The organism is Mesorhizobium sp. M1B.F.Ca.ET.045.04.1.1 (assembly GCF_003952465.1).
Lineage (GTDB): Bacteria > Pseudomonadota > Alphaproteobacteria > Rhizobiales > Rhizobiaceae > Mesorhizobium > Mesorhizobium shonense.
The window spans coordinates 7,318,022-7,433,364 of sequence record NZ_CP034448.1 but is presented as its reverse complement, the minus strand read 5'-3'; the positions used below and the strand labels follow the sequence as shown (position 1 = coordinate 7,433,364).

Below are 115,343 nucleotides of genomic sequence, written 5' to 3'. Positions count from 1 at the left end.
GCGTGAACATCTCCCGATTCGGCAACTACGGAGTGATGGGCGCTACTGGGTAGGGGTATTGCAGCGCGGCTTCTATAGCCGTGGCAGCCATCACCATCGAGCCACCGCCTGTCTGTGAACCGCCATTGTGGGCTGGCCGTTCACGGGCCGGGCCGTTGGGCTGCGCTTGGTTGTATGGCGCATTTCCTCTTCCCAATAGACTGGGCGCCGATCCTTTCGGCATGGGGTAGTCAGCCGTCTCGGATGGCCAACAGGCGGACGCCGGGCGCGTCTGCGGCAGGGGTAATAGCTTAAATGAGCACTTCGCAAATCGCCGGAGCCGGTGGCACAGCCGTGTCGTTCTCCAACACGCCGCAGGCGCAGAATGACGTCTTCAACTACACCGAAGACAACGTCATTCTCGCTTCAGGTTCTCAAACCGTCATCGTGCTCGATGTGATGGCGAACGATGCCGGCGGCAACGCCAAGTCGCTATATTCCGTGGACGACGGCATTTCCGCGACGACTTTGACGAAGCAGTACGCGCCGATCGACCTGACGACCCAGGACGTGCAGGCAACCGGCATCTCGAGCTGGGAGACTATTGCTGCTGGTGTCCAGATCCGCATCAACAACGGCAAGGTCGAGATGGACCTCACTGGGTATCTGGCGGCACGCGGCTACTCGAGCCTGCAGTCGCTTGGCGCCGACGACCACATCAACGAAACCTTCACCTATGCAATCAAGCTAGCCAATGGGACCCTGAGCTGGGCAAGCGTTTCGGTCAACATCCAAGGCGCCAACGACGGCGCGACCATCACCGCGGTGCCGGCTGCGGACACAACTGTGGTGGAAGCTGGCGGCGTCGCCAACGGCACGCCCGGCGACCCAAATGCGTCCGGGCAGCTGATCATTTCGGACTTGGATGCCGGCCAAAACCATTTCCAGGCTCCGCCAAGCCTCGGGGGCGCATACGGCACCTTCACTTTCGACGCGACCACCGGCGCCTGGACCTACGCGCTCAATCAGGCGCTTGCCGACCCGCTGACACAGGGCCAGCATGCCACTGACACGTTGACCGTGACATCAGCTGATGGGACGGCGAACTACAGCATTGTCGTCAACATTACCGGTACGAATGATGTCCCTATCATTGCGGGCATCCAGACCGGCGCGGTGACGGAGGACGTGGCGGTCGACGCCAGCAGCCACCTCAACGCCTCGGGCGCGCTGACCATCGCCGACGTCGACCAGGGCCAGTCGAGCTTCGCGGCGCAGGCCGGCGTTGCCGGCAGCAACGGCTTCGGCACCTTCACGCTCGCCGCCGACGGCCATTGGACCTACAGCGCCGACAACAGCCAGACGGCGATCCAGCAGCTCGGCGCCGGGCAGAGCCTCACCGACAGCTTCACCGCGGTCTCCTCGGACGGCACCGCCAGCCAGCTCGTCACCGTCACCATCCACGGCACCAACGACGTGCCGGTGATCGGCGGCGTGTCGAGCGGCGCGGTGACGGAGGACGTGGCGGTCGACGCCAGCAGCCACCTCAACGCCTCGGGCGCGCTGACCATCGCCGACGTCGACCAGGGCCAGTCGAGCTTCGCGGCGCAGGCCGGCGTTGCCGGCAGCAACGGCTTCGGCACCTTCACGCTCGCCGCCGACGGCCATTGGACCTACAGCGCCGACAACACGCAGACGGCGATCCAGCAGCTCGGCGCCGGGCAGAGCCTCACCGACAGCTTCACCGCGGTCTCCTCGGACGGCACCGCCAGCCAGCTCGTCACCGTCACCATCCACGGCACCAACGACGTGCCGGTGATCGGCGGCGTGTCGAGCGGCGCGGTGACGGAGGACGTGGCGGTCGACGCCAGCAGCCACCTCAACGCCTCGGGCGCGCTGACCATCGCCGACGTCGACCAGGGCCAGTCGAGCTTCGCGGCGCAGGCCGGCGTTGCCGGCAGCAACGGCTTCGGCACCTTCACGCTCGCCGCCGACGGCCATTGGACCTACAGCGCCGACAACAGCCAGACGGCGATCCAGCAGCTCGGCGCCGGGCAGAGCCTCACCGACAGCTTCACCGCGGTCTCCTCGGACGGCACCGCCAGCCAGCTCGTCACCGTCACCATCCACGGCACCAACGACGTGCCGGTGATCGGCGGCGTGTCGAGCGGCGCGGTGACGGAGGACGTGGCGGTCGACGCCAGCAGCCACCTCAACGCCTCGGGCGCGCTGACCATCGCCGACGTCGACCAGGGCCAGTCGAGCTTCGCGGCGCAGGCCGGCGTTGCCGGCAGCAACGGCTTCGGCACCTTCACGCTCGCCGCCGACGGCCATTGGACCTACAGCGCCGACAACAGCCAGACGGCGATCCAGCAGCTCGGCGCCGGGCAGAGCCTCACCGACAGCTTCACCGCGGTCTCCTCGGACGGCACCGCCAGCCAGCTCGTCACCGTCACCATCCACGGCACCAACGACGTGCCGGTGATCGGCGGCGTGTCGAGCGGCGCGGTGACGGAGGACGTGGCGGTCGACGCCAGCAGCCACCTCAACGCCTCGGGCGCGCTGACCATCGCCGACGTCGACCAGGGCCAGTCGAGCTTCGCGGCGCAGGCCGGCGTTGCCGGCAGCAACGGCTTCGGCACCTTCACGCTCGCCGCCGACGGCCATTGGACCTACAGCGCCGACAACAGCCAGACGGCGATCCAGCAGCTCGGCGCCGGGCAGAGCCTCACCGACAGCTTCACCGCGGTCTCCTCGGACGGCACCGCCAGCCAGCTCGTCACCGTCACCATCCACGGCACCAACGACGTGCCGGTGATCGGCGGCGTGTCGAGCGGCGCGGTGACGGAGGACGTGGCGGTCGACGCCAGCAGCCACCTCAACGCCTCGGGCGCGCTGACCATCGCCGACGTCGACCAGGGCCAGTCGAGCTTCGCGGCGCAGGCCGGCGTTGCCGGCAGCAACGGCTTCGGCACCTTCACGCTCGCCGCCGACGGCCATTGGACCTACAGCGCCGACAACAGCCAGACGGCGATCCAGCAGCTCGGCGCCGGGCAGAGCCTCACCGACAGCTTCACCGCGGTCTCCTCGGACGGCACCGCCAGCCAGCTCGTCACCGTCACCATCCACGGCACCAACGACGTGCCGGTGATCGGCGGCGTGTCGAGCGGCGCGGTGACGGAGGACGTGGCGGTCGACGCCAGCAGCCACCTCAACGCCTCGGGCGCGCTGACCATCGCCGACGTCGACCAGGGCCAGTCGAGCTTCGCGGCGCAGGCCGGCGTTGCCGGCAGCAACGGCTTCGGCACCTTCACGCTCGCCGCCGACGGCCATGGACCTACAGCGCCGACAACAGCAGACGGCGATCCAGCAGCTCGGCGCCGGGCAGAGCCTCACCGACAGCTTCACCGCGGTCTCCTCGGACGGCACCGCCAGCCAGCTCGTCACCGTCACCATCCACGGCACCAACGACGTGCCGGTGATCGGCGGCGTGTCGAGCGGCGCGGTGACGGAGGACGTGGCGGTCGACGCCAGCAGCCACCTCAACGCCTCGGGCGCGCTGACCATCGCCGACGTCGACCAGGGCCAGTCGAGCTTCGCGGCGCAGGCCGGCGTTGCCGGCAGCAACGGCTTCGGCACCTTCACGCTCGCCGCCGACGGCCATGGACCTACAGCGCCGACAACAGCCAGACGGCGATCCAGCAGCTCGGCGCCGGGCAGAGCCTCACCGACAGCTTCACCGCGGTCTCCTCGGACGGCACCGCCAGCCAGCTCGTCACCGTCACCATCCACGGCACCAACGACGTGCCGGTGATCGGCGGCGTGTCGAGCGGCGCGGTGACGGAGGACGTGGCGGTCGACGCCAGCAGCCACCTCAACGCCTCGGGCGCGCTGACCATCGCCGACGTCGACCAGGGCCAGTCGAGCTTCGCGGCGCAGGCCGGCGTTGCCGGCAGCAACGGCTTCGGCACCTTCACGCTCGCCGCCGACGGCCATTGGACCTACAGCGCCGACAACAGCCAGACGGCGATCCAGCAGCTCGGCGCCGGGCAGAGCCTCACCGACAGCTTCACCGCGGTCTCCTCGGACGGCACCGCCAGCCAGCTCGTCACCGTCACCATCCACGGCACCAACGACGTGCCGGTGATCGGCGGCGTGTCGAGCGGCGCGGTGACCGAGGACGTCGCGGTCGACGCCAGCAGCCACCTCAACGCCTCGGGCGCGCTGACCATCGCCGACGTCGACCAGGGCCAGTCGAGCTTCGCGGCGCAGGCCGGCGTTGCCGGCAGCAACGGCTTCGGCACCTTCACGCTCGCCGCCGACGGCCACTGGACCTACAGCGCCGACAACACGCAGACGGCGATCCAGCAGCTCGGCGCCGGGCAGAGCCTCACCGACAGCTTCACCGCGGTCTCCTCGGACGGCACCGCCAGCCAGCTCGTCACCGTCACCATCCACGGCACCAACGACGTGCCGGTGATCGGCGGCGTGTCGAGCGGCGCGGTGACCGAGGACGTGGCGGTCGACGCCAGCAGCCACCTCAACGCCTCGGGCGCGCTGACCATCGCCGACGTCGACCAGGGCCAGTCGAGCTTCGCGGCGCAGGCCGGCGTTGCCGGCAGCAACGGCTTCGGCACCTTCACGCTCGCCGCCGACGGCCACTGGACCTACAGCGCCGACAACAGCCAGACGGCGATCCAGCAGCTCGGCGCCGGGCAGAGCCTCACCGACAGCTTCACCGCGGTCTCCTCGGACGGCACCGCCAGCCAGCTCGTCACCGTCACCATCCACGGCACCAACGACGTGCCGGTGATCGGCGGCGTGTCGAGCGGCGCGGTGACGGAGGACGTGGCGGTCGACGCCAGCAGCCACCTCAACGCCTCGGGCGCGCTGACCATCGCCGACGTCGACCAGGGCCAGTCGAGCTTCGCGGCGCAGGCCGGCGTTGCCGGCAGCAACGGCTTCGGCACCTTCACGCTCGCCGCCGACGGCCATTGGACCTACAGCGCCGACAACAGCCAGACGGCGATCCAGCAGCTCGGCGCCGGGCAGAGCCTCACCGACAGCTTCACCGCGGTCTCCTCGGACGGCACCGCCAGCCAGCTCGTCACCGTCACCATCCACGGCACCAACGACGTGCCGGTGATCGGCGGCGTGTCGAGCGGCGCGGTGACGGAGGACGTGGCGGTCGACGCCAGCAGCCACCTCAACGCCTCGGGCGCGCTGACCATCGCCGACGTCGACCAGGGCCAGTCGAGCTTCGCGGCGCAGGCCGGCGTTGCCGGCAGCAACGGCTTCGGCACCTTCACGCTCGCCGCCGACGGCCATTGGACCTACAGCGCCGACAACAGCCAGACGGCGATCCAGCAGCTCGGCGCCGGGCAGAGCCTCACCGACAGCTTCACCGCGGTCTCCTCGGACGGCACCGCCAGCCAGCTCGTCACCGTCACCATCCACGGCACCAACGACGTGCCGGTGATCGGCGGCGTGTCGAGCGGCGCGGTGACGGAGGACGTGGCGGTCGACGCCAGCAGCCACCTCAACGCCTCGGGCGCGCTGACCATCGCCGACGTCGACCAGGGCCAGTCGAGCTTCGCGGCGCAGGCCGGCGTTGCCGGCAGCAACGGCTTCGGCACCTTCACGCTCGCCGCCGACGGCCATTGGACCTACAGCGCCGACAACAGCCAGACGGCGATCCAGCAGCTCGGCGCCGGGCAGAGCCTCACCGACAGCTTCACCGCGGTCTCCTCGGACGGCACCGCCAGCCAGCTCGTCACCGTCACCATCCACGGCACCAACGACGTGCCCGATATTCATCTTGTGGGAACCGGAACCCCTGACACTGCGTCGGCTACTTTGACGGAGACGAACGCCGGCTTGACGGCCAACGGCACCTTGACGGTAACCGACGCCGATGTTGCCGACACGGTCAATTCCTCGGTCACAACTGTCGTAGCATCGGGGATAACAGCTGGCCTCGGCCTAACCAACGCGCAGCTTCTCGCAATGCTGGCTGTCTCACCAACCTCGGGCTTGGCCGCCAACCCGACCGACACCCACAACCTCAACTGGACTTTCAATTCCGGTACCCAGGCCTTTGATTACCTTGCTGCCGGTCAATCATTGACGCTCACCTACACAGTCCAAAGCACAGACAATCACGGGGCTTCCGATACGCAAACCATAACGGTGACTGTGAATGGGACCGACGAAGTCAGCCCAACGTTGATCTCCACGATTGTGGACGGCAAACAGGGGAACAACGCAACGCCGAGCACGGTAACCATAACATTTGCTGCGCCTGTCACCGCAAATTTTGTCAATCTGTCGGATGTGATGCACGTTTCCGGTCTGCCAAATGTGACGGTCATAAACGGCACAGGCAATTTCACCGATTCGACGCATTACACATTCCAAGTAGATAAAGGTGCAGGCAGCAGTAACGGCTCGTCGTACACCCTTACTATCGACAGCGGGGCGTTCTCGGACACTTCGGGTCATACCAACGCCTCGACAACGAAAAGCGGCCTCAAGCCCGCCGGCACCGCGGGCGAGCCGATCAATCTTGCGCTGACCGACCCGTCAGAGGGCCAGGCGGTCACCGTCACGGTGAAGGATCTGCCCTCCGGCTGGACCATCGACGGTGCCACGCAGAACGCCGATGGGTCATGGGCGGTGCAGTCCAACGCCGTGCACGAACTGACGGTCACCACGCCGGCCGATTTCGTAGGCGCGGCGGTGCTCGACATCCACATGACCTGGACCAACGCCGACGGCACCACGGGCAGCATGTTCGTCGCCGACAATGTCGAGGCTTATGCGTCCGGTTCTCCGATCTTCGCCTGGTCGGGCGACGACGTGCTCACCGGCTCCAGCGGCAATGATTTCTTCGTCTTCTCGCAGCCGATCGGCAACGATAGCGTGCACAGCTTCGATGCGGCCGCCGACCAGATCGACCTCGTCGGCTATTCCGGTTTCCAGAGCTTTGCCGACGTCCAGGCGCACACTGCCGACGACGCCAGCGGCAATGCGGTGATCGCGCTCGGCGACGGGCAGTCGATCACATTGGAAGGCGTCCATTCCACCGCGCTCGGCGCCGGCAATTTCGTCTTCGACCAGACGCCGGTGGTCAAAAACGCGGGCACCATGACGATCGGCGACGGCGCCTTGCTGCCGCTGAGCGGGACTGTCAACAACAGCGGCGTCATTGCGCTCAACTCGACCGGTGACGAAACCCTGCTGCAGGTTATCCAGCATGGAGTGACCCTTGAGGGCGGCGGGCAGGTCGTCCTCTCCGACAGCGCGGCCAACATCATCTCCGGCACCGGTCCGGACGTCACCTTGATCAATGTCGACAACATGATCTCGGGCGCCGGCCAGCTGGGCGACGGCGTTCTCAGCCTGGACAACAGGGGCACCATCATCGCCTCTGGCACCAATGCGCTGGTGATCGACACCGGCGGCAGCGTCGTCCTCAACTCAGGGACGCTGGAAGCGACCGGCTCGGGCGGCCTGGTCGTCGCCGGCGGGGTGGCGAATTCCGGCATGATCGAGGCCAATGGCGGCAATATCGTCATTCACGGTGAAGTCACCGGCGACGGCGATGCCACGATCGGCAACCTGTCGAAGCTGGAATTCGGCGCAGCCTCGTCGACGGATGTCACCTTTGCGCAGAACGCAGCCGGTACGCTGGAGCTCGACGACTCCTTCGACTACAGCGGACGGATCAGCGGCATCACCAACGACGACAAGCTGGACCTCAACGACATCCTGTTCGGTACCGGGACGACGGTTGCCTATCAGGCGAGCCAGGATGGCAGCGGCGGCACATTGACTGTCTCGGATGGAGCGCACAATGCCACGCTACACCTGCTGGGCGCCTACGATGCCAATGGCTTCAAGCTCGCCGATGACGGCCAGGGGCACACGGTCGTCACCTACAATCCGGCGGAGTTCACGCTGACCGGCGTCAGCAGCGGAACGAGCGAGTTCGCCGTGTGACGGAAAGAGGGTGAGCCCGCAACCACGCGCGGCTCACCCTCTTCTGCGCCGGCCGAGCGTTTAGCTTACGAATTAAGGTTTACAACAGGTTTACGAGCGGACCGCGTGGCCGGTTGAGGGATCGGGAGTAGTATCGCTTCCGGGCATGCAGTTTGGACAGGGGGCGGTTCTCCGCTGGGTATTTTGAGTCTCGACAACAAATCCAAAATTGTGAGGGAAGCGCTTCGCGGGTGCCGCCGCTATTTCCTGTTTGCGGCGGCATTCAGCCTAGCGATCAACCTGCTTTACCTCGCATCCCCGCTCTACATGCTGCAGATCTACGACCGTGTGGTCACCAGCGGCAGCGAGACCACGCTGGTGATGCTCACCCTGGTCTTGCTTGCTGCTTTCCTGGCGCTTGCCGGCCTGGACCTCGTGCGCGCCGCGATCCTGACGCGCGCCAGTGCCCGGCTCGACCGGCTGCTTTCGGCCAGGATCCTGGCGGCCTCCGTCGAGACACCGTCGCCGGGCGCCTCGCAAAGCCAGCCGATCCGGGATTTCGACACCTTCCGCCAGGTGATCACCGGCAGCGGCATCCATGCCCTGTTCGACCTGCCTTGGTCACCCATCTATATCGGGGTCATCTTCCTTCTGCACCCTTGGCTGGGTTTCTTCGCGCTAGGCTCGTCGCTAATTCTGATCGCCATGGCGGTGTTCAACGAATACATGGTCAGGGCGCCGCTGAAGCAGGCCAACGACCTCGCCACCGCCAACTATAATTTCACCGAGATGAGCCTCAGGAATGCGGAAGTCATCCGCGCCATGGGCATGATCGACGGGCTCGCGCGCCGCTGGGGTCGCGACCGCGGTCTCGCGCTCAGGCAGCAGGGGCAGGCCAGCGACCGGGCAGCGCTCATGTCCGGGCTGATCCGCTTCCTGCGCCTGACCATGCAGTCGCTGATCCTCGGCCTCGGCGCCTATCTGGTCATCGAGCGGCAGATCACCGGCGGTTCGATGTTCGCGGCGAGTCTGCTTTTGGGCAGGGGGCTGCAACCGGTCGAGCAGATCGTCGGACTGTGGCGCAGCCTGATCCTGGCGCGGGCGGCGCTCGGAAGGGTCGAGAAGCTGCTTGACGGCGGCGCGCAAGGGGAACGTTCGTTCAACCTTCCCAAGCCGACCGGCAAGATCGCCGTCGAACAGCTCAGTTTCGCCATTCCCAGCCTGCAGAAGGTGCTGTTGCGCGATGTCTCGTTCAAGCTCGAGGCGGGCGAAGCACTGGGCATCGTCGGACCCTCCGGCGCCGGCAAGTCGACGCTCGCCCGTCACCTCGCCGGCATCATGCAGCCGAGCCGCGGCACGGTCAGGCTGGACGGCGCCGACATGACGCAATGGGGCAGGGAGGCGCTCGGCGACCATATCGGCTACCTGCCGCAGGACATCGAGCTGTTTTCCGACAGCGTGGCTGCCAATATCGGCCGCTTCAAAATCGATGTCGATCGCGAGGTGATCGAGGCCGCCCGGCTCGCCGGCGTGCATGAGATGATCATCCGCCTGCCGCAAGGCTATGAGACGCAGATCGGCGAGGGCGGCGCGGTGCTGTCGGGCGGCTACCGGCAGCGCATCGCGCTTGCGCGCGCCGTCTTCGGCACGCCGAACCTCATCGTGCTCGATGAGCCGAGTTCCAACCTTGACGCCGATGGCGACCGCGCGCTGGCCGACTGCGCGCTTGAACTCAAGCGTCGCGGCAGCACCGTGATCATCGTGTCGCACAGGCCCTCGACCTTGGCCAATGTCGACAAGATCCTGCTCCTCAGGGACGGAGGGGTCGAGGCCTTCGGCATGAGGAACGAGATCGTGGCGCTGCTCAACCAGCGCGCCGCGCCGATTGCGGTGGCAACCCAATGACCGAAGTCGCCGCCACCTATCGCAGTCTGCCCGGCGCCGTCGACGCGGGCGCTGACTCGGACTCGATCCGGGGTCCGGTCTGGATCGGTTTGCTCATCATCGTTGCCTTCTTCGGCATGTTCGGCGGCTGGGCCGCGATCGCGCCGCTCAACGGCGCCGTGCTTGCCGACGCGATGGTGAAGGTTGAAGGCAACCGCAAGAGCGTCCAGCATTTCGATGGCGGCACGGTGAAGGAAATTCGCGTCAAGGACGGCGACATCGTCAAGGCCGGCGACGTGCTGGTCATGCTCGACGACACCCGCGCCCGCTCCGAGTTCAACCTCTATTCCCAACAATATGCCCTGCTGCGCGCCACCGACGCCCGCATCCGCGCCGAGCTCGACGGCAGCGAGGCGGTCGCCTTTCCGAAGGACATCACCGCCGAACACCAGGCCTATCTGCAGGACGCGATGGCCAACCAGATCGCCGACCTCGAAAGCCAGCGCGCCCAGATGGCGGGCGCCAGGCAGATCCTGCAGAAGCGGATCGCCGAGCTCGACGAGCAGATCGACGGCAAGCAGGCGCGCGTCGAATCTTTCCGCGCCCAGCTCAAGTCGACCGTCGATGAGAAGGCGGGCCTCAACAAGCTGCTGAAGGCCGGGCTGACCACCAAGCCACGCATCCTGGAGCTCGACCGCTCTGCCTCCGACCTGCAGGGCCTGATCGACCAGGCGCTCGGCGAGATCGCGGGCAACCGCCAGAGCAGGGCCGAGCTCGAAAGCCAGATCGCGCAGCTCACCAATGAGCGCCGCGCAAAGCTGTCGGCCATGCTTATCGAGACGCAGTCGAACCTCGCCGACCTGGTGCCGAAGATGTTTGCCGCGCAGGCCACCGTAGATCGCGCCGAGGTGCGCGCGCCCTATGACGGCCAGGTGATGGACCTGACCGTCTTCTCGACCGGCGCGATCGTCGCGCCCGGCCAGACCATCCTCGACATCGTGCCGACCAGGAATTCGCTGATCGTGCAGGCGCAGGTCAAGGTCGAGGATATATCCAGCCTGCGCGCCGACATGACGGCCGAAGTCCGCTTCACCTCCTATAAGCAGCGCACGACGCCGGTCATCCACGGTCGCGTGACCCATATTTCGGCGGACCGCGTCACCGACGCCAAGACAGGCTTTCCCTATTATGTCGCCGACATAGCGGTCGACCCGCAGGAACTCGCCGCCGCGCCGCAGATCCAGCTCTACCCGGGCATGCCGGCATCCGTCATGATCGTGACGGAGGAGCGTACCGCGCTGGACTACATCCTGGGCCCGCTGACGACGTCCCTGCACACCGCGTTCCGCCAGAAGTAGAGCAAGAAAGCGTCTTGCGGAGCAGTCAGTTAAGAGAGTGATCTGACTAACTAAGGCGACATTCTGATGCAGCTGCGCTGAAGCGCGTGGTGACCCGGCTTATGTTGGCCGACAGGTGGGAAGCAAAGCTGCGGGGATAATACCAAGCGGAACTTTGAAAGGGTCACACCGATGCAGATTGGCCATCGGTGAATGATCTCTTCTCAAGCGTCGCTGTCGAAGGCTAAGCCCGAGCTCTCCAGCGCCACTTCGCTCGCCATGAAGGAGCGTGCGGGAAGCTCTACCAGGCTGCGGCTGGGCCGGGCCGCGTTTGAAACCATGCGGCTCGGCGCAGCTATGTGGGATAGCCGCAGTGTTGTTTAATCGATTGTATCGGCCGTAAGCCCTCAACCACTCCTTGCGTAGGCTCCTCTGCCATCGTACCGCTCACAGCTTGGATACTTGGATCGTACGCATACGGCGACGGCCGCGGAGTCTGTTGGTGCGCGCGAGAACCTGCAGCTCTATGATTGTCGCGCGTGAGGTTCAGGCGGCCTGCTGATCAGCGGGCTTTTCAGGCTCACGCGAGCGCTTCCACTCCCAAGGCAGCAGTTCGTGCAGACGCGAGATGGGCAGATCAGCGATACGGGCAAAGACGTCGGCGAGCCAGGCCTTCGGATCAACGTCGTTGAGGCGACAGGTCATAATCATCGTCGTCATGACGGCGGTTCGGTCGGCGCCACGCTGGCTACCGGCGAATGTCCAATTCCGCCTTCCCAAAGCGATGCCTCTCAATCCGCGCTCGGCAGCATTGTTGGACAAGCAGATCCTGCCGTCGTCGAGGAAGCGGGCGAAGTCGGTCCAGCGAGACAGCATATAGTTCATCGGCTTCAGGACGTCGGAGGAACGCGAGAGGGCTTCGCGCTCGCGCAGCAGCCATGCTTGCATGTCGTCGAAGAGTGGCTTGCTCATCTGCTGGCGCACGGCGCGCCGCTCGGTGGCGGTCTTGCCGTTGATCGCGCGCTCGATCTCGAACAGCGCATCAAGGCGCTTGACCGCCTCCAGCGCGATCGGGGAGATGGGCTTGCCATTCCTCTTGCCCTCGCGGGCGTTTTTCTCGATGTCGGCCAGCTCGAAGAAGCCCCGGCGGGCATGGGCAAAGCAAAACGCCGGCGTGAGCGGCTGGTCCTTCCGGCGCTCGTCGAAGAGCGCATTGAGGCCACTGTAACAATCGGCCTGCAGAATGCCGGCCCAGCCAGCCAGATGTTTCTGGGGATGCTCGCCGCGCCGGTCACTCGAGGCGTAGTAGAGCGCGGCCGGCGGTGCGGTGCCCGCGAAGGGTTGATCATCGCGCACGTAGATCCAGATTCGTCCGGTCGTGCACTTACCCTTCGCCAGGATGCGGATGGTGGTGTCATCGCCATGCAGGCGCTCGGCCGCGAGCACATGGCGCTCGATCAGCTGGAAGAGTGGCATGACGGCGAAGGTTCCGTGGCCGACCTGATCGGCCAGCGTCGACAGCGGCAAGTCGATCCCCTCGGCCTTGAAGCGCGCGCTTTGGCGGTTGAGTGGAGCATGCATGCCGAACTTGTCGAACAGGATAGTCGCCAGCAGTTGCGGACCGATGAAGCCGCGCGGCGTGGCATGGAACGGTGCCGGCGGCTGGGTGATCGCTTCGCACTCTCGGCACGTAAATTTCTCGCGCACGGTCTCGATCAGCTTGAACCGACGCGGGGTCTCCTCCAGCGTCTCGGTCACGTCCTCGCCGAGCTTGACCAGCCGCGATCCGCCGCAGCGACCGCAGGCCGACGGAGCAGCGATGACGACGCGCTCGCGCTCGATGTCATCGGGCCAGGGCTTGCGCACCGGCCGCTTGCGCTCGAAGGCGCGCACCTTCTGGGTCTTCGCCGCCGCGGCGGCCGAGGCAAGCTCGTCCTCGCTTGCCGCGGTGACGAGTTCCTCGAGCTCCAGTTCCAGTTGCTCGATCAGTCGCCGGGTTCGCTCGGAGCGCTGTCCGTACAGTTCGCGTTTCAGCTTCTCGATGCGCAGCTCAAGACGCGCAATCCGCGCCTCGGTATCCGACAGCTTCGCCTGCACGGTCGCGGCTTCAGCCTGCCAGTTGGTCGCCTGCGTCTGCCAGTTGGCAGCTTCGGCCTGCGCATTGGCCGCATCCGCGACGGCGACATCGCGTTCAGCCTGCAGCGCCTCATGCGCAGCCAGCAGCGCCATGTAGGCACCGGCAAGGTCCGCAGGGAGATCAACAGGCTTCGAAGTCACGAAGCCATTGAATCAGATTTCCGCTTAATATCAACTAAAAAATGCTATCCAACACGAGCTGGTCGCCATGTTTCTTGAGGGTTACGCCAATCTATCCCCGACAAAAGGTAACTTAACTGTGCCGGAGATATTGTTACGGCTCCGCCTTCAACTGAAGGCCATATGAATCTTCCTCGTTCGAGTCTTTTTGTGAACAGGCATGCCCCTTGGCCATCATGCCAAATACATTTCAGCAAATTTCCACGCTTCCCTCGAAAGCAGAACAAATTGCCGCCCAGCGGATTATGTTTGAGCACCTCCTGCACCCGTAGCGCAAGCGAGGGGAAGCCACACCTCATATCGGTGTAGCCCGTGGCAAGCCACACCCGCACACCCTCAGTCGGGATCACCGCAGTGTCTCCAGACCCCGCAGGAGCCGCATCAGAACAGCGACATCGACGGTCCGGTCAACGATCACGCGCCGGCCGTTGGCTCCGACAATTTCCATTCGGCCGCCAGCCGGCACCGCCTGGCCGCTCGTAGTCCGTCCTTCGCCGTGACGGTGCGCAGCAGATCCTTCCGGCTCGACATCCTGCCCCTCAGAACTGATCACACCCAAGTCGATGAAGGCGGCCACAGAGGTCTCGCTCGACAATGGTTGGGGTCGGCCACCAAGCCTCCCTTCACGGGCTTGCTTCATCAGGAGGAACAAGTAATTCGCGTTCATCTCGTGACGCCGAGCCACAGCCGCTACCGCATCACCGGTCTCCTCAACCTCGCGTACGATCGCCAGTTTCTGCTCGATGGTCCAGGAACGGCGAACTCGTTTTCGACCGCGCTTGCGATCCCCATCCGCCGGCAACGGCAGAGCTGCGGTCTTGTCAACTTCCGCCGTCGTCGGCGTCTCCATGGCCAGATATTTCATGCACCGCTATTGTCCATTAAATTTAAGCGGACATTAGCGGCGCGACGTAGCCATCACCATGCGGCCTTAATCGTACGGATACCTTGGATCGGAACTCTCCGTTCGCCAATTTGTGGTTGTGGCGCCGCCCGGCCACGAAGTTGCAAGCACCGCGCTTTTGGGGGCGAGCTGATATCATGCGTATGCCAGAAGCGTAAAAGGTGCATTCATTCCTGAAGTACTTATATACTCCAAATAAGACGGAAATATTTTTCCGTAGCGATTAGTTAAATGGAAAATTGATTCCTTGAGGTCTTTTTTGGATCTGCCTAGATGCTGCGGAATTGTCGCGCCGAAACGTCCATGCGCGACCATATCCAGATTATGGCGAGAAAGCCTATGAGAACTCTCAGGCTCACCTGGGACTGCGGTAGCTATGGTCTTAAGCGTATGGAATCGAACTGCGGCACCGCTGTAGGCCAGCTGAGCCAACCCGCCCCGAATACTGCAAGATTGCTGCCCTAGGTTATCATTTGTCTTTTGAGGTCAACAGACAAAAGTGCACCCCCGACGTTGCTACTAGGACCGTGTGGTGATGAGCGCTCTTGCGTCAGGCCAAATGCGGTCAGACCGGGCTGAATGACGCGATCGACAAGCGGCGTTCGCTTTTCCGGGCAGGCCTACATCAGAGCAAGGCAATCCATTTTTTCCGAAGGGGAGTGCGGTGGCACGCGCTGATCAAGACAACAATGTCTCGGCTATCGATCCGATGTTGCTCTCTGAGTTGGTGGGCGCCGTCTACGACTGCACAATAGAACCTTGCGGCTGGCTCCGCACGATGGCCATGATCGGAGAGGCGACGCGATGCTGTTCAGGCATGATGATCATGAGCGGCGTCGATCCGCCGACAGTTCACCTGCTTGATGCATGGAACTTAGATCCGGAGATTCTCAGTGAGTTCCGCTCAGAGATTGCGGGCTCTTGGATTAGCCTGCCGGATTTCTGGACGCGTGATCTGGACCGGCCATTTTCACTCACCCAAGAGGCTCCGCGCGTCGTTGGCAGCACCCGTTGGATTCAGGAGAAATTACCGTCGCGCGGATATATAGATTCAATCCACTTGATACTTATGCGCCAAATTGATCGCTTCGCCGTTTTCTCTCTCTACCGGCACGAGAGCGAGGAAATGGTAACGGATCGGGATCGGCATATCCTTCATGTGCTCGCCCCACATCTACGCCGGGCCATTGCGATCAGCGACTTGATCGACATGAAAAATCTGGAAAACGCTGCGTTTGGCGAGACCTTGGACAATGTCGCCGCAGGGGTTGTCATTGTCGGGCCGACAGGACGCATTCTGCACACCAACGAGCCGGCCCGAGCCATGCTGGCGTCCCGCTTACCGATCATTTCGCAGGGGGGTAAAATCGGCGCTCGGCATCCAGACGCAACCACCAAGTTGCTCCGTGCGATCGAACTAGCCCACGGTGATGAAACAGGCATCGGCCGCAAGGGCACAGCCGTGCCGCTCGTCCACGGCGGCAGTACGGCGGCGACAGCACATGTGCTGCCACTTGCGAGAAGCACGCGTACCCGGCTCGTCGCCGATGCCACGGCCGCCGTCTTCGTCGTTGCCGCCGACACACCATCGCGAGTCGATATGGGAACCGTTGCGCGGATGTTCGGATTGACCCCTGCCGAAACGCGCATGCTTGCACATCTGTCCTCGGGTGAGAGCCTGACCAATGCGGCACACAGCCTCGGCATCGGCATCACCACTGCAAAAACGCATCGCACGCGCATTTTCGCGAAGATGGGCGTTGCGCGTCATGCCGAGCTTATGGCCTTGGTACAGCGCCTCGTCCCGCCAAGTCTATAGCAAGGCTCCGAGCCGGGCGACAGGGATCGGCGTCGGCCGGGTGGACGGTAGCGGTGCCTGGAAATTCACCGGAAACCGGCCGAGGCAGCCGAAGTGGCGAAGTACCGGGAAAGGCGTGATGATGGCATTGCCCCGGCAGGGCCAGCAGCAACTCGAACCGAATTCTCATGCCGCCTCGCAAATCGTCGATTTTGCGATCTGCTAATATAGGTCGCGGCCTGCCGCAGGCTCCCGAGTTGTTCTTTACTCTCGAAGCATCCCGCAAGTATTTCTCTCCGCGTCAACCTTTTGGATGACGACGGCAGCGTTGACCTTGCCTACGAACCAAGCGTTGCCGCCGGGGGTGGCATTGGAGGACCCGCGGCCTGTCGCAGGGCTCCACATGCGGGAGGCACGATGGAATGACGATGCGCTTCAGAATTTTCGGCCGTCCGCAACGTAGCGATGTCTGAGCGGCAGTCGGGACCATCAACGGACAATGAAAAATCTGTTCGCCCTCGCGCTTCCGGCAGAGTGGTTTGTAGTCGCCACGAAAGCACGGAAAGAAGCAGTTGCCGCGCTCAACTTGGACAATCAGGGATTTCGGGTGTTCCTGCCGAGGATGCGGCGAACTGTATGCCACGCTCGAAAGAAATCAACTCGTACGATCCCGTTGTTTCCAGGCTACCTGTTTGTGAAGGCATCCGAGGGGGCGCGATGGAGGTCCGTTAACGGAACATACGGTGTGGTCAAGATCCTCACGAGCGGCGAGGCGCCGGCGACCGTTGAGCGAGGCTTTATCGATGCACTGAAGGCAAGGGCTGGAGTGGATGACATTATCGATTTCAGCGTCGGTCTCCAGCCCGGAGACCGAGTGGAATTGATCGGCGGGCCGTTTGCCAGGCAGATAGGCGCCCTTGCTAGCCTCGACGAAAAGGGCCGGGTGACTGTGCTTCTGGAACTTCTGGGTGGATGTGTGCCTGTGAGCACGACGGCTCAAAACTTGTTGCCGGCGTAGGCAGCAAAAAAAGGGGAAGAGGGGGCGCGCGTCTTGCGCATCCTTGGCTCAAGTTTCTTGTCGCCGGGCGTCTCATCGCACCCGGAGTGCGGTAGCGTGGGACGCTAGATGGCGGGCCGGGCCGGCGAAATTTCCAGGGGACCGAACGGTTAGAGCGCGAAGCTGGCAATCATCGCAAGTGTCGCCGCGGCCATAGGGTTTATTTTTGGCGTCGTGCTCGTCGCCCTTATGGAACCGGATCATTGTTTGCAAGGTCTCCTAGATCTCGCGCACCGCAGCCCGCTGTTAGATTGGGCGCGATTACATCGGTGCGCCTCCGGCGGGGCGGCTTTGCCGCTGGTGCGGCGATTTCAAAATGCGGCGAAAGGCGTTTTGCCATGTGGGACGATGCTTGATGAGCCAAATGGACATAACGGACTCTGTATTGTCGCAACGGGGAAGAACGCCTGGTCAGAAAAACACAGCATCCGCATTTTCTGCGGCTGGACTGCAGTCGCTTTCAGGCTGGCAGTTCAAACTTCATTTCGTTGGCATTTGCCTGAACGCCCTCATCCATCGGCATGAGCCTTAAGCACGGGAACTTGATGTGGGTGCCGGCATCGGTAGTTCAAGGGAGCGCTTGTTGAAGGGAATTATCCTTGCGGGCGGCAGCGGCACACGCCTCTATCCGCTTACATTAGCGGCTTCTAAGCAGATACTGCCGATCTACGACAAGCCGATGATCTATTATCCGCTGAGCGTGCTGATGCTGGCGGGGATCCGCCAGATTCTGGTCATTTCAACTCCGCGCGACTTGCCGGTCTTTCAGGCTTTGCTGGGTGACGGCTCCGAATTCGGTGTGGAACTTTCTTACGCCGAACAGCCGCAACCCAATGGCCTCGCCGAGGCTTTCATCATCGGCCGCGACTTCATCGGCAAGGACGATGTGTCGATGATTCTGGGCGACAACATCTATTTCGGTGAGGGCCTGTCGCATCTGTGCCGTGCCGCGGCCGGCCGTGACAGCGGCGCCTCGGTCTTCGCCTATCATGTCGAGGATCCGGAGCGTTACGGCGTGGTTTCGTTCGACAAGGCGACCGGCAAGGCTTTGACGATCGAGGAAAAACCGCAGAAGCCGAAGTCCAACTGGGCGGTCACGGGTCTCTATTTCTACGACAACGATGTCGTCGATATCGCCTCGACGATCCGCCCTTCGGCGCGCGGCGAGCTCGAGATCACGGCGGTCAACAACGTCTATCTCGAGCGCGGGCAACTGCACGTGCATCAGCTCGGCCGCGGCTATGCCTGGCTTGACACCGGCACGCATGACAGCCTGCACGAGGCATCGTCCTTCGTACGCACCATCGAGCATCGCCAGGGCATAAAGGTCGCTTGCCCGGAGGAAATCGCCTTCGAGCAGGGCTGGCTCGGCGCCGAAAAGGTTCTGGAGCGCGCCGCCCACCTGGGCAAGAACGAATATGCCGCCTATCTGCGCAAGCGCGTGGCCGATCTGACGGAGGAACGAGGTGCTTGAGATCAGGCAGCTCGGCCTCGACGGCCTGCTGGAGATCGTGCCGAAGCGGCATGGCGACGCGCGCGGTTTTTTCAGCGAGACCTGGAATGCCGGGCGTTTCGCCGAGGCCGGCATCGATCTCGCCTTCGTGCAGGACAACCATTCCTATTCCGCCGCGGCCGGCGTGTTGCGCGGGCTGCACTACCAGCTGCCGCCGCGCGCCCAGGACAAGCTGCTGCGCGTCGTCAGGGGAAGCGTGCTCGATGTCGCGGTCGACATCCGAAGCACTTCGCCGACTTTCGGCAAATGGGTGGCGCTGGAGGTGTCGGCGCAGATGGGCAACCAGATCCTGGTGCCGAAGGGTTTCGCGCACGGCTTCGTCACGCTCGTGCCGGATACGGAGGTGCTGTACAAGGTGACCGACACCTATTCGCCCGAGCATGACCGGTCGATCCGTTTTGACGACCCTGCAATCGGTATCGAATGGCCGGCAATTGCCGGCGGATTCCAGCTTTCGGACAAGGACCGCAAGGCGCCGTTGCTCGCCGTTGCGGAGGTGTTTGCGTGAGGAGAGAGGGCGGCATGAATTTCCTGGTCACGGGCGGCGCCGGCTTCATCGGCTCCGCCGTCTGCCGGCATCTGTGCGCCAATCCGGCCTATCGCGTCACCAATCTCGACAAGCTCACCTATGCCGGAAACCTCGCATCGCTCAGGCCGATCGAGAACGCGCACAATTACCGCTTCGAGCAGGCCGACATCAGCGACGAGCGCGCGGTGCTGGAGATATTGCGCCGTGACGACATCGACATCGTCATGAACCTTGCCGCCGAAAGCCATGTCGACCGCTCGATCGACGGGCCGGGCGCCTTCATCGAGACCAACATCGTCGGCACCTACCGTATCCTGAACGCCGCGCTGGAATACTGGCGCGGCCTGCCGGAGGCTCGCCAAGGGAGCTTCCGCTTCCACCATGTCTCGACCGACGAGGTGTTCGGCGACCTGCCTTTCGACGGCGGCATGTTCGTCGAGGAGACGCCCTATGCGCCGTCCTCGCCCTATTCGGCGTCGAAGGCGGCCTCCGACCATCTGGTGCGCGCCTGGCATGAGACCTATGGGCTGCCGGTGGTGCTCTCCAACTGCTCGAACAATTACGGGCCGTACCATTTTCCGGAAAAGTTGATCCCGCTGGTCATCCTTAACGCGCTCGACGAGAAGCCGCTGCCGGTCTACGGCGCCGGCGCCAATGTCCGCGACTGGCTGTTCGTCGAGGATCACGCGCGGGCCCTCGAACTGGTGGCCACCAAGGGGCAGCCGGGCGAGAGCTACAATGTCGGCGGCAATTCCGAGCGCACCAATCTCGGCGTCGTCGAGACGATCTGCGATCTTCTCGACCAGAGGCGCCCGCGCAGAGGCGGCGCGAGCCACCGCGACCTGATCACCTTCGTCACCGACCGCCCCGGCCATGACCGCCGCTATGCGATCGACGCCTCCAAGATCGCGCGCGACCTCGGATGGGCGCCGCGGGAGAATTTCGACAGCGGCCTGGCCAGGACCGTCGACTGGTATCTCGACAACAAGTGGTGGTGGGGGCCGATCCGCGAGCAGCGCTACGACGGCGAGCGGCTGGGCCGCGGTACGGTGGAAAAGCGCCCGGCCGAAAACGCCTCGGCCGATAACGCCCCGACCGAAACCGCAGGGGCCGAAAGCAGGCCGATCGGCAACGCGGCCGAGAGCAGGAAGGTTGCCACGTGAGGCTTGCCGTCACCGGACGCTTGGGCCAGGTCGCCGCCAGCCTGGTCGAGGTGGTGCGGGGCCGCGACGATGTCGAGGTCGTTGCCGTCGGCCGGCCCGCGCTCGATCTGGCGCGGCCCGACACGGTGTTCGCGGCACTTGAAGCGGCCAAGCCCGACATCGTCGTTTCCGCCGCCGCCTACACCGCGGTCGACCAGGCCGAGGACGAGAAGGACCTGGCCTTCGCGGTGAACGCAACCGGCTCCGGCAAGGTGGCGGAAGCGGCGGCCAGGCTTGGCGTCCCCGTTATCCATCTGTCGACTGACTATGTCTTCGACGGCACCAAGGACGGCGCCTATGTCGAGACCGACGCGACCGCGCCGCTCGGCGTCTACGGCGCCTCCAAGCTCGCCGGCGAGGAAGCGGTGGTGGCCGCCAATCCGCGCCACCTCATCCTGCGCACCGCCTGGGTCTACAGTCCCTTCGGCAAGAACTTCGTCAAGACGATGCTGAGGCTCGCCAGCGACCGCGACGAGATTTCGGTCGTCGCCGACCAATGGGGAAATCCGACCTCGGCGCTCGACATCGCCGACGCGATCCTGCACGCGGCCGAGACGTTCGACCGCGATAAGGCTTTCGACGCCTTCGGCGTCTACCATTTGGTGGGAACCGGCGAGACCAATTGGAGCGGCTGTGCCCGTCATGTCATGGGGGCAAGCCGGGCGCTTGGCGGCCCGCACGCGAGCGTGCGCGACATCGCCACAGTGGATTACCCGACCAAGGCGCTACGGCCGGCCAACTCGCGGCTGTCGAGCGTGAAATTCGAGGACGTATTCCAGTGGCGCGCGCCGCCATGGCGAGCATCGGTGGAAGCGGTGGCGAGCCGGCTGGTCGGAGGCGAGACGAAATCGACAATGAGCACATGAGCGAGAATCCATCACCGGAGCAACTGCGCGATGCGAGCGCGCAGCCGGCCGATCAAGCGGCGCCGAAGAAAGGCGCCAAGGCCAAGTCGGCGAAGACCAAGCCCGCGAAGCGCACCTGCATCATGGTGCTCGGCATGCATCGCTCGGGCACAAGCGCGCTGACCAGGGCGATCAGCCTGCTTGGTGCGGAACTGCCGAAGAATTTGCTTGGGGCAAATCCAACAAATCCGACGGGGCATTGGGAGCCCAGCCGGCTGCTCGATCTTCACGAGAAGATGCTGGCTGAGGCCGGCAGCCGCTGGGATGACTGGCGCCCTTTCGAGCAAACTGATCTCGGCGCCGCGCGGCTGCGTTTCTACAAAGCCGAGATCGCTAAAGTGATCGATGAGGAATATGGGTCCGCCCCGCTTTTCGTCCTCAAGGAGCCGAGAATCTCGCGTTTTGTGCCGCTCTATGCGGAAATTCTGAAGCGAATGAACGTTGACGTTCGCTACGTTCTAACGCAACGCAATCCTCTTGCGGTAATCGCTTCGCTCGAAAAACGCGATGGGTTCACGTCCGGTTTCAGCGCACTGTTATGGCTGCGACACGAACTGGAGGCCGAACAAGCAACACGGGGCAAGTTGCGCATATTCGTGTCATATGAAGCGATGCTTGACGACTGGCGCACCGGCCTGGAGAAAATTGCCGCTGCTTTGATGGTGGAGTGGCCCCAGTCTATCTCTGACACCCAGGCAGCTCTAACCACCCATTTCTCTGTAGACCATCAGCATCATGTCGCGAGCGCCGATCTGCTGGACGCTGATCCACGCATCAACGGTTGGATAAAGCAAGCGTATGGCGCGCTGAGGGGACTTGAAGACGATCCCTCTGATGTCATCGCTATGGCGCTGCTCGATACTATTCGGGTTTCCTTTGACACAGTCACTCCGGTGTTTGGCGAAGCGTTCTTCGATGAGATGGGCTCGCGCGTTCGAAAATTAGTACAGGCAAGCTCACAGGCACAGCGCTTGGCAGACGAGCGGGCGGTGGAAATTGACCGGCGCGCAGCAGAGCTGGAGAAGGTCCGTCAAGAAACAGGGGTGAAGGACGAACAATTAATACAGCAACAAAAGGTGCTCCAGCGTTTGGCCGACGAGCGGGCGGTGGAAATTGACCGGCACGCAGCAGAGCTGGAGAAGGTCCGTCAAGAAACAGGGGTGAAGGACGAACAACTAATACAGCAACAAGAGGTGCTCCAGCGTTTGGCCGAAGAACACGCTGCTGATACTTACCGCTACACAGATGAACTCGAAAAACTGCGGGCAAGAGTAGCCAGGATAGATGTCGAACTCGCTCGAGAACGCAGCTTATTGGCTGAGATCGAGCGGGAGCGGCAGCGGGCCGCTGAAGTGGAAAGCCGAGCGCGGCACTTGACCCAGGAGTTGGAGGCGCTTCAGGTCCGTCATGCGAGTATATCGTTCGAGCGGGATCAAATTTTCGCCGAGCACCGAAGCATACGAGATCGTCTTAACGCTGTTTACGGTAGCACGTCTTGGCGCTTGACATCTCCGCTTCGCTCAATAATGCGTCTCGCAAAGCGCGCATCGTTGAGCATTGGCTATCCCCTTTCGATTTTGTGGAACGCTGCAACCAAGTTTTCTTTAGCCCCGGTTCGCGACCTGCGCGCAGCCAGCACAATCAGGCGATCCGGCGCTTTCGACGGACAGTGGTATCTCAAAAACAATCCTGACGTAGCTGAGTGGCGAATTGATCCGCTGCGGCACTATGTTGTCTTTGGCGCTCGAGAGGGCCGCGATCCAAATTCATGGTTCAGGAGCAGTGACTATCTGCGTCGCAATCCGGATGTTGCGCTTGCTGATCTCAATCCGTTGTCTCACTTCCTGGCGCATCGCAACGCCGCTCTCACGAGCGTCGAAACACTAGCGGCAACCGAAAACCAGAAGCTACACGAGAAGCGTATAGCGATCATCTTAGAACGTCTACTTGGGAACAGCTATCTTTTCTACAGATCTATGCCTTTGCCTTTATTCCTTCGACGTCGAATCTCTTGGACCGTATCGAGAGGTGCGCCAAGCCTGTTGCGTTTAGTGCATTGGAAAGTCGCCTCACATTCAGCTCACCAAGCCTCAAATGCAGCGCGGGATCTGGCGGCAAGCATAGAAAAGTCGGAGGGTCGGCAAGCTACCCAAGAGCCAACATTCTCTGTTATTATACCAATATATAATCGAACATGGGAGCTTCGTGAGGCTATAAATTCGATCCTATCTCAGGAAGCTGTGTCTTTCGAATTGATATTGGTATTGGATGGGTCTCCGAACGAAACCATTTCTGTCGTTGATGAGTTCAAAAATGATCCTAGAGTTAAGGTCTTCAGTTATCCAGTCTCATCGGGAAATGCTGTTCGCGGCAGGAACAAAGGAATTCTAGAGGCGTCCGGTAGGTATGTTGCCTTTTTGGACAGCGATGATGTGGCTGTCCGCAGCAGGTTAATTTTGACTGAACGCGCCTTTGTGGAAACGGGTGCTGATGTGGTTTACGGTGGCTGGCAAGCGATCGTGGACGGTTCGCGTACAGTTGAAGGATTGAAAGACGGACAGGTCGTCCTCAGCCCTTCGTGCGACCTTGATATGCTAAAAAGCGTGTGTGTACCGTGTCAGAGTACAGTAGCCGTCCGACGTGAAGCGTTTTCAATGTCTGGAGTTCTAAAACCCCAGATGGAGTACAGGGAAGATCATGAGCTGTGGGCCAGGATGGCTCACTTTGCGTGCAAGTTCGTTGCCCTGCCACAAATTCTCACCAAGATAAGGATTCATGCTGGAAATAATGAAATAAATTTTAAGGAAAATGACGAATATTGGTTAGGAAAATTTGAACAGGAGTTCAGTGTTCGCCCTCCTATATTCAAGAAGGTAGTATTCGTATTACCTGGAGTGGGGATTGGTGGTGGTATAGCCGTTGTTTTCAAGCATGCCATGATGCTTCTTGCGTATGGGCATGATGTAACAATAATAAATATCGGAGAGCATTCGGATCCAGCGTGGTATCCGGGATTGACGATTCCCATATACAAAGTAAGTAATGTAGACGGAAAAATCCTCAGAAATATAGACGTGATTTTTGCGACAGGATGGCAGACTGCTGACTTTGTAAAGCAGATACCAGCTGCGCGTAAAATGTACTTTGTTCAATCGGATGAGCGGCGCTTTGTTGATGATGAAATGACAAAGGGGCGCATCGCAGACGGTTACAAATTACCCTTCGAGTTCCTTACCGAGGCGCATTGGATACGGCGGTTGCTGAGAGAAGAGTTCGGGAAAACCGCTGCTTATGTTCCGAACGGCTTGGACCCCACTATCTTTCACGCAGGCGGAAGGTCCGCCTCCAAACGAAGTAGAATGCGGGTTCTCCTAGAAGGGCCTATCAACATTCCCTTTAAGGGTATGGCGGAGGCCTATAGCGCAGTTCATGATTTGGATTGCGAGATTTGGGTCGTGAGCTCCGCCGGGCGGCCACCGGACGACTGGCGGGTTGATAGATTCTTCGAGGGTGTTGAGTTTGGCAAAATGGGCGAGGTCTATTCGTCCTGCGACATCTTCCTGAAAATGAGTCGAATTGAAGGGTTCTTCGGCCCGCCGATGGAAGCAATGGCTTGTGGATGCGCAGTTGTTGTAGGAAAGGTGACTGGTTACGACGAATACATTGTGGACGGCAAGAACGCGTTGGTCGTCGAAACAGGCGATGTTGCTGGGGCGAAAGAGGCTGTTAATCGACTTTTGAAAGATGACGAACTTAGAAACCAGTTGATCGTTAGCGGAAAGAGCACCGCAGCCGAATGGACTTGGAATCGATCGTTTGTCGCTATGAACAATGTAATTTTTGGCTCCGGAGAATCCATATGCAGTTGAACTGGATGCGCCGAGAGACAGAGTGGGTATTCTCTCCGCATGATGGACCGCTTACTGAGGAAGAGATTGAGCGCTTGTATGGTCGTCTTGTTCAACCTATCGCGGATGTGAAGAATGTGGCGCTGCTGTCGCCATTAACTCGCATTCAGCGTGAGCAGTTTTCGCGAGCCACAAAGTCGGTTGTTCTTTATCTAGGGCGGGAAGTACCGGAAATAATCGAAGCTGAAGAGCTTGCTGCGATGAAGTCCGTTCCGCTTGGTTACTCGCCAGAGAGGCTTGTCGGGCTGAATATAGGGTGCGGAGATCGAACGAGTCCTCCCTATCTTCTTGCAGTTGATATCATGCGAAAAGATTCTCCTGGGAAAGCATCCGGCGAACATTCTCAGCTAAACGCCTCGGCGTTTTTGGAGATATTAGACGATCTTCCGTTCAAACCAAACACTGTCGACTATATTGTGGCGCTTCATATGCTTGAGCACATCGGAGACCCTGTAGGCGCGATCAGTCATTGGCTTGATATCATAAAACCCGGCGGAGGCATCGGGATTGTCGTTCCTGATTGGCGATTTACGTGGGACTCCCGCAACGACAGGGCTCCATTCGGTCATAAATGGAACCCGACGCCTGATTTAGTCCGACGACTCTATGAAGAACATTGGAGTTCTAAGGCGAACCTGCAGCAACTGGACACCTACGACTTTGCGATGTCGTTCGATTTTGTGCTCCGTAAGCATGGTCGTTTCGTGCCCTTCGCGGCACCGGACCCCGTGACCATAAAATCTGGCTATCAACGAGATCAGGAAGGTATCTTCCTTCATGGAGATTGAGTACTCGCAGCCCGATTACTCAGAGTTGCGAAAGCATTTCCGCGAGACCGATTGATGGCAAATTATTTGAAAACAATGCCCCTTCTCTTGTCCCTTACGCATCGGGAAGTCACTGGTCGCTACCGCGGTTCGGCGTTCGGCCTGCTGTGGTCGTTGCTCACGCCGCTGTTCATGTTGGCGGTCTATACCTTCGTATTCGGTTTCGTAATGAAGTCGCGTTGGAGTGTCCCAAATTCCACGAATACGGACCATTCAATGGCCGAATTCTCTGTTATCTTGTTTTCGGGGCTCATAGTGTTCCAGGTATTCTCAGAAGTGCTGTCGACGGCTCCCAGCTTAGTTCTAAACAATCGCAATTATGTGAAGAAGATCGTTTTTCCGATTCATATCCTGCCTGCCGTTTCCGTTGGTGCCGCTCTCTTTCACGCCTGCGTCAGCCTGTTGGTGCTGCTCTGCTTCGCGTGGTTTGTGTTCGGCGGCATTCACCCAACCATCATTCTCGCACCCATGGTGATTGCGCCAATGGCCGTCATGATCCTAGGCATCGCTTGGGTGCTAGCAGCGATCGGAGTCTATTTCCGAGATATAGGGTTGATTGTGCCGCCGATACTAACCACCACTTTGTTCCTATCGCCCGTCTTGTTTCCGCGCACAGCTCTGCCCATCGGATTGCAACCTTATCTCTCTTTGAACCCGCTCGCGATTCCCGTCGAGAGCTTTCGCAATGTAGTCATTTTTGGTGTGCAGCCCGACTGGGTGTCCGTTGGCTATTATTCCGTAGCAGCGATTGGAATTGCATTTGTCGGCTACCAATTTTTCGAGAAGACCCGCAGAGGCTTTGCCGATGTCCTCTGAACCGTTTGACGCGGAGGGCCGAAACGCGGGGACTGTCATCCGCGTGTGCGACGTCTCCAAGCACTATGCCATGTTCGAGCGGCCCGAGGATCGTTTCAAGCAGATGGTGATGCCGCGCTTAGGGCGGCTGCTCGGCCGCCCCCCGCGCCGCTATTTCCGAGACTTTGCCGCTTTAAACGGCATCTCTTTCGATATCGGGCGAGGCGAGACCGTTGGTATTATCGGTCGTAACGGTTCCGGCAAGTCGACGCTGCTGCAGATCATCTGCGGTACATTGCAACCGACTAGCGGGGCAGTCGAAGTAAATGGCCGGATCGCCGCGCTGCTCGAACTCGGCGCCGGGTTCAATCCAGAATTTACAGGCCGCGAAAACGTCTTCCTAAATGCCTCGATCCTTGGCATCCCACGCAAGGAAATGGAATGGCGCTTCGACGATATCGCCCGCTTTGCCGATATCGGTCCTTTCATTGACCAACCGGTGAAAACCTACTCGTCCGGTATGTATGTGCGCCTTGCCTTCGCCACCGCCATTAATGTCGATCCGGATATCCTAGTGGTGGATGAGGCACTCTCGGTAGGCGACGAAGCGTTCCAACGCAAATGTTTCGCCCGAATTGAGGACATCAAGGACAAGGGCGGTACGATCCTGTTTGTCAGCCACGGTGCACAAACCATAGTTCAACTGTGTACGCGGGCGGTGTTGATCGACGGTGGCGAGAAGATATTTGAAGGACGGCCGAAGGCCGTGACGGGTCACTATCAGCGGCTGGTGAACGCACCTTCTGAGGCTGCATCTGAGATTCGCGCTGAAATTGCGGCACTGGGCGCGAAGTCTTCAAGGATTCAGGTGGCCCAAGGTGCAAGCGATACAAGCTTGGAAAGCATGAACATCGCTGTCGAATCTGAGACGATAGGGGGTGGGAAGCAGTTGCAAGCGTCGGAATTCCCAACCCTGTCCGTTTCTGATGGAACGGAAGCCGCTGTGGATTACTATGATCCCAGTCTCATTTCGCAATCCGCTGTAGGCTTGGAAGAGCGGGGCGCCAGGATTCGTGATATCCGGGTTGTCACGCTCCACGGCGAGGCGGTGAACGTTCTGCAGATGAGCAAGCGGTATATATTGGAATATTATGTCGACTTCGCTTCGGACGCGACTAATGTCTCCTTTGGGTTTGCAGTCAGGACTGTCAGCGGATTTACCGTGGCTGGTGCGACAAGCACAGATATTGCGTCACTAAAAACAAAGGCAGTACGCGGATCCAGCTTGAAGGTTTGCTTTGAATTTAGTTGCTTACTGCTTCCAGACACATATTTCTTCGGTTGCACGGTGTATGGGGTTAGTGGGCAGAGCTCAGACCTGATGCATCGGATTGTCGATGCACTAATTATTCGCGTAGCCCCTGAGAGCGATCTGCTGGCCAAGGGTTTGTTTGACATGTCACCGCAGCTACGTCTGGAATCGATCGTTGGTGGGGCTATGCGTGCATAGAACTCTTTTAGGATGTGACGAAGTAAGCAAGATCATCTGGAGGGCGATGAAGCGTGGCGAAGGCTTCTCTTTCGTACGCTTGGGTGACAGCGAAGGTGCACTGTTACTCTATAACCCAAAGACGGCTAAAAAGGCAGATTACGAGTATATTTGGACAATGTTCGGGCGCGACATCAGCCAGAACATGCTAGTACAGATGGCGGACCAATTGCGGGCGGCGCTGTCAGCTGCGGATTTGATCGGTAACCGGGACGACGTCTGGCTTGCAAGGCCATCTGCGTACCAAGTCAAGCTTGATGATCCAGACTTCACCGACCGGTTCCGTGGGAGCCTGAAACTGCGGGAGGTCGAGAGGTCATTGGATGATCATGCGGTGTGGCGCTTGTTTGGCTTGCACCAATGGAGCATCGACAGCATACCGGTTGGCAGACCTGTATGCTCGTCCTGGATACCCTATGATTTGGCGTTGCGGCATTTTTGGGAAAGGTTGATTGTTTATGCCAAATCGGTGACGCTTATTCACTGCTCCCCCAGTTTACCCGATCAGCTAAGACAGGTGCTTGGCGTCCAGGTCGAGCATATTCGAATTCCCGATATGGCTGCCCATCGCGACCGATGGCCTGACGATGATGGCGCAGAGTCAATCTACCCTGACAGTTACAATCGGGTGCAAAGAACGATAGACGTACCTCAGCACGGCCGGCTTGTGCTGATTGGAGCGGGGATACCAGGGAAAGCTTACGCTGCGACGATCAAGCGGCAAGGCGGAATTGCACTTGATCTCGGTGGGCTGCTAGACGCCTGGGACGGTCGGGCGACGCGGCCACTGGTCTTCGCGACAAAGACACCGACCCAGGCGCCGTCTCGCGGGCATGAGCCTTACATGCTCCAGAAGCCTTCTCATTTTCCCCATTGGATGAGTCATTTCGCGCTAGGGCTCTAACGATAGGCTAAGAGTTCCCCGTTCTTTGACCAATCGCAGAACAAAAAAACTCCGGCTCTCCAGCCCGCTCCGCGCTAATCCGGTAGCCGGGTGACGGGGTTGGAATTTGCAATCCAGAGTGGCGGCGGACGATGCGGTCCGGCGACGTTCTGGTAGTCATGTGCCTACGCCTGGAGTTCAGTGCCGCCCAATGACCGCCTATGTAGAAGCCGTATCGGGCCTCCGACCGAGGATGCGGCGCGCCATCATCATGATCCAGGACCTCGTCATGGTCCTGGTCGCGGTCGCTCTTAGCCTCATCCTGTCGCAGTCGCGGCTTTCTTTCGACGCGTTCTCCGCCAGTGGGCTGGCCTGCTGGGCAATCATCGTGCTTATCGCCCATCTGCTGTTCCGCTTTAGTGGCCTCTACAGCACGGTGTGGCGCTTTGCTTCCACGCCTGATTTCTTCAACATCCTCAAGGGCTGCGGCAGCCTGACGGTGGTGCTCTATCTGGCCTCGCTTGCCTTCCGCTTCTTTCTCCAGCCGGTGTCCGGCCTCAACGAACGCCAGTTCATCGTCTTTTTCCTGGTCTCCTTCACCATCATTTCGGCGCCCAGGCTCTACTATCGCTTTCTCCGCGATGGCCCGTCCTGGCGCATCCTGCGTCGCGCCGCCAGCGACGCTTCGATCAAGCAGGCGCTGTTCATCGGCCGGCTGAGCGAGGCCGACGTGATCGTCCGCTTCACCCGCACGGCCGTGCCTGCCGAATATGCCATCCGCGGCATCATGGCGACCGAAAGCGATGCGCCACTCGGCACGCAGATCCAGGGCGTTCCGGTCGTGGCGCTGCGGCCGCGCCTGGTCGAGGTGCTGGAGGACTATGTCAAGGGCACGGAAAATCTCGACCTGCTGATCTTCGGCAAGGGTGTCGAGCGCGAGATCGAGGACTATGCGGAGCTGGTGCGCGTCGCCCGCCACAGCGGCATCGCCGTCGTCCAATTCTCCGGCTTTTCGGAACTGGGGCAGGGCGGCAAGCTGGTGCTCGATGCCGTCGAGATGGAAACCATCATGCGCCGTTCGGCGGTCGCCACCGACATCAGGGGCATCGGCGCCTTCGTCGGCGGCAAGCGCGTGCTGGTCACTGGCGGCGCCGGCTCCATCGGCCGTGTGCTGGTCAAGCGCGCGCTGGAGCTCGGGGCCGAGGCGGTGCTGGTGGCCGACAATTCCGAGTTCGGCATTTTCCAACTCCATCAGCTGATCGACAAAAAGGATCGCGACCGGCTGACCAGTCGCATCGTCGACGTCACCGACAAGCCGCACATGATGCGCTTGGTCAGCGAATTCAAGCCGGCGATCCTCTTCCACGCCGCGGCGCTGAAGCACGTGCCGCTGCTGGAGGAAAACTGGGAAGCGGCGATCGAGACCAATGTCTTCGGCACGCTCGCCTGCGCCGAGGTCGCCGCCGAATGCGGGGTGCCGCAGTTCCTGCTGATTTCCAGCGACAAGGCCGTTGACCCGATCTCGGTGCTCGGCGTCACTAAGCGGGCGGCCGAGCAGATCGTCTCGTCGCTGCATGAAACGCATGCAGCGCGCACCGGATTGCATGCGGGTGCTGCGAACGATGCCGGCGTCACCCAACACCCTGGCGCGCGCAAGCCCTGCACCAAATTCATCGCCGTGCGCTTCGGCAATGTCTTCGGCTCCAACGGCTCGGTGGCGACCATCTTCCAGGCGCAGATCGAGGCCGGCGGTCCGGTCACCATCACCGACCGGAGCATGACGCGCTATTTCATGACCGTGGCCGAGGCCGTCGACCTCGTCATCACGGCGGCCACTGACGCGGAGCAGCGCCAGGGCAGGGACGATTACGCCATCTATATGCTCGATATGGGGCAGCCCGTGCCGATCCTCGAAGTCGCCGAAACCATGATCCGCATGGCCGGCAAGAGCCCCTACACCGACATTCCGATCCGCTTCATCGGCATCAGGCCCGGCGAGAAGCTGCACGAGGCGCTGCATGGCGAGAACGAGGAGGTCGTCAAGCTCGACACCGCCAAGATCTTCGGCCTGAGGACCGACGTCGTGGAATGGCCGAGGATCGAGGCCGCGCTGCCGGCGCTGCAGGCTGCCGTGCGCGATCGGGACAAGGCGGCGGCCTTGGCCATGCTAGCTGGGTTGCAGCGGGTCGACGACGACACGACGGGCAAATATCAGCAGATGTTGCCCAAAAGGGCTCTGCAAGCGGGCTAGGCCTGACCTGTCCGTTCGACGATCGGTTACCGAACGCCCCGCATATGAGTGATTCCAAAGCCGTGACCGGACAAGATCAGCGCGTGGCCGTTCTCATGGGCACGAAGGATGGCGCGGCATTCATCGGTGAGCAATTGGATTCCTTGCTCGCGCAGTCATGGCCTCAGGTCGATCTGTGGGTTTCCGACGATGGCTCTACGGACGCCACGCTCGCAATCGTCGAGGCGTGGCGCGAGCGCTGGGACAAGGGTTCCCTTACCCTGGTGCAAGGCCCACGAAAAGGTTTCGCCGCCAATTTCCGCTCGATGATCGTCGATCCGTCCATCGATGCCGACTTTTATGCCTTCTGCGACCAGGACGATGTCTGGGAGCCGGACCGGCTGGAGAGCGCCATCCGCTGGATGAAGGGTGAGGAGGAGAAAATGCCGCTGCTGTTCTGCTCGCGCACGGCGACCATTTCGCAGACCGGCGTTCCGGCCGGCCATTCGCCACTGTTCAAGCGCCCACCTTCGTTCCGCAATGCGCTGGTGCAAAGCATAGCCGGCGGTAACACCATGCTGTTCAACCGCGCGGCGCGCGAGCTTCTGGCGAAGGCATCGGCCGGAACCGAATTCGTCAGCCACGACTGGTGGGTCTATCTCATCGTCACCGCCGCCAGCGGCAAGGTTCGCTACGAGCCGCGGCCGCTGGTCAGATACCGCCAGCACGGGGCGAACCTCGTCGGCGCCAATGTCTCGTGGAAGGCGAGGCTTTCAAGGCTCGGACGTCTGTTCAAGGGCCAGTTCGCGACCTGGACAGATGCTAACCTGGCTGGCCTGGCCGTGAATGGGGACCTCATCTCCCGTGACGCGGCGGCTTGCCTCAGCCTGTTCATCAAGGCGCGCGAAGGCAATGTCTTCAGGCACTTCCGCCTACTCGGCAAAAGCGGTGTCTACCGGCAGACCTTCATGGGGACGCTCGGGCTCTACCTCGCCTTCTTTTGGCGCCGGATCTGAGCCGCGACGACAAAGGGGGCTTTCGACTTAACATAGACTTAACATAACAGTCACGGCTGTGATGCTGGCGGTGACGCCGCCGGGTGGGCGGGTGCTGTCTTTGCCTGCCCACAAGCAGCGCCCGATGCATCCACACACCCTACTCTTGCCCACCCCCCCGAGGCCCCAGCCCCCACGGTCGGCAAGGTGCTGCGCCTAACCAAGATCGACCAATTGCTGCTTCACTACAGCTGTTCTGATTTTTCTCAGGTCATCGGCAAGATCGACTCTTGCTCGACCGCTTCGGCCCGACAGGCGCTCGCCGCAGGCAAGCGCGCCACAATCGGAACAGCCATAAGTCACGGTCTGTGGGCTTTCTTCAGGGTCTACGTGCTGCGAGCTGGCTTCCTCGACGGCGCCCATGGCCTTGCTAATGCGATTTCGATCTCTCAGGGCACTTACTATCGATACCTGAAGATCTGGCACAGTTATGAAGTTAACCCGGGGGTGCAGTGGTGAGGATTTCAGTTGTCGTCAACACTTATAATTGGCCGGCAGCGCTGCGACTGGTTTTGTTGTCCCTTATGGGACAAACCTATAGAGACTTTGAAATCGTCATTGCCGATGACGGGTCACGGGAGGAGACAAGGACGGTAATCAACGATTTCGCCGCCTGTGCACCCATGCCCGTGCGGCATATCTGGCAAGAGGACGATGGTTTCCGGCGCGCGAAAATCCTGAATGCAGCCATCAGTGCTTGCCAAGCGCCTTACCTTGTGTTCCTTGATGGTGATTGCCTTACCCAGCCGGATTTCCTGTCCCGCCATCGAGCTCTTGCGAAGCCCAACCACTTGGTCACTGGTAGCCGCATCCTGTTGGGGCAAGGTCTGAGCGCGAAATTGTGTGCTGCCGGCACTTGGGATTATGCGGCCTTGCGCCGGAGGGCGATGGCTTACCGCCCACTGGGGCACATCTCGAAGATCGCGCCGCTGTTTGCAAGATTACCTGACTCATCTCTGCGAGACTATCGCCGCTTCGTGTGGCGGCGCATCAAGGGATGTAACCTAGCCTGCTGGAAGGATGCCGTTCTTGCGGTGGGGGGTATAATGAAAACATGACTGGTTGGGGACACGAGGATGCCGAATTTGTGTTCCGCATGCAGCATAGCGGTGTGCTCCGACGATCCGGCTCGTGGGCTACGGAGGTCTTGCACCTCTGGCACCAAGAGCCGGACAAATCAAACGCCGAGCGGAACCGGCGACTGGTGCTGGCCACGATGGAGAAGTACAGGGATGCGGCCGGATCATGAATGCGGCGTTTCCTTGATACCCGAGGTCGGCGGCGGTGAAGCTGTTCTATATTAACCTTGATAGATCGGCTAATCGTCGGCATTGGTTTGATGGTCAGGCATCTGGTCATGGACGGCGCTTTGAACGCGTTTCCGCGGTAGAAGGTGTCTCTTTGTCCGAGGCGCAATTAGCCGCTTTGCGCGCTTTAGCCTCCGTTCCCCTCTCGCTGGCGAGATCGGGTGTTTTCTCAGCCACCGAAAAGTCTGGCAGATGGTTGCGGGTAGCCGCGACGAATGGGCGTTTGTCGCCGAAGACGACAACCATCTTTCCGTCGACGCCGCCAGCTTCCTCCGCGAGGCGAGTTGGATTCGGGGTCTGAGTAGCAACGGAACAGAAAACCTACATAAGGGGTTTCACGGCTCGTCATCCGGATCGGCGGTTTTGGGAATGAGTTCACCGCGAGCGACGAATTCGGGGAGCGTGAAGGCGTATCGGCCGAGCATGTTGACGTGGCCGAATCCGAGCGGCGACAGGCGAGCGACATCTTCCGGCCTGACATCGTAGCCTTCGGTCACGAGCTGGTTGAGGGCTGCATCCGTGTAGATCGTGTTCCATAGTACGACGAGATTGACGACTAGGCCGAGCGCTCCGAGCTGGTCTTCCTGACCTTCATGATAGCGCTGGCGCAATTCGCCGCGCTTTCCATGGAAGATAACGCGGGCGAGTTGATGGCGCCCTTCACCGTGATTAAGCTGGATGAGAATACGACGCCTGTAGCTTTCATCGTCGATGAAGCGCAGTAGGTAGAGCGTCTTGACGAGCCTGCCGAGTTCCTGCAGGGCGCGGGCCAGGCGCGTCGGGTCGTTGGTCTGAAGGTTTGGGTCCATCCCCGCAAAGGTACAGAATGCGACATAGGATTTAGGTCCTGAGGTTTCGTCGCCCTGCGGTCAGGCGTTGGCAGCAGGCAGTGTGTCGGGTTCGAACACCCGCGCTCGCCAAAGTCGTCGGCAAAACATCGAGATCACCGAGCCTCAACCGTCTCGAACTCCGCGCCCCCAGTCTCGAGAAACTCTCTGATACGTTGAAAATATCCGGAAGAACACTTTTCCATCGAAGAGTTCATATAACTGTCATCTAAGTCATATATCGGTCATCCATCGCCGAACTTAAGCAATTATTCGACAGAATTTAGCCTCCACCAGTTCCAAGAGGAAGCAATAATAATATGAATGTCTATAGCAACGGTATAAACCAAAATATTGATAGCAATACTCAAAGTGATACAAAAACCCACTTTGATATTCCGCTTGTAAATGTTCATAATGAGTGGGATCAGCTTGAGGAGGTCTTGGTTGGGACTGCAGTCGGTGCGCGTGTTCCATTAGGCGACAAGGGACTATTTACGATCCGTTACTCGGATTACGAGAATATAGACACGATCCCATCCGGCCCTCACAACTCCAGAATTCTTGGTGAAACCGAAGAAGACCTCAATGCCATCATTGAGGCGTTTGAGAAACAGGGCGTCGTCGTGCGTCGGCCGAATCCAACGGATCAGGCCGCGATCTTCAGCACACCAGATTGGCAATCGGATGGGATGTATGACTATTGCCCACGAGATATTATGCTGCCGGTGGGCAATACGATTATTGAAACACCCATGTCGCTGCGCTCCCGTTTCCTGGAGCCGTTTGCCTACAAAGATCTTCTCGTGGAGTACATGAAAAGTGGTGCTCGCTGGATATCAGCTCCAAAGCCGCGCTTGCTAGATACGATGTACAACAATACTGATCCATCTCGGTCGGCATTGTTGGAACACGAGCCCGTTTTCGATGCGGCTAATTGCTTGCGGGTCGGTCGTGACATCCTCTATCTGGTCTCCGACACAGGTAATATGCTTGGCGCGCAATGGCTCCAAAATACCCTTGGGCCCGACTATCGGGTACATCCGCTTGAGAACCTCTATGCATCGACGCACATCGACACAACGATCACGCTATTGCGGGCCGGCCTCGTACTTGTGAACCCAAGCCGAGTGCGCCCGGACAACCTGCCGAAAATTTTCAAAAATTGGGAGGTCCTAGAGGCGCCTGAGCCAATCGATATTGGCTTTACAGGGGTCGCTTACGGTTCTGCATGGATCAGTATGAACTTTATGATGGTCAATCCGAACTTGGCAATGGTCGATAAAAACCAAACCCCACTTATCAAACTGCTCGAAAAGCATCAGATCGACTGCATACCTCTCCAATTGCGCCATGGCAGAACCCTTGGCGGCGGCTTCCACTGCGTTACGCTCGACGTTCGCCGCAGAGGCATTTTGGAAGACTATTCCTGATCCGGGAATCCTTGAAAATACATTAGGTCCTTTCTGACCGCGATTTCTGCCCAGAGATCGCGGTCAGAAAGGTGAGAACTATGTTTTCAGCCGACTCTCGGACAGCCGATGAGGATCAATGTGGCAATGCCTCTGAGGCCAAATTATGAAGTCTTTTCAGATATCAGTCTTTGATGATCATGAAGCCCTGAGCGAGAAAGCGGCAAAGTGGCTTGTCAAGCATGTGGGTCGTGCTATCGCGGCGCGTGGGTATTGCGTATTCGTGCCATCCGCGGGGCGTACACCAACCAAACTCTATGAAATATTGCGAACGCGCCATCGCCAATCCATTGACTGGTCTCGCGTGATTACCGTCCAAATGGACGAGTATGCTGGCATGCCCTCGACCTCGCCAGAGAGCTTCGCACACTATCTCAGTAACCATCTTACAGCTCCCCTGGGGGTCAAGCTGTTTCACCGTTTTTTTGACGAGGGCGGCAACTTAGCCGCGCCTTTCGCCGCCATCGATCAACGCATCTACGATTTAGGCGGAATTGATATCGTCCTCTATGGCGTGGGGGAAAACGGCCATCTCGGGCTTAACGAGCCAGGCGCGACCGAAGACTCAGAAACTGGCTATGTCTACCTCTCGGATGCAACCTTGATCTCCAACACCGGGCGTCCGTTGAAAGAGGCACGCACGATCCTCCCGACGGAGGGTGCAACTCTTGGACTAAAAGTTCTTCTTGGTGCCCGCAAGTCGCTGCTGATCGCATCAGGCGCACGCAAACGGGAAGCGGTAAGCCGTTTCATGATGGACGGCATTTCGGCCGAGTCACCTTCGACATTCTTGCGCCTGCGCGAGAGCGTGACAGTCATGATCACCTCCGACTGTGCACCATATAGCAATGTTTCCCGCCAAGGCATGACCGCAATCAATTTGGAGCCTGCAGCATGAGGGAGAGGCATGCGGCATTTCTCCGGAACCTCATCCTATGATGTCATTCGCGTTTATCGGCTTCGGTGTCCTATCGATGTTCGGTATGATTCTCCTTGAGATTTTTAGCGCGCTATACGTCTATCAGGTTACCGGCTCGCTGACGATCACATATGCTTGCGTCGGACTTCAGATGATTGCGGAGACGGCGCTCACCTACGCCCTCCCGGGGTTGCTTCGGCGTTTCGGTCCCGCATGGCTGCTCGTGCTATCGATACCCTTCCGTGTCGCGGCCTTCGCGCTGTTGCTGATGCCTGCTCCTATTCTTTTCGCGATATTCGGTGCGAGCTTGTTAATCTCGGTTAGCAGCACAGCTTCCGAGGTTCCTCGTGGTGTTCTGTTGGCGGCGGTAACCGCCAATAAAGCCCGCGGCCTCAATCTCGGCCTGTTTGAAGCCTTTCGGTACGGATCGCTTGCGGCAGCGCCACTTATCGGAGGCTACGCCTTTGAACTTGGCGGCTTTGCGGTGATCGCCGCTCTGTCGACCGGATTGTCGCTTGTTGCGGCAGCATTCGGCGCCAGAGTTCAGGCGGAACTCGGCGGTATGCCTGATGCTAAAGAGCCTGCTGAGATCCTCAATATCAGGGTGCCTTGGGCGATCCGAATCCTATGGTGGAGCACGGGCGTCCGCTATCTCGGCGAGAATTGCCTCTATCCCTTATTAGCTGTGATCTTGTATGCCGGCACAATCAAACTCGGATGGATAGCAGCGGTTGCCGCCATCACAGGCATTGCGTTTGGGGCGATGGCGGATCGAATCCGAACCGACATCTTGCTTCTTCTCGCGCTATCGACGCTTGCCGTAGGCTGGACGATGCGTTCTCAACCGCTCTCGTTCGAACTGGCACTCGTTGTCGGGCTGATCTGCGCAATCGGAGGCAAGGCTGCCGGAATTATCGAGAAGAAAGTTAGCTACGATTTTGGCGATCGTTACAAAAATAACGTTCATTACATCGGACGACGCGAGCGTGAAATGCTCCTGGCCCGAGCCGTGGTTCTTGTACCATGCATTGTTTTTGGGTTCGGCCCGGATATGGCAGTCATTGCCGTAGCGATCTTTCTTGTCGGCAACATTGGTGCGGCCGTTGTCAGCCATTTCTTCCAAAAACGAGAGCGGCGCCTTCAGGCGAACGGATAAATATTTTGCGACCCAGCGCTGGCGAAGCCAGTCAGGTGTACGACGAACAATATTCTTGAGGATCCTTATATGTGCGGCATTGTTGGTATTTTGGGGAAGAAAGCAGTTGCGGCGAGAGTGCTAGAGGCGTTGCGGCGGCTCGAGTATCGCGGCTATGATTCGGCTGGCATCGCAACGTTAGAGGGCGGTTTGCTTACGCGCCGACGCGCCCAGGGCAAGCTAAGAAACCTCGAAATTCGACTCTCGAACGAACCGCTCGACGGATTAATCGGTATCGGCCACACTCGATGGGCGACGCACGGGAAACCCAACGAGATCAATGCCCATCCGCACGCCACGGCCAAGCTCGCGGTGGTTCACAACGGTATCATCGAGAATTTCCGTGAACTGCGCGCCGAATTGCAGGCGGACGGCTATATCTTCAGCACGGAGACCGACACCGAGATCGTCGCACATCTCGTCACCCGCGAACTCGATCGCGGCATGACACCGCTCAAAGCGGTCGCGGCATCCCTGCCTTTGCTACGTGGGGCTTTCGCGCTCGCCTTCCTGTTTCAGGGAGAGGAAGACCTACTCATTGGCGCTCGCAAGGGCTCACCGCTAGCAGTCGGTATCGGCGACGGCGAGATGTATCTCGGGTCGGACGCGCTTGCGCTCGCACCCTTCACGAGTCTTATCGCTTATCTGGAAGAGGGCGATTGGGTGGTCCTCAACCGTGAGGGCGCGACCTTTTATGACAAGGACAATGCACCCGCCGAGCGTCGTGCCCAGCGCGTCGCCGCCGGCGCATTCCTGGTCGACAAAGGCAACCACCGTCATTTCATGGCCAAGGAAATCTACGAGCAGCCCGAAGTGGTCGGCCACACGCTGACGCAATATATCGATATGGTCACAGGTGGTGTCCGGTTACCCTTCGATATCGACTGGAAGGGCCTGAGCGGCCTTTCTATTTCAGCCTGCGGAACAGCCTACTACGCCGGACTAATCGCAAAATACTGGTTCGAGCATCTTGCGCGGCTGTCGGTGGAAATCGATGTCGCCTCCGAGTTTCGCTATCGCGAGGCACCATTACCAGCGAACGGCCTCGCGGTCTTCATCTCACAGTCAGGCGAAACGGCTGACACCTTGGCCTGTTTGCGTTATGCGCTCCAACAGAAACAAACAGTTCTCTCGGTGGTCAATGTAGCGACTTCGACCATCGCACGGGAGAGCCATGCCGTCGCGCCAACGCTCGCCGGACCTGAGATCGGCGTCGCCTCGACAAAAGGCTTTACCTGTCAATTGACTGCGCTGGCATGCCTCGCGGTCGCTGCAGCGCGAGGGCGCGGTGAGCTTTCTATGGACGACGCAACACGTCACGTCCAAAGTCTGATCGCACTGCCGGGACTTATGGCAAAGGCCCTGGAACTGGAGCCGCAGATCGAGAAGCTGAGTCGCACGCTCGCCAAAGCCCGCCACGCACTCTACTTGGGTCGTGGGACCAGCTTCCCGCTAGCGATGGAAGGAGCATTGAAGCTGAAGGAAATTAGCTACATTCATGCCGAAGGTTATCCCGCCGGTGAGCTCAAACACGGTCCCATCGCTCTGGTCGATGATGACATGCCAGTCATCGTCGTTGCTCCTTATGATGTGCTTTTCGAGAAAACAGTATCGAACATGCAAGAGGTCGCTGCGCGCGGCGGCCGCGTCATATTGATTACGGATTCGAAGGGTGCAGCCGAATGTGGTCTTACACCCGAAGCCGCGATCATCATGCCGGAGATGGATCCGCTATTTGCTCCGATTGTCTATGCGTTAGCGATACAAATGATCGCCTACCATACTGCTGCTTTTATGGGTTTGGACGTCGATCGGCCACGCAATCTTGCTAAATCTGTAACTGTGGAATAGGGAGACCTACGCGTTTCGCGCGTCCGCGAAATCTCTCAATTCAGATCAAGCCGAGGCAGACGCGCGTCAATCGCGGCGCGCAACGCGATCAGCCTTGGCGGTTCCTCGATCGTTTCCAGGCGTTCGAGGGACAGGTCCGAGCCTTCCGAGGTATTGATGATGGTGACGGCTGGGTTCATCAGGACACGATCGGCGGTTTCTCGATAGGCGAGGTTTAGCCGGCTCGACAAACGCCCGAGTTCTTCGTCAACACCCCCAACGGTGCGGCGGACCGTCGGACGGGCCGCTTCCCATGCTGGACCTGACAGCAACCCCTTGCGCGGATCTGCATAGTACGCCTACGCTGAAGGCCGCCTACTGACGCGTACCTTGTGGCGTTAGTGTCCGCTTAGATTAAGTGGACACTTAGCAATGAAGTATCTGGCTATGGAGCCGCCGTCGAGGGTGGAGGCGAGCGCGCCCGCGGCTCTTGCGCTGCCGGCGGATGCGGGCCGACGGCGGACGCGCCGCTCCTGGACGGTCGAGCAGAAGCTGGCGATCGTGGGTGAGGTGCAGGAGTCCGGTGATCCCGTGGCGGTTGTCGCGCGGCGTCACGACATGAACGCGAACCACTTGCACATCTGGATGAAGCAAGCCCATGAACAGACATTGGGTGGCCGATCCGAGACCGCACCAATCGCCTTCATTGACATGGGTGTGGTCGGTCACAGCGTGCGCGATGTGGAGGCGGAAGACCCGGCTCCTGCGCGATCGCACTCCGAGGTGCCGGCTACCAGCCAAGCGGTGTCTGCCGATGGCCGGATAGAAATCGTCGGTGCAAACGGCCGGCGTGTGATCGTTGACCGCACCGTCGACGTAAGTGTCCTGATGCGGATCTTGCAGGGCCTGGAAATGCTGCGATGATCCCGACAGAAGGCGTGCGTGTGTGGTTGGCGACAGGCTACACCGATATGAGATGTGGCTTTCCATCGCTGGCGCTACGGGTGCAGGAGGTCCTCAAACATAATCCCCTTGGAGGGAACCTGTTTTGCTTCAGGGGGAAACGCGGAAATCTGTTGAAGGTCATCTGGCATGATGGCCAAGGAGCATGCCTGTTCACAAAAAGGCTTGAGCGCGGGCGATTCATCTGGCCAACAGTTGAGGGCGGAGTAGTGACAGTATCTCCTGCGCAGCTGAGCTATCTGTTGTCCGGGATAGACTGGCGGAACCCTCAGGAAACATGGCGTCCAACCCGGGTTGGGTAGCATTTTTTAATTGAAAATACAAGGAAATGTGATTCAATCGGCGCATGAATTCGAAGCCGGTTGATCTTCCCTCGGATCTTGCCAGCGCCTATATGGCGCTGCTGGCCGAGCGTGAGGCGCTGCAGGCTGAACGCGATGTGGCTGTCGCGGATGCTGCCAACTGGCAGGCTGAAGCCGCCAACGCGCAGGCCATGCTGTCCGACAACGAGGCGCTGATTGCGCATCTCGAGCTGCGCATCGAGAGGCTGAAACGCGAACTCTACGGGCAGCGCTCCGAGCGCACGGCACGGCTGATCGAGCAGTTGGAATTGCAACTCGAAGACCTCGTCACCTCGGCGACCGAGGATGGGCTTGCCGCAGCCGCCGCGGCGGCGAAGACCCAGAGCGTGCGTTCCTTCACGCGCAAGCGGCCAGTGCGTAAACCCTGGCCAGAGAATATCGAGCGCGAGCGCGTCGTCATCGAGCCTCCCACTGCCTGCGCCTGCTGCGGCGGATCGCGGCTGTCCAAGCTGGGTGAGGACGTGACCGGAACGCTGGAGGAGATCCCGCGCCGCTTCAAGGTCATCGAAACGGTCCGGGAGAAATTTACGTGCCGGGATTGCGAGGCGATCACCCAGCCGCCGGCGCCATTCCATGTCACGCCGCGCGGCTTCATCGGCCCACAGCTGCTGGCGACCATCCTCTTCGACAAGTTCGGCATGCACATCCCGCTCAACCGGCAGAGCACGCGCTTCAGGTGCGAGGGCATCGACATGCCGATCTCGACACTGGCCGATCAGGTTGGTCATGGAACCTTTGCCCTCATGCCGCTCTTCAAGCTCATCGAGGCTCATGTGTTCGCGGCCGAGCGCCTTCATGGTGACGACACGACGATCCGCGTCCTGGCAAAGAGCAAATGCACAACAGGCCGTATCTGGACGTATGTGCGCCACGATCAGCCATTCGGCGGCGCCGCGCCGCCGGCGGCGGTCTATTACGCCTCGAGCGACCGACGCGGTGAGCACCCACAAAACATCTGTCCCGGTTCGGCGGCGTCCTTCAGGTCGACTGTTATAGCGGCTTCAATCCGCTCTTCGATCCGAAGCGGAAAGAGCAGCCGATCACGCCCGCATTCTGTTTTGCGCATGCCCGCAGGGGATTCTTCGAACTGGCCGACGTCGAGAAAAATGCCCGCGAGGGCAAGAGGAATGGCAAACCGATCTCCCCGACGGCGCTGCAGGCCGTCAAGCGCATCGACGCGCTCTTCGACATCGAACGTGCCATCAACGGCCAGACAGCCGCTGAGCGGCGTGCCGTGCGGCAGGAAAAGAGCAAGCCGCTCTTCGATGACATGCACGAGTGGTTGCTGCGCGAGCGCGGTACCTTCTCGCGCTCTTCCGACGTCCTGAAGCCGATGAACTATATGCTGTCGCGCTGGGCCGACTTCGCACGCTTCCTCGATGACGGCAGAATCTGCCTGACCAACAATGCCGCCGAAAGGGCATTGAGAGGCGTGGCGCTCGGAAGGCGTGCGTGGACATTTGCCGGGAGCCAGCGCGGCGCCGACCGGGCTGCCGTCATGTTGACGTCCATCACCACCTGCCGCCTGAACGACGTCGACCCAAAAGCCTGGCTCGCCGACGTTCTCGCACGGATCTCTGATCTGCCAAGTTCCCGCCTGCACGAACTGCTACCCTGGGAATGGAAAAATCTGCGCGACGCCGAGAAACTGGCCGGTCAGCAGACCGCCGCGGCCTGAACTGATCGCATCACCATAACGACCACTACGGGCCCACGCGACGCTTCATTCCGCGGCCTTCAGCGTACGCATACTCTGCATATCGCAGTGAGTGAACCGGAAAGATGTCGCGCCGGCGAATGGCGCGGCGCAGTTCGTCCAAGATGCAGAGCCGGTATCCTGTCACATCGACGGCGCCATCGGCAGTCTCGAGCTGGGCCTGCCATGCCTTCGGCGCAAAAGCTGTTGGCGGTGGCCCGGTGCGCTTGTGGCCGGAATGAACGACACGAAGGTAGTCGATGGCCTCCAGCAATGGCCGGCCGGCAGGAGCCGGCGCCGAGATCGAGGCCGGCGAGCAGACTCGGCGTGTAGGTGATCTTCCGACTGTGTTTCCTGAGTCCTGAGTTCGGTAAAATAGGTATGGTCGTGAGGCTCGGCGAGTGCGCCGACACGCTCGACAGCGGCATCAAGTGCCTGCCTGTTGATCGGGTCGAAGATCGCGGTGCGGAAAGCATCGTCGGGCGTTTCGGGATCGAGGACAACGATCGCCGCGTCGTAGCGACCTTAATCTGGCCTGCTTGGCGGCCGAGGACGCCGCCGAGACCATTGATGTTGTGACCGCATCGAACAGATCGAATCGGCAAGGTGCTGCGCCTAACCAAGATCGACCAAATGCCGCGGCTCTAAAGCGTTCACGGGCGAGATGAGCCTTATTGGCCCCGTCCATGCCTTCGACGCAGGCGGAGATGATCGGACACCGGCAGCGGCTGACACCGGGCCTGCCGACACTTTTTCCAGATCAGCGGACGCCCGCCCGTCAGCGAGCAGTCAGCAGCCGCATTAGCGCGGCCATGTTTCGGTCGGTACCCTCGCCAAAACGGCTGCAGGAGCAATGCCGTGGCATCTTGCGGCCCGCCGAGAAACAGGCGCCGATCACTTTATCTCGCTTTCGCGCTCGAGCGGCCATAGGCACATTGCGGGGCAGGGGACGTCGCTTCGTCGATGATCCCCTTGAAGCCGCGGCCTACGTCACGGCATTTGTTGAGTGCGGCGCGGTGAACGAGGCGCCGGACGGCGTCGCTCCGCACCAAGTCCATCCGTGCAGCGCGATGCGATCCGTACCTGTGTCGCAGCCGGCCAGCGATCCGGCGTCCGATGAAGGCCGTCGCTCTGGTAACCAAAACCTTCACGGTGGATGGCTGGCAAGCGGCACCACGCCAAGCGCGCATTTTCCCATCGGCGATACGGTTCGCCCGCAAGCCAGATAGGTTCCGGAAATCATAAACACCATCAGGACCGAGTCGAGAATGTCGTGGCCGATGATGATCCCCGTCATCCCGCCGATCAGATATGTGATGACGGTGACGATGAGCATTGTCGCGCCGAACCGTTCCACCGGCTCGCCGCTGAGGCGCAGCACCTTCGTCGCATTCCTGGTCGCGACGACGAAGATCGCTGCCAGGGCGAGCGCGCCCACCGCTCCGGCCTGCACCAATGCCGTCAGGAAGCCGCTGTGGTAATGATTGAACCCTGCGGCCATGCCGAACTGGTCGTGGAAGCCCTGTTTCATCAACGTCCGGCTGGCCGAGATGCCATGACCGAAAATAGGCATCTCGCGAAATGCGCCGAGACCGATCTCCCACATCGCCACGCGCAGGCCGAGTGCGGTGTTGTAGTCGCCTCTGGCGGTCAGCGCATCCCAGTCGCTGAACAGGAAATCGGCTCGTCCTGCGATGATCGGAAATCCGAGCGCGGCGACGACCAGGCATGCCGCCCCCGTAACTATCGCCAGACGCGTCAAACTAACGGCCATGAACCTGTGCCGGTTGATCAGCAGGATGGCAATGATCGCGATTAACATGGCCACCCAGATCATGCGGGACTCCGAATAGATGATGGCCACCGCTCCGGCGAGCGCCGCAACAGCGAGCAGCTTCCAGTCCTTCACGATCCCTGAAAGCGCGCCGGCAAGGCACATCATGACGGCAAGGCAGGTCACCGTCGCGAACACAATTGCATTCCCGGCACCGCCCTCGGCTCTCGTGCCGATCCAGTGGTACTGGACAATCGCGATTGCCAAGGCGCCGCAACATGCGGCAGCACTTGCCAGCACGGCGATGCGCGCAAGGGTGACTTTGTCCGTGCTGCTCCAGGTCGAATAGGAGATCGGGAAGAACAGCAAGGTGATCAGCGGCAGGAAATATTTCAGGTCCGCCCCGAGCGCGCCGTCGACGGTAGAGGCCAGCACCATGGCCGCGCAATAGGCATAGATCGACGCCGTCATGGCGAGCATCGGCCGGTCGAAGTTGAACTGCCGTCGCCTCAAGGCAACCAGCAGCACTGAGCACGCGCCGCCGGCATTGAACGCGACGCTCACCGCCGACCCGAGCACTGGCGAAAGGAAACAGACAATCGAAAAGTAAATGTTGGTTTGTGTGGGCGTCAAGTGGCGCCGAAGGGATGAAAGCGATTTCAATGCTTAGCTTCCGCAGTTCGGGTTACGGGCTGCCCTGCCGATGATGGCGAATGGCTGCCGCGCCGGTATAGCGGCTGGCACCGGTCTCCGATAGGGCAGCTGGCTGATCTGGGACCGAAAAATAGCTCATGTGTCTTGTAAGCAGACGACTGCGGCGATGAGCATTCCGTGTCCGTAGCAACAGTTCAAGGGGGGCGCGTTCGTCACTTTCGACCTGCAAGAATGACGCGACCAATGGCGGTCAGTTCCTTGTGATCAATGGCGGAAGAGCATGAATCGGCTTCTATCTGGCTCCTGAAACAAATGTCCCGCCCGCGGATCCACAAGACATCGGTCATAAAGAAACATTGTAAGGAGTTGCCGCAAGTCTTGCGATGCCGCCGGAAAGGTGCAAAGAATCGGGGCGGGTAGAGAAATGGGCGAGATCGCCGGAACCGGAAGCGGTTGCGACGCTCGGTTGGGCAAATGTATTTTCCGCAGTTTATTGTGGGAATGACGGCAACGCTCCTAGTGGTCCTAGGCTGGACCTATGCGTCCACGGGATCGGTCTGGGAGTCGCTGGGCTGGACATTCCTGGCCGGCGCGTTTCTGCAGGCAGGCTACTTCGTGGCCGTGCTGTGGCTCGTGCATACCGAAGGCCGCGTGACGGACGATACCAAGGCGACCGACGCAAGCGCCGCCAACCTGCCCGGTCCGTTCTAGCGGACGGGCGTCTCCAAGCGCTCATCTCACGCCTTTTCCAGAGCCTGCTGCTTAACGGTCCGGCGTTTATGTCTAAAGCGCGCCAAGATGTTTCACATTCGCTTCAGGCGCTGCAGGTCTTTTTGATCTTGCGCGTGTGTTTGTCCCAGAACCAGTTCTCAGTTTCGGGAGACATGTTTTGAATTTTGACGGCTTTCCCTATTACCGTCCCCAGACGGCTTGCGGCGGCGCAATGCGCGGCACGGTGACCAAGGGTTCTGTCGGTGCTGCTCTCGAGAGTTACGAGATCGAAGGCATGGTATGTCCTTCCGCGGTATTCCTTGATTTGCTGGTCGTGGCGGATAGAGAGGCTGGAGAACGCAAGCAAGGAACTAAACCGGTCTCATACCTCGCGGCTGGTGGCCAGGGTCTACCTGTTGTGGTGCTCTTGAGCGCAGGGCGAGTAACAGGCTGGCCTTTACCGCCACCTCATCGAGGGTAAGACGGTTTATCTCAAAGCGGTTGCCGCCAGTTCCGGGCTGTACCGGGTAATAAGATATTCCAGCTTTTGGCGATTGAAGATGCTTGGCTGTTTTCGGGCGAAGGCGGAGCCCCGCTAGCTGAGCGTGTTCCGTGCGTCTCCCCAAGTCGCGCTGCATTTTGCGGATTTCACTGGTATTGTGTCCCACAGTGGAGCAAAAGCGCGGTCAGATAGAGTTCGATCGCATGGATCGCCGACAATCTGAACGGTGCTTGACTAAGCGGCTTGCCCGATCGGCCGGACTGAAGGAGCAAGTTCGCCGCCCTTCGGCACTCTTCACCCAACTCGTGGAGCTGATGCGGGGAGGCCAGCTCCCTCGGATATTTTTGTTCTTTGTCCATCATTTTCCGCGAAGTAAGTGTTATGAGGGGAACTCTCAGGAACTAGAGCCTTCTACGCTGCTGGGTTGAACCGCCACAGACAAGCCACTCTCCTCACCGAACCTACACAGGAACGGAACGCATGCTCCAGCCCTTGCTCGACCCAGACGTCGCCGATGAAGCGCCGAATGACTCGGTCTTGACCGGCTACGACGAGGAGAGGCTGATTTTATACTTTCGACTGTTGGATGCCGAAGCTGAAGGCGTAGGTTGGCAAAAGGTGGCCAAAATCGTCCTGAAGATTGATCCGGGGAAGGAACCCGAACGCGCATACCGAGCATGGGCAAGCCATCTTGCGCGCGCCCGTTGGATGGCCACGGGTGGCTACAAATACCTCCTGTTCGGTGGCGTGCCACATTGAGTGGACCTCATATTCTGCTTTGTCGATTAGGGCGGGCCGCTTGCCTGATCCCACAGGTGACCGGATTTTTGTGCATACTCCAGGGGGCGTGACGAAAATGTTCACCGATTACTACGAACTTTTAGAGATCAGTCCGAACGCCAACGCGGAAACGATCGAGCGGATATTCCGCTATTTCGCCATGCGATACCATCCTGACAACCGGGAGACGGGGAATGAGTCGCGCTTCAGCGATATAGTGGAAGCTCACAATACGCTCAAAGATCCGGCTAAGCGCGCGCAGTACGACATTCAGTACAAGCATCACTTGGGTCGCGGCAAGGAATTGTCCGAGCAGGCGAGGGATGGCAAGGGCTTCGAAAGGGACAGCATCATTCAGCTTAAGGTGCTCTCGCTACTTTACGCGCGGCGCCGACAAGACGTTCACAATCCTGGCATTGGCGATGAAGAACTGGAGCGCTTATCCGGGTGTCCGCGTGAGCACCTTGAGTTTCATCTCTGGTATTTGAAATCAAAAGGTTGGGTAGCAAGGACCGAAAATGGCATGTTCGCCATCACCGTGGAGGGGATTGACCGGGCCGACAGCGAGCGCCGCCGTGAGACCCCCGCGGCTGTCAAGTTGCTCGATCATGCCCAGGCTGGATGACTCCGTCTCGCGCGCGGCTAGGTGTGTCCGATTTAATTAGACAGCGCACCGCTGTCGTGAGGCCTGAATATCTCACTGCGTCCCGACAATTTTCCATTGTCGATAGAGGCTCGCTTGGGCAATCCGGCGGGCCGAGAAGCGAGTAAGTACGGCTAAGGGCCTAAAGAGCTGCAGACCCACGTCCATGCTTGAATTGTAAGACCCCCTGCGCTTACCTTGTGCCTCACTGCGGGGGCGGGGATGGGTACAACATTCGACTTAGGAGCCATCAGCGCGGCCTTCTCGGTGGCTGCGCTCGACCCGACGCGATGGGACGCCGCGATGGAGGTGGCAGAGAAAGCCACCGAAAGCGCTGGCGCTCTTCTGTTCGATCTGAAAGGGCATTTTCCTCGCATCCCGCGCAGCCGATCTCTGGAAGCGGCGTTTGAACGCTATGTGGAAGACGGATGGATTCATCGGGATGAGCGGTACCGTCTGATCCCCTTCCTGTCGCGGCGGGGCGTCACCACGGATCTAGATCTTTTCACGGCCGACGACATCGCGAAGCTCCCATACTATCAGGAGTTCCTGTCGCCTTTGGGACTCCGTTGGTATGCTGCTGTGAAAGTCGCCGCGGGCGACGACTTCTGGTGTATCTCGCTGCAGCTGTAGCACGACGATTATGGAGACCGGTCGGCGGCGATTATGATGGCCGGTGGAAGGCGGCGCCGAGTGGTGTGATTTGGGTATCACCGGGTCGGTTGTCTGGCAACTGGCCAGCGACAATTATCGGAGTTGTAATTGTCGCTGGGGCATTGTGGCGAGCTGGCGTCGGCCGCGGATCTGCGGCGAGTAATTGTCCTCAGCGGCAATTAGGATGACGGGTTGGGCGGGTCGTCTGGTTCATCGTTGACGTTTTGCGGGCCGGCGCCGCGGGCGACGGCGGCTCGCTTACGATAGCTCTCACCGTTCATCTCGATGATGGTGGAGTGGTGCACGAGACGGTCTATGGCCGCGACCGTCATGGCGGGACCTGGAAAAACGTCCGACCATCCGGAGAAGGGCTCGTTGGCGGTGATGGCGATTGAGTGTCGTTCGTATCGGTGAGCGATGAGCTCGAACAGGGCACTGGTCTCCAGCTGGTCCTTTCGTACGTAAGACAGCTCGTCGAGTACAATGAGATCGTACTTGTCGAGTTTGTCGAGCATCGAGGGGAGACTGAGCTCGCGGCGAGCGGCCTGAAGCTTCTGCACCATTTCGGTGGTTGTGGAAAACAGGACGCGGCGACCGGCATCGATGAGGGCGTGGCCGATGGCGGCGATCACGTGCGTCTTGCCGGTGCCGCTCTGACCAAAAATGAGGATGTTGCCGCCGCTTTCGATCCAGCCTTCGCCCGTGGCCAGGGAAAGCAAATGGGGCTTTCGGACGCCGGAAGGAAAGTCGAAATCGAAAGTGGCGAAGGTCTTGCCGGCAGGCAAGCCGGACTGTTCGCGATGGCGCTGGATGCGTCGAGAGGCGCGCTCGGCCATCTCGATCTCGAGCAGACAGGCGAGAAGGTTGGCCGCGGGCCAGCCATCGCGATCGGCGGTGTCGGTGAGATGCTTCCAGTTGCGGCTGATGCTGGGCAGGCGCAGTGCCGACAGCAGGGTGGGCAGCACGGCGGCGGCCTGATCCTTGGTCCTGCTCATCACAGCACCTGTGCGTTGGCGAGCAAATGGTTGTACCCGGCGAAATCGGGCGGCGGGATGGTGACGTCGACACGGCTTCTGACCGTGGGCAGGAACTCGCTCTTCAGCTTGGCGACATTGGGGAGTTTGCCTCTATCGAGCGCGGCCTCGATACGCAGGGCCAGAGCATCGACGCAGTTGCCGTTAGCGGCGATATCGAGGAGAGCGACCATGTCGCGGCAGGCCTGCCGGGCATCGAGAGCGGCATCGAGCGCCTGCCATGCCCTGGTATAGGCATGGGTGGGGAACAAGGCATTGCGGTAGACCAGATAGCGCAGGGCCTGGGGCTTGCGCTTCAGGTTGCCGATGAAGTGCCGGAAATCGATATTGTGTCCTCGCTCCGCATGTTTGACGCGGACCCGGGCGGCTGTCATCACCTGGTCCGGCCCGAGGAAGAGCTCAACCCGGTCATCGTAGAGATGGGCATGGAGGCGGTAGCCGATGAGGCGCGAGGGTACCGAATAGGTGATACGGTCGACGCTAATGGTGCTGTTGCGGGTGACGTCTGCGCTGACCAGGGTAAAATCCGTGGTTCGCTTCGGCGGCAGCGGCTTGAGGACGCGGCGCTCGTCATCCACGAGCCTGGCCCGGCGTCGGTTCTGCTTGGCCACCTCCTGATCGACGAAGCGGCGGTAGTCCTGGATGCTGTCGAAATCGCGGCTGCCGCGGCGGCGCAGGGCCTGATCGAGCCGGCGCTTCAGGTGGCCATTGGGAGCTTCGATTGAACCGTTCTCATGGGCGACACCTTTGTTGTTGCGCGTCGGCGTCATGCCATAATGTCGGCACAGCGCTTCATAGTTGCGGGTGAAATCGCGCTGGGCGTCGGCGTCGAGGTTCTTGTAGGCGGCCGATAGCGAGTCGCTGCGCAGCTCGGCGGGTGCGCCTCCCAGCTTCCACAGCGCATCCTGCAGATGCTCGGACAGTGCGGTGAAGCTCTCTCCACCCAGCACGACCGCTGAATCCTCCCAGCCGCTGCTGGCGAGGCGAAAATGAAAGAGGCGATGGTCGAAGCGCTGGGCGGCGATGGTGACGTGCAAATCGTCAGCGACGGTGAAATCCAGGAGGCCTTGCCGGCCGATCTCGTGATGCTGTGGGAAGAAGATCTCCTTCTCGCCCCCATTCAGGGCCCGCCACCGGGCAATCCGGCGCTCGAGTGTCCGCCTGACGCCATCGGGGACGGCGGCCTCCCCGAACTCGTCCTGCAAAGTCTCGAAAATGGTGACGGAGAGGATGCCTGGGATCTTCAGCAGCTCCTCCACGCGTGGCCATATCTGTTCGAGGGGGTCAGGCCGGGTACGCCAGTGCCGCTCGCGCTTCTTCTGGGATGGCAGCTGCGGATTCTTGTCGATCCGGCGTGCACTTCGTTCGCTGATACCGGCCTTGGCGGCCGCAACGGCCTGGGTGTGGTGACGACGCTGAGACATGTAACGATGTACCTGTTGATCGGTGATGTGGAGGCCAGGCATCGGTACCTATCGCTGCTATGTTCGATAGGTGTTCCGATACCACCACTCCACGCGCCCCGATCAGATTCCCCTCGCAAGGGGCTTCTGTCGCGCCCGCCCGTCAGACCCGCTCTCCGGTCGGGGCTCCGCCCCTCCCTACAACCGGGCCCGACGGGCGATCCCACCGGCCATCATAGTCGTCGCTGAACCGGCCACCGTAGTTGTCGCCGCGCAGCAGCGCTCGATCGAGAGGGGGCCGTTCTCGCCTGCGGAACTCATGGAACTGGATGAACTGTCCAGAGCCCTGGGGTCGTCGGTTGCAGTTGCGCGAGCGCTCGGTTTCGCTCGGGCCGAGGCCGGGCTCGAAGCCTTCAGCGCCAGCGCAAAGGCGGCAATCATGGTCGACAGGTACGGGAAGGTGCTTCTCCTGAACCCGGCGGCCGAGGCCTTGCTGGGTTCGAGCCTCCAAGTCCGCTTCGGCCGCCTGGTGTCCTGGAGCAAGGACGCCACGGATGCGCTCGAGCGATCGTTGCGGGAACTCCTATGGATCAGTACTCCCTCAGCTACGACGCCTCCGGTTATGCTCCCCCGCATCGAGGGTCGCCCCTTGATAGCGTATCCGATGCGCCTAGGAGCGGTTTCGCCGAATGCCCTCGCGCCATGCCAGGCGGTAATCGTAATCCTTGATCCAGACTCGGATCCGCGACCACCGGAGACGATGTTGCGGTCCTATTTCGGGCTCACGGCAGCGGAGGCGGGACTGGCTAGCCATGTCTCGTCCGGCCGGAAGCTCGAGTCCATCGCCCACGAACTCGGCATTTCCTACGAGACCGCCCGCAACCATCTCAAGGCAGGCGATCTTCGCAAAGACCCAAACCCACCGTCAGTCGGAGCTTGCCGCTGTCCTCGCCAGATTGGCCGTCGCGCCGCCTCGCTGGCGAAAGAATTAAGAATTCAGACGACGCGCCTGCGTTGCTGACGCATCCGCACACGCTTACTCGCCGCCCATCGCGGCGAACTTCTTGGAGACGAGGTCTCCCTTCTTGTATTCCTTCATCCGCTCGATGGCATATCCGTTCACCTGGTCCGGCTTGGACCCGTCATAGTGGACCGTCCACAGCGAGTAGACCTTATTTCCCGCGCGCCAGAATGCGTTGCAGTCGGTGTAGGTCTTGGGGTCGCCCTTCGACTTGTTGTACATGCATTGTTCGTTGCCTTTGACGACCCACGTGCCTTGGAAAATGCTCTTCGCCTTGGGTTTGCCGAACACGCCCTTGGTGGTGCCGCTGGGATCGTAGTAGACATCCGAGGCCTTGTAGACGCCCGTCTTGCCGCTGTAGATCGCGCGTACTTCATCTGCCGAGAGCGGCGTCGCCCCCGTCGGCAGCTTGTCAGCCACGGCGGTGACTGTGGTCGCTCCGAGGATAATTCCAGTAATGGAAGCTAACAGGAAATGCATCTCGCTCCTCCGTAATCGTGTCGCGCCTATCTCTTGGTCGAACAGCCGCCTGCTTGAAGTTCCCTCGCAAGCGGGCGAAGGAACTATGCTGTGGCTGCGAGAGAGGCGCATGACCCGTTTGGGTTAGGTTCGTCACCCGGGAATGGACCCAGACGCCGCGCCAGGAAGCCTTACTGTGCCGTTCAACCAGCATGGAGATCCTCAGCGCCTCTGTCCGCGTGACGCCAAGAAGAACGTAGCCATCGAATTCGGCTACGTTCTTCTTGGCAGCGTCCCAGACCAGCCAGTTCCCGCCGGGGTCAAACAGCGGCTCGTAGAGGCCCCCGCCCATTAAAGGCACGATCCTGATCCTAGCCTCCATCACGCACCTGTGACGCCTCTTATATCCGTAGGCTAGGCATTCACCCATGCAGAGACATCCCCCATTTGGGTCGTGGATAAAGCGCGGCCGATAGTCAGGCGAAGTCCCTCGGTTTCAGACGAAACCGTCAGGCCATCGAAACTTGGCCAGATATCCCGTGCAGGCATAGTCGTCGCGGTAGGTATCCACGTACGTCTCGGTCGAGGGCGCTGCGTTCTTTCACCGGGTTGGAGATAGTCCCCCTGGTCCATGCCGACGCTGCATATGGCCTCGACTGTTGCCGGCACTGGTTGTCATCTCAGTGAGCGGGATAAGCGGTAAAGAATCTTCCAATGCAGCCTGGTGGCCAAGACCATTCTTATCAGCATCTTTCACGCAACTGACTCTTTATTGAGAGATGCGCCGTAAGCCACATAATACCTTAACCCGATTTTCACGCCATATGCCTAGTCAGTGGCTATCATGAGACAGTGCAAGCAGTTGGCCGCAGGCCCTTCCCGTTGGGTCCAAAACGAAGCCGTTGAAGTCGGAATCCTGCACGACCAGTTCGCCGATCTGAGGAAGGGGATATTCATCTCCATGCCCATCTGCACGGCGCTGCCGGCCCTGATCATGGCCGTGCAGACGCTTTCGGGCAGCGGTCTTGCTGCGGCGCTTTGGTTTGCGGGTATCAGCGTCATTAATGGCACACGCGTAGCAATTGCCTTCACCCAGTCAGAGAAACCGGACAGTGGGCCGAAAGCGGTCGTCTTCCGGCTTTCCCTCTATGGGGTGCTTGCCCTGGCCTCGGCCGTCGCTTGGTCTTTTTTGGCCGTGTTGACGGACGGGTACACGACATCCCAAACGCCGCTCTGTCTGATCATCTTGGCAGGGGCGTCGGCCTGCTCGGTCGCCTGTGCAACATCCTACTCACCCGCTTCGATCAACTTCATGACCCCGCCGCTTCTGGTCGCCGCCGGATGCGCGTTGGCGAAAGGCGGTATCGAAGACTCTGTCCTGGCCTTCACCATCCTGCTTTTTCTCGCCGGGATGATCAGAAGCGCGCATATTGGACAGACCCGGTTCCGGGAGACGAGCCGCCTCAAATACGAGGCGAGGGTGGTAGCGGACGAGATGGAGCGACACGCCAGGCGCGATCCGCTGACGGGCCTGCTCAATAGGCATGGGCTTGAGCACGCCATCTCCCGTCTCGGACACTCCGAGGGTCCGTTCGTAGCCATGCTGATCGACCTGGACGGCTTCAAGTCTGTCAACGATACCTACGGCCACAACATCGGGGACGAGCTGCTGGTCAAGGTTGCGAGCAGGATAGAGGCGCACGCGCCGGAAGGGGCAACGATCGCGCGCATCGGCGGAGACGAGTTCGTGTTGCTCTTTACCGCTCCGCAATCCGGGCATCAGACTGAGAAACTTGCATCCTCAATCATCTCTACTATCGCCGGACCCGATCCCGCATTGAATTCGGTGCGGGTCGGCGCTTCGGTCGGCATCTATGTATCCGAGAAACCAAGACTGACGGAGATGCTGCTGCGGGCGGACTTCGCACTCTATGAGGCAAAGCGCAGCGGCAGGAACGAATATTGTGTCTTCGATGCCGAACTCGATCGGGCGCTCGAACGCAAGCGCTGCATCGAGCGCGATTTGCGCGGGGCCATCGAAGCCGGAGCGCTTTGCTCTTGGTTCCAGCCGGTCGTACGACTGGACACGCATGCTGTCGTCGGCTTCGAAGCGCTGCTGCGCTGGCAGCATCCAATCCATGGGATCGTCGCCCCACTGGAGATCGTCGCCGCAGCGCGCGAAGCCGGAGCGCTTTCCTTGCTGACCGAAACTGTATTCCTCAACTGCTGTTCTATGATCGAAACGCTAATGACAGATGGGCGCCAGGATCTGCGGGTCGCAATGAATGTCTCGCCGGGCGAACTCGAGGCAGGCAATCTGGACCACATCATACTGGACGGCTTGAAAGCCAGGAACATTCCAACGGCAATGCTGGAGATTGAAATCACGGAGGAAGCGCCGATCCATTGTGGCGCGGTTAGCGAAAAGGTGGGGCGCCTCGCGGACGCTGGCATATCGATCGTGCTTGATGATTTTGGCACCGGCTTTTCAACCCTGGTCTCGCTGAAGGATAGCCGTATCCGCAAGATCAAGGTCGACAAGGACTTCGTCCGCGACCTTGCCAAGTCCGTGGAGGATCAGGCCCTTGTCAAAGCGGTAATCGATCTCGGGCGAACGCTGGAGATCGAGGTGATGGCGGAGGGCGTCGAAACTGACGCGGACCGCATGATCCTGCGCTCGCTCGGTTGCGCGATTGCGCAGGGGTTTCTCTTCTCGGGGGCACTTCCCCCAGCCGATGCGCTCGCGTTCGAGCCGGGACGTACCGAATGCTCCATCGCAGCGGAAGTCTTCTTCGATCCGCCAGCGCTGTCGCGACGCGGTCCCTTGAGGGGGCGCGCAGCCGAGCGTCCCGATGCAGGATTCAGGGTCCGGTAGCAGAATCCTACTGCGTTAATGGCCTGCGCCGACTCGTGTTAGCGCAGCTTGGCTTAGTGTTGCCCAAAAACCCGCTGGCCGATCCATCCGGCCCAGCCGTCTTGCCCTGTTCCGGTGCGCTCCATTCGCTGCGCTTCCGTTGTTGGGGACAAACCAGCTAGGGCGCTCTCTCCCTGGGATCGTCAGAGCACGACCAACAGACGCAATTCCGAAACGATGCCCCAGCCGAAATCGCCGCTCTGCGAAACGACCGGAGGCCTCAATTCTCACTTCGCATAGCTGTCATTGCTCCGTCATGCCCCTCCGATAGGGGCGTTCGGCATGAAAAAGACGATGCTAATCACCGGTGCAGGACGCGGAATCGGGCGCGCGCTTGCTGCCTTTGCGTTCCAACAGGGGGATGACGTCATTGCATTGATGCGTACGAGTGTCAGTGAGGCGTTCGGCGGAGAAGTTTTCTGCGGAGTCGATGTTACGAACCAACGGGCGCTAGACCGCGTTGCCGCGGCTCTCCGGGACCGGCCGATCGATCTTCTGGTCAACAATGCTGGGATTATTGGTCCGGAGCGCCAATCCACTCTCGACATGGACTTCGACGGTTTTCGTCGCGCGTTGGAAGTGAATACGCTGGCACCGCTGCGCGTCGTGCAGACCTTTCTTCCCAATCTGCGCGCCGCGCGAGACCGTGCTGGCATCGCCCGGATCGTGACGATCTCCAGCCAGATGGGCAGGATGAACTATACGAAGTCCGATCGGATCGCCTATCGCGCATCCAAAGCGGCGGTGAACAAGGTCATGCAGGGTTTGGCAACCGATCTCGCCGGCGAGTTGATCGCGGTGAGGGTCGTTGATCCCGGATGGGCGCGAACGGAAATGGGCGGACCCAATGCCACGGTCGAGGTCGCGGACGCCGCCGCCGGCATCCACGCGCGGGCGTGGGAGCTCAATATGGCATTGACTGGAAGCTTCGTGGATTATCGCGGCAAGACCGTGTCATGGTAGCTGTTTTGTGGTGTCAAATATGGGAGGCAGGCCCCGCGCTCGACGCTGCTGTCGGCCGAGCACAGGAACCCAGCCATGATCTCGAGCCCGTCGAAGCAAATGATCCGGAACTACCCTCTGGACCTTAGCGAGGCGGGTTTACGGGCCGATGATGTGGACGAGCCCGGGCGCGCGTTCTTCAGTTTCGCCGACGACGACCACACCACCGGCTTCGGCGGCGGCTTGGAGCTTAGCGCGAGATTTTTGCTGACGCGTTCCATCGTCATCGTCCCAGACGCTCGAAGCAGAGGGCTCGCCGGAGATCGCCAATGTGAGCTTTTCTGAGCTTATCCTCGTTGCAGGCGGCTCGGCCTTCCAATCGAGCGTGCTCTTCCGGAAGACGGATAAAGCCGCCATTGGCATACGCCGGCCGGCTCTGTGGCGTGCCCACATTCGCGTGTTTCGCCAAGGCGCCATAAGCCGTTCGCCAGGAGCAGGAAACCGCCGTACGCAAGAGTAATATAATCGGTTGATGGCTGGTCAAGATGATGTCAGCCACGCAGGGCCTTGCTCCTGCAGCAACGCCTCAAAATTTCTCCGTCTGTTCGGTGAGCATGCGCGGCGGCTTGGCTTTGTCGGGGCCTTGGTACGACCAGTATTTTAATGAGCCTTGTTCTCAAAGTTAAGAAATCGAGTGGCCTGCCGTGGGCTAGTCGGTGAAAACGATGCTGTTGCCCGCCGAAAGGCTGATTCTTGTTGGATAGCGCCCGCGAAATAGTAGCTCTCGCCGGTGACGACTAAGCTGCTAGAGATTCCTTGCTTTGTCCAGCTACGCAGCTCTGGCGCCGTTGCGGTGGTATTGATGCTTGCTGCCTATCTCCTTTCCAGATAGGCATATTGAACGCTGGAGATCGCGCTCCAGCCGGATATGCTTACCGTGGAAATCAGGCAGCTAAGATACTTCGTAGGCGTGGTCGACGCGGGCAGTTTTACGAAGGCGGCTTCGCTCCTTCACGTGGCGCAGAGCGCGCTTAGCTTGCATGTGCGTCAGCTTGAAGAACGCTTTGGTACCCAGCTGCTTGTACGTGACCGGACCGGTGTGACCGTGACGGCTTCCGGAGCGAAGCTGCTCGAGCGGGCGCGGACAATTTTAGAGGAAATTCATCTCACTGAAGCGGAACTGACCAACACGGTAATCTCCCCTGCGGGGGAGGTCACAATAGCCATTCCGTCCGGGGCCGCCCGCGTCCTGAGCGGACCGTTGCTGGAATCGGTAATGAACGAGCTGCCGCGGATTTCGCTCAAGATGATCGAAGGCATGACCGGACCGCTTGAGGAATGGATGGCTGCTGGCCGGTTCAATCTGGCGGTGCTTTATCGAACCGCCGAAACCGTGGGTCACACGATGGTGCTGGCACGCGAAGAATTTTGCTTGGTGGTGCCGGCAGGTGAGCCGCCTTTCGAAGATTCGATACCTCTTGCCGATCTGCACGCATTTCCGCTGGCAGTTCCTATGCGTAGCAACAACACCAGGCGATCGGTCGCAGATGTCGTTGCACAGCACGGGTGCGTGCTGGACGTAAGATTTGAGGTCGATTCGCTTTCAACAATCGTCAATATGGTGATCGAGGGGAAGGCATATTCCATACTTACCCCGTCGGCCGTTCACAAAGAAGCCTCTGAGGGACTGGTCCGGACTGTTAGAATTGTCGATCCGGTGATTACCCGGTCGGTTGTGCTTGCCGTAAATCCGACAGATGAACGTTCTCCGGCTGTCTCCGCTGTCCGTAAGCTCATCCCTAAGGTCGCCAGAACATTGATTGAAAGCCGGTGCTGGTCAGCCACACTTCCGGACAACAACGCCTGACCAACGGAGGTCGCGTGTCTTGGAGGCGGCGAATGAAGGAGCCTCGGCGCGTCATGCCGCGGCGCCGACGGGGCGCGGACATCGAGCGTGATCTTTGGATTACCTAGGGATCGGCGAGACGAGAAGGCCACTTGAAGGGGAAGGCAGCTTACGCGACTGTAGTCCTCGTTAACACAGGTTGCCGATGATGCGTAAAGTCAAGGCCGCGCCCTTGGTGCCGACGGAAATCCATGTCAGCACGGTTCGCGATGAAGCAGGCGCGCTTGGCGTTCTTTCAATCCGAACCACGGAAGGCTTGCTGGACGTCGCGCTTGACCGCCAGGCGGCCGATGCCATCATCAGTGCCATCGGGTCGATACGTCCGAAGCTATAGCGAAAAAGAAAGCCCGTAAGCCGCGCTGTGGGTCTTATACGGGAGCTCAGATGCGGGAAGATCTTCATCATCCCCTCCACGCCCTTAGTTTGTGTCACCATCACGAAGTCTCAATGAAGCCTCGTTAGGCCACACTTGCCGATCGCCAAGCGTCAACCGATAGCCCTCGTTCAAGCTAGGTATGATGTTTAGTGCCTCGCGTGCCGAATAGAAAACCGCGATTGGCACGGGAGTTCCGCCCTGTTCCACACGCTCCAGGCGGTATGCCTCCCGGCGCTCCGGTTTGTCTTCGTCAGTCACCGAGCTTCCCCCCAACGAAGCATATTTAGTCGCTGCTTTGTGACGCTTTGATGAGAGTGGGGCTGAGAGGCTCAGCGCCAGCGGCTAAGTCTCCCTGACTTCCGTCACGCGGGAACGTGTCCCTTGTGGGCGGCCAGAACGCCGAGCAGATCGCCCCGGCCAGATCCAACAGTCCGCGTCGGGACGATTTTCAGTTGTCAGGAGCATGGATGCACGCTACCCGTCACTTCTATATTTCGAGGATCATTGAAACGTGGATGAGCGGGGAGCCTTGATCGCCTTCGGCGCGCTGTCGCAGGAAACGCGGCTGCGGTCGCTGGTGATTGCCGGACCCGATGGGATCGCCGCAGGTTCACTCGCCGAACAGCTCGAGGTCTCTCCCTCCAATGTCAGCTTCCACGTGAAGCAACTGGAGCGCGCTGGCCTGGTGAGTGCGCGGCGAGAGGCCCGCTCGATCGTCTACAGTGCCGAATATGACGCGCTTTCCGGCCTCATCCGCTTCCTGATGGAGGATTGCTGTTCGGGCCGGCCGGAAATCTGCATGCATCCGCTTGCCGCTCCTTGTTGTCAGCCGGGCGAGGGGGCCGGTCAATGATCGTTGAAGCCATCGAGGCGAACAATCCGGAACTCCGCTTAGCGCTTGGCGGAGCGGCGACGCCGGTGGATGATCTCGATGATGCTCATCGCACTTTCTTTCGTTTCGTCGACGAGGGGCAGACGATCGGCTTCGCCGGATTGGAAACGTACGGACCGAACGCACTCCTACGCTCTTTAGTCATTCTGCCAGAAGCTCGCAGCATAGGGCTTGGCCGACGCGCGACCGGCTTGTTGCTCGAGCAAGCGCGGGCTGCCGGTGCCGCCCATGCTTATCTGCTGACAATCGATGCGGTGCCGTTCTTCGCGGACATGGGCTTCGAAGTGGTAGTGCGGCTGGACGCACCGGCCGAGATCCTGGCGACGCGGCAGGCCGAGTCGCTCTGTTCTTCAACCGCCGTGCTAATGGCGCGACCAATATAGGCCCATGACATGTCCGTCTTCAATCTTCCGCGACGGGCTGTTGCCGAAGCGCTTGGCACTGGTCTGCTGGTCGCAACCGTTGTCGGCTCCGGCATCATGGGCGAGACGCTGGCGCATGACACGGCGCTGGCGCTGCTCGGCAACACGCTGGCGACCGGCGCCATGCTGGTGGTGTTGATCACCATCCTCGGGCCGATCTCCGGCGCGCATTTCAATCCGGCCGTCTCGCTGGTGTTCTGCCTGAACCGGACGCTGCCAGCCCGCGATCTTCCGGTCTATCTGGTCGCGCAGGTTATCGGCGGGATAGCCGGCACGGTCGCGGCGCATCTCATGTTCGCCTTGCCGGTGCTGGAGATTGCCACGAAACTCCGTGCTGGCCCCGCGCAATGGTTCTCCGAAGCCGTTGCGACGTTCGGGCTCGTCGCCGTCATTCTCGCCGGCCTCCGCTTCGAGCAGCGCGCCGTGCCATGGCTGGTTGGCCTCTACATCACCGCCGCCTACTGGTTCACCGCGTCCACGTCCTTCGCCAATCCGGCCATCGCGCTGGCACGGTCGCTCACCAATACGTTTTCCGGTATCAGACCGCTCGATCTGCCGGGCTTCATCGTCGCCGAATTGCTCGGCGCCTTGATCGCGCTAGCTCTGATGGGTTGGCTGCTGCGGCCCGGGATCGGCCCACGTTCCCATCCACTGAAAGCAAAGTCATGACGGTCACGATCTATCACAATCCCGCTTGCGGTACCTCGCGCAACACGCTCGCCATGATCCGCGCCAGCGGCGAAGATCCGGTGGTGATCGAATATCTCAAGACGCCGCCGAGCCGCGAGCGGCTGGTCGCGCTGATCTCGGCGCTGGGCCTCACGCCGCGCGAGCTGCTGCGGGAGAAGGGGACGCCTTATGCCGAGCTTGGCCTCGCCGACCCCAAATGGCGCGACGACGAGCTGATCGATTTGATGCTCGCCCACCCGATCCCCATCAACAGGCCGATCGTCGAGACGCCGAAAGGCACCAGGCTCTGCCGGCCGTCGGAAGCGGTGCTGCCGCTGCTCGACAATCCGCCGCGCGAGTTCGTCAAGGAAGACGGCGAGAAGATCGCCCTGTAGCGGAACAACCCTTTGCCGTTCACTGGGCCTCACGCGCGAACGGCTCGATGCCTAACCGACGAAACAGTGCGCAGTCCTTGTCCTCTCCCGGATTTTCGGCGATCAGCAAGCCAATGTTTGTGCTTGCGCAAAGTCCCTTAATGCATCCCGGGCTAATGAGACCTTGAAATCCAAGGTCGCCGCCGCGACGCCAGGATGCTGCCGGGATAAACCAGATGCCGGATTCGGGATCCTCCCGCAGCTCCAGCAGCGGCTTGGGAAGGTCCGTATCTGCTGCCCGCATCGATCGACGAGATATTGCGGATGCATGCACCGCTCATCGCCAACCGGCGGGTGACGACGAGGCCGGTGGAAATCGGAGGGCGCAAGATCGCCGCCGGCGAGCGGGTCACGCTTATGTGGGCTTCGGCGAACAGTGGCATCCATGTCTGCCCCGGCGCGCAACTGGCGCGGCTGGAGTTGCGCGTCGTCATGGAGGAATTGTTGGGGGCGGACCCGCAATATAGCATTGGCGCCGGGCACGCAGCCAACGATCGCCATCTATCCGGCAAGCGGGTTTTCCAGTCTGCCCACGCTCATCAGGTAGTTTGCCTGTCACCCTCGCCCTGTTCTTGGGCCTTCGACATTGAGTGATCGGGGTATTTCACATTCGAACGAGACTCGATTCCTTCCGCGTCGTTTCGCTTCGAAAAGGCATCGCCCGGCAGCGCGAAGGACATCCTGAGCGTCTGCATGGCGAGCGATTTCCGCGCCCCCGATGCTGACGGTGACCTTCACGTCGTCGTGCCGTCTTTGCACCCACGGAATCGCCTCAATATGACGGCGGATGTTCTCGGCGATGATCATCGCCTGCTCTTGGCACACATCGCGCAGCACTCCAAACTCTCCCCCACCAAGGCGACCAATCGCGTCGCCGGCGCGCACAAGGAGACGCTTACCGAACTGAGAAATTGCTGTCCCGCCAAACTCCAAGAATTCGTCGGCAAATGATTGTGCGCTGCAAATTCTCTCTTCGCATCTGCACAAAAATATGGCACATGCTTCCACCCGCTGACGTTGGGGAAGGAGAGAGGCCTGGTGAGCGCAACCGGAGGATCGAAGGCATTGACAGTGCCGGACATCGCGGCGCGGAAGGGCAAGACGCCACTTGTCTGCCTGACGGCCTATACAACGCCCGTCGCCAGGCTTGTCGACGACCATTGCGATGTGGTGCTGGTCGGTGACAGTGTCGGCATGGTGCTGCACGGCATGCCGTCGACGCTGGGCGTCACACTCGAAATGATGATCCTGCACGGCAAGGCGGTGCGGCGCGGACTTCAAAGCGCTCTGATGGTCGTCGACATGCCCTTTGGCTCTTACGAGGAAAGCCCCGCACAGGCTTTCCGCAATGCGGCCCTGGTTATGGCCGAAACCGGAGCGGCGGCGGTGAAGCTGGAAGGCGGCGAAAGCGTCGCGGAAACAATCCGGTTTTTGACCGCGCGCGGCATACCCGTCATGGGCCATGTCGGACTGACGCCGCAGGCCGTCAATGCATTTGGCGGTTATCGCATTCAGGGACAAGGCGCGGATGCCGAACGGATCCTGCGCGATGCGACGGGGGTGGCCGAGGCCGGCGCATTCGCCGTCGTGCTCGAAAAGATACCTGAAGCTCTGGCTCGGCTGATCACACAGCAAGTGGCGATCCCAACAATCGGTATAGGTGCATCGCCGGCCTGCGACGGGCAAATCCTTGTTGTCGACGACATGCTAGGTCTGTTTGGCACTTTTCGGCCAAGATTCGTCAAGCGCTACGCAGCGCTGGGAAGCGACGCCGAGGCAGCGATTGCGGCATACGCAAAGGATGTGCGCGAGCGCAGCTTTCCAGCGCTTGAGCACGTCTTCGGCCATGAGCCGGGCCCAGTCACTGAAGGAACAGCCGAATGAGCGCCGCGATCGTCCGCATCGTCTCCGAATTGCGTAGCATCGTTGCCGCCTGGCGCCGCGAGGGTCTAAGGATTGCCGTTGTGCCCACCATGGGCGCCCTGCATGAGGGTCACCTCAGCCTCGTGCGGTCAGCACTTGCCAAGGCTGATCGCGTGATCGTGACGCTGTTCATCAACCCGATGCAATTCAACAATGCGGCTGATCTGGCTGCCTATCCGCGCACGGAACATGATGACGCCGCCAAGCTCGCTACGGTCGGCGCCCACATTCTTTATGCTCCCAATGCCGCCGACATGTATCCGCCCGGCTTCGCGACCAGCGTTTCGGTTAGTGGTGTGAGCGACGGGCTTTGCGGCACGTTTCGGCCCGGCCACTTCGATGGCGTGGCGACGGTGGTCACGAAGCTCCTTCTGCAGACCGGGGCCGACCTGGCGTTTTTCGGCGAGAAGGATTTTCAGCAGCTCCACGTCGTGCGCCAGCTTGTCCGTGACCTCGATATTCCAATTGAGATCATCGCTGGTCCGACGGTGCGCGAAGCCGATGGCCTGGCAATGTCGTCGCGCAACGCGCGCCTGTCTTTGGCTGAGCGCAACAAGGCGCCTCGGCTGGCTGAAATCCTGGTTCAAACTGCCAGGCAACTGAGTTCAAGAGAATCTGTAGTGCGTGCGCTGACTGTCGCGCGAGAGGCGATCCTGGCCGCCGGCTTCTCCAGGGTCGAGTATCTCGAACTGCGCGCGGATAGTAATCTTGCCCCAATGCTCACATTAGATCGACCAGCGCGGCTGCTCGTCGCCGCTTGGCTCGGGGAAACGAGGCTAATCGACAACGTCGAGGTGGCGTTGCCGCGCGCTGAAGCGTTGCATCAAGCCGCTGCCTGAATCGAGAGGCGTGACAGAACGCTCCGGCGTCGTAGAGATACGGCCTGGCGTCTCGTACGTTGCCCTGTCACCTTTTATGGCGCTCAATGAGTCCTAATGGTTGAGCTTGGAACTTGTTCGGGCCCTGTGTTGCATCGGGTTTGGGAATCCCAATTCAAACGCCAACCGCTAATGCCCCGCCAGTTAGCCCCGCGCCCGCCGCCGCCAGCAGCAGCTTCTCGCCCAGCCGAAAGGGATCGGCGTTGTGGGCAACGGACAGTGACAGGGGGATCGTCGCGGCCGACGAGTTGCCATGGTCGGCAATGGTCTTGATGATGCGGTCATCCTCAATGCCAAGCGACTTGCCGACAGCGTTGAAGATGCGGGCATTTGCTTGATGCGGCGCGAACCGGGCGACGTCCGTTGTGGAAAGACCGGCCGCTGCCAGCGCCTCGACGGAACAGCGGCTCATCATCTCCACGGCCTTGACGAAGACCTCGCGGCCGTCAGCGATGGTCATGCGGGTTTCGGCAATGTCGATGTCTTCCGCGAAGGGACGGTTGCTGCCGCCCGCCGGGATATGGATCATGCCATAAGCGGACCCATCCGAGGCAACCGAGGCACCGAGTATGCCGTGGCTGGGATCATTTGACGGGGCCAGCACCACCGCACCTGCGGCATCGGCGAACAACACGGCGCTCGCCCGCTCGGTCGGATTGATCCGGCGGCTCAAAATGTTGGCGGCGATGACGATGGCCGGCTTGTTGTGCAGGCGCACGAAGCCGTCGGCGAAGGTCATGGCGTAGATGAACCCGGCGCAGGCGCCCGCCAGGTCGACCCCCCCGGCCTTTTCGAGGCCGAGCCTGTGCGCCACCAGTGGTGCGCTCGGTGGCAAGAGATGGTCCGGCGTAGAGGTGGCGAGCAGCAGCAGGCCGATATCCTTGCGGTCGATGCCGGCTGCCTGAAGCGCCATGTCACCGGCCTTGGCCGCCAGTCCGGAAAGCGTGTCGTCGGGCTCTGCCCAGAAACGCGTGCGGATGCCGGTGCGCCCCTCGATCCAGCCTGCTTCCAGCCCGAGGCTTGCCTCGATCTCGGCATTGCCGACTTTTCGGGCCGGGACGTGATGGCCAAGGCCTATGATGCGCGCTGTGCGGTTCATCTCTTGTCACCCGCAAGTCCGGCCGCCTCGTCTATTGCCGCGTAGAGGCGATCGAGTTCGTCGGACGTCACGCAATAGGGCGGCAGCACGTAGATGACGTTGCCGAGCGGTCGCACCAGCAATCCGCGATCGAGGAAAAAGGCGCGCAGCCTCGGGCCGACCTCGGCCAGATAGCCGGCATTGCCGACGCTGAGGTCGAGCGCGGCGATGGTGCCGGCCGTGCGCACATTCTCGAAACGCGGATCCCCGTTGAACCGCGCTACCTTCTCCGCCTGCATCCGCGACAGCGCGGCCACGCGCTCCGCCACCGGCTCGTCGTTCCAGATACCAACATTCGCCAGTGCTGCCGCGCAGGCGATCGGGTTTGCAGTGTAGGAACTCGAATGGAAGAAGGTCTTGGACCGATCCGTCGAGTAATGCGCTTGGAAGATCGCGTCGGTGGCAAGGGTCGCCGCAAGCGGCAACGATCCACCCGTCAGTCCCTTGGATGTGCACAGAATATCGGGCGCGACCGCCGCCTGTTCGCAGGCGAACATGGTGCCTGTGCGGCCCCAGCCGGTCATGACTTCATCGGCGATGAAAAGCGTCCCCGAGCGCTCGGCAATGCGCTTGAGTTCGGCGAGAACTGAGGCCGGATACATCAGCATGCCACCGGCGCCAAGCACCAGCGGCTCGACGATCAGCGCGGCAACCTCGTCGTCACGCGAAAGCCGTTCGAAGGCATCGAGCGTCTGCTGCTCTTGGCCGGCGGCAGGGAAGGGGATGGTATCGACCTGAAACAACAGCGGTTCGTAAGCGGCGTTGAAGACGCCGCGCGCGCCGACGCTCATCGTGCCGATGGTGTCGCCGTGATAGCTGTGCTCCATGACGACGATGCGCGAGCGCGGCGCGCCGGAGTTGCGGTGAAAGCCGAGAGCCATCTTCAGCGCCACCTCGACGCTGGTCGAGCCGCTGTCGGAAAAAAAAACCCAGTCGAGGCCTGGCGGCGCCATGTCGACCAGCGCCGACGCCAGTTTCTCCGCCGGCTCGTGGCTGAGGCCGGCGAAGATCACCTGGTCGAGTGTCTCGGTCGCCTCCCGGATCGCCTCTACGATCTTCGGGTGGCGGTGGCCGTGGGTGATGACCCACCAGGAGGAAATCGCATCGAGGATGCGCTTGCCCTCGCGCGTCTCGACATAGGCGCCTTCGGTGCGAACGATCGTTGGCGGCACCGGCTCGGTGGCATGCTGGGAAAAGGGATGCCAGACGGCGGAGCGGCTCATGACTGGACCTCCATGAAGTCGGCTACCTCGAACGAGGTCTTCATGGCCGCGGACAGCGCCTCGGGCGTCAGCGGATCGAGACGCGGCAGGCGGCCGAGCATGCGCACCTTGCCGATCTCGGCGATCGTCCTTTGCGTATCCGCCATCTCGTCGCCGATGAACGCGATGCCCAGCAGCTCTATGGAGCGGGCACGCAGCGCCTCGATCGAGAGCAGCGTGTGGTTGATGGTGCCGAGGCCGGTGCGGGCGCAGAGTACCACCGGCGCGCGCCACCGTGCGAAGACGTCGATGTAGAGCGTGCGCCTGTTGACCGGCACCATCAGCCCGCCGGCGCCCTCCACGACCAACGGCCGGTCGGTTGCGGGCAGCACCAATGCATGTGCATCGATTTCCACGCCATCCAACTCGGCGGCGCGGTGCGGCGAGAGCGGCTCGTTGAGGCGCCAGGCTTCCGGCAGCACCCGGTCGGCGGGCAAGCCGGCGAGCCGCGACACGGTCTCGCTGTCGGTCCCTTCCTGGATGCCCGCCTGCACCGGCTTCCAATAGATGCCGTCGAGCAAGCCGGTCAGGCCGGCCGCGAACACCGTCTTGCCGATGCCGGTGTCGGGGCCGGTCACGACGATTTGCACCGTCATCGCGCGCGCTCCCATTCTTCGGCCAGCGCATCGAACAGCGCCGAGACGTCGTCCTCACCGACATTCAGCGTCAGCGAGAGGCGCAGCCTTGCCGTGCCCTCGGGCACGGTTGGCGGGCGGATGCCGCGCACGTCGAAGCCGCCCGACTGCAAAGCCTGCGCCAGTGCCATGGCGCGGGCATTGTCGCCGACGATGATCGGCAGGATCTGCGAACCGCTCGGAGCCAAGCCAAGGTCCTCGGCCCTCTTACCGGCAAGCGCGACCAGCCCTGCCAGACGCTCGCGGCGCTCCGGCTCGTCGGCGACGATGTTGAGGGCCGTTGCCGCCGCCACCGCCATCAGCGGCGAGGGCGCCGTGGCATAGATGAAGGGCCGGCAGCGGTTGACCAGATAGTCGCACAGCACTGCCGGCGCGGTGACCAGCGCGCCGGAGGCGCCCAGCGCCTTGCCGCAGGTATGCAGCACCACGACATTGTCTCGGCCTTCGACATCGTGCGCGAGTCCGCGCCCGTTCGGGCCGCAGACGCCGGTGGCATGCGCCTCGTCGACGAACAGGAATGCGTCGTGGCGATCCGCGACCTCGATCAATTCGCTGAGTGGCGCCCTGTCGCCGTCCATGCTGTAGAGGCTCTCGACCACGATCCACGGCCGGCCGGTCCCACCCATGAGGCGCCAAGCGACAATGGCGTCGTCAATGGCGGTCGCATCGTTATGTGAAGCTCCAACGACATCGGCGCGGCCGGATCGAGCGCCCTCATGCGCGCTGGCGTGAACGAATTCGTCCAGCACGACCAGATCGCCCTTCCGGGGCAAGGTCGTGAGAACGGCGAAATTGGCGACATAGCCGCCGCCGAAGAACAGCGCGCGCTCGGCGCCGAAGAAGTCGGCCGCCTTGGCCTCGAGCGCCTCGTGTTCGGGGTCGTTGCCGCGCAGCAGCCGCGAGCCGGTCGCCCCGACCGGGGTGCCGGCCGCGAGTGCGGCGGCGACTGCCTCTTTCACGCGTGGCGAGCGCGCGAGGCCTAGATAGTCGTTGGAGGCGAAGTCGGCGCCCGAGCGGCTGCTCAACGTGCGCAGCCGGTGCTTGCGGGCAAGACCATCTAAGGTCGCCCTGTAGCGGTCGAGGAAGCCACTGCCGTTCACAAGGCCTCACGCGCAAATGGCTTGATGCCCAGCCGGCGGAACAAGGCGCTGTCCTTGTCCTCTCCCGGGTTTTCGGCGGTCAGCAAGGTGTCGCCGACGAAGATCGAGTTGGCGCCGGCGAAGAAGCACAGCGCCTGCATCTCGTCGCTCATCGCCGTGCGGCCGGCCGAAAGCCGCACATGCGATTTCGGCATCATGATGCGGGCGAGCGCAATGGTGCGCACGAATTCGATCGGCTCGATGGGGTCGGCCTCGCCAAGCGGCGTGCCCTCGATCGGGATCAGCATGTTGATCGGCACGCTGTCGGGCGGCTCCGGCAGGTTGGCGAGCGTCATCAGCATGTCGATGCGGTCGGCCTTCTCCTCGCCCATCCCGACGATGCCGCCGCAGCAGACCTTCATGCCGCTGTCGCGGACATTGGCGAGCGTATCCAGCCGGTCGGCGAAGGTCCGGGTCGAGATGACCTCTGCGTAGTAGCGTTCGGAGGTGTCGATGTTGTGGTTGTAGTAGTCGAGCCCGGCCTGCTTGAGCCGTTGCGCCTGATCGAGGTCGAGCATGCCGAGCGTCATGCAGGTCTCCATGCCGAGCGCCTTCACGCCCTCGACCATGGCGACCACGGCGTCCATGTCGCGCTCCTTGGGGTTGCGCCAGGCGGCGCCCATGCAATAGCGCGTGGCGCCCGCGTCGCGCGCCTTCCTGGCCTCGGCGATGACGCGCTGGACCTCCATCAGCTTCGAGGCCTTGAGGCCGGACTGGTGATGCGAGGACTGGCTGCAATAGCCGCAATCCTCGGGGCAGCCGCCGGTCTTGATCGAAAGCAGGCGCGACAACTGCACCCGGTTGGGATCGAAATTCTCGCGATGGATCGTCTGGGCCCGGAAGAGCAGGTCGTTGAAAGGCAGGTCGTAGACTGCCTGGGCTTCCGCCCGCGCCCAGGGCGGATGGGCCCAACCGAGAGGGTCCGATGTCAGGTCCGGGCCAAGTTCCGCGTTCATTCCACCTCCATCAACAAAAATCAGCCAAGAAAACGGACTTCGGAGCCGTCACGATCTGCCCACCAGCGCCGGCACGGGCAGGGGAGTGCGAGCTTCGTCGAGGATGGAGAAGCTGTAGCCTCCTCCCGCATCGCGCTCGACTGAATAGGTCAGACGGTCGACGACGCGATTATCCTTGTCGAAGGTCAGCACGCGCGGTTTGAGCGTGATGAGCTCCGCCTGGTCCACATAGACCGAGTTGCAGATGATGACCTGGTCGCCTGGCTGGCAGGTGCGGGCCGCGGCGCCATTGAGAATGCAGCAGCACGAGCCGCGTTCGCCGAGGATGACATAGGTCGAAATCCGCGCGCCCGAATTCTTGTTCCAGATCTCGACGAATTCCATCGGCAGGATGCCCGCCTCCTCGCAATGGTCGGGGTCGAGCGTGACCGAGCCATGGTAGTCGAGATTGGCCTCGGTGACATGGATGCCGTGCAGCTTGCCGGCAACGATTTTGCGCATTTCTTCCTCCAGAACACTTCCAATCATGAGCCACACCCGTGTGTCTCGCGTCCTCGGTCGTTCTCGGTGGCTATCGCGGGGTTTGTTCGGCTTGAGCGGATGAACGCTCCCTTCTGATCGCATCACAGGATTCTGTGAAGGCGACGTCCAGTAAACAACCGAGTGTTTCCAGTCCATGAGAGGCAGCCATCTGGCGCAGTTCGTCGAGCCGGCAGATGATAAAGCCAAGAGCTTCCGCGCGCTCCTTTGTTTGTTGCTGGTCCGTCACTTCAGCGGGCAAGATTGTGTCGGCAGTCGATGAAGCCGGAGGCGTTCTAGCGTCGGGTATCCTCCGGCCAAAGGAGTTCCTGAGATTCTGGTTCATATCCCTTCCCTCAGTTCAAATGCCTGCTGCAATTGCGGTCTTTCGGCATGTCGAGGCCGATGTCGAGGATGGGAGCGCTGTGGGTGAGCCAGCCGACGGATATGAGGTCAACGCCAGTCGCAGCAATTGCTGGAGCGGTAGCAGGCGTCACGCGGCCAGACGCTTCGGTGATCGCCCGGCTGCCGACCATCGCCACGCCCTGGGCAAGATCCTCGACCGACATATTGTCGAGGAGCACGGCGTCGACGCCGGCTTGGAGCGCCAGATCAAGTTGTTCCAGCGTGTCGACCTCGACCTCGATCTTGACCATGTGACCTATGGCGCCGCGCGCTCGTTCGATCGCGGTGCGGATATCGCCGGCAAGTGCGATATGATTGTCCTTGATCAGCACGGCGTCATCGAGCGCGAAGCGGTGGTTGGCGCCGCCGCCAGCGCGCACGGCGTATTTCTCCAGGACACGCAGGCCCGGTGTCGTCTTACGTGTACACACAATCTTTGCATTATGGCCGCGCACCGCATTCACGAGCGTGGCCGTTGCCGTTGCGATGCCGCTCAACCTGCACAGAAAATTGAGCGCCGTCCGCTCCGCCGTCAGCAGGCTGCGCGCAGGTCCCGTGACGTTCGCGATTGTCTCTCCGGCCGATACCTTGCCGGCCTCGGGACAGCGCAACTGCATGCTGACCCCGGGATTGACCAGCAGAAAGGCAAACATTACGAGGTCGAGCCCGGCGACAATACCGGCCTGCCTTGCATTCAAAGCAAACGTTGCCTCGCAATCGGCGGGGATGATGGCATCGCTGGTGATGTCGCCGGCTCTGCCCAAATCTTCCAGCAGGGCACCGCGCACGATCGGCTCCATGATGATCTGGGGAAGCGGTGCAAGCAAGGTCATCATCGGCTCCGTTCGGATGTTTGACAGCTGAGCCCAACGGCACTCTCAAAAGCTGTGCAGAGCGTCAGTCGCGACGGCAGGGCTTCGGGATTGCGGCCGGGAAAATCGGACCGGTAGTGCGAACCACGGCTTTCTTCGCGTCGAAGGGCCGCGAGCGTGATCAACAGCGCCACCAGCGCCGGGTCCGCCGCCGTCGTCTCGCCAGCGGCGATCGGCAGCAGTGTCGCAACGGCCTCGCTCAGCGCCTTGCCATTGCGGACAATACCGAGCTGATTGGAAACGACCTGGCGTATGGATGAAGGGTCGGGTCGCAATGGAAGCATGGAGGGAACCCTGGGCCACTGCCACCCGGAGCTGGTGCCGGAAACGCTTGCTGCCACCCAGGCAGAGGTTGCAACCGCTTCGGCCAGCGAGTTGCTGGCAAGCCGGTTGGCGCCATGCAGTCCGGTGCATGCCACCTCGCCACAGGCCCACAGCCCATTAACGGTGCTGCGCCCTTCAGCGTCAACCGCGACGCCGCCCATATGATAGTGAGCGGCGGGACGCACGGGGATCGGTTCGGCCGCCGGATCGATCCCGGCCTGTTTGCACGCAGCGTCGATTGCCGGAAAGCGTTTTGCGAATTTTTGCCCGAGGCATTGCCGCGCGTCGAGATAAACACGATGCCCGGCCGCGAGATGATGCGCGATTGCGCGTGCGACCACGTCGCGCGATCCGAGCTCGGCGCCGCGAGTGTCAGTCAGGAATCGATCGCCATGTTCGTCGACAAGCACTGCGCCTTCGCCGCGCACTGCTTCGCTGATCAGTGGCATCGGCCGGCGCGGATTGTCGAGCGCGGTCGGATGGAACTGCACGAACTCCAGATCCGCCAGCTCCGCGCCGGCACAGGCTGCCAGCGCCAGGCCGTGGCCGAATGAGGCAAGCGGGTTCGTGGTATCGCCAAAGAGGCCGCCGATCCCGCCGGTCGCCAGCACCACGCGGCGGGTGGGCAATGCGAAAACGCCACTGTGCAGGACGGCCAACAAGCCCACAATGCGTCCCTCTGCAACGACCAGGCGAAGGGCTGTCGCACCTTCCATGATTGTGATCGAACGGGTTCGCCGCGCCACGGCGAGCAGCGCATGGAACAACTCAAGACCTGTGGCGTCCGCGGCGTGGACGATCCGTCGCCTTGAATGGGCTGCCTCGAGGCCGAGCCGCAGTTGTCCGTCTAGAGCGCGGTCGAAGGGAGCGCCAAGACGAATGAGGTTCTCGACAGCTTGAGGCGCGGCCTTGACCACTCGCCTTGCCATTTCTTCGTTGCAAAGCCCATCACCCGCGGCAAGCGTATCGGCGAGGTGCAAATCAGGGCTGTCGTCCTCGCCGAAACTGGCAGCCAGTCCGCCTTGGGCGAGGGTGCTCGAGGCATCCGTCCCAAGCGGGGTTCTCGAAAGGAGGACGACTGGTTGCGGCGCCAGATGCAGCGCGGTCATGAGGCCGGCAAGGCCGGCGCCGATGATGACCGGCGCCCCGCCAATGTCATGAATGTATGGCATCACACGAAGAGCATGCGCTCGACGGCCCAGCGGGCCCGCTCGGCGACACGCGGATCGATGGAGACGATGTGGCGGTTCTGCTCGAGCGCGCTGCGGATATTGGCTAGCGTAATGCGCTTCATATGCGGGCAAAGATTGCAGGGACGCACGAAGTCGACGTCAGGATGCTCGACCGCGACGTTGTCGCTCATCGAGCATTCCGTCATCAGCACCACCCGCGCCGGCTTGTGCCGCCCGACATAATCGGACATTGCCGCCGTCGAGCCGGCAAAATCGGCTTCGGCGACCACCTCGGGTGGGCATTCGGGATGGGCGAGCACGGTCACGCCGGGATGCGCATCCCGTAGCTCGCGGATATCGGCGGGACTGAAGCGCTCATGCACCTCGCAGCGTCCTTTCCAGGCGATGATCTCGACCTTGGTCTGCGCCGCGATGTTTTTTGCCAGATATTCGTCGGGCAGCATGATGACGCGTGGCGCGTTGAGCGACTTCACGACGGCCAGCGCATTGCCCGACGTGCAGCAGATGTTGGATTCGGCTTTCACGTCCGCGGATGTGTTGACGTAGGTGATCACCGGGACGCCGGGATAGCGCTGCCGCATCAGCCGCACGTCCTCGGCCGTGATCGAGTCAGCCAGCGAACAGCCGGCGGCAAGGTCCGGAATGAGCACGGTCTTGCCGGGATTGAGCAGCTTCGCCGTCTCGGCCATGAAATGCACGCCGGCGACGACGATCACGTCCGCGTCGACCGTCATCGCCTTGCGGGCAAGCGCCAGGCTGTCGCCGACGATGTCGGCCACGCAATGGAAGATCTCTGGCGTCTGATAATTGTGCGCAAGGACGACGGCATTGCGCTCGCGCTTCAGGGCCAGGATGGCGTCGATGTCATCGACAAAGGCTGGCCACTCGATCGGCGGGATCACTCGCCGGACGCGCTCATAGAGCGACGCGGCCGTAGGTAACATCAGCGCCTCCGCTTATTTCCCGGCTGAAAATAAGCGGCATATATCTACGCCGACTATAAAGGTGTCAAGCCCGCGCAAGCGGCAATTTTGTCCCCACAACAGCAGCACTATCGTCGAGAACGGCGCGGCGGAAGCGAAAGAGCTTTGCCGGCCGCCCGCCCGTATCGAGGGCAGTTTCGCCGGTCTCCTCGACCAACTCCTGCTGCTCGACGAGCCTGCGGAAGTTCGGCTTGTTGATAAGTCGGCCGGCCAGGGCCTCCACCGTTCGCTGCAACTGGAGCAGGGTAAAGCTCGGTCGCGTGAGTTCGAAGACGACCGGCCGGTATTTGATCTTGGAACGCAGCCGCGCGATGCCTGTCGCAAGGATCCGGCGATGATCGCAGACCATCGGCTTGCCTGACACTGTTGCCGGGAGGGTTATGCTCGCGCCGCCGCCAGCTTCTCCGATCAGGCCCGCCTCGAAAAGCAGCTCATAGCGCTGCAGCGTGAGGTCCTCGTTCCAGGGGCGATCGTCGAAGGCAAACGCGATCGCCGCGCGCTGACGGCGTTCGCGCCGCGCTGCCATGCTGCTGGCGCCCTTCGCCCAGGCAATCAGGCGCCGGTGCAGGATGCTCAGTGCATCCGGCGCCCCCGACCGGTGGTCTTCCCATGGAAAATACGCGTACCAGCTTTTCCAGTCGCAATTGCGCGACACGGCAACAGCTTCCTGCCGGATCAGCGCGAGATAGCTGATCGAGATGTTGCGCTGTTTGCGCCCAGCCTCGACCCGGTCGCGGTCAGCGAAGGTATAGAGCTGCTCGATATAGCCCAGCGGGTGGCCTGTCTGCTGTTCGACCCAGTCCCTGAGGCCGGATTGCAGGGAGCGGTGGCTAAGCTCGAACGGCCCGGAGGGCAATGCATCCTGCTCTCCGATGGTGAGGACGCAAGGCTCGCGGTCGGTCACGGCAGCGACAACCGCGATCAAGTCCAAGTTGATGTCGCGGCCTTCCCGAGCGTTGCTATTTTTGTTTCGTGTTGCTTGGTCTTGCATGTTGCAGAACGTGGCCGTGCTCTGTGAGGTGACGCGGCTAAACCGATTTAACGTGTACCATGCCGGGCCGCGCGTCAATGGCGTACCTGTACGGTGTTTTGGTGCTCGCACTTGCATAAAACTGGTCCAAACGCGACACCCGCGGTAGGTAACGCGAGGGAAGGGCGCGCCTTTTTGCCGACCGCGAAGACGCGGCGGGCGCAATGAACAGGTTGAGGCGGTCCAGCCCTGGTGCAATGCGTATGCTCGGCATTCTCGATCCGCGCGTGACAGCGAAGTTTCGCTGCCGTGGCTGGCGGATTGCACACCGCTTTTGGACTAACCGTCCCAGTCATGGCGCGCGATGGCCGCTGCGGCCAAGGGACAAAGCAGCAGTTGATTTTCCTCCTGGCAATCCAGGGGCCTTGCGATTTCTCGTTTTTGCTGCGCCTATCCCCAGGTCGAATGTTAACTGGCTTGGGCAAACCAAGGCTGCAACCAATAAAAAGGAAAAACGCATGGCAACTGGCACTGTGAAGTGGTTCAACAGCACGAAGGGATTCGGCTTTATCCAGCCTGATGGCGGTGGACCGGACGTGTTCGTGCACATTTCTGCAGTGGAGCGCGCGGGCCTCTCGACGCTCGCTGACGGCCAAAAGGTTAGTTACGAGATCGAGCAGGACCGCCGCACCGGAAAATCCTCAGCCGGCAATCTCAGCAAGGTAAAGTAGGTTGACGGCCTCTTGGGCATGCGCAAAAGGCCTCCGGCAGCGAGCCTGTGCCGGCCCCCGCAGACCAAATCGCGCGTGAACATGAACCGACGGTGCCTTGCGCAAATTGTTGCAGGCCGGAGAACGCAATGCGAAAGGCGGTAGGTCTCCCCCGCCTTTCAAGTTAGCGCACCGGAACAACGCTCAGGCCGTGCCGTTTTTGCGGGTTCTTTTTGCAGGCGCAGCCTGTTCGGTCTGACCAGGCTTTCGACCGAGCCCCATCGTCTTAGCTAAAGCAGAACGAGTGGCGGCATAATTCGGCGCAACCATCGGGTAGTCTGCCGGCAAACCCCACTTTGCGCGGTATTCATCAGGCGTGAGGCCATAGTGGGTCGAAAGATGCCGCTTCAGCGACTTGAACTTTTTTCCGTCCTCCAGGCTGATGATGTAGTCGGGCGTGACCGACTTCTTGATGGGAACCGCTGGCGGGCGGGCTTCAGGCTTCGCGACCGGGCCGCCGATCGTGCCCTTCAACGCGGCATGCACTTGGTCGATCAGACCGGGAAGATCGCCCACGGGGACCGGATTGTTCGAAACGTAGGCAGAGACGACGTCGGCGGTAAGCTCGATGAGAGCGTCAGTATTGTTCTCGGCTTCTTCTGTCACGGAAATGCTCCTGGTTTTATGGCTTCTGCGAAGCTCGACTTCATTAGAGAAGGCAGCCGCAGAACGCAATCAAAGTTGCGCTAGCTCTTTCCAAAATACCTCTTCCACCTTGGCGCTAGCCGCACGCACAGGCATTGCGAATTGCCGCCCTTACATCTTCTAACGGAACGATTGATTGGTGCTTCGCCTATGCACGGCTAGGTAGTCCCAGCAGAACGGTTTTGGTTTGAAGCAGCCACGCAAAATTTACTAAAGCTCGCCACCTATTATGCCCTGATCCTGCCACTCTCCATAGGCAAGTGCGCCAAAGGAGAAATCTCCAACTTAACTTCTAAAAAGAAGAGAGAGACTCAGCCCAATGAACAGAGTGGCGCGCGCGGACGCGGCTTCAGTTTCGTCGGCGACGTTCGCGCCGCTGGAAAGCCCCACCTTTCGCGCGATCTGGCTTGCCGCTCAGCTGTCCGGTCTGGGCTGGCTGTTTCAGACGGTTGCGGTCAGCTGGCTGATGGCGACCATCTCGACCTCGGACGTGATGGTCGCTCTGGTGCAGACCTCCACGACGCTGCCCGTATTCATTCTGTCGATCTTCGCCGGGGCCATCGCCGACAATTTCAGCCGCCGCCATGTCATGGTGATCGGCTGGTGCGTGATAGCGTTGTCATCGATCATGCTGACCGCTCTTGTGGGGCTGGGAATATACAATCCATGGATGATCCTGGCATTTAGCTGTCTGGCCGGATGCGGCGCTGCCTTTACCGATCCGGCTTGGCACGCCTCGGTTGGCGATATTCTGCGAAAGCGCGAAGTCCCCGCCGCCGTCACGCTGATTTCGGTCGGCTACAACGCCATGCGAAGCGTCGGTCCGGCGCTCGGCGGCGTCGTTGTGGCCTCCTTCGGACCGCTGACAGCTTTCGCGCTGGCGACGCTGACCTATCTAGCGATGCTGTGGGCGATAGGGCTCTGCAAATGGAGCGGTCGCTCTTCGCCTCTTCCCCGTGAGCCATTGACCACGGCCATCCATGACGGCGCGCGCTTCACAGCGCTGTCGGGAGAGATCAAGGCGGCAATCGCGCGCGGAACCCTGTTTGGACTGACCAGCATCTCGATCTTGGCGCTTCTGCCTCTCGTTGCGCGCGATCAACTCGGGGGAGGACCAATCGTTTACGGTGTGTTGATGGCAGGATTTGGCGCGGGTGCCTTGTGCGCCGGCATTTCCAACAACGCGCTGAGACGCTCGCTGTCGCAGGAGCGCTTGACGACACTGGCGTGCATCGCCTGCGCGGCGTGCTGTCTGGCTCTTGCTTTCACGCCTTCGCTCGTGGTGGCGGCTATCGCCTTGACGCTAGGCGGAGCGGGCTGGGTCGTCACCTGGACCGGGCTTGACGTGAGCGTGCAACTCTCGAGCCCACGCTGGGTCGTTGGTCGCACGTTGTCGATCTATTCTGCCCTCTCGTCGGGAGGCGTCGCGGCTGGCAGCTGGTTGTGGGGCGTGGTGGCTGAAAACTATTCGCTCACCCTGGCGCTCGAGGCCTCTGCGGCCGCTCTCTTGTTGGTTGCCGCCACCGGGTTGCTGCTCCCGATCCGTCAGTGGAAAGAGGCCGACCAGGATTCGCTTGGCTTCGAAACGCCCGCGCTCGCCCTCGACTTGAAGTCAAGAAGCGGCCCGATCGTGGTCAAGATCGAGTATTCCATACCGGAAACCAATGTCGAAGCCTTCCTCGACCAGATGCAGGAACGCCGCCGGGTGCAGAGCCGCGCCGGCGCCCGGCACTGGAACCTCCAGCGCGACCTTCAGGATCCTTCGCATTGGACGGAGACATTCCGCACGCCGACCTGGATGGACTACCTCCGCCTCAACCATCGCCTGACTGCAGAGGACAAGGGGGTGGACCAGCGCCTCTACGACCTCCATACGGGAGAGCTTCCGCCCCGCACGAGGCTTGCGATCGAGCGGCCGACCGGGGCGCCTCCCAGGCGAGATCAGTCCGCAAGCATCTTCTTCCGACGGTGATCGTATCGACGCGTCGGTGATGAGTGGTCATCGAGCACTGGATTCTGCCTGGAACAGTTGGCGCAGTCGATTATCCGTCCCCAAACAGGTGTCGATACCGCTAGCGAATTGAGGCCGCCCAGTTGTTTGGGCTCCTCCGCCGCAACTTTCGAGCTTTCTTGCGCAACATACATTGTGTAATTCATGGCCGGGCAGACTGGCGGGCAGGGGGAAGCGAGTGAACAAGTTTGCGTGGCTGGCCGGAGGACTTCTGTTTGCGGGCGCTGCCGAAGCGGCGGAGGTGCAGAAACTGCCTCAGGCTCCAGGCGCGCCTGACCTCATTTTGGTGACAGGAGTCATCCACCCCGGCGATGACATAAAGTTCAACCAGATCGCTGCGACCGCAAGCCAAGCCGTCGTGCTCCTCAATAGCGAGGGAGGGGCGGTCCTTCCTGCCCTTGAAATCGGCAGGGCCATTCGCCTCAAGGGCTTCGCGACCGCGGTCGCAAACGACACGCTTTGCGCCTCGGCATGTGCCCTGGCATGGCTCGCCGGCACTCCCAGGCTGGTGGGCGAGCAGGCCCACATTGGTTTCCACGCTTCCTACGTGGTCGACAATGGGTCGCTCAGCGAAAGCGGCGTCGCAAACGCCTTGGTCGGTGCCTATCTGAACCAGATCGGAATTCCCCAGAGCACCATCGTTTTCGTCACCTCTGCGCCGCCGGCAGGGATGGCTTGGCTCTCGGAAAGGAAGGCGGGCGAACTTGGGCTCCAGGTCGCCTCGTTCCAACCGCTGACAACCCCGTCGTTGGAACCTGGCAAGGAAGAAACTTCTACCGAACCATATGACCCGATGAAGACGGTAGCCGCTTTCTACAATGCCTTGTCGAATGCAGACGGTGTTTCCGCGGCGGCTTCAGTTGTCCCTGAGAAGCGTGGCATCGGACCATTCAGCGAAACGTCAATCCATACGTTTTTCTCCGGACTTGCCACTCCGCTGAAACTCCGGTCGGTTTCCAGGGAGGGTACCGACAGCGTTGTTGCGACATACAGCTACGTACGTGCAAACGGGGCTGTTTGCGATGGGCGCGCTGAAGTGAGGACGACCTACAGATATGGCAAGACCCTAATCAGCAGGATAAGTGCCCTCAACGGTTGCTAGCCCTGTCATCGTCACTCGTCAGGATGTGCGAGCTCCTTGAAACCAAGAAAAGGCTGCGTGAGGGTCAGGTCGGATATCTCGTAGTTCCGTAATCCCCGATCTGACGGAAGCCGAGCGCTTCATAGGATCGCCGCACCGCTCGGGCTCTCCCTGAAAAGTACCGCGCGCGTGACACCGTCCCGGGCCGCCTCGCGGAGTGCTCCCGCTACCACGGCCCGGCCATATCCCCGATTGCGAACTTCGGGTGGCGTCCAGACGCCACTGATCTGCACTGGCTCCGAAGTCTCGGGCGGTCCAGGTGCAGAGCGACACCAGCTCTCCGTCCGCTTCCAGAAGGAATGCCTGCCCGCGGCCAACCTGCCCCTCGATTGCCCACCACACTCGGGAAGAGCCTGGAACTGGAGGGATGGGCCTATCGTCTTCTCGCTGTGCGGACGATTGCGGCGCGAGAAGATCGGGCTTGCGCTCCCGACCGTATTCCTCAACCCGCCGGGGCAGCGTTGTCGCCGACGGCCACGACCGGAGCTTTTCGTCAACGAGGTTGAGCTTCGCCCCAACGGTTTCGCCGACTCCTGGTCGCCAGCGTTGGACGAAGCGCTTTAAGCCGTGCGGGCTCGACATGGCCCGCGAGCGTGAGCCACTTTGGCCTGAAGCCGACAAAGTTTATCGGGCTCGCGACGACGTTGAAGAGAGAACAGCCATCGGGCAAAATTTCCGCTGGCAGGGGATTGACTCCCTTATAGTCAACGTAGTGATATGCCCCCTTATAATCAGTCGGATGATAACCGGAGGCGTTTTCGCTCGTCCAAATACGGCCGTTTGTTGCCGGAAAGCCATATATGAGTGGATCGGGGGATCTTGGGGAGGAAAAGCGCCAGACCGAGCCTTCACGCTCTGTCATGAGGGAGGCGCAGCGCGTTCTTGCCCACTGCGATGAGGCAAGGCAGGATGAAAATCCTGCTGTTGGCCCCTCGGTTTTTCCTTCCAACGATTTGACTGCCTTGGCTGCCGAATTTCTTGGCAGGCTCAAGGCTGATGCAGCGCCACGGCTAAACGCCCAGGCATGTGAGATTGCTTCGCCACCGCGACCAGCCAAACGTCCGCTCGGGCTTTTGGGTCTGGAAGATTGCCCCAGAGAAGGCGCGCACATTACAGACTGGGCCGGTCCAGTCGCAGGGTCGACATATCTAGAGAGACGCTTCGGAATACCGCGGTCCACGCTGCATTGGTGGCAGCGGCACAATGATGTGGTGGCCCTTCGCAAAGGCTCCCGCAAGCATGTATTTCCCTTAGCTCAGTTCATCGACGGCAGGCCTCTGCCCGGCATCAGGCAGGTGCTTACCACGATCTCTGATCCCAGATTGGCGTGGCTGTGGCTGATCAGCCCTTCGCCTCTTCTCAACGGCCGCGCTCCCATCCAATTGCTCAGAGAAGGTATGGACATAGACGTTGCTTCGGCGGCAGGGGCTCTTTCTCGTAATCCAGACTATCTGGCGACGGGTCTTTCACCGTTCTTCTCATAAGAATCAATTCGGTCGTCTCTTGGCTCAGTCTATAGCAGGCGCTTGATGCTGCACAGAAATCGTTTCATCCCAATTGTACAGTTTGTGCAGATGTACAATTGTGCAATTCGTGCAGTCAATACGTCAAAAATAGTGGCAAAATAGCAACTACTAATTTACATAAATCTGAAGAGCTGAATTTCGAAGTTGCGCAACCCTGTGCAGTGGGTAGCGTCGCGCTGCGAAGGATGTGCCGCGCGCATCTTCTTTTAATCATGGTGACAAGGCGCGGTACGTCCGTCGACGTCCTCCCCTTTTTAAAGCTTTGAATGGAGCTCAAGTATGGCCATCAAGAGCCTTCTTCCGGTTCAGCTGCGGCCCTGATCACCGTTTCTAATGCTCTCGCGCGCCGCCAGTGCGGTGACAGCGCAGAGTTCGCAGCCAGGACAGGTTCCGTGCCTGGCCTAAAGCGCGGATCAGATGCGCATGAGACAGTTCCCGATGGATGTAATGAGCTTTTGTCAATCTTCGGATATGCGCGCTGCAAGCGCCACTGATCACAGATCGTCGGCTCAGACTTGGGGTCAAGCAGGACGCAAATCACCCGCCGGCGAGGCGTGCGCCGCACCACCTTTCGAGTGCATCCCACCCTCCAGCAAGAACATTGAGCTGCGCAGAACGTACGTCGATCACCGTCGCCTTGACCAGTCGGTCTTTCCCGACTCCGGGCGTGGTACGCAATCGAGATGGTGAAGTTGAACGGAGCACAAAACGGCTCCGCGCTGAGCTTACGACGACGCCTTCCTCCAATTTTAATGTCCTCAACGCTCTTTCGGCGGGTTTGCTGAGAGGATGCCATCGGGAAAACCAATATGTCCGGGACGACTGATCTTGGGGATGAAAAGCGCCAGAGCGAGCTTACAAGCTTTGTCATGAAGGAGGTGCAACGCATTCTTGCCCAATCTAATGAAGCGAGGCAGGGTGAAAAGGCTGCGGTTGTGCCTTCCGGTTCTCCTTCCAACGATTTGACTGCTTCGGCCGCCGAATTTCTCAGCCGGCTTGAGGCCGAAGCAGCGCGACGGCTAAACGCCCAGGCAAGTGAGATCGCTTCGCGCCCCCGGTCAGCCGATCATCCGCTTGTGCATCGGGTTGTGGAGGATTGCCCGAAAGAAGGCGCGCGCATTGCAGAGTGGGCCGGTCCAGTTGCAGGGTCAACACATCTGGAGAAACGTTTCGGAATACCGCGTTCCACGCTGTATTGGTGGCAACGGCACAATGATGTGGTTGCCTTTCGCAGAGGCTCCCGCAAGCATGTATTTCCCTTAGCCCAGTTCATCGATGGCAGACCTATACCCGGCATCAAGCAAGTGCTTTCCTCGATTGCCGATCCAAGAGTAGCGTGGCTGTGGCTGATCAGCCCTTCGCCTCTTCTCAAAGGCCGCGTTCCTATCGAATTGCTCAGAGAAGGTATGAGCATCGACGTTGCGTCGGCTGCCCAAGCCCTTGCTCTAATCGAATCTCTCTGACGATTACCGGGCGCCAGCCTCCCTCATCCAAAAGCCGGTACCTTTAGCGCGGTGGCTGTTTTCCGCGCACGCTAATACGTGCGCACAAAAGTCGATGTGCGAATTGTGCGGGTTGTGCAAATGTGCTGTTGTGCAGTTGTGCGATTTGTGCAAGTAATATTGACAATTTAGTGACAAAAATGCAACTAATACTTTGGCATCTGCGCTTGCAGGCAGTATTTGATCTTGCACTAATTCGACCGATGAATAGCGTCGAGCCGTGAAGGATGCATCGCGATGCGCATCTTTTTCGATCGTGGGGATAGGGAGCGGTTCGTCTATCGACGTTCTCGCCCTTTTCAAATCTTTGAATGGAGATCAAGTATGAACATCAAGAGCCTTCTTCTCGGCTCAGCTGCGGCCCTGATCGCAGTTTCCGGTGCTCGCGCCGCCGACGCGGTGACGGTCGCCGAGCCGGAACCGGCTGAATACGTCAAGATCTGCGACGTATATGGCTCGGGCTACTTCTACATCCCCGGCACCGAAACCTGCCTGCGCATCGGCGGCTATGTCCGTTACGACATCAGCGCTGGCGACGTAGGCAGCTTCGATGGCGCACGTTCGACAGACGTTCTGAACGGCAAGGACCAGGGCACCTGGCACAAGAATGCCCGCTTCGACCTAAGGACCTGGACCGGTCAGGAAACTGAACTCGGTACCTTGAAGACATATACCGAGACCAAATTCAATTTCGGCAACAGCGCGTACTACGCTGGGGCAGAGGGTAATCCCGCCCACAACAAGGGCGCTACGCTGAGTTTTGCCTGGATCCAGCTTGGTGGGCTTCGCGTCGGTTTGGATGATTCGGCCTTTGATACGTTCATCGGCTATGCCGGCAACGTGCTCAATGACACCATCGTCCCCTACGGTGATTTCTCGACGAACCTGATCCAGTACAACTTCGATGCCGGCAACGGTTTCTCGGCCATTGTATCGCTCGAAGAAGGTTCGGTGGACACCAACAATGTCTTTTACGTGGGCACGATCGACAGCTATGTTCCGCATGTCGTCGGCGGCGTGAAGTACACGCAGGGTTGGGGCGCCATCACCGGCGTCGTGGCATATGACAGCAACTACGAAGAATGGGCTGGCAAGGTCCGTGCTGACTTCAACGTGACCAGCGAGCTGTCGCTGTTCGCCATGTTCGGCTACGGCACCGACAACAATTCGCTCGATTTCGCCAGCGGCCGCGACTTCTACAAGCAGTGGGGCGGTCACTGGGCTTGGTGGGCCGGTGGTACCTACAAGTTCAACCCCAAGACCTCCTTTAACCTTCAGGTTTCCGGTGACCAGGACAAGAACTATGGCGTGGCGGCGAACGTCGCTTATGACGTCGTCCCTGGCCTCACGGTTACGGCGGAAGTTGACTACGATCACTTTGGCCATTTCAACGACGGCACCCCGTTCGGCAACTGGACCGCTGCCGACAAGAAAAACAGCGTCGGCGGCCTTCTCCGCTTCCAGCGCTCCTTCTGAGGATTGAACGGCTCGCTCCCCGCGTTTGAATCGGGCCTTGCGAGTCTTCAATTTGGTTGTCGGCGGATTGCTTGGACACTGACCTCCAATCCCAAGCATTCGCCGATAAGAAGGGCGCCCAGTTCCCGGGCGCCCTTTTTTCTGGCCGTACTGATCATTAATTCCCCGATAAGGCGGGTGTGCAAATCGTAGCCCGGCTGATCGCCGCCGGTGGTATTCTCTTGAGCGTTCTGATGACCCAAGATGGTCGCCGACTGGCTCACCGGTCGCGAAATTGCAATTGCGATGGCCATTTTCGTCAACTCGTGGCCAGTGGGCATCGCAATTTCACTCATGCTCCTGCCATGGATCGCCGTAAGGTCGGGGCTTCACGCCGTCAACCTAGCCATCGCAGGGTGGATCTGATCGGCCTCGGCCTCATGGCTTTTGTATATCGCGCGCCAGAGTGGGCTCTCCCCGTTGAAGGCGAGCGAGGCAGTCTGAACTCCGAAACCGTCAGCGCAGTGATTTCGTTGAGCGAGGCTGGTCCACGGCTGCAGCTGGATCAACGATCATTATCCTTCGCCTCCGTGGCCAATCGAAGGACAGCCTAAATGGGCAGGATCGTCAACCCGCACGCAATAAGAGAGCACGTGCTTTACGCGACAAGGTTATAAGGGACGGAAACCCTCGCTTCGTTGTGGCACACCGCGTCCAAAGATGGAGATGCGGATGTCGAACGGTTGGCAAGAATCAGCGGAGGCATGGATCGCCGATATGGGCGACCGAGGCGATTTCAGCCGCGAGTTCGTGCTCGACGCTCCAATGATGCAGCGGGTTCAGGCAGGCGACTTCAAGTATGCCTTGGACGTTGGATGCGGCGAAGGCCGCTTCTCACGCATGCTTCGCGAAACAGGTATTCGCACGGTTGGTGTCGACCCAACGGAGTCCCTGCTTGACGAAGCCCGTCGACGAGATCCGCAGGGCGACTATCGGCTCTGCCAAGCCGAAGAACTCCCATTCCGCGACGCAACGTTCGACCTGGTCGTAAGCTACGACCGGCCACCGTAATTGTCGCCGCACAGGTCAAGCCCATTCACGGCTTGGGGCCGGATGGCTTCGCGGCATCCTCTTCGTAATCGAAATCGTCCTCCATTTCTGGAGTCAACGGTTGCTGTTGACCGTGACGTATCGAAAGGATCACCACTTCTTCATTGGTTAGATCATAATCGAGAAGATAGTCTCCAACGACCAATCGGTGGGAACCCGGGATCGGCAGGCGATCGAACGTTTTACCCATCTCTGGGAACCGAGCCAGATTCTTACGGACCTCAGCCATTCTGTCGACGAATGCCTTGGCTGCCTTTTGGCTGTACTTCTGATGATAAGCGGCTTCCCGTCGAAGGTAGGCGCGGGCGTCCCCCGACAAGCGCACCTTCATCAGGCGACCTTGCGATTGACGATTTCGTGGATCTCTCCGAGAACACCATCCATGTCATGGACATCGCCGTCGGCCACCTGCTCCCGGCCTTTCCGGACGGCGAGGATGTCGGCTCCTTCGCCTGCGAGGTACAATTTCAACGCTCTGACCATGACCCAGCTGCGCGATCTGTCACAGGTTTCAGCAATCTGCTCAATTGCGGCCAGGACCTCCTCCGGCAAGCGCATGGTAATCGGGTCGGAAAGGCTCGGCTTAGCCATCACACTTCTCCATTTGTAATACGCAGTATTACAAATTCGCTTCGTGTTGTCAATCGAAGTTTCGAACATGGCCTGGCTTAACCGTGTTGTCGAAGTTCTGGTGACGGTTGCTGCCGAATGGCGGAAAAGTCCCCCTTGTCGCGGTGAACTTGGCGATGACGACGAAACGCGGATCTGCGTTGGCGGGGCGCCAAAGGAGAAATCTCCAACTCAACTTCTAAAAGAAGAGAGAGACTCAGCCCAATGAACAGAGTGGCGCGCGCGGACGCGGCTTCAGTTTCGTCGGCGACGTTCGCGCCGCTGGAAAGCCCCACCTTTCGCGCGATCTGGCTTGCCGCTCAGCTGTCCGGTCTGGGCTGGCTGTTTCAGACGGTTGCGGTCAGCTGGCTGATGGCGACCATCTCGACCTCGGACGTGATGGTCGCCCTGGTGCAGACCTCCACGACGCTTCCAGTGTTCATTCTGTCGATCTTCGCCGGGGCAATCGCCGACAATTTCAGCCGCCGCACTGTCATGGCCATCGGCTGGTGCGTGATAGCATTGTCGTCGATCATGCTGACCGCTCTTGTGGCGCTGGGATTTTACAATCCGTGGATGATCCTCGCCTTCAGCTGCCTGGCCGGATGTGGAGCTGCCTTCACTGATCCGGCCTGGCACGCTTCCGTCGGAGACATCCTGCGAAAGCGCGAAGTCCCCGTCGCGGTCACGCTGATTTCGGTCGGCCTTGCGGGATGGTGGCTTGGCAGCTGTTCGGCTCGCGGCGCAAAGGTCTTGAAGGGTGACAGACTAACCGGGGTGCGAAAGAAGGCTGGCTGGACTTCGTCGAAATTGCCACGACGGCCGCGCAGGTCGAGATCGAGGTCGGTGGAATGATCATTCGCGCCGGAGAGCGCGTGTCAGGAGGGCATCCCAGGCGCTCGGTCATAAAAATGCGCCAGCATATTGCCAGCCTCAGCATCAGCAGCGATGAACGCAAAAACTTGGGCAAACGCCAAATAAGCTGCGCCTTGTGGCGAGGTGCTGTCCAAATGTTCCGAAATCTGCCGCATCTCTGATACCCACCTCTGGGCCTTCGGAAGCATGTTGGGAACGGACTTCGAGAAAGACCTCAGGAGGATGGGTTGCGATCTAGAGAGTTCATCCACCAAGGCAGCGCCGCAGCCACTCTGTTCAGCGACAAGCGCAGACATACTTGCGATTGCGATCAGACCTTTCGTGATTGCCGCGTAACTCAACTTCAGCGCCGAAGCAGCGCCCAGATCCGCGTCCATGATTGATATCTGAAGACCGAGATCCCGGTTCTCTTTTAGCAATTTGGCATCCGCGCCAGAAGCATACAGAGTTGGGCCTGGTGATGCTGGCGACCAGTCCGCAAGGCCAATGATGCCGCCGTCGACTATCTTTATGCCGGCTTCGGACAAGTGGGTCGCGATGCGATGCATCAGCGCCGGCGATATTGCGTTCCAGTCGCAGTAGACCGGCTTGCAAGACTGCCCCCGGCAAATTAAGGCAACGCGCTCAGCCAGCGGCAATGCCGCTTCGGACGGGACGACGGAAAAAAAGAAATCTGCTTTGCAGATTTCTTCCTCCTGGATCACCTCAATACCCGCTTCCATGGCTCGCTGAACCGATGCTTCGCTGCGGGGTGGCAACGTGACCACACGATGTCCCTTGGCGATCATACGTCTCGCCAGAGTGCCCCCCATTTCGCCGATGCCTGCTATCGCGATCGTCGTGCTCACCTTGCGCACCTTTCACAACCAGAGGGATTGATCTTAACGGATCTGAAGGCGCTCAAGCCGCCAGCTGGGCCGTTTTCTCAATGAGCGCTTCCAATTGGGCGAATTCGGAAGTCGCAATGTCGACGAGTGGCGGCCGCGGTTGGCCTGCCGGGCGGCCGATGATTGTTGCGCCGGCACGCAATATGGTCACTGCATATCCTGGCTTGTCACCGCGGATTCGAGAGTAGGGCAAGTAGAATTCCCTTAGGATCTGATCTGAACGGTCACGATCATTGCTTGCCAGCGAACGCTGGAATGCAGTGGCTATGCCGGGCACGAAATTGAACACACCCGAGGAATAGGTTGGGATGCCTATGCCGGCATAACTATAAGCGAACATTTCGGCAGTCGGCATCCCATTGATGAACAAAAGCCGATCTGCCAGCGCCAGTCGCAGCGATAAAATCGTTTCGACCTTGCCGTGGCCGTCCTTGACGCCGACAAAGTTGCGACAGGCATCGGCCAACCGCTGTATCGTCTCCAACGCCAGCTCGCATGTACCGCGATTGTAGACGATCACGCCTATTTCCACGTTATCGCAAACGGCACGAATGAAATTGAACAAGCCGTCTTGTGTTGCTCGTGTCAGATAAGGCGGCATCAAGAGAATACCATTCGCGCCGATAGCCTCCGCCCTTCGCGCACCCGCTGCCGCCACCTGTGCACTATAACCGACGGAGGCAATGACGGGAGCCGCATGCCGGCGCGTTTCGATCGCGGTCTTGAGCAGCGCATCATATTCGTCCCCAGTCAGCGAAAAGAACTCGCCGGCACCCGCACCAGGAAAGATCGCGGCCGGCGCAAAGCTGTTCATCCACTCGAGCCTGCGTGCATAGGCATCGACGTCGATGCTGCCGTCGGAAGAATAATCCGTGATGGGAAAAGACAGGACGCCACTCTCCAGGGTGGCTGAAAGGCCTTCGTTTATCTGATTTTCGCTCACGCTAAACGGTCCTCGTCCATCTTGCCCCGCGAAAAACGGGCTTCTTGAACTCGCGGGGTGAAAGGTCATGTTGACTTTCGTGCATAATGCATTATTTCTCGACTGGCAAGAGGGCGGGATTACGGCCCTCGGGAGGAGACAATGACAATGACAAAGAGTATCGCTGCGCTTGCGTTTGGATTGCTGACGGTGGGTCTGGGTTCTCCAGCCGACGCTGGCACATCATCCAAACGTATTGCTTTTTCAGTAAATTATGCCGGCAACACATTTCGCCAGCAGATGATCAAAGCGTTCCAGAACGTGGCCGATAAGGCTACATCGGACGGGATCATCGCAGGCGCCAAGGTATTCGTGACATCCGAAAACTCGGTCACCGAGCAGGCTGCTCAGGTTCGTAGCCTTGTTCTGCAGGGATATGATGCGATCGTAATTACCGCGGCATCGGGTGACGCGCTCAACGGCGCCGTGAAGGAGGCCTGCGCCGCCGGCATCTTTGTCGTGACCTTCGATGGCTTGGTCTCGGAGCCATGCGCTTACAAGATCGAAGTCGACTATCACAGCCTGGGGCTTCAACAGGGGGAATTTTTCAAGCAGCGTCTGCGTGATGGAGGCAATCTCCTTCAGGTGCGCGGAATTGCCGGAATCCCGGCTGAGCAGCAGATCAGCGATGGGCATTTCGACGGGCTGAAGGATTCGAAATTCAAGATAGCCGGCACGGTCTATGGACAGTGGACGCAAACGGTGGCTCGCAAGGAGGTGGCCGCGATATTGCCGACCCTTCCGGAGATCGCGGGCGTGCTTACCGAAGGCGGCGACGGATTTGGCACCGCCCAAGCCTTCGCTGACGCAGGGCGTCCGGTTCCCGTTATCTTCCTGGGCAATAGGTTCGAAGAACTGAAATGGTGGAAGGAGCAGCGTGACGCTAACGGCTACAAAACGCACTCGGCCGCAAGCAATCCGGCTTCGTCCACATTGGCCTTTTGGGTTGCCCAGCAGCTGCTGGACGGCGCCAAGGTGCCGAACCACCTCCCGGACAATTTGGTCACGGTCGGTCCGGACGAGTTGGACTCTGCGCTTGCCAACATTAAGCCGGGCGAGGTGGTGAGCAAGTCGTATACTAAGGACGATACAATCAATCTGATCAAGGCCACTCAATAAGTCACTGCAGAGGAAGGCGACCCTGTCCGGCAGTGCAATGAGTCGGATGATTGGGTCGGGTTGGGACTTGGAGGCGAGATAGGGTGACGGACATCATTACACTGCGCAACGTCTCAAGATCGTTCGGTCGGATCGTTGCAGTCAATGATGTGTCTGTCACCTTTTCTCGGGGCCAGCGTGTCGGTCTTGTCGGTCACAACGGAGCTGGGAAATCAACTCTGCTTCATCTGATCACCGGCAATCTCACGCCTACCGGAGGCGCCGTGGAGCATGGCGGCCAGGCCGTTGCCTCAACCACCCGGGGCAGGGCAGACGTCCGCTGCGTGCAGCAGGAGCTGAGCCTGTGCGCCAATCTCACGGTCGCCGAAAACATGCGCATCACATTTCCCGCTTTGCGTGGATTAGGCTGGAGACGCTCCGCCCGGGCGGCCATCATGCGCTCCCTGAACGCAACATTTCCAGACCATGGCATCGATCCGAATGCTCTTGTTGCAAATTTGCCTTTGAGCAAACGCCAACAGGTCGAAATAGCGCGCGCCTTCGCGGTGCTCGACGGTGAACCCAGGCTCGTCATTTTGGACGAGCCGACCTCTTCGCTCGATCGAACCGCCAGCGAGCAACTGTTCAAGTACATCGAGCAGTTTGTCGCCAGCGGCGGATCGGTGATCCTCGTAACCCATAAAATGGACGAGGTCTTCAGGGCCACTGACCGTATCGTCGTGCTACGGGATGGCGCCAAGGTGGCGGACGGCCCCACGACGGACTTTTCCTTTGAAAGCCTTGTAGGAAAGATGGGTCATGCCGTAGCCAGCAAACCGGCTCCTTCGCGCCGATCCGGAGCGCCCGAAACGGCTTCGCCCAGGATCACGACGCGAGATGCCGCCGGCAAGCAGCTCATCGCCCGTGCAGGCGAGATTGTCGGTCTGGCCGGTTTGGCCGGTCACGGCCAAACGGAGATAATCCGCAACATTCTCGCTGAACACCGCGTGAACGGCGCGGCTCGAACGTCGATGCCGGAGGTAGCCCTGGTGGCTGGGGACCGCCGGAGCGATGGTCTGTTCGCGGCTTGGTCGATCAAGCGGAACATATCAATTTGCAGCCTACATCGGCTGGGATCGAGCATCGGCCTCAATCTCGGAGCTGAGCACGATCTCGCGCGCCATTGGTGCGAGGTGCTGCAGGTCAAGTGCGAAGGTGTCGATGCGCCCGTCATGTCGCTCTCGGGCGGTGGACAACAAAAGGCGCTGTTCGCACGAGCATTGGCGTCCGGCGCGGAGTTGATCCTGATGGACGACCCGATGAGGGGTGTGGACATCGGGACCAAGCGCAGCGTCTACGAGCTAGTCCGACAAGAGGCAGACAAAGGACGGGCCTTTATCTGGTACACGACGGAATTCGATGAGCTTCTTGAATGCGACCGCGTCTATGTGGTGCGCGATCATCTGATATCGGGCGAACTGGGCAGAGACCAGGTTTCGGAAGAGAACATTGTGGCGCTTTCTTTTGGACAGTAAACGGGAGGGGAGATGGTCGACGGCGCTATGAGGAGGAAAGGAGGAGCGGTCTCCCACCTGGCATCGCGCTTGCAGCCGGTGCTGCCAGTCATCGCCCTAGCTCTTCTGTTGACCTATATTGGCTGGAGTCAGCCGCGCGCATTGTCTTATTTTGGCGCCAACCTCCTCCTAGGGCTCAGCCTGCCTATCGTCCTCTGCACTCTCGCCCAGGTATTTGTGATGGCAGTGGGCGACCTGGACCTCTCCGTAGGATCGTTCGTCTCTCTCGTTGCTTGCATCGGCGCCACGATCCTACCGCAAGACCCGTTCCTGGCCACCGCGGCTCTGGTTTGCCTTGTTGCAGTCTATGCTCTTGTCGGGGCGCTGGTTCAATTTCGAAAGGTCCCGTCGATCATCTTGACGCTGGGTCTCTCATTCGTCTGGACTGGACTGGCGCTAATCATTCTTCCCGTCCCTGGGGGGAAAGCGCCTGAGTGGGTGTCGTCGCTCGTCGGCTGGAGAACTCCTATCGTGCCAATGATGATCTGGATGTTCATTATCCTGGCGGCTGTGGGCCACCTAATCATCATTCGGTCCTCGTGGGGCACAATGGTCCGGGCGGCCGGCGCCAATCCGTCCGCGCTCGAGCGCTCCGGCTGGTCGCTTGTCCGCATGAAGGCCGGAGTTTACGCCGCTGCCGGTGTTTGTGGAATTGTGGCAGGACTCGTCCTGGTCGGAAACACCGTTGCGGCAAACGCAACTGTTGCCAATCAATACACGCTACTTTCGGTTGCCGCCGCAGTGCTTGGCGGCGCCGACTTTTCCGGTGGCCGGGTGTCCCCAACCGGGGCCGTGCTCGGGGGAATAATCATGTCGATCGTCGGGTCGCTGCTGATCTTCATGAACATCTCGACGGATTGGCAGGTCGCTACCCAAGGGGTCATTCTTATCGCCGTTTTGAGCTTGCAATTCCTGCTTCAAAGACTTTCAGGAACGCGGGTATCCTCATGAAGTTGTTGAAATCGTCCTACTCCAAGCCTTGGGTGTGGTCATTCGTGGCGGCGTTTGCGACATGGCTAGCCTGTGTCTTGTGGGCTGACGGGCGCGGCGCCGTTGACCTGGTCCGGATCGCTTGCACCTTCGCTGCCTTTACATCCCTGGTTTCTTTCGGCCAAATGCTGGTAATCTCGTCAGGCCCGGGACAGATCGACCTTTCGATCCCTTCCGTCATTGTGATGGCGAGCACCATTTCGATGGTGGTGATGAATGGCGAGGACAGGCTGATCTTTGCTGGGCTTGCGGCGGCGCTCGCCGCGAGCCTTGTCGTGGGAGCGGTGAATCACGGGTTGATCCGCTTCATCGGGATTCCACCGATCATCGCCACTCTTGCTTCAGGGTTGATCGTGATGTCCGTTGCGACCTCGATCGGACGTGACTCAAAAATCAGCCCGCCGGAGATGTTCGCAGCGGCCGTTAACTTTAAACTTGCTGCTGGTTTTCCGTTGGTGGGTCTGTTCACTACAATTGTCGGAGTGGTGATTGCGCTGATGCTCGTACGCTCTCGATACGGGCGAGCGCTAGGGGCGGTTGGACAGAACGAACGGGCCGCCCGATTTTCGGGGATCGACGTTCAGCGTGTACGCCTGATCACCTATGCTGCCTCGGCGCTTCTGGCTGGCGTCACGGGCACGCTGATTGCCGGCTACGCCGGCGGCAACTCACTCGACCAAGGCGCCGAATATCTACTGCAGACGGTTGCGGTAGTCGTCATCGGCGGGACGCTGGTTACGGGAGGACGCGCGAGCACCGCCGGGATCATCGGTGCTTCTCTCTTTATGTTCTTTCTCGTAGCCCTTTTGAACACAACCGGCGCCAACGCCGGAGTCCGTACGCTGCTGACTGGCGGCGTCATCATGCTGGTGACCACACTCGTTGGAAACCGCAACGGGTGATCCGGTCGACTCCAAGGGGCTGGCCTCAGCAGACCCGCCAGCTTTTGGCTAACCAGGGCGACAAGTGTTCCGGAGCAAGAAGCTCCAGGCCTAGTCCTTTCCCGTTGGGAAGCTCGATGCGGCCTCGCGCGTCGGGTCTGACTGTTCCCTGCAGGGTCATGAAGGGATTTTCCGCGCAATCCAGTTCCACCCATGGATACATCTCGGCGCGGCTATTGGGGCAGTCCGGCAGCACGGCTATCATCTGCAGAGCGGCCTGGAAACCGACGACACTGCCCCACACGTGCGGAATGACCGTGACGTCGTAGGCGCGCGCGAGCCCCACCACGTGCTGCATGCCAGTATAGCCGCCGCAGACCGTCAGGTCCGGTTGTATGATCGATACGCCGGTCTGCTCCATGAGCGCGCGGAACGCTTGCACCGTGGAAAGGCTCTCGCCGGTTGCGATCGGTGTGCTGGCTGTCCGAGCCACCCGCGCATTGCCGCTCAGGTCGTCCAGCGCGACGGGTTCTTCCGCCCAGATCAGTCGGACGTCTGCTAGATCCGCCAAAAGGGCCTGGGCGTCCGGCGGGGCATAGCCGCCGTTGAGATCAATCATGAGTGCAATGCCATCGCCCAGACGACGCCTCAGGTCCTGGACGAATTGGACTGTTGCCCGATTGGCTCCTCCGACGCGAGGTTTGACGGCACGGAAGCCCGCATCTACGAAACCTTGGATCTCGTCTAGGAAACCAGCATAGGGATCTTCGCCTTGCACAAGGTACGGGCCGCTGGCATAGGCGAAATGGCTTGTTCGCAATGCGCCGCCCAGCATTTCGGCGACCGAGAGTCCGCGTGCCTGTGCCACCAGATCGTGCAGGGCGATGTCGACCGCGGAAATTGCCATCACAGCGACTCCCTGCCTGTCATAGCCACGTCGCTTCATAAGGTCGTGCCAGATCGGACCGATTGCTTGCGCGTCGCGTCCGATCAGCGCGGGCGCAATTACCTGGTTTAGATACGCGCTTGTCCCGTGAGGCGCAGGCCCGGCTTCGCCCCAGCCGCTCACGCCGCTGTCAGTGGTTAGACGCAGAAGCAAGGCTTCTCTTGTGCTTCGGAAACCAAGAGCATTCCCCTCAGGCCGTCGAAGCGGTGCGGCAAGATGAAAGCCTTCGACAGTTGCAATCTTCATGCAGCCTCCATTCGGACCGACGGAAATAACATGTCTGTTCTCTCGTTTCGATTGCCAGATTGTGCATTATGCATTATAGCTCGGTCAAGACGGGCGGCGGCTGAGGCAATTGTGAAACTGCAAGACGAGTTTGACTACATCGTCGTGGGGGGAGGGGCAGCGGGTTGCGTGCTGGCGGCCCGCCTCTCCGAAGATGCCGCCTGCAAAGTCGCGCTGATCGAGGCAGGGGGACGCGACAACAACATGCTTGTCACCATACCGGCAGGTTTTTGGCTGTCGCTTAAGACTGGCCTGTTCAACTGGAAATACACCACCGAGCCCCAGAAAAACCTGAACGACCGCACTATCTATTGGCCGCGCGGCAAGATTCTCGGCGGATCTGGCGCGATCAACGGCATGGTGTATATCCGCGGTGTGGCGAGCGACTACAACACTTGGTCCCAGCTGGGCAACCGCGGTTGGTCGTACCACGATTGCCTGCCCTTCTTTAAGAAAACCGAAGGTTGGTTCGGAGGCAACACAGAATATCATAACGCAGCCGGTCCATTTAAGGTCACACGCTTCGGCGTGAAGCATCCCCTGCAAAAAGCTTTTGTGGAAGCCGGCATGCAGGCGGGGTTTCCGTATAATGATGACTTCAACTCCGGCGATCAGGAAGGTTTCGGTCCGCTCGACTGCAACATCTTCGAAGCAAAGCGCATCAATACCGCTCGTGCCCTGCTTCACCCGGCCCAAAAGCGCGCCAACCTCTCGATCATAACCCGGGCACTCGCATCGAAGGTTAGTGTTGAAAAGGGGCGGGCGGTCGGCGTTGAATTCTATCAGGGCAGGAGCGTGCGGGTCCTCCGGGCCGCGCGCGAAGTGATCGTGTCGGCGGGAGCAGTGAATTCGCCGCAGCTGCTGCAGCTATCCGGCATAGGCCCGGCTGATCATCTGCGATCGCTGGGGATCGACGTGGCGTGCGACCTGCCGGGTGTGGGAGACAATCTGCAAGACCATCTGGTGGCCGGTCTGAAGCAGAAGATTTCGCAGCCGATCTCCTTCATGCGCGGGACAGAGCCTCACAACGTCCTGCGCTATTTCATCCAGTATCTTGCGACCAAGAGTGGGCCGGCAGCCTATCACGGGGTCGAAGCGATCGCCTTCCTGCGCAGTCGCAAGGAGCTCGCCGATCCGGATCTACAAATTCACATGACTAACATGATGTATGAGGACAACGGTCGTAAGATAATCAAGGAGCATGGCTTCATGCCGTACTTCAATCTGTCGAGACCCGAAAGCCGCGGATACATCCGTATCAAGTCGAGCGATCCTCGAAAGCACCCGGAGATCCAGCCAAACTACTTCCAACGGCAGGCCGACATCGACGTGATGCGCGCGGGGTTCAAGCTGTGCCGAGAGATCGTCGCGCAGCCGGCGTTCGACCCGTTCCGCGCCGAAGAGCTGTCGCCAGGTACGCGCGTGGCGACGGATCGCGAAATCGATGCATGGCTGCGGGCGAATTCGGAAACCATCTACCACCCGGTCGGCACCTGCAAGATGGGCCATGACGACATGGCCGTCGTCGACGATCGATTGCGCGTCAGGGGCGTCGAGCGGCTTCGCGTCATCGACGCGTCGGTCATGCCGACCCTCGTCAGCGGCAACACGCAGGCGCCGACAGTCATGATCGCCGAACGAGGTGCGGATTTCATTCGCAATCCTGACAACTGGGCTCAGTGAGGCGCAGGCGGCGGAATCAGAAAGGACATAGCGGATGCGGACTCAACAGAACTTCATAGATGGAACATGGCGCGCGTCGACAGCAGGCGTTCCTTTTGAGGTAGTTAACCCGGCCAACGAAGATCACTGCGCGACCGTTATGTTGGGAACGGTTGAGGACGTGGACGATGCGGTACGTTCGGCCAGGCGTGCCTTTCGCGATTTTTCGGTTTCCACCGTCGCTGATAGGCTCGCGTTGCTGCACGCTATCAAAGCTGAATATTCGACGCGGGTGAACGATCTGGCCGCCGCTATGACGATGGAAATGGGAGCGCCCAAGACTTTTGCGCTCGGTCCACAGGTGGGGACTGGGCTCGCTCATATCACGCGAATGATCTCGGTGCTGGACGCTTATCCGTTCGAATGGATGCAAGGTGAAACCAAGATCGTAAGGGAACCCATTGGCGTTGCCGGCCTGATCACGCCCTGGAATTGGCCAAGCAATCAAATCGCCTGCAAGGTTATTCCGGCCTTGGCGGCAGGCTGCACCATGGTCCACAAGCCGTCCGAACTGGCGCCGCTCTCCGCCGTGATCTGGGCTGAAATCCTGGAGGTCGCGGGTGTGCCGGCCGGCGTCTACAACTTGGTTCAAGGTGACGGCGCCACTGTCGGTCATGCCATTTCAAGCCATCCTGGCATCGATCTTGTGCATTTCACGGGCTCCACGCGCGCTGGTATTGCTGTCGCGCAGTCCGCAGCTACGACGGTGAAGAAAGTGGCACTTGAGCTCGGTGGAAAATCGGCGAACATCGTGCTCCCGGATGCGGATCTGGCTGTCGCAGTCACGGGATGCGTCAAGAAGATCATGGGAAACAGTGGCCAGTCCTGTGCAGCCCCGGCCCGGCTCTTGGTGCAGCGTGATCAATGCGCTGAAGCTGCGCGCATAGCGGCTGATGTCGCGGAAGCGCTGATTGTTGGCGATCCAATGGATCCGGCCACCGATGTTGGACCGCTAGCTAACGAGGCACAATACCGGAAGGTTAAACATCTCATCCAACAGGGCGTCATCGAGGGCGCACAACTGGTTTGCGGCGGCGCAGAACACCCGAACAACCTTGAACGGGGTTTCTTCGTTCGCCCGACCATATTTACTGAAGTCTCGCGCGACATGCAGATTGCGCGGGACGAGATTTTTGGGCCGGTGCTGGTCATCATGCCCTATACCGACGAGGAGGATGCGATCGAGATCGCAAATTCCAGCGAATACGGGCTCGCTGCCTACGTCCAATCGGGCGATACAGACCGCGCCCGCAAGGTCGCTTCGCGGCTTCAGGCTGGTCGAATCGAAATCAACTTGCCAGCTTGGGACGATGCCGCGCCGTTTGGCGGCTACAAACGCTCCGGTATTGGGCGGGAGTATGGCAAATGGGGATTGGAAGAGTTTCTCGAAATAAAAGCACTGATCGGGTGCCATGTTTAAGTTGGACGGCTATTCGTCCGTAGAACGCTGGCGCCGGTTACTCTGAAAGCCTTAATCGGCTAAGTTAGTTCTGCTCAGGAGCGCAGATGGCAAAAGGTCAAATGGGTGTCGTGTCGGTGCAGCGAAAGACGCTGACGGAACATACTTTTGAGGTCGTCAAAGGGATGATACTGGACAACGTGCTGAAACCTGGCCAGCAGTTGAACATATCGTCCTTGGGCAAGGAGCTCGGAGTCAGCAGTTCCCCGTTGCGTGAAGCATTGGTCAGGCTCGAGGCTGAGCGCCTTCTGGTTCAAAAGCTCTATTGCGGGTACCTGGTAGCCGAAGAACCTAGCGCCGCCTATTTCGAGAGTTTGCTGGAATACCGAATAGTCACCGAGGGGCACTGCGCGAGGATCGGGGCGCCACGAAACGATCGCGAGATCATCACGGGGCTCCAAGAGTGTTTGGATCGCATGAGTGCGATAAATATTCTTGGTCAAAAATACGAAGAATACAAAGAATTCATTGAAGCCGATGCCGATTTTCACGAGTTTATCGTTAATAGCTCGCAGAATCCGGTTATGCTGGAAACTCATCGAAGCCTTAATGTGATACTCACCCAATCACGCCTCTATCGCGTAGTGGAATCAGCCCAAGCCCGCTTCGCCGAGGTGATGGCTGAGCATACGCAGATCTTGCAGGCTTTCGAGGCGGGAGATGGGCGGAGAGCCGAGAGGGCTGTGAAGTCTCATCTTGAAGGCGGCAAACGACGTCTTTTGGGGTTCGCTTCGAACGAGTCATGATCTTCGAGAATCAAAGACCCGATGTTTGATCTCAGGCTTTGACGGGGCGTTTGGTCGAAGATGGAAGCTACCTCGATCGAGGCGACGCTCGGTGACGTGAAGGTCGTGTCCCATCAGGTGGTGTAGCTCTGGGGTTACGAAGTCGCTCGCGAGCGCGCCGTTAGTAGCGCTGTAGCGAGTGAGCGGCGTGTCGGTGGTCATCGGCGCTTTCCGGTAGGGTTTGGTTGTTGACGCCAACCCATTTCGGAAGGACCACCGATGACCGACGACATGATGAACCTACGCACGCTCGTGGAGAAGACCCCGGATGCCGATCTGCTGCGGGAGATGATCGGCTTTGCCGCCGAGCGGCTGATGGAAATGGAGGTGGGCGCGACCACCGGCGCCGCCTATGGCGAGAAGAACCCGCTGCGGCTCGCCCAGCGCAATGGCTACCGCGACCGGGACTGGGAGACGCGGGCCGGCACGGTCGAGCTGCGCGGCCGGGCTTCCGGGGAGGGAGACCAGCTGGCGCCGTTTCGGGCCGTTCCTGCCGTTTCACGCCGCCATATTGGTAATAGGCCGCGCAGGCGCCCTCGGGCGAAACCATCAACGCACCAAGGGGCATTTCGGGCGTGCAGAGCGTGCCGAATACCTTGCACTGCCACGGTTTGAGCACCCCTTTCAGAACCTCACCGCACTGGCAGGATTTCGGATCGGCGATCTTGATGTTGGGAATGGCAAACTTGCGCTCGGCGTCAAAGCGAGCATAGTCATCGCGCACCCTGACCCCCGAATGGTCGATGGAGCCCAGCCCGCGCCATTCGAAGAACTCCCGCAGCTCATAAACCTTTGCCACGGCCGCCAGCGCAGGATCATTTCCCGCTTCGGGCACGATGCGCGTGTACTGGTTCTCGATCTCGGCGCGGCCCTCCTTGATCTGCTTCAGGATCATCCAGATCGACTGCAGGACGTCGAGCGGTTCGAAGCCGGCGACAACCATAGGACGCCGGTAGAAGTTGGCGATGAACTCGTAAGGCGCCGTGCCGATCACCATCGAAACGTGGCCGGGCCCGAGGAAGCCATCGAGATGGAGATCGGGGCTGTCCAGGATCGCTTTGATCGTCGGCACGATGGTTATGTGGTTGCAGAAAACCGAGAAGTTCTCGATGCCGTCGGCTTCCGCCTGCAGCACGGTAAGCGCAGTGGAGGGCATGGTGGTCTCGAAGCCGAGGCCGAAGAACACTACCTGGCGGTCGGGGTTCTTGCGCGCGAGCGCCAGCGCGTCCATCGGCGAGTACACCATGCGCACGTCGGCGCCGTCGGCCTTGGCCTGCATCAGGCTCTTGCGCGAACCTGGCACGCGCATGGCATCCCCAAACGTCGTGAAGATAACGCCTATTGAGGCCGTTTTGCTCGGATCATCTGTTACGCCCGTAGCGTCGCAGTCCGTTTCGGAGCCTATTTTATCTTTCGGCCGAGACCCATGGATTTGGCCAGTTTCGAGCGGGTTGCCGAATAGTTCGGCGCCACCATTGGGTAGTTGGACGGCAGGTTCCATTTCGCTCGATACTGATCCGGCGTAAGGCCGTACTGAGCCCTGATGTGCCGCTTCAGCGATTTGAAGCGCTTGCCGTCTTCCAGGCAGATGATGAATTCGGGCGTGACCGATTTTTTCGCCCGGGCGACGCCCTTGATCTCGTCGGGCCGGACGTCAAGCGACCCGATCGAGATCAGCTTGATCGAGGCATATATCTTGCCGATGAATTCCGGCAGCTCGGCCGCGGGCAGTGGGTTATTCGAGACATAGGCGGATACAACGCTTGCAGTCAAGGAGACGGCTGAATCGACGCCTTCCTTGCCCGAGATGATGCCGTCCGGGTCTGAAAGGATCTTCCCGTTAGCGTCCATGCCGCGATGCGCAAGATCGATGCGGTCAACATTGCCCGCTGGCCGGTCGAACCCATCCAAGGCCCTGGTTATGGCCGGTTTCACATAAGGCCTCTTCAAAAGTGCTCTCCTTGCCGGTCATGCGCTGGCGGTGATGGATGCGAGATTCTGCTTCGCAATAAAGTATTGTGGGAAAATTTCACACGTGTCAACCGAAGGAGTCGAATGGGTTCGCCGAAACCGGGAGCCGACGAATGGGCGTGAACCCGCAAATTGCCAATTCAGCATGAGGGGTGGACAGCCGGCGTTGCCGGTCCATCTATTGTGGAAGCATTTCCCACGGGCTATTTTCGGCAGGAATTCTCGGGGCATAGGCGAACTGATTGACGGGTGAAGGACGGCGATGAGCAAATCGGCGGAACAATATCTGGATGCCGCGGGCGTCCAGAGCGCGTTGAACCGGGTGCTTCGCCCGTTGGTGCGACTGGCGATCAAGTGCGGGGTGACGTTTCCCACCTTCGTCGATCTGTTGCGGCAGATCTACGTCAACGTGGCGGAGCACGAGTTCACGCTGCCCGACAAGCCGCAGACGGACAGCAGGGTAAGCCTGTTGACGGGCGTCCATCGCAAGGAGGTCAGTCGTCTGCGCGGCGCCGGCGCCCCGGTCAGGGTCATACCCGACTCGGTTTCAAGGACGAGCGCACTCGTCGCGCGCTGGCTTGCCGATCCGATGTTCACCGACGCCAGGGGCGCGCCATTGCCCTTGCCGCGAATGGCCGAGACCGGCGAGGCGTCGTTCGCGGGTCTGGTCGAGTCGGTGACGCGCGATTTGCGGCCGAGGGCGGTTCTCGACGACTGGCTCGATCGCAAGCTGGTGGAGACCGATGAAGAGGACCGGATCGTCTTGATGGAGGCGGCAATGGCGCCGCGCGACGATGGCGAGGTCCGGCTCTATTACTTTGCCCGAAATCTTCAGGACCATGCCGCCGCCGCCGTAGCGAACATCCTGGCGGACAAACCGCCTTTCATCGAGCGGGCCGTCCACTATGACGGCCTCTCTGAAGACCTTGCCAGGTCGCTCGAAGCCTACAGCCGCAAGGTCGTGGTGGAGACACTGCTCCACCTCAACAAGCATGCGAACCAGGCGGTGAAAAGCGATCCCGGCGGAACAAGCCGGTGGAATTGCGGCGTCTACATCCTCACCGCCGACGGCGCATCGTTTGCCGGCGAAGACTCTTCCAAGCCTGCCGGCGGAGACGCTTGATGGACTGGAGGTTGACGAGGCGGAGTTTCCTGACGCTCGGCGCCGCCTTTCCGGCGCTGCTGTTCAGTGCTTTCGCGAGGGCGACGGACACGTCGGGCGACCGGGGTATCGGCGGCACCGGCTGGACGGCGGGAACCGGGGACGATCACGGCATCGGCGGCACCGGCATCGTGGGAACCATACAGCGCTTCGGCAGCATCTTCGTCAACGATGTGCGGGTCGCCTACGGTCCGGATGTGCCCGTCTGGATTGACGGTGTCGCCGCCACCACAAGCAGCCTCAAGGTAGGGCATGTCGTGCGCGTGGCGGTGACACAGGACGCGGATCGCGTCGTCACGCGGCAAATCCATGTCACCAGCGAGGTCGTCGGACCCGTCGAGCGCACAAGTCGCGGCTCGATCCTGGTTCTGGGACAGAGCGTGGACACCGGCGGCGTTGCAGGAATGCCACCGGTCAGGAAGGGCGATATCGTGGCCGTCCAAGGCATTCGCCGGCCGGACGGGAAAATCGTCGCGAGCCTGGTAGAACCCAGGCCCTCCACGACACACTATCTGGTTCGCGGCCTGGCGGTGGTGAAGTCGGGGGGCTCACTCCTGGTGGGGCGGCTGAATGTCGGGCCAAGATCATCGCAGCTTGCGAACCGCCGCGTGGAACTGACCCTGGTCAAGGCCACCGGCGGCTACAAAGTAGTGCGCATCGAGGCGGAGACACCGGTTCCGCAGGCCGATGTCGCGAGCGTGCTCTACGAGACCTTCTTGCAGCGTCAGGGACGACGGCTGGAATCGGGTCTGGGGGTCTCCGTCGAGGGCGACGATTCCAAATCGACGGCCCCTGTGCGCGCGTTCCTTGCTGTCGGATTCGATCGGTCGGGCAATATCGTTTCGGCCTCGCGTCAGGCGAATGCCAGCACGCGCTCGCCAGGTCAGCCTGGCATGCCCGGCCAGCCGCCAGGTCCACCGAACGGCCCGGGAGCTCCCGGAGTTCCCGGTACACCCGGAGGCGCCCCCAATGGCGGACCGGGTGGGCCTGGTGGCCCCGGTGGACCGGGCGGCCCTGGCTCGCCTTAAGGGCTCGGATAAGCCGAGGGGCAAAGGGTCGCCGGAACCTTGCCCTGAGGCAATGCTGAGTGCTTAGCGACTGTCAGTCGCCCACCTCTCGAAAATAACCGTCTCGCGATGGCGAGGGATCCGGCCGGTCTGTCTTTTGCGAGGGGACAGAACCGGCCGGCGCAGCCGCACTGGCTCTTGTACCGGGGTGGGTGGTTCGAGCCTTTTCGGTACGGCTGCTTTTCCGCGGATCATGCGGGGGGCAGGTGATCCGCCGAAATTCAGTCCGGACCCCGCGCGCGGCGAGCCCGGTCTAAGCGGCTTGAAATCAACGATCAATTATTGGTGGGAAAAATGCCCACATGTCAAGCGGCTCGTTGGACGAGGGCGTCCCGAGTGGCTTTTCATGTTGATCTCTTGACGTGGGTAATTTTCCCACGTAGATGCTCAGCCATCAGGAATTGAGTCTGACGATCCAAAGACCAGGCGCGGGTCTCGCTGAGTGCAATTCGCAACGGTGAGTTGCGTGCGGCGTTTGCCCTCCGGTTTTGCCGACGAAATCGACATAGAATTGAAGGTAATCCATTGAAGAAACTGTACATCGACTCGAGCTTACCTTTTCGGTGGGGACCGCATCCGCCCGTAGGCATACCGCGCGTCGAGACGGCACTTGTGCGCCAGGCGCTTCGATGGCGCGCCTCGCCGGTCGGCTTCTTCATCGTCGACGCGCAGGGGCGGGGCCGAATGCTGGGCGAAGCGGAGCTTCGCTACCTGAAGCGGCTGGTCGAGGGTGAGCTGCCGCAAGCCGTCGGCGGAGAGGACAGGCCGTATCTGGCCCGCCTCGGGAAGGTGCTGTCGATCATGCGCGATGCGCCCTTCGATTTCGGACGCGAGTTCGACCGCGTGGCGGCGATCTTCGTCTCGGGCTCGGAAAAGCGGCGCGGGATCAAGTTCCAGCTCTCCAAGACGGCCATTCGCCTCTTCAAGACGATGAAATCATGCCTGCGCGCGAGGAGGACCGAGACGAAGGATCCGCTGAAGGACGACAACGCCGTATGCTTCCTGTCGAGCGCGAGCGTGCATGAGATTGCCGCCAAGAAGCTCGCGGGAAAAACCAGCTGCGGCATCTTCACCATCATGCACGATCTCATCCCGATCGACTTCCCGCACTTCGTCGGGCCTCATCATGCGCGCGGCTTCGTCCGCAACACGGCGTGGCAAGTGGAAAATTCCGACCTGCTGGTCTGCGTGTCGAACTACACGGCCGACAGGGTGAGATGCCATGCGAGAGCTTCCAATCCCGCTCGGATTCCGGAAGTGGCGGTCGCTTCGCCCGGCGCCTTTCTCAAGGAAGGCGTCGCAGACGGACGGATGCGCCCCGAGAGACAAAACCAAGGTCGGAAGTTCGTTCTTTATTGCTCGACGATCGAGATCAGGAAGAACCACATCCTGCTGCTCAAGGTATGGCATCGGCTTCTGCCTTTGCTGGGCGATCGGCTGCCGACGCTGGTTTTCTGCGGCCGTTGGGGGTGGATGTATGACGAGCTGGTGGCCTTCATGGAGGCCAATCCTCGGCTTCGCGACCATGTTCAGTTCCGCTCCAATCTCAGCGATCAGCAACTGGCGGAACTCTATCGGGACGCCGAATTCAGCGTCTATCCGTCCGCGGTGGAAGGCTGGGGCCTGGGGGCCGCCGAGTGCCTCGATTTCGGCCTGCCGGTTCTGATCTCCGACGCCCCGTCGCTGACCGAGGCAACGCAAGGGTTGATGCCGACGCTTCCCGCGCACGATGTCGAAGCCTGGTGCGCCGCCGTCGCCAAAGCCTGTACCGATCCGGGCTGGCTCGCCGAATTGCGTGAGACGATCGCGTCGCGTTACCGCCCGATCCGCGAGCGGGATTTTTTCACGACAATAGTCGGCCATGTCGCCACGCTCGATTCCAGCGATCCAGGACCCATGATCCGTCGGCCGGAGCGCCCGGCGACGCGGACGGTTTCGCGAGTGGGCGAACTGGCGGCCGAGCAGCCGGCTTTTCGGCAAGCGGAACGGTGACCATCATGAATGTTTCAACGCCGATCGGCTTCCCGACGCGCTTTGGCCAGCACGCCGTCGGCGTCCGGGTCATGGGCACCCCGAGATCCGGTACAAATCTCGCCAAATATCTGATCGAACGCTATCTGAAGGTGCCAGTCGTCTTCGATCAGGGGTTCTGGAAGCACGGGATTTTCCCGGCCCTGATGAACGGGCGCGATCTGCTGTATGGCGACCTGCCGATTGTCGTGATGAGCAAGGATCCTGTCAGCCAAATTCTCTCCTGGTACCGGCTGGCAAGGAACGACACCATTTTCAGGCCGAAGAAAAGCCTGGGTTCCTTCCTCCGCGGACCGTTCGAGGTCAGGCAGGATTTTACGCGACCTGGCAGTATGGAATACCGGTTTAAGACACCATCCGACTACTGGAACCAATTTTACTTTGCCATGGATGCGTTGGTGCGAAGTGGCGTTCCTGTCCATTTCGTCTGCTACGAGAACCTCGTTTCGTCGCCAGTCCTGTCTCTGCACATGCTTTCTCATTTCCTGGACCGCTCGCCGCGATTCGACATTGGTCATGCCGTGGATCTTCCGCAGTATGCGCTCGGCGCCAGCAATGACATTGACCTGACTGAAAGCTCGGCAATCGATCGGCCTCCGTTCGACCCGGTGCGTGCGGAGTTGGCTTCCGCACTTGCCCGGATCGGGTGGCGCAACGCGCGCGCGATCCTGCGCGGCATCGATGACGACGTGCTTGAAGCAACGGGGCGGACCGGGTTTCGCAGGTCGTGCCGGGAGGCGGTCGGCGCGAAAGCAATGCTAAGGTCGCTTGTTGGCTTTTGGTGAGGTCCAGGGCCGACGACCCTCGATGATCTGAAAACGTGAGGCCGAGTTCGCCTCCGATCGACTACCGCATTGCACAATTCCGGTCCGCCTACACAATAGGCGCATGTCCGCCGGTTCGTTGACCATCCTTGTTATCGACGAGAACCGCAGCCGTGCTTCGATCATCGAGGCCGGATTGCGGGATGCCGGGCATCGCCATGTCACGGTGGTTCAAGTTCACCGTCACGCCCGGACGCAAGCTCTCCGGAACGATCTGTGCTTTGACCTCATCCGGCCGCCGTCCCGTCATGATCTTCTGAGGAGGCAGACGAAGCTGCGAGATTCGAGGTCGATGTGCCGGACATTGGGGTCATCCGAGTAATCGCTGCGTGAAGTCGCTTGAATCGGAAGGCCCGGATACATGTCCGGGCCTTCCTCCTGCCTTCTCGGTTCGCTCGTCCCCCCTCAAAAATCAGGGTGAGCAGACTTCGTATGTCGAATGAGCGAAATCCCGACCGCGAGTGCGTCCAGCGCATCGTGCTGGCCACGTCCGGGCCGGAACCCATACGAGAACCCGAGGAAGTCTTCCTCGTAGATCGCGTTCAGCACCGCGACCGTCGCTCTTTGGACAATTTTTATCCTCAAGGGCGGCGATTGCGAGCAGGCGTTGGCGTCCGTCTGGCTTTGGTATGTATTGCCGCCATGCGGGGCTTGCCCGGTATGCACCTCTTTGGAGCCTATCGCGCAGATTTTCGATCAGGTGAACAAGGTCCGCTTCGTAGGCTCGCCATGTCAACCCGTCCACCGGGGGCTGCATCACGCCGTAGAGCGTAATGCTGTCCTCAACATTTCGAGATGGAAAGGGTCAAGTCGAAGAAAATCGGCGCGCGGCCGCCACCACGTCACACACCATGTCCTGTTTGAGGACCTCGATCGGAATGCGGTCGTGGAGCTCTTGCGACGGGCGAGTCAGCCAGAACCAAGCCAGCCGTGGATTGCCGAATGCCGACAGTACTTCGGGGATCCCCGATGCCGGCCTGCCGTCGATAAACTGGGCGAGCGGGAAGACATGCTTGCGGCCGCCCTTGCGCAAGGCAATAACCTCATTGCGCCGTTGCCAGCGATGCAGCGTCGAGCGCGGTATGCGGAAATGCTCTTCCAGATAGGTCGACCCGGCGACCTCGCCCGCCCAATCCTCGATCAGCACCGATTGAAGATCATTGGCCCGCGGCGGCGACGAAGGCGCTGCGCTCGCCGCCGTAGGGCTTTCATCCGAGCTGTCGGCACTTGCGAAGTCGCCGCTCGCGAGTTCTGCCATTGCCTGGAAGAATCCGGAGGCGAGCGCAGTGCATTCGCCCTTGAAAGAGCCGATCGCGAGGCGCTGTTCCTGTGGAAGGAACGGGACGGCGGCCGCGAGGCTGCCAGCGATAGCGCTAGCAGACACCAGGGTCTGTGGGTCTAGAACGATACCGCGCTGGATCAGGGCCTGTTGCACGGCTTCCGCCACCAGGCCTGCCAAGACACCTTGCGAAATCCCGTCCGTGGGATGTTGAGATTGCGTCATGTATCTGTCTTGCGCGCGCCCGTCCCGTGACTGCTGCCGATTGTTGAACGGCTACAGCGGGAAACGGAAATGGCAGCAGCAACGGATGCAGCGACCCGATAGGTTGCTGTCTTGCATTTTGACATCCCCAACTGCTGTCGAGGCGTCCCGAAATGTCAGTCACGAGACGCATCGGTTTTCGATTAGGTTCGAATTGTGACAGCTGCGCGACAGAGGCAGTTTGCGGCCGAACTGCTCGGCGCCCTGATCGCATTGGCTTTGATGGGCTGGCTGCTGCGTCCGGGAATCATCCAACAACCTTTGAAAGCGGAGCCATGACGGTCACGATCTATCACAACCCCGATTGCGGCACCTCCAGCAACACGCTGGCCATGATCCGCGCCAGTGGCGAAGACCCGATCGTGATCGAATATCTGAAGACGCCACCGAGCCGCGAACGGCTGCTGGAATTGATCTCGGCGATGGGAATTGTTCCGCGCGGGCTGCTGCGCGAGAAGGGAACGCCTTATGCCGAGCTTGGCCTCGCCAACCCGAAATGGAGCGATGACGAGCTGGTCGATTTCATGCTCGCCCATCCGATCCTCATCAACCGGCCGATCGTCGAGACGTCGAAGGGCACGAGGCTATGCCGGCCGTCGGAAGCGGTGCTGCCGCTGCTCGACAATCCGCCGCGCGAGTTCGTCAAGGAAGACGGCGAGAAGGTCGTTTACGAGCCGGGGCAGGCCGGATTGGACGCCACCGCGCCTGTTGCGCGTAATCGCCATGTGCTCGTCTCGGCCCTCGGCGTGACGCAGATCCTTGCATGGGGATCGTCCTACTATCTGCCTGCGGTGCTTGGCGCACCGATTGCCAAGGATACCGGCTGGTCGCTCGCCTTATGGTGCCGGCAATGGTATCCACACGATCGCACGCGGCGCGCTGCCGCCTGGGAAATGCCAAATATCGCTATGTAAACACACGATGTGAGAAAGCTATTCGGTCTCGACAAGACGGGGCGCGGATCATGATGAGCCGAGTAGGGTCAATCTGCGCCATGGCGTTGGACAGTGGGTGCAGCGCTTGTTGGAAAGAGCGCCATATGCGAGCATCGCCGATATGAAAAACGAACACGGGGAACCGTCGCCCGATGAAACCGCCGGGGTGGTGTGGTGGAACTCTCTTACCGAGGCCGATCGGGCGGTTCTTGACCGATGAGGCCAACCATGATGCTTCATCGCTCAGGCTTCGCTGGCAGTCGGTCGCTGAGAAGAGCGAGTAGGGCTGGATTGATATAGAGGTTTTCCCGACCGGCCTTCATCTCCTGCAGCAGGCCGTGCTCGGCGACGGTCTTCAGATAAACCGATGCCGCCTGTCTTTTAGCGATGCCGGCCGCCACCAGATCGCCGATGCGGCAATAGGGATTCACGAAGATCACTTCGGCCAGCTCGCGCGAATAGATTTTCGGCAGGTCGCGTCTGATGCGCTCCGCGGTTTGATCGAGCAGGTCCCGGATGGCGCGGATGCGCGCCGTCGACCAGTTGGCCGTCTCTCGGATCGCTTCGAGCATGTAGAGGATCCAGTCCTCCCATGCGGACTCGGTCGTGACGGCCAGAAGCCGATCGTAGTAGGCGCGCTTGTTGCCGATGATATAGCGGCTGAGATAAAGCACCGGGATGTCCAGCAGGCCCTTGTCGACGAGGTAGAGCAGGTTCAGCACCCGTCCGGTTCGGCCGTTGCCGTCGGTAAAAGGGTGGATCGCCTCGAACTGGTAGTGCATCACGGCGAGCCGAATCAGCGGGTCGATGTCCTCGGCCTCATGGAAATAGCGTTCCCAGTTCGCCAGCTTGTCGCGCAGTAGCGCTTGCCCTTCCGGTGGGGTGTAAATGACCGCGCCGGTCGCATCGTTCATCAAAGCCGTGCCCGGTGTCGCGCGGATATCCAGTTCGACGCCCTTGATGGTCCGGCAGACGGCGATCGCCGTGGACGTCGAGACCGGGCGCTGTTTGAGCGTCTGAAAACCTTCGCTGAGGGCGGTGCGATAGCGCAAGGCCTCTTTCGTGGCAGGATCGGCCTGGTTGCCGGCCTCATTGGCGAAGCGGAACAGCCTGTCGGTCGTGGTAACGATGTTTTCGATCTCCGAGCTCGCTTGCGCTTCGAGCAGTGGAATCGAATTGATCAGGACCGCCTGGTTGGAGATGATCTGTCCCGACACACGGAGTTCCGTTAGTGCTGCGCGCGCCGCAATGCATGCTTTCAGCACCACCTTTGTCTCCACATCCTGGCGTGGAGGCAGGGGAGGGAGGTCGTTGTAGGGGCGGTCCGGACGGAACGGCATGTCGATCAATCCTTCTGCGATCGACATGTCGGGCGAATATGTCGTCGGCATCGACAGATCGTCGAATCATGTCGATAGAATCGCAATTTATCGACGTATCGCACACCTCGCAAGCCGTCCGTACAAATGCAGAAGATCGACCATTTGCAGGCCCGTAAAGCGCGATCGAGGCTTTTTGGGGAGGGAACGAACGATATGCAGCCGTTGCCCGGCGCCATGAAAACATTCGTGACGCCGGCGAGGCTCCTAATTCCACCTGTCTTGGCCGACCCGTCTTCGCCCTCGAGGCCCAAGGCAGTGTGCCACAGCCTTGGTTTGCCGCGCTCGACTGGCTCATAGCCGCCGTCTTCGAAGATGGTGACCGACTCGCACGCGCTCGACGATTGCGTCGCTGTGGCAAAGGGCGGAACGCACTGCATCGTCAATTAACTGTGTTTGATGACGATGACTACGCCTATGCCCGGCTTGTGGCGAACCGCTATCCCTCTTCCGGTTTATCTGCAGGTCGGGAATCCTGCACCGCTGATCACCCACGCGGGTCCTGGCGGCGACGAGGCCCCCATCGACGATTTGATGAGGCGCTTCCGATGGCTTGTCGACAAGGTCGCTGGGGATGGATGGTTCACGGCAACGGTCCTGCCGCAGTTGCATGTGCTGGCCTGGGGCAACAGGCGCGGCGTCTGACGAAGCGAAGCTAAACCTTTCTGCTCGCCACCGAGCAACCCGTGGTGGGGGCGATCGAGCTGACTTGAGATCAGGCTTGACGCGGGGCGTTCCATAGGTGATCGCGGTAAGTCGCATCCTTCATCGGCGACATGCAGAGCGGAGTGGCGCATTTCCAATTCCAGGACTTTTGGGTCAAGGGCGACACCTGCCCTTCAACGATAGGGCCCATGAAAGTCCGGCTCTTTCCATCTTTGGCGAAGATTTCTCCGGATGCCACCATATTAACAAAACTAATACGGGGTCAAAAAAACTTAATAAATTGATCACTTCCCAGTTTCCTCCCATCGTTTGGTATGCACTCAAATGAGCATACTCAACCGCAATTTGCCGCCTCCGGAGGACCAGCCCTTGGCCGGGACAGCTGGTACGAGATCGACCTCGGCGCGATCAGGCACAATTATCGCCAACTGCGCGCACATCTGCCCCATAAGGTAAAAATTTTCGCGTGTTTGAAGCGCAATGGATACGGCTGCGGGGCGGGACCTGTGGCGCGCGCTTTGGCTGCAGAGGGAGCTCACGGCTTTGCCGTCGCCACGTTGCCCGACGCGATCGCGATCCGCGAAATGGGGATCGGGCTGCCGGTCCTGCTCTATCCTGGTCCTCTGCTGGCAGCGGCAACTACGATCGAGTCGCTGGGCCTCACCGTCACCGTCTCCAGCCTGGACGAACTGGAATGCTGGCGCGCCGCCATGAGCATGACGCGCATCTTCGTCAAGGTCGATGTGGGCTTCTTCAGGGCCGGCGCCACGCCTGCGGAGATTGGCAAACTTCTCGCGACTGCGCACGCCTGCAACAACGTCGAAGTGCAGGGTCTGTACGCCCATCTGAGCGAGTTGCCCACATCGCGGCCTTGCGCTGCCCTTGACCAATTCGCCCGGCTTCAGCGGATTATTCAGGAAGTCGAAGCCTCTTGCACGCGTCCTCCTATTATCATGATGTCGAGTACCGAAGGTGTGCTTCGGTATCCCGCGATGGATTTCGATGCCGTCGATCCAGGTGCCTTGTTCGTCGGTATTCCCGAGACGGATCAACCTGTGCGGCCGGTCACCCTGCGGCCGGCGCTAAAGGCCATTTCGACCTCGCTGGTTTCCCTCAAGCAGATCGATGCATCTCTCGGCCCAACTCCAGACCTACCCGGCTATAGGCGGGGAATGACGATCGGGGTTCTGGGTATGGGCTGGGGGGACGGATTTCCGCGCCACGTGCCAGCCAGGGCTGAAGCGATGGTTAGGGGGCAGCGCGCACGCCTGCTTCCTCCCGCGCATCTCGAACACCTTCGCATCGATCTGACGGATGTTCCTGAGGCGAGGTTCGGCGATCAGGTACTACTGCTCGGGCAGCAAGGCAAGCAGACGATCACACACGAAGAAGTCGCCGCTCAATGGGGCACCGACCTGGTCGGTCTTTATGCTCAGCTCCGGGATCACGTCCCGCGTGTCTATGCATGAATGGACGAGGAAATGGAGCAATGCAGATGAACGCGTTCGGAAGAGCGCTGTTGCTCCTGCTTGCAAATTTCGCACATGGGGCCGAGCAGCAATGACAGCAATCCAGGCAATATCCTGCCACACTGTGGTCCCGGCCGAAGCCATCCATGTCGAGAACCTGCACAAGAAATTCGGCCAGTTGCACGTGCTCAAGGGCGTCTCGCTGTCGGCGCGCGACGGCGAGGTGGTCGCCATCATCGGCGGCTCCGGCTCCGGCAAGTCGACGCTGCTGCGCTGTATCAACTGCCTGGAAAATCCGACCAGCGGCGTCATCCGGGTCAATGGCGAGGAGATCAAGCTGAAGGCCGACAGCCACGGCCACACGGTTCCTGCCGACCGCCGGCAGATCGAGCGCATCCGCTCGCGGCTCGGCATGGTGTTCCAGAATTTCAACCTGTGGAGCCACATGACCTTGATCGAAAACGTCATCGAGGTTCCGGTGCAGGTGCTCGGTGTCAAGCGCGACGAGGCGATCGCGCAGGCCGAGAAGCTGCTTGGCCGCGTCGGGCTGGCGGAAAAGCGCGACGTCTATCCGGCGTTCCTGTCGGGCGGGCAGCAGCAGCGCGCCGCGATTGCGCGCGCGCTGGCGATCAATCCGCGCGTGATGCTGTTCGACGAGCCGACGTCGGCGCTCGATCCGGAGCTGGTCGGCGAGGTTTTGAAAGTGATCGGCGGCCTGGCGCGCGAGGGGCGCACCATGGTGCTGGTTACGCATGAAATGAAATTCGCCCGCGAGGTCGCGACGCATGTGATCTTTCTCCATGACGGCCGTCTTGAAGAGGAAGGATCGCCGGACGCGATATTCGGCTCTCCAAAGTCGCAGAGGCTTCAGCAGTTCCTCCGCAGAGTAGGCTAGCGGATGAAGACTAGAACTAACGCAACCGAAAAGGGGAACTATAACATGAACGTATTTTGCAAGATATTGGCAGCTGCGGCAGTCCTAAGCGCCTCGGCTATTGTTGCGCAAGCGGAGCAGGTGAAGGTGGGCGTTGCGGCAGAGCCTTACCCTCCATTCTCGTTCCTGGATGCTTCTGGAAAATGGGTCGGCTGGGAGATTGAAATCATTGGCGCGATCTGCGCCGAGGCAAAACTCGACTGCGTCATCACGCCCGTTGCCTGGGACGGCATCATTCCTTCTCTGACGTCCAAGAAAATCGATGTCATCATGAGTTCGATGTCAATCACAGAGAAGCGCAAGAAGACGATCGATTTCTCCGACAAGTATTATAGCGATAACGGGTACACGATTGCCGGTCCCAAGGGCGTCGCGATGGGTCCTACGCCTGAAGGCCTCAAGGGCAGGATCCTTGGTATTCAGGTCTCTACCAATGCCGAGGTTTACGCCAGCAAGCATTTCAAAGACAGCTTGGCCGAGATGAAAACTTACCAGACACAGGATGAAGCCAACCAGGACCTGATCGCCGGCAGGATCGACGCCATTCTGGCCAGCCCGCTTACCATTGATCAATTCATGAAGACTGACCAGGCCAAGGCCTGCTGCGAGGTAAAGGGAAAGGTTGCCAGTGATCCCGAGATTTTCGCCCCGGGCGCGGGCGCTGGTCTGCGCAAAGGAGACACCGCGCTCAAGGAAAAGATCAACGCCGCAATCAAGGGAATCCGCGGCAACGGCAAGTACGCCGAAATCACCAAAAAGTATTTCGATTTCGACATTTACGGCGACTGAATCCACAACTTCCTTGGTAAAATTGACCCTCGCAGAACCCTTCCCCCTCATCGGGGGACAGGGCGGCCTACCCCCTAAGACACCAGCCGGATGGCAGGCTCTTGGCGAGGGTCAATCCTCGACGCTATCTAGGAGGCGTTCTTGACCGACTCTCTGTTCTTGCCCCTGGCGCAATCCGGCATTTTCGACTTGCTTTCACCTGCGCCGCCTGGCTGGGGCGGAAATCTGCTCCAAGGATTCATGAATTCCATCGGCATCGGGCTGGGCGCCTTCGCGTTGGGATTGTGTATTGGCATTGGCGGCGCTTGCGGCAAGCTCTACGGCGGACCTGTGCAGCGCGATCTGCTCCAAGTCTATACCACCCTCATCCGTGCGGTACCGGAACTGGTGCTCATTCTGCTAATCTATTTCGCGGTTCCAGACGTGATCAACCGCCTCCTGGAGATCCTCGACTGCGGACGAATCGACGTCAGCGGGCCGATAGCAGGCATCGTCGCTCTTGGCTTCGTGCAAGGTGCGTACGCAACTGAGGTGCTGCGCGGCGCGATCCTGGCGGTGCCGCAAGGCCAAATCGAAGCAGGACGAGCCTTTGGTATGACCTCGACGATGCTGATGCGACGCATCACTCTGCCGGCAATGCTGCCCTTCGCAATTCCGGGTCTGACGAATCTCTGGTTGGTTGCCGTTAAGGGCACTGCTCTTTTGGCGGTTGTCGGCTTCAACGAACTGACACTGGAAACGCGACAGGCTGCGGGCACGACAAAAGCCTACTTCACCTTTTTCATGGCGGCTGGCGTCCTTTATCTATTGCTCACCTTGATCTCCAACGTGTTGATTGGACGAGTCGAGCTTTGGGCAAGGCGCGGGCAGCCGCGGATAGCGGAGAGCCGCTGATGGCCTATTTCCCAGCTATCTCCGGGAATCACCGACCGCTCGCCTGGTTTGCTCCACATCGCATTGCGTTGATGGCGATGGCGATTGCCTTGGTTCTCGCAGCAGTCGTCTTCATGCACTGGGACTGGCTTCCCGAATACTACCCTCTGGCGTTTATCGGATTATGGGGTTCGATCTGGATCCTCATCGTGACCTGCGTCTTCGGCTTCCTTCTAGCATTGCCGCTTGGGCTCGTTCAGGTGACAGGGCCTCGTTGGCTCAGCCTTCCAGCAAAGGCTTTTTGCACCGTCATTCGCGGCACGCCGTTGCTTCTGCAAATTTGGCTGCTCTACTACGGCCTTGGCTCGCTCTTTCCGCAATATCCATGGATCCGAGAATCGTTCCTCTGGTCCTTGGTTCGCCAGGCGTGGCCTTACGCCGTGCTCGCATTAACATTGTCCTTCGCAGGCTACGTGGGCGAGATCATGCGCGGTGCCTTCGCGGGCGTGCCGCATGGCCAGCTTGAGGCCGCACGCGCTTTCGGCATGAGCCGTGGGAAGCTCTTGCGCCGCATCTGGTTGCCACAGGCGATCCACAACGCATTGCCGACGTTGGCTGGTGAAACAGTCATGCAGCTCAAATCGACACCGCTCGTCGCCACGATTACGGTCCTCGACCTCTATGCCGTGTCACTTCGAGTGCGTCAGGATACCTTCGTCATATACGAGCCATTGCTCCTGCTCGCATTGGCATACATGGTGCTAACGGGATTGATCGTATGGATTTTCAGTCGCCTCGAGGCTCATATCCCGGTCCGCGTAGGGTGACGCGAAGCTGAAGCGGGCGCGGGGGGCGGTTGGTTTACCTCGACGGCACGAGAGCGTGGCCGCCAATCACGCAACCTGGCGTACATAATTTCAGAACCTCTCCTTCCGGAACCCGTCAGCTGCTTGTTCTCTGATTTTTCCAAAGCAAAGGTTCCAATGCAAAACTTCTACGATGCAACCGTTTCCCGCGTAGGCTATCCAACTCCCACGGGCACACTGGAAACATCGGTCTGCATCATTGGAGCCGGACTCGCTGGCCTATGCACCGGCTTGACTGGTCGAGCGCGGCATCGGCGATGTCGTCGTTCTCAAGGGCGCGCGTGTCGGCGCTGGCGCCTCGGGCCGCAACGGCGGATTCGTCTTTGGGGGGTTACAGTCTGGATAACGCGGAGCTGCTTCGCACGCTCGGCCGCGCTAAGGCTCGTCTCCTATACCGGCTTACAATTGACGCGGTCCACTTGATCCGCGCGCGGATTGCTCGCTCCTCTTGTGCAATTTCACGCCTTCTGCGAACAATCATCTCATGAACGAACACTTATTTGCCTGCTAACCCACACGTTCTTTTCTCAATAGTTGTTCACGTTCTATCACTTCAAGGAATATCTTGACGATTGTCGAGTGGCGTGAATATTTTTCGCTGCCCCGCCGCCAAAACACCACATAGTGGTATGACGCGGCCGGCTGAAACGGAATAACCACTAAATTGAACAGCTGGTATTGCTGCGCCATAAATTCGTTATCGACGGCGACACCCAACCCATGAGCCACGAAGGAAGCATCCAAACCTATCGTGTCCGAATGGATCTTCGGTCTCCCGGGAAATTCTCCCCGGCCGTAGGTCAAGTTACCCATCTTGTTGGAGGCGTATTCTCTCTCCAGGAGAATATGAGACTCATGCGCGACATCGTCCACAGTGATGACGTCCTTCTTAGCAAGCGGATGATCAGGATGTACGACACAGACGCTCCTGCTTTCGGCGATGATGACCCATTCAAAGAAGCGCTCGTCTA

97 protein-coding genes and 7 pseudogenes (1 of these 104 cut by a window edge) are annotated in these 115,343 nt (G+C 60.4%); 68 read left to right on the top strand and 36 right to left on the bottom strand.

Annotated elements, in window-relative coordinates; genetic code table 11:
- Positions 1-294: 294 nt before the first annotated feature.
- The 3 genes from EJ071_RS38920 (at position 295) to EJ071_RS36595 (ending at position 11,201) form a co-directional block, all read left to right on the top strand.
- Positions 295-7,980 (top strand): VCBS domain-containing protein, encoded by a 7,686-nt coding sequence (locus EJ071_RS38920; protein WP_189521359.1) that lies wholly within the window; start codon positions 295-297, stop codon positions 7,978-7,980.
- 210 nt (positions 7,981-8,190) lie between these two features.
- The gene (locus EJ071_RS36600) at positions 8,191-9,864 is read left to right on the top strand and encodes a type I secretion system permease/ATPase (protein WP_245460117.1); all 1,674 of its coding nucleotides are present in this window, start codon (positions 8,191-8,193) and stop codon (positions 9,862-9,864) included.
- A complete protein-coding gene (locus EJ071_RS36595; RefSeq protein WP_126102183.1) occupies positions 9,861-11,201 on the top strand; it encodes an HlyD family type I secretion periplasmic adaptor subunit in 1,341 nt (446 codons plus the stop codon). The genes EJ071_RS36600 and EJ071_RS36595 overlap by 4 nt, the downstream gene beginning before the upstream one ends.
- A gap of 525 nt (positions 11,202-11,726) precedes the next feature.
- Here the strand turns inward: EJ071_RS36595 and EJ071_RS36590 are convergent.
- Genes EJ071_RS36590 through EJ071_RS36580 form a run of 3 tightly spaced genes read right to left on the bottom strand, consistent with a single transcriptional unit; the run spans position 11,727 to position 14,361 of the window.
- Positions 11,727-13,457, bottom strand: a complete 1,731-nt coding sequence (locus EJ071_RS36590) for an IS66 family transposase (RefSeq protein ID WP_126102182.1) — start codon at positions 13,455-13,457, stop codon at positions 11,727-11,729.
- Between the two features lie 44 nt (positions 13,458-13,501).
- Positions 13,502-13,795 carry an IS66 family insertion sequence element accessory protein TnpB gene (gene tnpB / locus EJ071_RS36585; RefSeq protein ID WP_245460388.1) on the bottom strand — a complete coding sequence of 98 codons (294 nt, stop codon included), beginning with the start codon at positions 13,793-13,795 and terminating at the stop codon, positions 13,502-13,504.
- A gap of 47 nt (positions 13,796-13,842) precedes the next feature.
- A complete protein-coding gene (locus EJ071_RS36580) occupies positions 13,843-14,361 on the bottom strand; it encodes a transposase (RefSeq protein ID WP_245460116.1) in 519 nt (172 codons plus the stop codon).
- Between the two features lie 703 nt (positions 14,362-15,064).
- Here EJ071_RS36580 and EJ071_RS36575 point away from each other — a divergent pair.
- The 15 genes from EJ071_RS36575 (at position 15,065) to EJ071_RS36505 (ending at position 33,709) form a co-directional block, all read left to right on the top strand.
- Positions 15,065-16,219 (top strand): helix-turn-helix transcriptional regulator, encoded by a 1,155-nt coding sequence (locus EJ071_RS36575; RefSeq protein WP_126102180.1) that lies wholly within the window; start codon positions 15,065-15,067, stop codon positions 16,217-16,219.
- Positions 16,220-16,697: 478 nt separating this feature from the next.
- On the top strand, positions 16,698-17,216 hold the full coding sequence (locus EJ071_RS36570; protein WP_126102179.1) for a transcriptional activator RfaH: 519 nt from the start codon (positions 16,698-16,700) through the stop codon (positions 17,214-17,216).
- A 622-nt stretch (positions 17,217-17,838) separates the two neighbouring features.
- The gene (gene rfbA, locus EJ071_RS36565) at positions 17,839-18,729 is read left to right on the top strand and encodes a glucose-1-phosphate thymidylyltransferase RfbA (RefSeq protein WP_126102178.1); all 891 of its coding nucleotides are present in this window, start codon (positions 17,839-17,841) and stop codon (positions 18,727-18,729) included.
- A complete protein-coding gene (rfbC, locus tag EJ071_RS36560) occupies positions 18,722-19,276 on the top strand; it encodes a dTDP-4-dehydrorhamnose 3,5-epimerase (RefSeq protein WP_126102177.1) in 555 nt (184 codons plus the stop codon). The genes rfbA and rfbC overlap by 8 nt, the downstream gene beginning before the upstream one ends.
- 14 nt (positions 19,277-19,290) lie before the next feature.
- The gene (gene rfbB / locus EJ071_RS36555; protein WP_245460115.1) at positions 19,291-20,460 is read left to right on the top strand and encodes a dTDP-glucose 4,6-dehydratase; all 1,170 of its coding nucleotides are present in this window, start codon (positions 19,291-19,293) and stop codon (positions 20,458-20,460) included.
- Entirely contained in the window at positions 20,457-21,365 is a 909-nt protein-coding gene (rfbD, locus tag EJ071_RS36550) for a dTDP-4-dehydrorhamnose reductase (RefSeq protein WP_126102176.1), read from the top strand. Before rfbB ends, rfbD begins: the two co-directional genes overlap by 4 nt.
- A complete protein-coding gene (locus EJ071_RS36545; RefSeq protein WP_189521358.1) occupies positions 21,362-25,273 on the top strand; it encodes a glycosyltransferase in 3,912 nt (1,303 codons plus the stop codon). Before rfbD ends, EJ071_RS36545 begins: the two co-directional genes overlap by 4 nt.
- Positions 25,264-26,100, top strand: coding sequence for a methyltransferase domain-containing protein (locus EJ071_RS36540; RefSeq protein ID WP_189521357.1), 837 nt, complete (start codon positions 25,264-25,266; stop codon positions 26,098-26,100). The genes EJ071_RS36545 and EJ071_RS36540 overlap by 10 nt, the downstream gene beginning before the upstream one ends.
- A gap of 54 nt (positions 26,101-26,154) precedes the next feature.
- On the top strand, positions 26,155-26,955 hold the full coding sequence (locus EJ071_RS36535; RefSeq protein ID WP_126102173.1) for an ABC transporter permease: 801 nt from the start codon (positions 26,155-26,157) through the stop codon (positions 26,953-26,955).
- Positions 26,945-28,444: an ABC transporter ATP-binding protein gene (locus tag EJ071_RS36530; RefSeq protein ID WP_126102172.1), complete on the top strand. Its 1,500-nt coding sequence runs from the start codon at positions 26,945-26,947 to the stop codon at positions 28,442-28,444. Before EJ071_RS36535 ends, EJ071_RS36530 begins: the two co-directional genes overlap by 11 nt.
- Before the next feature lie 46 nt (positions 28,445-28,490).
- The gene (locus EJ071_RS36525) at positions 28,491-29,387 is read left to right on the top strand and encodes a hypothetical protein (RefSeq protein WP_126102171.1); all 897 of its coding nucleotides are present in this window, start codon (positions 28,491-28,493) and stop codon (positions 29,385-29,387) included.
- A gap of 190 nt (positions 29,388-29,577) precedes the next feature.
- Complete coding sequence (locus EJ071_RS36520; RefSeq protein ID WP_189521356.1) at positions 29,578-31,617, top strand: nucleoside-diphosphate sugar epimerase/dehydratase; 2,040 nt, start codon at positions 29,578-29,580, stop codon at positions 31,615-31,617.
- Between the two features lie 83 nt (positions 31,618-31,700).
- Positions 31,701-32,612, top strand: coding sequence for a glycosyltransferase family 2 protein (locus EJ071_RS36515; RefSeq protein WP_245460114.1), 912 nt, complete (start codon positions 31,701-31,703; stop codon positions 32,610-32,612).
- Positions 32,613-32,798: 186 nt separating this feature from the next.
- Positions 32,799-33,110 carry a hypothetical protein gene (locus tag EJ071_RS36510; RefSeq protein WP_126102170.1) on the top strand — a complete coding sequence of 104 codons (312 nt, stop codon included), beginning with the start codon at positions 32,799-32,801 and terminating at the stop codon, positions 33,108-33,110.
- Positions 33,107-33,709 carry a glycosyltransferase gene (locus EJ071_RS36505; protein WP_210211897.1) on the top strand — a complete coding sequence of 201 codons (603 nt, stop codon included), beginning with the start codon at positions 33,107-33,109 and terminating at the stop codon, positions 33,707-33,709. The genes EJ071_RS36510 and EJ071_RS36505 overlap by 4 nt, the downstream gene beginning before the upstream one ends.
- A gap of 584 nt (positions 33,710-34,293) precedes the next feature.
- Here the strand turns inward: EJ071_RS36505 and EJ071_RS36495 are convergent.
- Positions 34,294-34,755: pseudogene (locus tag EJ071_RS36495) on the bottom strand (Tn3 family transposase); the annotation flags it as partial.
- A 350-nt stretch (positions 34,756-35,105) separates the two neighbouring features.
- Between EJ071_RS36495 and EJ071_RS36490 the strand changes: the two are divergent.
- From EJ071_RS36490 to glmS, 4 genes are all read left to right on the top strand, one after another.
- A complete protein-coding gene (locus EJ071_RS36490; RefSeq protein ID WP_210211895.1) occupies positions 35,106-36,218 on the top strand; it encodes an amidinotransferase in 1,113 nt (370 codons plus the stop codon).
- A 145-nt stretch (positions 36,219-36,363) separates the two neighbouring features.
- Positions 36,364-37,155 (top strand): 6-phosphogluconolactonase, encoded by a 792-nt coding sequence (locus tag EJ071_RS36485; protein ID WP_126102169.1) that lies wholly within the window; start codon positions 36,364-36,366, stop codon positions 37,153-37,155.
- 37 nt (positions 37,156-37,192) lie between these two features.
- Positions 37,193-38,332, top strand: coding sequence for a hypothetical protein (locus tag EJ071_RS36480; RefSeq protein ID WP_126102168.1), 1,140 nt, complete (start codon positions 37,193-37,195; stop codon positions 38,330-38,332).
- Between the two features lie 69 nt (positions 38,333-38,401).
- A complete protein-coding gene (gene glmS, locus EJ071_RS36475; RefSeq protein WP_126102167.1) occupies positions 38,402-40,222 on the top strand; it encodes a glutamine--fructose-6-phosphate transaminase (isomerizing) in 1,821 nt (606 codons plus the stop codon).
- A 35-nt stretch (positions 40,223-40,257) separates the two neighbouring features.
- Here glmS and EJ071_RS38915 read toward each other — a convergent pair whose 3' ends face one another.
- Complete coding sequence (locus EJ071_RS38915; protein WP_189521355.1) at positions 40,258-40,401, bottom strand: hypothetical protein; 144 nt, start codon at positions 40,399-40,401, stop codon at positions 40,258-40,260.
- 232 nt (positions 40,402-40,633) lie between these two features.
- On the opposite strand from EJ071_RS38915, the gene EJ071_RS36470 reads away from it, so the two are divergent.
- From EJ071_RS36470 to EJ071_RS36460, 3 genes are all read left to right on the top strand, one after another.
- Positions 40,634-41,125, top strand: coding sequence for a transposase (locus EJ071_RS36470; protein WP_126102166.1), 492 nt, complete (start codon positions 40,634-40,636; stop codon positions 41,123-41,125).
- A complete protein-coding gene (gene tnpB, locus EJ071_RS36465; protein ID WP_126102165.1) occupies positions 41,122-41,466 on the top strand; it encodes an IS66 family insertion sequence element accessory protein TnpB in 345 nt (114 codons plus the stop codon). Before EJ071_RS36470 ends, tnpB (EJ071_RS36465) begins: the two co-directional genes overlap by 4 nt.
- Positions 41,467-41,510: 44 nt before the next feature.
- A protein-coding gene (locus EJ071_RS36460; protein WP_126102164.1) for an IS66 family transposase occupies positions 41,511-43,204 on the top strand; the annotation gives its coding sequence in 2 pieces (ribosomal slippage) (positions 41,511-42,474 and positions 42,474-43,204; 1,695 coding nt in all).
- Between the two features lie 1,165 nt (positions 43,205-44,369).
- Here the strand turns inward: EJ071_RS36460 and EJ071_RS36455 are convergent.
- Positions 44,370-45,659: an O-antigen ligase family protein gene (locus tag EJ071_RS36455; RefSeq protein ID WP_126102163.1), complete on the bottom strand. Its 1,290-nt coding sequence runs from the start codon at positions 45,657-45,659 to the stop codon at positions 44,370-44,372.
- Between the two features lie 465 nt (positions 45,660-46,124).
- Here EJ071_RS36455 and EJ071_RS36450 point away from each other — a divergent pair, with 465 nt between their 5' ends.
- Positions 46,125-46,361 (top strand): hypothetical protein, encoded by a 237-nt coding sequence (locus EJ071_RS36450; RefSeq protein WP_126102162.1) that lies wholly within the window; start codon positions 46,125-46,127, stop codon positions 46,359-46,361.
- 103 nt (positions 46,362-46,464) lie between these two features.
- Here EJ071_RS36450 and EJ071_RS36445 read toward each other — a convergent pair whose 3' ends face one another.
- Positions 46,465-46,728, bottom strand: a complete 264-nt coding sequence (locus tag EJ071_RS36445; RefSeq protein WP_126102161.1) for a hypothetical protein — start codon at positions 46,726-46,728, stop codon at positions 46,465-46,467.
- Positions 46,729-47,343: 615 nt separating this feature from the next.
- Here EJ071_RS36445 and EJ071_RS36440 point away from each other — a divergent pair.
- The 3 genes from EJ071_RS36440 to EJ071_RS36430 all read left to right on the top strand — a co-directional run bounded on the left by EJ071_RS36440 (position 47,344) and on the right by EJ071_RS36430 (position 48,919).
- The gene (locus tag EJ071_RS36440) at positions 47,344-47,622 is read left to right on the top strand and encodes a DUF2285 domain-containing protein (protein ID WP_126102160.1); all 279 of its coding nucleotides are present in this window, start codon (positions 47,344-47,346) and stop codon (positions 47,620-47,622) included.
- 97 nt (positions 47,623-47,719) lie between these two features.
- Positions 47,720-48,268 (top strand): DnaJ domain-containing protein, encoded by a 549-nt coding sequence (locus EJ071_RS36435; protein WP_126102159.1) that lies wholly within the window; start codon positions 47,720-47,722, stop codon positions 48,266-48,268.
- Between the two features lie 240 nt (positions 48,269-48,508).
- Positions 48,509-48,919 (top strand): hypothetical protein, encoded by a 411-nt coding sequence (locus EJ071_RS36430; protein ID WP_126102158.1) that lies wholly within the window; start codon positions 48,509-48,511, stop codon positions 48,917-48,919.
- Positions 48,920-49,119: 200 nt separating this feature from the next.
- Here the strand turns inward: EJ071_RS36430 and istB are convergent, their stop codons facing one another.
- The gene (istB, locus tag EJ071_RS36425) at positions 49,120-49,935 is read right to left on the bottom strand and encodes an IS21-like element helper ATPase IstB (protein WP_126102157.1); all 816 of its coding nucleotides are present in this window, start codon (positions 49,933-49,935) and stop codon (positions 49,120-49,122) included.
- Positions 49,935-51,398: an IS21 family transposase gene (gene istA / locus EJ071_RS36420; RefSeq protein ID WP_189521597.1), complete on the bottom strand. Its 1,464-nt coding sequence runs from the start codon at positions 51,396-51,398 to the stop codon at positions 49,935-49,937. The genes istB and istA overlap by 1 nt, the downstream gene beginning before the upstream one ends.
- Before the next feature lie 298 nt (positions 51,399-51,696).
- On the opposite strand from istA, the gene EJ071_RS36415 reads away from it, so the two are divergent.
- Positions 51,697-52,398, top strand: a complete 702-nt coding sequence (locus EJ071_RS36415) for a hypothetical protein (RefSeq protein ID WP_126102155.1) — start codon at positions 51,697-51,699, stop codon at positions 52,396-52,398.
- A gap of 15 nt (positions 52,399-52,413) precedes the next feature.
- Here EJ071_RS36415 and EJ071_RS36410 read toward each other — a convergent pair whose 3' ends face one another.
- Complete coding sequence (locus EJ071_RS36410) at positions 52,414-52,878, bottom strand: DUF995 domain-containing protein (protein ID WP_189521354.1); 465 nt, start codon at positions 52,876-52,878, stop codon at positions 52,414-52,416.
- Between the two features lie 823 nt (positions 52,879-53,701).
- Between EJ071_RS36410 and EJ071_RS36405 the strand changes: the two genes are divergently transcribed.
- Positions 53,702-55,732 carry an EAL domain-containing protein gene (locus tag EJ071_RS36405; protein WP_189521353.1) on the top strand — a complete coding sequence of 677 codons (2,031 nt, stop codon included), beginning with the start codon at positions 53,702-53,704 and terminating at the stop codon, positions 55,730-55,732.
- Between the two features lie 321 nt (positions 55,733-56,053).
- Positions 56,054-56,734 (top strand): SDR family NAD(P)-dependent oxidoreductase, encoded by a 681-nt coding sequence (locus tag EJ071_RS36400; RefSeq protein ID WP_126102153.1) that lies wholly within the window; start codon positions 56,054-56,056, stop codon positions 56,732-56,734.
- Positions 56,735-56,872: 138 nt separating this feature from the next.
- Here EJ071_RS36400 and EJ071_RS36395 read toward each other — a convergent pair whose 3' ends face one another.
- Positions 56,873-57,130 carry a hypothetical protein gene (locus EJ071_RS36395; RefSeq protein ID WP_126102152.1) on the bottom strand — a complete coding sequence of 86 codons (258 nt, stop codon included), beginning with the start codon at positions 57,128-57,130 and terminating at the stop codon, positions 56,873-56,875.
- Between the two features lie 520 nt (positions 57,131-57,650).
- Between EJ071_RS36395 and EJ071_RS36390 the strand changes: the two genes are divergently transcribed.
- The gene (locus tag EJ071_RS36390; RefSeq protein WP_126102151.1) at positions 57,651-58,580 is read left to right on the top strand and encodes a LysR family transcriptional regulator; all 930 of its coding nucleotides are present in this window, start codon (positions 57,651-57,653) and stop codon (positions 58,578-58,580) included.
- Between the two features lie 168 nt (positions 58,581-58,748).
- Here EJ071_RS36390 and EJ071_RS38910 read toward each other — a convergent pair whose 3' ends face one another.
- Positions 58,749-59,024, bottom strand: a complete 276-nt coding sequence (locus EJ071_RS38910; protein ID WP_189521352.1) for a hypothetical protein — start codon at positions 59,022-59,024, stop codon at positions 58,749-58,751.
- 482 nt (positions 59,025-59,506) lie between these two features.
- Between EJ071_RS38910 and EJ071_RS36380 the strand changes: the two genes are divergently transcribed.
- The 4 genes from EJ071_RS36380 to arsC (EJ071_RS36365) are packed head-to-tail and all read left to right on the top strand — an operon-like array spanning position 59,507 to position 61,373.
- A complete protein-coding gene (locus tag EJ071_RS36380; protein WP_126102150.1) occupies positions 59,507-59,848 on the top strand; it encodes a metalloregulator ArsR/SmtB family transcription factor in 342 nt (113 codons plus the stop codon).
- Positions 59,845-60,270 (top strand): arsenic resistance N-acetyltransferase ArsN2, encoded by a 426-nt coding sequence (arsN2, locus tag EJ071_RS36375; protein WP_126102149.1) that lies wholly within the window; start codon positions 59,845-59,847, stop codon positions 60,268-60,270. The genes EJ071_RS36380 and arsN2 overlap by 4 nt, the downstream gene beginning before the upstream one ends.
- Before the next feature lie 9 nt (positions 60,271-60,279).
- Positions 60,280-60,978 (top strand): MIP/aquaporin family protein, encoded by a 699-nt coding sequence (locus EJ071_RS36370; protein WP_126102148.1) that lies wholly within the window; start codon positions 60,280-60,282, stop codon positions 60,976-60,978.
- A complete protein-coding gene (gene arsC / locus EJ071_RS36365; RefSeq protein WP_126102147.1) occupies positions 60,975-61,373 on the top strand; it encodes an arsenate reductase (glutaredoxin) in 399 nt (132 codons plus the stop codon). The genes EJ071_RS36370 and arsC (EJ071_RS36365) overlap by 4 nt, the downstream gene beginning before the upstream one ends.
- 19 nt (positions 61,374-61,392) lie before the next feature.
- Here arsC (EJ071_RS36365) and EJ071_RS36360 read toward each other — a convergent pair whose 3' ends face one another.
- The gene (locus EJ071_RS36360; RefSeq protein WP_126102146.1) at positions 61,393-61,656 is read right to left on the bottom strand and encodes a hypothetical protein; all 264 of its coding nucleotides are present in this window, start codon (positions 61,654-61,656) and stop codon (positions 61,393-61,395) included.
- On the opposite strand from EJ071_RS36360, the pseudogene EJ071_RS36355 reads away from it, so the two are divergent.
- From EJ071_RS36355 to panC, 4 genes and pseudogenes are all read left to right on the top strand, one after another.
- A pseudogene (locus tag EJ071_RS36355) lies at positions 61,635-61,959 on the top strand (cytochrome P450); the annotation flags it as partial. The gene EJ071_RS36360 and the pseudogene EJ071_RS36355 overlap by 22 nt on opposite strands.
- Positions 61,960-62,105: 146 nt before the next feature.
- Positions 62,106-62,363, top strand: coding sequence for a hypothetical protein (locus EJ071_RS39890; RefSeq protein ID WP_245460113.1), 258 nt, complete (start codon positions 62,106-62,108; stop codon positions 62,361-62,363).
- A gap of 87 nt (positions 62,364-62,450) precedes the next feature.
- A complete protein-coding gene (panB, locus tag EJ071_RS36345; protein WP_126102144.1) occupies positions 62,451-63,296 on the top strand; it encodes a 3-methyl-2-oxobutanoate hydroxymethyltransferase in 846 nt (281 codons plus the stop codon).
- Positions 63,293-64,174 (top strand): pantoate--beta-alanine ligase, encoded by an 882-nt coding sequence (gene panC, locus EJ071_RS36340; protein ID WP_126102143.1) that lies wholly within the window; start codon positions 63,293-63,295, stop codon positions 64,172-64,174. Before panB ends, panC begins: the two co-directional genes overlap by 4 nt.
- Before the next feature lie 154 nt (positions 64,175-64,328).
- Here the strand turns inward: panC and EJ071_RS36335 are convergent, their stop codons facing one another.
- From EJ071_RS36335 to EJ071_RS36285, 11 genes are all read right to left on the bottom strand, one after another.
- Positions 64,329-65,312 carry a beta-ketoacyl-ACP synthase III gene (locus EJ071_RS36335; RefSeq protein ID WP_126102142.1) on the bottom strand — a complete coding sequence of 328 codons (984 nt, stop codon included), beginning with the start codon at positions 65,310-65,312 and terminating at the stop codon, positions 64,329-64,331.
- On the bottom strand, positions 65,309-66,574 hold the full coding sequence (locus EJ071_RS36330) for an adenosylmethionine--8-amino-7-oxononanoate transaminase (RefSeq protein WP_126102141.1): 1,266 nt from the start codon (positions 66,572-66,574) through the stop codon (positions 65,309-65,311). The genes EJ071_RS36335 and EJ071_RS36330 overlap by 4 nt, the downstream gene beginning before the upstream one ends.
- Positions 66,571-67,209 (bottom strand): dethiobiotin synthase, encoded by a 639-nt coding sequence (bioD, locus tag EJ071_RS36325; protein ID WP_126102140.1) that lies wholly within the window; start codon positions 67,207-67,209, stop codon positions 66,571-66,573. The genes EJ071_RS36330 and bioD overlap by 4 nt, the downstream gene beginning before the upstream one ends.
- Positions 67,206-68,348 (bottom strand): 8-amino-7-oxononanoate synthase, encoded by a 1,143-nt coding sequence (locus tag EJ071_RS36320; RefSeq protein WP_126102139.1) that lies wholly within the window; start codon positions 68,346-68,348, stop codon positions 67,206-67,208. The genes bioD and EJ071_RS36320 overlap by 4 nt, the downstream gene beginning before the upstream one ends.
- Positions 68,345-69,343, bottom strand: coding sequence for a biotin synthase BioB (gene bioB, locus EJ071_RS36315; protein ID WP_126102138.1), 999 nt, complete (start codon positions 69,341-69,343; stop codon positions 68,345-68,347). The genes EJ071_RS36320 and bioB overlap by 4 nt, the downstream gene beginning before the upstream one ends.
- A 48-nt stretch (positions 69,344-69,391) precedes the next feature.
- Positions 69,392-69,844 carry an aspartate 1-decarboxylase gene (gene panD, locus EJ071_RS36310; RefSeq protein ID WP_126102137.1) on the bottom strand — a complete coding sequence of 151 codons (453 nt, stop codon included), beginning with the start codon at positions 69,842-69,844 and terminating at the stop codon, positions 69,392-69,394.
- Between the two features lie 70 nt (positions 69,845-69,914).
- Positions 69,915-70,208, bottom strand: a complete 294-nt coding sequence (locus EJ071_RS36305) for a hypothetical protein (RefSeq protein ID WP_126102136.1) — start codon at positions 70,206-70,208, stop codon at positions 69,915-69,917.
- A gap of 10 nt (positions 70,209-70,218) precedes the next feature.
- The gene (gene nadC, locus EJ071_RS36300) at positions 70,219-71,100 is read right to left on the bottom strand and encodes a carboxylating nicotinate-nucleotide diphosphorylase (RefSeq protein ID WP_126102870.1); all 882 of its coding nucleotides are present in this window, start codon (positions 71,098-71,100) and stop codon (positions 70,219-70,221) included.
- The gene (locus EJ071_RS36295; RefSeq protein WP_126102135.1) at positions 71,100-72,638 is read right to left on the bottom strand and encodes an L-aspartate oxidase; all 1,539 of its coding nucleotides are present in this window, start codon (positions 72,636-72,638) and stop codon (positions 71,100-71,102) included. The genes nadC and EJ071_RS36295 overlap by 1 nt, the downstream gene beginning before the upstream one ends.
- On the bottom strand, positions 72,635-73,600 hold the full coding sequence (gene nadA, locus EJ071_RS36290; RefSeq protein ID WP_126102134.1) for a quinolinate synthase NadA: 966 nt from the start codon (positions 73,598-73,600) through the stop codon (positions 72,635-72,637). Before nadA ends, EJ071_RS36295 begins: the two co-directional genes overlap by 4 nt.
- Before the next feature lie 64 nt (positions 73,601-73,664).
- Entirely contained in the window at positions 73,665-74,630 is a 966-nt protein-coding gene (locus EJ071_RS36285) for a hypothetical protein (protein WP_126102133.1), read from the bottom strand.
- Positions 74,631-75,127: 497 nt separating this feature from the next.
- On the opposite strand from EJ071_RS36285, the gene EJ071_RS36280 reads away from it, so the two are divergent.
- A complete protein-coding gene (locus EJ071_RS36280; protein ID WP_126102869.1) occupies positions 75,128-75,340 on the top strand; it encodes a cold-shock protein in 213 nt (70 codons plus the stop codon).
- A gap of 183 nt (positions 75,341-75,523) precedes the next feature.
- Here the strand turns inward: EJ071_RS36280 and EJ071_RS36275 are convergent, their stop codons facing one another.
- Positions 75,524-75,985 (bottom strand): MucR family transcriptional regulator, encoded by a 462-nt coding sequence (locus tag EJ071_RS36275; RefSeq protein WP_126102132.1) that lies wholly within the window; start codon positions 75,983-75,985, stop codon positions 75,524-75,526.
- A 358-nt stretch (positions 75,986-76,343) separates the two neighbouring features.
- On the opposite strand from EJ071_RS36275, the gene EJ071_RS36270 reads away from it, so the two are divergent.
- The 5 genes from EJ071_RS36270 to EJ071_RS36245 all read left to right on the top strand — a co-directional run bounded on the left by EJ071_RS36270 (position 76,344) and on the right by EJ071_RS36245 (position 83,680).
- Complete coding sequence (locus EJ071_RS36270) at positions 76,344-77,996, top strand: MFS transporter (protein ID WP_126102131.1); 1,653 nt, start codon at positions 76,344-76,346, stop codon at positions 77,994-77,996.
- A 217-nt stretch (positions 77,997-78,213) separates the two neighbouring features.
- A complete protein-coding gene (locus EJ071_RS36265) occupies positions 78,214-79,137 on the top strand; it encodes a hypothetical protein (protein ID WP_189521350.1) in 924 nt (307 codons plus the stop codon).
- Between the two features lie 839 nt (positions 79,138-79,976).
- Positions 79,977-80,660, top strand: a complete 684-nt coding sequence (locus tag EJ071_RS36255) for a hypothetical protein (RefSeq protein ID WP_126102129.1) — start codon at positions 79,977-79,979, stop codon at positions 80,658-80,660.
- Positions 80,661-81,511: 851 nt separating this feature from the next.
- Positions 81,512-82,165 carry a hypothetical protein gene (locus EJ071_RS36250; protein WP_126102128.1) on the top strand — a complete coding sequence of 218 codons (654 nt, stop codon included), beginning with the start codon at positions 81,512-81,514 and terminating at the stop codon, positions 82,163-82,165.
- Between the two features lie 363 nt (positions 82,166-82,528).
- Positions 82,529-83,680 carry a porin gene (locus EJ071_RS36245; RefSeq protein WP_126102127.1) on the top strand — a complete coding sequence of 384 codons (1,152 nt, stop codon included), beginning with the start codon at positions 82,529-82,531 and terminating at the stop codon, positions 83,678-83,680.
- A 47-nt stretch (positions 83,681-83,727) separates the two neighbouring features.
- Here EJ071_RS36245 and EJ071_RS36240 read toward each other — a convergent pair whose 3' ends face one another.
- Positions 83,728-84,015: a hypothetical protein gene (locus tag EJ071_RS36240; protein WP_126102126.1), complete on the bottom strand. Its 288-nt coding sequence runs from the start codon at positions 84,013-84,015 to the stop codon at positions 83,728-83,730.
- A gap of 376 nt (positions 84,016-84,391) precedes the next feature.
- Here EJ071_RS36240 and EJ071_RS36235 point away from each other — a divergent pair, with 376 nt between their 5' ends.
- Positions 84,392-84,730: a class I SAM-dependent methyltransferase gene (locus EJ071_RS36235; protein WP_126102125.1), complete on the top strand. Its 339-nt coding sequence runs from the start codon at positions 84,392-84,394 to the stop codon at positions 84,728-84,730.
- A 25-nt stretch (positions 84,731-84,755) separates the two neighbouring features.
- Here the strand turns inward: EJ071_RS36235 and EJ071_RS36230 are convergent, their stop codons facing one another.
- Together EJ071_RS36230 and EJ071_RS36225 are read right to left on the bottom strand one after the other, a co-directional pair.
- The gene (locus tag EJ071_RS36230) at positions 84,756-85,100 is read right to left on the bottom strand and encodes a type II toxin-antitoxin system RelE/ParE family toxin (protein WP_126102124.1); all 345 of its coding nucleotides are present in this window, start codon (positions 85,098-85,100) and stop codon (positions 84,756-84,758) included.
- Positions 85,100-85,360, bottom strand: coding sequence for a ribbon-helix-helix domain-containing protein (locus EJ071_RS36225; RefSeq protein ID WP_126102123.1), 261 nt, complete (start codon positions 85,358-85,360; stop codon positions 85,100-85,102). Before EJ071_RS36225 ends, EJ071_RS36230 begins: the two co-directional genes overlap by 1 nt.
- Positions 85,361-85,603: 243 nt before the next feature.
- Between EJ071_RS36225 and EJ071_RS36220 the strand changes: the two are divergent.
- Positions 85,604-86,083, top strand: a pseudogene (locus tag EJ071_RS36220) (MFS transporter); the annotation flags it as partial.
- A 173-nt stretch (positions 86,084-86,256) separates the two neighbouring features.
- Here the strand turns inward: EJ071_RS36220 and EJ071_RS36215 are convergent.
- Both EJ071_RS36215 and EJ071_RS36210 read right to left on the bottom strand, forming a co-directional pair.
- Complete coding sequence (locus EJ071_RS36215; protein ID WP_126102121.1) at positions 86,257-87,102, bottom strand: NAD(P)-dependent oxidoreductase; 846 nt, start codon at positions 87,100-87,102, stop codon at positions 86,257-86,259.
- A 52-nt stretch (positions 87,103-87,154) separates the two neighbouring features.
- On the bottom strand, positions 87,155-88,084 hold the full coding sequence (locus tag EJ071_RS36210) for a 5-dehydro-4-deoxyglucarate dehydratase (protein ID WP_189521348.1): 930 nt from the start codon (positions 88,082-88,084) through the stop codon (positions 87,155-87,157).
- Positions 88,085-88,225: 141 nt separating this feature from the next.
- On the opposite strand from EJ071_RS36210, the gene EJ071_RS36205 reads away from it, so the two are divergent.
- The 4 genes from EJ071_RS36205 to EJ071_RS36190 all read left to right on the top strand — a co-directional run bounded on the left by EJ071_RS36205 (position 88,226) and on the right by EJ071_RS36190 (position 92,687).
- Complete coding sequence (locus EJ071_RS36205) at positions 88,226-89,242, top strand: substrate-binding domain-containing protein (RefSeq protein ID WP_126102119.1); 1,017 nt, start codon at positions 88,226-88,228, stop codon at positions 89,240-89,242.
- An 83-nt stretch (positions 89,243-89,325) separates the two neighbouring features.
- Positions 89,326-90,756 carry a sugar ABC transporter ATP-binding protein gene (locus EJ071_RS36200; RefSeq protein WP_126102118.1) on the top strand — a complete coding sequence of 477 codons (1,431 nt, stop codon included), beginning with the start codon at positions 89,326-89,328 and terminating at the stop codon, positions 90,754-90,756.
- Positions 90,757-90,768: 12 nt separating this feature from the next.
- Positions 90,769-91,746 carry an ABC transporter permease gene (locus tag EJ071_RS36195; protein ID WP_245460112.1) on the top strand — a complete coding sequence of 326 codons (978 nt, stop codon included), beginning with the start codon at positions 90,769-90,771 and terminating at the stop codon, positions 91,744-91,746.
- Positions 91,743-92,687 (top strand): ABC transporter permease, encoded by a 945-nt coding sequence (locus tag EJ071_RS36190; RefSeq protein ID WP_126102117.1) that lies wholly within the window; start codon positions 91,743-91,745, stop codon positions 92,685-92,687. Before EJ071_RS36195 ends, EJ071_RS36190 begins: the two co-directional genes overlap by 4 nt.
- Positions 92,688-92,712: 25 nt before the next feature.
- Here EJ071_RS36190 and EJ071_RS36185 read toward each other — a convergent pair whose 3' ends face one another.
- The gene (locus tag EJ071_RS36185) at positions 92,713-93,858 is read right to left on the bottom strand and encodes a mandelate racemase/muconate lactonizing enzyme family protein (protein ID WP_126102116.1); all 1,146 of its coding nucleotides are present in this window, start codon (positions 93,856-93,858) and stop codon (positions 92,713-92,715) included.
- Between the two features lie 111 nt (positions 93,859-93,969).
- Between EJ071_RS36185 and EJ071_RS36180 the strand changes: the two genes are divergently transcribed.
- From EJ071_RS36180 to EJ071_RS36160, 4 genes and pseudogenes are all read left to right on the top strand, one after another.
- Positions 93,970-95,580: a choline dehydrogenase gene (locus EJ071_RS36180; RefSeq protein WP_245460111.1), complete on the top strand. Its 1,611-nt coding sequence runs from the start codon at positions 93,970-93,972 to the stop codon at positions 95,578-95,580.
- Positions 95,581-95,614: 34 nt separating this feature from the next.
- Positions 95,615-97,039 carry an aldehyde dehydrogenase family protein gene (locus EJ071_RS36175; RefSeq protein ID WP_126102114.1) on the top strand — a complete coding sequence of 475 codons (1,425 nt, stop codon included), beginning with the start codon at positions 95,615-95,617 and terminating at the stop codon, positions 97,037-97,039.
- Positions 97,040-97,125: 86 nt separating this feature from the next.
- Positions 97,126-97,824, top strand: a complete 699-nt coding sequence (locus tag EJ071_RS36170; RefSeq protein ID WP_126102113.1) for a GntR family transcriptional regulator — start codon at positions 97,126-97,128, stop codon at positions 97,822-97,824.
- A 258-nt stretch (positions 97,825-98,082) separates the two neighbouring features.
- A pseudogene (locus EJ071_RS36160) lies at positions 98,083-98,304 on the top strand (transposase); the annotation flags it as partial.
- A gap of 52 nt (positions 98,305-98,356) precedes the next feature.
- Here EJ071_RS36160 and hypD read toward each other — a convergent pair.
- A pseudogene (gene hypD, locus EJ071_RS36155) lies at positions 98,357-99,202 on the bottom strand (hydrogenase formation protein HypD); the annotation flags it as partial.
- Positions 99,203-99,264: 62 nt separating this feature from the next.
- Positions 99,265-99,714, bottom strand: a complete 450-nt coding sequence (locus EJ071_RS36150) for a MucR family transcriptional regulator (protein ID WP_126102866.1) — start codon at positions 99,712-99,714, stop codon at positions 99,265-99,267.
- 382 nt (positions 99,715-100,096) lie between these two features.
- Between EJ071_RS36150 and EJ071_RS36145 the strand changes: the two genes are divergently transcribed.
- The 5 genes and pseudogenes from EJ071_RS36145 to EJ071_RS39885 all read left to right on the top strand — a co-directional run.
- Positions 100,097-100,957, top strand: coding sequence for a DUF6502 family protein (locus EJ071_RS36145; RefSeq protein WP_189521347.1), 861 nt, complete (start codon positions 100,097-100,099; stop codon positions 100,955-100,957).
- Positions 100,957-102,024 (top strand): hypothetical protein, encoded by a 1,068-nt coding sequence (locus EJ071_RS38895; RefSeq protein ID WP_189521346.1) that lies wholly within the window; start codon positions 100,957-100,959, stop codon positions 102,022-102,024. Before EJ071_RS36145 ends, EJ071_RS38895 begins: the two co-directional genes overlap by 1 nt.
- Positions 102,025-102,588: 564 nt before the next feature.
- Complete coding sequence (locus EJ071_RS36140; RefSeq protein WP_126102111.1) at positions 102,589-104,055, top strand: glycosyltransferase family 1 protein; 1,467 nt, start codon at positions 102,589-102,591, stop codon at positions 104,053-104,055.
- Positions 104,052-104,879, top strand: coding sequence for a hypothetical protein (locus tag EJ071_RS36135; RefSeq protein WP_126102110.1), 828 nt, complete (start codon positions 104,052-104,054; stop codon positions 104,877-104,879). Before EJ071_RS36140 ends, EJ071_RS36135 begins: the two co-directional genes overlap by 4 nt.
- A gap of 103 nt (positions 104,880-104,982) precedes the next feature.
- A pseudogene (locus EJ071_RS39885) lies at positions 104,983-105,090 on the top strand (two-component system response regulator); the annotation flags it as partial.
- A 633-nt stretch (positions 105,091-105,723) separates the two neighbouring features.
- Here EJ071_RS39885 and EJ071_RS36120 read toward each other — a convergent pair.
- On the bottom strand, positions 105,724-106,422 hold the full coding sequence (locus EJ071_RS36120; protein WP_126102109.1) for an antitoxin Xre/MbcA/ParS toxin-binding domain-containing protein: 699 nt from the start codon (positions 106,420-106,422) through the stop codon (positions 105,724-105,726).
- Positions 106,423-106,736: 314 nt separating this feature from the next.
- On the opposite strand from EJ071_RS36120, the pseudogene arsC (EJ071_RS36115) reads away from it, so the two are divergent.
- Positions 106,737-107,126, top strand: a pseudogene (arsC, locus tag EJ071_RS36115) (arsenate reductase (glutaredoxin)); the annotation flags it as partial.
- A 506-nt stretch (positions 107,127-107,632) separates the two neighbouring features.
- Here arsC (EJ071_RS36115) and EJ071_RS36110 read toward each other — a convergent pair.
- Positions 107,633-108,736, bottom strand: coding sequence for a Fic family protein (locus EJ071_RS36110; RefSeq protein ID WP_126102864.1), 1,104 nt, complete (start codon positions 108,734-108,736; stop codon positions 107,633-107,635).
- A gap of 1,019 nt (positions 108,737-109,755) precedes the next feature.
- On the opposite strand from EJ071_RS36110, the gene alr reads away from it, so the two are divergent.
- The 5 genes from alr (at position 109,756) to EJ071_RS36085 (ending at position 114,333) form a co-directional block, all read left to right on the top strand.
- Positions 109,756-110,910 (top strand): alanine racemase, encoded by a 1,155-nt coding sequence (gene alr, locus EJ071_RS36105; protein WP_126102108.1) that lies wholly within the window; start codon positions 109,756-109,758, stop codon positions 110,908-110,910.
- A gap of 91 nt (positions 110,911-111,001) precedes the next feature.
- Positions 111,002-111,805: an ATP-binding cassette domain-containing protein gene (locus tag EJ071_RS36100; protein ID WP_126102107.1), complete on the top strand. Its 804-nt coding sequence runs from the start codon at positions 111,002-111,004 to the stop codon at positions 111,803-111,805.
- 45 nt (positions 111,806-111,850) lie between these two features.
- Positions 111,851-112,633 (top strand): transporter substrate-binding domain-containing protein, encoded by a 783-nt coding sequence (locus EJ071_RS36095; protein WP_126102106.1) that lies wholly within the window; start codon positions 111,851-111,853, stop codon positions 112,631-112,633.
- 159 nt (positions 112,634-112,792) lie between these two features.
- The gene (locus EJ071_RS36090) at positions 112,793-113,527 is read left to right on the top strand and encodes an ABC transporter permease (protein ID WP_210211949.1); all 735 of its coding nucleotides are present in this window, start codon (positions 112,793-112,795) and stop codon (positions 113,525-113,527) included.
- Positions 113,527-114,333, top strand: coding sequence for an ABC transporter permease (locus EJ071_RS36085; protein ID WP_126102104.1), 807 nt, complete (start codon positions 113,527-113,529; stop codon positions 114,331-114,333). The genes EJ071_RS36090 and EJ071_RS36085 overlap by 1 nt, the downstream gene beginning before the upstream one ends.
- A gap of 546 nt (positions 114,334-114,879) precedes the next feature.
- On the opposite strand, the gene EJ071_RS36075 is transcribed toward EJ071_RS36085, so the two are convergent.
- A protein-coding gene (locus EJ071_RS36075) for a LysR family transcriptional regulator (protein ID WP_126102103.1) crosses the window boundary here: on the bottom strand, positions 114,880-115,343 show its end. It continues 478 nt past the right edge of the window; only the last 464 of its 942 coding nucleotides appear in the window; its start codon lies beyond the right edge, outside the window — the gene reads right to left on this strand; its stop codon occupies positions 114,880-114,882.

What these genes read in the sequence shown, in the direction of transcription:
- EJ071_RS36540 (WP_189521357.1), top strand. Translation starts at nt 25,264, where the DNA reads ATGCAGTTGAACTGGATGCGCCGAGAGACAGAGTGGGTATTCTCTCCG.
- panD (WP_126102137.1), bottom strand. Translation starts at nt 69,844, where the DNA reads ATGCGCAAAATCGTTGCCGGCAAGCTGCACGGCATCCATGTCACCGAG.
- EJ071_RS36110 (WP_126102864.1), bottom strand. Translation starts at nt 108,736, where the DNA reads ATGCCGTTCCGTCCGGACCGCCCCTACAACGACCTCCCTCCCCTGCCT.
- EJ071_RS36225 (WP_126102123.1), bottom strand. Translation starts at nt 85,360, where the DNA reads ATGGCTAAGCCGAGCCTTTCCGACCCGATTACCATGCGCTTGCCGGAG.
- panC (WP_126102143.1), top strand. Translation starts at nt 63,293, where the DNA reads ATGAGCGCCGCGATCGTCCGCATCGTCTCCGAATTGCGTAGCATCGTT.
- rfbB (WP_245460115.1), top strand. Translation starts at nt 19,291, where the DNA reads ATGAATTTCCTGGTCACGGGCGGCGCCGGCTTCATCGGCTCCGCCGTC.
- EJ071_RS36430 (WP_126102158.1), top strand. Translation starts at nt 48,509, where the DNA reads ATGGGTACAACATTCGACTTAGGAGCCATCAGCGCGGCCTTCTCGGTG.
- arsC (WP_126102147.1), top strand. Translation starts at nt 60,975, where the DNA reads ATGACGGTCACGATCTATCACAATCCCGCTTGCGGTACCTCGCGCAAC.
- alr (WP_126102108.1), top strand. Translation starts at nt 109,756, where the DNA reads ATGCACTCAAATGAGCATACTCAACCGCAATTTGCCGCCTCCGGAGGA.
- istA (WP_189521597.1), bottom strand. Translation starts at nt 51,398, where the DNA reads ATGTCTCAGCGTCGTCACCACACCCAGGCCGTTGCGGCCGCCAAGGCC.
- EJ071_RS36280 (WP_126102869.1), top strand. Translation starts at nt 75,128, where the DNA reads ATGGCAACTGGCACTGTGAAGTGGTTCAACAGCACGAAGGGATTCGGC.
- EJ071_RS36305 (WP_126102136.1), bottom strand. Translation starts at nt 70,208, where the DNA reads ATGAACCAGAATCTCAGGAACTCCTTTGGCCGGAGGATACCCGACGCT.
- EJ071_RS36360 (WP_126102146.1), bottom strand. Translation starts at nt 61,656, where the DNA reads ATGCGGGCAGCAGATACGGACCTTCCCAAGCCGCTGCTGGAGCTGCGG.
- EJ071_RS36490 (WP_210211895.1), top strand. Translation starts at nt 35,106, where the DNA reads ATGAATGTCTATAGCAACGGTATAAACCAAAATATTGATAGCAATACT.
- tnpB (WP_245460388.1), bottom strand. Translation starts at nt 13,795, where the DNA reads ATGAGGTGTGGCTTCCCCTCGCTTGCGCTACGGGTGCAGGAGGTGCTC.
- EJ071_RS38910 (WP_189521352.1), bottom strand. Translation starts at nt 59,024, where the DNA reads ATGATGAAGATCTTCCCGCATCTGAGCTCCCGTATAAGACCCACAGCG.
- EJ071_RS36285 (WP_126102133.1), bottom strand. Translation starts at nt 74,630, where the DNA reads ATGCAAGACCAAGCAACACGAAACAAAAATAGCAACGCTCGGGAAGGC.
- EJ071_RS36405 (WP_189521353.1), top strand. Translation starts at nt 53,702, where the DNA reads ATGAGACAGTGCAAGCAGTTGGCCGCAGGCCCTTCCCGTTGGGTCCAA.
- EJ071_RS36190 (WP_126102117.1), top strand. Translation starts at nt 91,743, where the DNA reads ATGAAGTTGTTGAAATCGTCCTACTCCAAGCCTTGGGTGTGGTCATTC.
- EJ071_RS36415 (WP_126102155.1), top strand. Translation starts at nt 51,697, where the DNA reads ATGGAACTGGATGAACTGTCCAGAGCCCTGGGGTCGTCGGTTGCAGTT.
- tnpB (WP_126102165.1), top strand. Translation starts at nt 41,122, where the DNA reads ATGATCCCGACAGAAGGCGTGCGTGTGTGGTTGGCGACAGGCTACACC.
- EJ071_RS38920 (WP_189521359.1), top strand. Translation starts at nt 295, where the DNA reads ATGAGCACTTCGCAAATCGCCGGAGCCGGTGGCACAGCCGTGTCGTTC.
- EJ071_RS36535 (WP_126102173.1), top strand. Translation starts at nt 26,155, where the DNA reads ATGGCAAATTATTTGAAAACAATGCCCCTTCTCTTGTCCCTTACGCAT.
- EJ071_RS36195 (WP_245460112.1), top strand. Translation starts at nt 90,769, where the DNA reads ATGGTCGACGGCGCTATGAGGAGGAAAGGAGGAGCGGTCTCCCACCTG.
- EJ071_RS36370 (WP_126102148.1), top strand. Translation starts at nt 60,280, where the DNA reads ATGTCCGTCTTCAATCTTCCGCGACGGGCTGTTGCCGAAGCGCTTGGC.
- EJ071_RS36570 (WP_126102179.1), top strand. Translation starts at nt 16,698, where the DNA reads ATGAAAAATCTGTTCGCCCTCGCGCTTCCGGCAGAGTGGTTTGTAGTC.
- EJ071_RS36100 (WP_126102107.1), top strand. Translation starts at nt 111,002, where the DNA reads ATGACAGCAATCCAGGCAATATCCTGCCACACTGTGGTCCCGGCCGAA.
- EJ071_RS36595 (WP_126102183.1), top strand. Translation starts at nt 9,861, where the DNA reads ATGACCGAAGTCGCCGCCACCTATCGCAGTCTGCCCGGCGCCGTCGAC.
- EJ071_RS36085 (WP_126102104.1), top strand. Translation starts at nt 113,527, where the DNA reads ATGGCCTATTTCCCAGCTATCTCCGGGAATCACCGACCGCTCGCCTGG.
- EJ071_RS36530 (WP_126102172.1), top strand. Translation starts at nt 26,945, where the DNA reads ATGTCCTCTGAACCGTTTGACGCGGAGGGCCGAAACGCGGGGACTGTC.
- EJ071_RS36145 (WP_189521347.1), top strand. Translation starts at nt 100,097, where the DNA reads ATGAGCAAATCGGCGGAACAATATCTGGATGCCGCGGGCGTCCAGAGC.
- EJ071_RS36520 (WP_189521356.1), top strand. Translation starts at nt 29,578, where the DNA reads ATGACCGCCTATGTAGAAGCCGTATCGGGCCTCCGACCGAGGATGCGG.
- EJ071_RS36335 (WP_126102142.1), bottom strand. Translation starts at nt 65,312, where the DNA reads ATGAACCGCACAGCGCGCATCATAGGCCTTGGCCATCACGTCCCGGCC.
- arsN2 (WP_126102149.1), top strand. Translation starts at nt 59,845, where the DNA reads ATGATCGTTGAAGCCATCGAGGCGAACAATCCGGAACTCCGCTTAGCG.
- EJ071_RS36330 (WP_126102141.1), bottom strand. Translation starts at nt 66,574, where the DNA reads ATGAGCCGCTCCGCCGTCTGGCATCCCTTTTCCCAGCATGCCACCGAG.
- EJ071_RS36205 (WP_126102119.1), top strand. Translation starts at nt 88,226, where the DNA reads ATGACAATGACAAAGAGTATCGCTGCGCTTGCGTTTGGATTGCTGACG.
- EJ071_RS39890 (WP_245460113.1), top strand. Translation starts at nt 62,106, where the DNA reads ATGGCGAGCGATTTCCGCGCCCCCGATGCTGACGGTGACCTTCACGTC.
- EJ071_RS36395 (WP_126102152.1), bottom strand. Translation starts at nt 57,130, where the DNA reads ATGGCGGCTTTATCCGTCTTCCGGAAGAGCACGCTCGATTGGAAGGCC.
- EJ071_RS36580 (WP_245460116.1), bottom strand. Translation starts at nt 14,361, where the DNA reads ATGAAATATCTGGCCATGGAGACGCCGACGACGGCGGAAGTTGACAAG.
- bioD (WP_126102140.1), bottom strand. Translation starts at nt 67,209, where the DNA reads ATGACGGTGCAAATCGTCGTGACCGGCCCCGACACCGGCATCGGCAAG.
- EJ071_RS36185 (WP_126102116.1), bottom strand. Translation starts at nt 93,858, where the DNA reads ATGAAGATTGCAACTGTCGAAGGCTTTCATCTTGCCGCACCGCTTCGA.
- EJ071_RS38915 (WP_189521355.1), bottom strand. Translation starts at nt 40,401, where the DNA reads ATGAACCCAGCCGTCACCATCATCAATACCTCGGAAGGCTCGGACCTG.
- EJ071_RS36410 (WP_189521354.1), bottom strand. Translation starts at nt 52,878, where the DNA reads ATGCATTTCCTGTTAGCTTCCATTACTGGAATTATCCTCGGAGCGACC.
- EJ071_RS38895 (WP_189521346.1), top strand. Translation starts at nt 100,957, where the DNA reads ATGGACTGGAGGTTGACGAGGCGGAGTTTCCTGACGCTCGGCGCCGCC.
- EJ071_RS36255 (WP_126102129.1), top strand. Translation starts at nt 79,977, where the DNA reads ATGAGTGGATCGGGGGATCTTGGGGAGGAAAAGCGCCAGACCGAGCCT.
- EJ071_RS36470 (WP_126102166.1), top strand. Translation starts at nt 40,634, where the DNA reads ATGAAGTATCTGGCTATGGAGCCGCCGTCGAGGGTGGAGGCGAGCGCG.
- nadC (WP_126102870.1), bottom strand. Translation starts at nt 71,100, where the DNA reads ATGACCTTGCTTGCACCGCTTCCCCAGATCATCATGGAGCCGATCGTG.
- EJ071_RS36120 (WP_126102109.1), bottom strand. Translation starts at nt 106,422, where the DNA reads ATGACGCAATCTCAACATCCCACGGACGGGATTTCGCAAGGTGTCTTG.
- istB (WP_126102157.1), bottom strand. Translation starts at nt 49,935, where the DNA reads ATGAGCAGGACCAAGGATCAGGCCGCCGCCGTGCTGCCCACCCTGCTG.
- glmS (WP_126102167.1), top strand. Translation starts at nt 38,402, where the DNA reads ATGTGCGGCATTGTTGGTATTTTGGGGAAGAAAGCAGTTGCGGCGAGA.
- EJ071_RS36440 (WP_126102160.1), top strand. Translation starts at nt 47,344, where the DNA reads ATGCTCCAGCCCTTGCTCGACCCAGACGTCGCCGATGAAGCGCCGAAT.
- EJ071_RS36485 (WP_126102169.1), top strand. Translation starts at nt 36,364, where the DNA reads ATGAAGTCTTTTCAGATATCAGTCTTTGATGATCATGAAGCCCTGAGC.
- EJ071_RS36250 (WP_126102128.1), top strand. Translation starts at nt 81,512, where the DNA reads ATGTCCGGGACGACTGATCTTGGGGATGAAAAGCGCCAGAGCGAGCTT.
- EJ071_RS36450 (WP_126102162.1), top strand. Translation starts at nt 46,125, where the DNA reads ATGTATTTTCCGCAGTTTATTGTGGGAATGACGGCAACGCTCCTAGTG.
- EJ071_RS36480 (WP_126102168.1), top strand. Translation starts at nt 37,193, where the DNA reads ATGATGTCATTCGCGTTTATCGGCTTCGGTGTCCTATCGATGTTCGGT.
- EJ071_RS36230 (WP_126102124.1), bottom strand. Translation starts at nt 85,100, where the DNA reads ATGAAGGTGCGCTTGTCGGGGGACGCCCGCGCCTACCTTCGACGGGAA.
- EJ071_RS36525 (WP_126102171.1), top strand. Translation starts at nt 28,491, where the DNA reads ATGAAGCGTGGCGAAGGCTTCTCTTTCGTACGCTTGGGTGACAGCGAA.
- EJ071_RS36175 (WP_126102114.1), top strand. Translation starts at nt 95,615, where the DNA reads ATGCGGACTCAACAGAACTTCATAGATGGAACATGGCGCGCGTCGACA.
- EJ071_RS36095 (WP_126102106.1), top strand. Translation starts at nt 111,851, where the DNA reads ATGAACGTATTTTGCAAGATATTGGCAGCTGCGGCAGTCCTAAGCGCC.
- EJ071_RS36240 (WP_126102126.1), bottom strand. Translation starts at nt 84,015, where the DNA reads ATGAGTGAAATTGCGATGCCCACTGGCCACGAGTTGACGAAAATGGCC.
- EJ071_RS36245 (WP_126102127.1), top strand. Translation starts at nt 82,529, where the DNA reads ATGAACATCAAGAGCCTTCTTCTCGGCTCAGCTGCGGCCCTGATCGCA.
- nadA (WP_126102134.1), bottom strand. Translation starts at nt 73,600, where the DNA reads ATGTTACCTACGGCCGCGTCGCTCTATGAGCGCGTCCGGCGAGTGATC.
- EJ071_RS36400 (WP_126102153.1), top strand. Translation starts at nt 56,054, where the DNA reads ATGAAAAAGACGATGCTAATCACCGGTGCAGGACGCGGAATCGGGCGC.
- EJ071_RS36150 (WP_126102866.1), bottom strand. Translation starts at nt 99,714, where the DNA reads ATGGACGCTAACGGGAAGATCCTTTCAGACCCGGACGGCATCATCTCG.
- EJ071_RS36170 (WP_126102113.1), top strand. Translation starts at nt 97,126, where the DNA reads ATGGCAAAAGGTCAAATGGGTGTCGTGTCGGTGCAGCGAAAGACGCTG.
- EJ071_RS36270 (WP_126102131.1), top strand. Translation starts at nt 76,344, where the DNA reads ATGAACAGAGTGGCGCGCGCGGACGCGGCTTCAGTTTCGTCGGCGACG.
- bioB (WP_126102138.1), bottom strand. Translation starts at nt 69,343, where the DNA reads ATGAACGCGGAACTTGGCCCGGACCTGACATCGGACCCTCTCGGTTGG.
- EJ071_RS36235 (WP_126102125.1), top strand. Translation starts at nt 84,392, where the DNA reads ATGTCGAACGGTTGGCAAGAATCAGCGGAGGCATGGATCGCCGATATG.
- EJ071_RS36545 (WP_189521358.1), top strand. Translation starts at nt 21,362, where the DNA reads ATGAGCGAGAATCCATCACCGGAGCAACTGCGCGATGCGAGCGCGCAG.
- EJ071_RS36435 (WP_126102159.1), top strand. Translation starts at nt 47,720, where the DNA reads ATGTTCACCGATTACTACGAACTTTTAGAGATCAGTCCGAACGCCAAC.